The organism is Achromobacter sp. ACM01 (assembly GCF_014851745.1).
Taxonomy (GTDB): Bacteria; Pseudomonadota; Gammaproteobacteria; order Burkholderiales; family Burkholderiaceae_B; genus Achromobacter; species Achromobacter aegrifaciens.
On the sequence record NZ_JACVAF010000004.1, the window covers coordinates 398,210 to 499,140 of the forward strand.

General features: G+C 65.7%; 105 protein-coding genes and 1 pseudogene. 34 read left to right on the forward strand and 72 right to left on the reverse strand.

Annotation, left to right across the window (positions count from 1 at the left end):
- Positions 1-137 precede the first annotated feature (137 nt).
- From IB268_RS22260 to IB268_RS22280, 5 genes are all read left to right on the forward strand, one after another.
- On the forward strand, positions 138-1,337 hold the full coding sequence (locus IB268_RS22260) for a PLP-dependent aminotransferase family protein (protein ID WP_119451792.1): 1,200 nt from the start codon (positions 138-140) through the stop codon (positions 1,335-1,337).
- A 218-nt stretch (positions 1,338-1,555) separates the two neighbouring features.
- Positions 1,556-2,482, forward strand: coding sequence for a 4-hydroxybenzoate octaprenyltransferase (gene ubiA / locus IB268_RS22265; protein ID WP_054457303.1), 927 nt, complete (start codon positions 1,556-1,558; stop codon positions 2,480-2,482).
- 137 nt (positions 2,483-2,619) lie between these two features.
- Positions 2,620-3,024: a DUF1090 domain-containing protein gene (locus IB268_RS22270; protein WP_054457151.1), complete on the forward strand. Its 405-nt coding sequence runs from the start codon at positions 2,620-2,622 to the stop codon at positions 3,022-3,024.
- Positions 3,025-3,331: 307 nt separating this feature from the next.
- The gene (locus tag IB268_RS22275; protein WP_082401215.1) at positions 3,332-3,724 is read left to right on the forward strand and encodes a DUF4148 domain-containing protein; all 393 of its coding nucleotides are present in this window, start codon (positions 3,332-3,334) and stop codon (positions 3,722-3,724) included.
- Between the two features lie 202 nt (positions 3,725-3,926).
- Positions 3,927-5,051 carry a saccharopine dehydrogenase family protein gene (locus tag IB268_RS22280; RefSeq protein WP_192354814.1) on the forward strand — a complete coding sequence of 375 codons (1,125 nt, stop codon included), beginning with the start codon at positions 3,927-3,929 and terminating at the stop codon, positions 5,049-5,051.
- A gap of 46 nt (positions 5,052-5,097) precedes the next feature.
- Here the strand turns inward: IB268_RS22280 and glcC are convergent, their stop codons facing one another.
- On the reverse strand, positions 5,098-5,862 hold the full coding sequence (glcC, locus tag IB268_RS22285) for a transcriptional regulator GlcC (protein ID WP_013396917.1): 765 nt from the start codon (positions 5,860-5,862) through the stop codon (positions 5,098-5,100).
- A gap of 237 nt (positions 5,863-6,099) precedes the next feature.
- Between glcC and IB268_RS22290 the strand changes: the two genes are divergently transcribed.
- The 3 genes from IB268_RS22290 to IB268_RS22300 all read left to right on the forward strand — a co-directional run bounded on the left by IB268_RS22290 (position 6,100) and on the right by IB268_RS22300 (position 10,116).
- On the forward strand, positions 6,100-8,274 hold the full coding sequence (locus IB268_RS22290) for a malate synthase G (RefSeq protein WP_119449716.1): 2,175 nt from the start codon (positions 6,100-6,102) through the stop codon (positions 8,272-8,274).
- Between the two features lie 114 nt (positions 8,275-8,388).
- Positions 8,389-9,006, forward strand: a complete 618-nt coding sequence (locus tag IB268_RS22295) for a TetR/AcrR family transcriptional regulator (protein WP_175181581.1) — start codon at positions 8,389-8,391, stop codon at positions 9,004-9,006.
- A 249-nt stretch (positions 9,007-9,255) separates the two neighbouring features.
- Complete coding sequence (locus IB268_RS22300) at positions 9,256-10,116, forward strand: hypothetical protein (protein ID WP_054457305.1); 861 nt, start codon at positions 9,256-9,258, stop codon at positions 10,114-10,116.
- Positions 10,117-10,193: 77 nt separating this feature from the next.
- Here IB268_RS22300 and IB268_RS22305 read toward each other — a convergent pair whose 3' ends face one another.
- The 5 genes from IB268_RS22305 to IB268_RS22325 form a co-directional block, all read right to left on the reverse strand.
- Complete coding sequence (locus IB268_RS22305) at positions 10,194-10,790, reverse strand: TetR/AcrR family transcriptional regulator (RefSeq protein ID WP_054457159.1); 597 nt, start codon at positions 10,788-10,790, stop codon at positions 10,194-10,196.
- Between the two features lie 130 nt (positions 10,791-10,920).
- Positions 10,921-11,226, reverse strand: a complete 306-nt coding sequence (locus IB268_RS22310) for a DUF4148 domain-containing protein (protein ID WP_054457161.1) — start codon at positions 11,224-11,226, stop codon at positions 10,921-10,923.
- A gap of 84 nt (positions 11,227-11,310) precedes the next feature.
- Positions 11,311-11,616, reverse strand: a complete 306-nt coding sequence (locus IB268_RS22315) for a DUF4148 domain-containing protein (RefSeq protein ID WP_042795957.1) — start codon at positions 11,614-11,616, stop codon at positions 11,311-11,313.
- A 361-nt stretch (positions 11,617-11,977) separates the two neighbouring features.
- A complete protein-coding gene (gene ssb, locus IB268_RS22320) occupies positions 11,978-12,499 on the reverse strand; it encodes a single-stranded DNA-binding protein (RefSeq protein ID WP_119449719.1) in 522 nt (173 codons plus the stop codon).
- 281 nt (positions 12,500-12,780) lie between these two features.
- Positions 12,781-13,998 carry an MFS transporter gene (locus IB268_RS22325; RefSeq protein WP_054457175.1) on the reverse strand — a complete coding sequence of 406 codons (1,218 nt, stop codon included), beginning with the start codon at positions 13,996-13,998 and terminating at the stop codon, positions 12,781-12,783.
- A gap of 187 nt (positions 13,999-14,185) precedes the next feature.
- On the opposite strand from IB268_RS22325, the gene uvrA reads away from it, so the two are divergent.
- Both uvrA and IB268_RS22335 read left to right on the forward strand, forming a co-directional pair.
- Entirely contained in the window at positions 14,186-17,029 is a 2,844-nt protein-coding gene (uvrA, locus tag IB268_RS22330) for an excinuclease ABC subunit UvrA (RefSeq protein ID WP_370126359.1), read from the forward strand.
- A 45-nt stretch (positions 17,030-17,074) separates the two neighbouring features.
- The gene (locus IB268_RS22335) at positions 17,075-17,737 is read left to right on the forward strand and encodes a glutathione S-transferase family protein (RefSeq protein ID WP_054457179.1); all 663 of its coding nucleotides are present in this window, start codon (positions 17,075-17,077) and stop codon (positions 17,735-17,737) included.
- Positions 17,738-17,756: 19 nt separating this feature from the next.
- On the opposite strand, the gene IB268_RS22340 is transcribed toward IB268_RS22335, so the two are convergent.
- Entirely contained in the window at positions 17,757-18,659 is a 903-nt protein-coding gene (locus IB268_RS22340; protein WP_054457181.1) for a LysR family transcriptional regulator, read from the reverse strand.
- Positions 18,660-18,786: 127 nt separating this feature from the next.
- On the opposite strand from IB268_RS22340, the gene IB268_RS22345 reads away from it, so the two are divergent.
- Both IB268_RS22345 and IB268_RS22350 read left to right on the forward strand, forming a co-directional pair.
- A complete protein-coding gene (locus IB268_RS22345; protein WP_054457183.1) occupies positions 18,787-19,788 on the forward strand; it encodes a tripartite tricarboxylate transporter substrate binding protein in 1,002 nt (333 codons plus the stop codon).
- A gap of 23 nt (positions 19,789-19,811) precedes the next feature.
- The gene (locus tag IB268_RS22350; protein WP_054457184.1) at positions 19,812-21,005 is read left to right on the forward strand and encodes a M20 aminoacylase family protein; all 1,194 of its coding nucleotides are present in this window, start codon (positions 19,812-19,814) and stop codon (positions 21,003-21,005) included.
- 31 nt (positions 21,006-21,036) lie between these two features.
- Here IB268_RS22350 and IB268_RS22355 read toward each other — a convergent pair whose 3' ends face one another.
- From IB268_RS22355 to IB268_RS22365, 3 genes are read right to left on the reverse strand one after another with little or no spacing between them, the layout of a single operon-like run.
- The gene (locus IB268_RS22355; protein WP_175181583.1) at positions 21,037-22,164 is read right to left on the reverse strand and encodes a deoxyguanosinetriphosphate triphosphohydrolase; all 1,128 of its coding nucleotides are present in this window, start codon (positions 22,162-22,164) and stop codon (positions 21,037-21,039) included.
- Between the two features lie 23 nt (positions 22,165-22,187).
- Entirely contained in the window at positions 22,188-23,264 is a 1,077-nt protein-coding gene (aroB, locus tag IB268_RS22360) for a 3-dehydroquinate synthase (protein WP_125472556.1), read from the reverse strand.
- Positions 23,261-23,902 carry a shikimate kinase gene (locus IB268_RS22365; protein WP_054457189.1) on the reverse strand — a complete coding sequence of 214 codons (642 nt, stop codon included), beginning with the start codon at positions 23,900-23,902 and terminating at the stop codon, positions 23,261-23,263. Before IB268_RS22365 ends, aroB begins: the two co-directional genes overlap by 4 nt.
- Positions 23,903-24,016: 114 nt before the next feature.
- On the opposite strand from IB268_RS22365, the gene IB268_RS22370 reads away from it, so the two are divergent.
- On the forward strand, positions 24,017-26,464 hold the full coding sequence (locus IB268_RS22370; protein ID WP_054457191.1) for a penicillin-binding protein 1A: 2,448 nt from the start codon (positions 24,017-24,019) through the stop codon (positions 26,462-26,464).
- A gap of 60 nt (positions 26,465-26,524) precedes the next feature.
- Here the strand turns inward: IB268_RS22370 and cyaY are convergent, their stop codons facing one another.
- Entirely contained in the window at positions 26,525-26,854 is a 330-nt protein-coding gene (gene cyaY, locus IB268_RS22375; RefSeq protein ID WP_013396958.1) for an iron donor protein CyaY, read from the reverse strand.
- A 54-nt stretch (positions 26,855-26,908) separates the two neighbouring features.
- Between cyaY and IB268_RS22380 the strand changes: the two genes are divergently transcribed.
- Positions 26,909-27,070: a lipoprotein gene (locus IB268_RS22380; protein WP_225589042.1), complete on the forward strand. Its 162-nt coding sequence runs from the start codon at positions 26,909-26,911 to the stop codon at positions 27,068-27,070.
- Entirely contained in the window at positions 27,067-28,359 is a 1,293-nt protein-coding gene (gene lysA, locus IB268_RS22385; RefSeq protein ID WP_192354815.1) for a diaminopimelate decarboxylase, read from the forward strand. The genes IB268_RS22380 and lysA overlap by 4 nt, the downstream gene beginning before the upstream one ends.
- 60 nt (positions 28,360-28,419) lie before the next feature.
- On the opposite strand, the gene IB268_RS22390 is transcribed toward lysA, so the two are convergent.
- Genes IB268_RS22390 through tssJ form a run of 6 tightly spaced genes read right to left on the reverse strand, consistent with a single transcriptional unit; the run spans position 28,420 to position 37,366 of the window.
- Entirely contained in the window at positions 28,420-29,772 is a 1,353-nt protein-coding gene (locus IB268_RS22390; protein ID WP_192354816.1) for a hypothetical protein, read from the reverse strand.
- 19 nt (positions 29,773-29,791) lie between these two features.
- Positions 29,792-30,508, reverse strand: a complete 717-nt coding sequence (gene tagF / locus IB268_RS22395; protein WP_054457308.1) for a type VI secretion system-associated protein TagF — start codon at positions 30,506-30,508, stop codon at positions 29,792-29,794.
- A gap of 13 nt (positions 30,509-30,521) precedes the next feature.
- Positions 30,522-34,151: a type VI secretion system membrane subunit TssM gene (tssM, locus tag IB268_RS22400; RefSeq protein WP_054457198.1), complete on the reverse strand. Its 3,630-nt coding sequence runs from the start codon at positions 34,149-34,151 to the stop codon at positions 30,522-30,524.
- Complete coding sequence (locus IB268_RS22405; protein ID WP_054457200.1) at positions 34,148-35,425, reverse strand: DotU family type VI secretion system protein; 1,278 nt, start codon at positions 35,423-35,425, stop codon at positions 34,148-34,150. Before IB268_RS22405 ends, tssM begins: the two co-directional genes overlap by 4 nt.
- A gap of 27 nt (positions 35,426-35,452) precedes the next feature.
- A complete protein-coding gene (gene tssK / locus IB268_RS22410; protein WP_192354817.1) occupies positions 35,453-36,787 on the reverse strand; it encodes a type VI secretion system baseplate subunit TssK in 1,335 nt (444 codons plus the stop codon).
- Positions 36,788-36,805: 18 nt separating this feature from the next.
- Positions 36,806-37,366 (reverse strand): type VI secretion system lipoprotein TssJ, encoded by a 561-nt coding sequence (tssJ, locus tag IB268_RS22415; RefSeq protein ID WP_054457203.1) that lies wholly within the window; start codon positions 37,364-37,366, stop codon positions 36,806-36,808.
- Positions 37,367-37,484: 118 nt separating this feature from the next.
- Between tssJ and IB268_RS22420 the strand changes: the two genes are divergently transcribed.
- Positions 37,485-37,856 (forward strand): TssQ family T6SS-associated lipoprotein, encoded by a 372-nt coding sequence (locus IB268_RS22420; protein WP_054457206.1) that lies wholly within the window; start codon positions 37,485-37,487, stop codon positions 37,854-37,856.
- A 27-nt stretch (positions 37,857-37,883) separates the two neighbouring features.
- Positions 37,884-38,645: an FHA domain-containing protein gene (locus IB268_RS22425; protein WP_175160037.1), complete on the forward strand. Its 762-nt coding sequence runs from the start codon at positions 37,884-37,886 to the stop codon at positions 38,643-38,645.
- Between the two features lie 4 nt (positions 38,646-38,649).
- Here the strand turns inward: IB268_RS22425 and tssH are convergent, their stop codons facing one another.
- The 10 genes from tssH to tssA form a co-directional block, all read right to left on the reverse strand.
- Complete coding sequence (gene tssH / locus IB268_RS22430) at positions 38,650-41,259, reverse strand: type VI secretion system ATPase TssH (protein WP_192354836.1); 2,610 nt, start codon at positions 41,257-41,259, stop codon at positions 38,650-38,652.
- A gap of 14 nt (positions 41,260-41,273) precedes the next feature.
- The gene (tssG, locus tag IB268_RS22435) at positions 41,274-42,377 is read right to left on the reverse strand and encodes a type VI secretion system baseplate subunit TssG (protein ID WP_192354818.1); all 1,104 of its coding nucleotides are present in this window, start codon (positions 42,375-42,377) and stop codon (positions 41,274-41,276) included.
- 4 nt (positions 42,378-42,381) lie between these two features.
- Positions 42,382-42,921 carry a DUF3540 domain-containing protein gene (locus IB268_RS22440; protein WP_054457211.1) on the reverse strand — a complete coding sequence of 180 codons (540 nt, stop codon included), beginning with the start codon at positions 42,919-42,921 and terminating at the stop codon, positions 42,382-42,384.
- Positions 42,922-42,949: 28 nt separating this feature from the next.
- The gene (gene tssF, locus IB268_RS22445; protein ID WP_192354819.1) at positions 42,950-44,854 is read right to left on the reverse strand and encodes a type VI secretion system baseplate subunit TssF; all 1,905 of its coding nucleotides are present in this window, start codon (positions 44,852-44,854) and stop codon (positions 42,950-42,952) included.
- Positions 44,854-45,405 (reverse strand): type VI secretion system baseplate subunit TssE, encoded by a 552-nt coding sequence (tssE, locus tag IB268_RS22450; RefSeq protein WP_054457215.1) that lies wholly within the window; start codon positions 45,403-45,405, stop codon positions 44,854-44,856. The genes tssF and tssE overlap by 1 nt, the downstream gene beginning before the upstream one ends.
- Positions 45,405-46,220: a type VI secretion system accessory protein TagJ gene (locus tag IB268_RS22455; protein WP_119449737.1), complete on the reverse strand. Its 816-nt coding sequence runs from the start codon at positions 46,218-46,220 to the stop codon at positions 45,405-45,407. The genes tssE and IB268_RS22455 overlap by 1 nt, the downstream gene beginning before the upstream one ends.
- A 13-nt stretch (positions 46,221-46,233) precedes the next feature.
- A complete protein-coding gene (locus IB268_RS22460; RefSeq protein ID WP_088607795.1) occupies positions 46,234-46,701 on the reverse strand; it encodes a type VI secretion system tube protein Hcp in 468 nt (155 codons plus the stop codon).
- A gap of 71 nt (positions 46,702-46,772) precedes the next feature.
- Positions 46,773-48,275, reverse strand: coding sequence for a type VI secretion system contractile sheath large subunit (gene tssC / locus IB268_RS22465; RefSeq protein WP_059379448.1), 1,503 nt, complete (start codon positions 48,273-48,275; stop codon positions 46,773-46,775).
- 31 nt (positions 48,276-48,306) lie between these two features.
- Positions 48,307-48,858 (reverse strand): type VI secretion system contractile sheath small subunit, encoded by a 552-nt coding sequence (tssB, locus tag IB268_RS22470; RefSeq protein WP_054457219.1) that lies wholly within the window; start codon positions 48,856-48,858, stop codon positions 48,307-48,309.
- Between the two features lie 39 nt (positions 48,859-48,897).
- Positions 48,898-49,947 carry a type VI secretion system protein TssA gene (gene tssA, locus IB268_RS22475; RefSeq protein ID WP_054457220.1) on the reverse strand — a complete coding sequence of 350 codons (1,050 nt, stop codon included), beginning with the start codon at positions 49,945-49,947 and terminating at the stop codon, positions 48,898-48,900.
- Between the two features lie 527 nt (positions 49,948-50,474).
- Between tssA and IB268_RS22480 the strand changes: the two genes are divergently transcribed.
- Genes IB268_RS22480 through IB268_RS22500 form a run of 5 tightly spaced genes read left to right on the forward strand, consistent with a single transcriptional unit; the run spans position 50,475 to position 57,387 of the window.
- Entirely contained in the window at positions 50,475-52,862 is a 2,388-nt protein-coding gene (locus IB268_RS22480; RefSeq protein WP_054457222.1) for a type VI secretion system Vgr family protein, read from the forward strand.
- A gap of 7 nt (positions 52,863-52,869) precedes the next feature.
- Entirely contained in the window at positions 52,870-53,274 is a 405-nt protein-coding gene (locus IB268_RS22485) for a hypothetical protein (protein ID WP_175160050.1), read from the forward strand.
- A 2-nt stretch (positions 53,275-53,276) separates the two neighbouring features.
- A complete protein-coding gene (locus IB268_RS22490; RefSeq protein WP_192354820.1) occupies positions 53,277-55,904 on the forward strand; it encodes a DUF2169 domain-containing protein in 2,628 nt (875 codons plus the stop codon).
- On the forward strand, positions 55,901-56,959 hold the full coding sequence (locus IB268_RS22495; RefSeq protein WP_192354821.1) for a pentapeptide repeat-containing protein: 1,059 nt from the start codon (positions 55,901-55,903) through the stop codon (positions 56,957-56,959). Before IB268_RS22490 ends, IB268_RS22495 begins: the two co-directional genes overlap by 4 nt.
- Positions 56,960-57,003: 44 nt before the next feature.
- Positions 57,004-57,387, forward strand: a complete 384-nt coding sequence (locus IB268_RS22500) for a DUF4150 domain-containing protein (protein WP_054457232.1) — start codon at positions 57,004-57,006, stop codon at positions 57,385-57,387.
- A 15-nt stretch (positions 57,388-57,402) separates the two neighbouring features.
- Here the strand turns inward: IB268_RS22500 and ccsB are convergent, their stop codons facing one another.
- The 3 genes from ccsB to IB268_RS22515 all read right to left on the reverse strand — a co-directional run bounded on the left by ccsB (position 57,403) and on the right by IB268_RS22515 (position 61,677).
- A complete protein-coding gene (gene ccsB, locus IB268_RS22505) occupies positions 57,403-58,770 on the reverse strand; it encodes a c-type cytochrome biogenesis protein CcsB (RefSeq protein ID WP_054457234.1) in 1,368 nt (455 codons plus the stop codon).
- 8 nt (positions 58,771-58,778) lie between these two features.
- On the reverse strand, positions 58,779-60,857 hold the full coding sequence (locus IB268_RS22510) for a cytochrome c biogenesis protein ResB (protein ID WP_192354822.1): 2,079 nt from the start codon (positions 60,855-60,857) through the stop codon (positions 58,779-58,781).
- A 118-nt stretch (positions 60,858-60,975) separates the two neighbouring features.
- Entirely contained in the window at positions 60,976-61,677 is a 702-nt protein-coding gene (locus IB268_RS22515; RefSeq protein ID WP_042797483.1) for a c-type cytochrome, read from the reverse strand.
- On the opposite strand from IB268_RS22515, the gene IB268_RS31205 reads away from it, so the two are divergent.
- The 3 genes from IB268_RS31205 to hemB all read left to right on the forward strand — a co-directional run bounded on the left by IB268_RS31205 (position 61,676) and on the right by hemB (position 63,555).
- Complete coding sequence (locus tag IB268_RS31205; protein WP_255509206.1) at positions 61,676-61,804, forward strand: hypothetical protein; 129 nt, start codon at positions 61,676-61,678, stop codon at positions 61,802-61,804. The genes IB268_RS22515 and IB268_RS31205 overlap by 2 nt on opposite strands.
- Before the next feature lie 114 nt (positions 61,805-61,918).
- Entirely contained in the window at positions 61,919-62,542 is a 624-nt protein-coding gene (yihA, locus tag IB268_RS22520; RefSeq protein WP_042795930.1) for a ribosome biogenesis GTP-binding protein YihA/YsxC, read from the forward strand.
- Positions 62,539-63,555: a porphobilinogen synthase gene (gene hemB, locus IB268_RS22525; protein WP_192354823.1), complete on the forward strand. Its 1,017-nt coding sequence runs from the start codon at positions 62,539-62,541 to the stop codon at positions 63,553-63,555. The genes yihA and hemB overlap by 4 nt, the downstream gene beginning before the upstream one ends.
- A 58-nt stretch (positions 63,556-63,613) precedes the next feature.
- On the opposite strand, the gene IB268_RS22530 is transcribed toward hemB, so the two are convergent.
- From IB268_RS22530 to IB268_RS22560, 7 genes are all read right to left on the reverse strand, one after another.
- Positions 63,614-64,498, reverse strand: coding sequence for a DMT family transporter (locus tag IB268_RS22530; RefSeq protein ID WP_119449922.1), 885 nt, complete (start codon positions 64,496-64,498; stop codon positions 63,614-63,616).
- A 138-nt stretch (positions 64,499-64,636) separates the two neighbouring features.
- Positions 64,637-65,347 (reverse strand): ABC transporter ATP-binding protein, encoded by a 711-nt coding sequence (locus IB268_RS22535; protein ID WP_192354824.1) that lies wholly within the window; start codon positions 65,345-65,347, stop codon positions 64,637-64,639.
- Positions 65,348-65,383: 36 nt separating this feature from the next.
- Positions 65,384-67,156 carry an ATP-binding cassette domain-containing protein gene (locus tag IB268_RS22540; protein ID WP_119449742.1) on the reverse strand — a complete coding sequence of 591 codons (1,773 nt, stop codon included), beginning with the start codon at positions 67,154-67,156 and terminating at the stop codon, positions 65,384-65,386.
- The gene (locus tag IB268_RS22545) at positions 67,153-68,076 is read right to left on the reverse strand and encodes a branched-chain amino acid ABC transporter permease (protein ID WP_054457247.1); all 924 of its coding nucleotides are present in this window, start codon (positions 68,074-68,076) and stop codon (positions 67,153-67,155) included. Before IB268_RS22545 ends, IB268_RS22540 begins: the two co-directional genes overlap by 4 nt.
- A 32-nt stretch (positions 68,077-68,108) precedes the next feature.
- A complete protein-coding gene (locus tag IB268_RS22550; protein WP_192354825.1) occupies positions 68,109-69,296 on the reverse strand; it encodes an ABC transporter substrate-binding protein in 1,188 nt (395 codons plus the stop codon).
- Positions 69,297-69,372: 76 nt separating this feature from the next.
- Entirely contained in the window at positions 69,373-70,140 is a 768-nt protein-coding gene (locus tag IB268_RS22555; protein WP_192354826.1) for an SDR family NAD(P)-dependent oxidoreductase, read from the reverse strand.
- Positions 70,137-71,888, reverse strand: coding sequence for an FAD-dependent oxidoreductase (locus IB268_RS22560; RefSeq protein WP_192354827.1), 1,752 nt, complete (start codon positions 71,886-71,888; stop codon positions 70,137-70,139). The genes IB268_RS22555 and IB268_RS22560 overlap by 4 nt, the downstream gene beginning before the upstream one ends.
- A 153-nt stretch (positions 71,889-72,041) precedes the next feature.
- On the opposite strand from IB268_RS22560, the gene IB268_RS22565 reads away from it, so the two are divergent.
- A complete protein-coding gene (locus IB268_RS22565) occupies positions 72,042-72,890 on the forward strand; it encodes an IclR family transcriptional regulator (protein WP_082401217.1) in 849 nt (282 codons plus the stop codon).
- Positions 72,891-72,999: 109 nt separating this feature from the next.
- On the opposite strand, the gene dsbD is transcribed toward IB268_RS22565, so the two are convergent.
- Together dsbD and cutA are read right to left on the reverse strand one after the other, a co-directional pair.
- Positions 73,000-74,889, reverse strand: coding sequence for a protein-disulfide reductase DsbD (dsbD, locus tag IB268_RS22570; protein WP_192354828.1), 1,890 nt, complete (start codon positions 74,887-74,889; stop codon positions 73,000-73,002).
- Positions 74,889-75,236 (reverse strand): divalent-cation tolerance protein CutA, encoded by a 348-nt coding sequence (gene cutA / locus IB268_RS22575; RefSeq protein WP_054457254.1) that lies wholly within the window; start codon positions 75,234-75,236, stop codon positions 74,889-74,891. Before cutA ends, dsbD begins: the two co-directional genes overlap by 1 nt.
- Positions 75,237-75,358: 122 nt before the next feature.
- On the opposite strand from cutA, the gene IB268_RS22580 reads away from it, so the two are divergent.
- Positions 75,359-75,796, forward strand: coding sequence for an HIT family protein (locus tag IB268_RS22580; protein ID WP_054457256.1), 438 nt, complete (start codon positions 75,359-75,361; stop codon positions 75,794-75,796).
- A 73-nt stretch (positions 75,797-75,869) separates the two neighbouring features.
- On the opposite strand, the gene rplQ is transcribed toward IB268_RS22580, so the two are convergent.
- The 19 genes from rplQ to IB268_RS22675 all read right to left on the reverse strand — a co-directional run bounded on the left by rplQ (position 75,870) and on the right by IB268_RS22675 (position 86,016).
- Positions 75,870-76,262, reverse strand: a complete 393-nt coding sequence (gene rplQ / locus IB268_RS22585) for a 50S ribosomal protein L17 (RefSeq protein WP_006389635.1) — start codon at positions 76,260-76,262, stop codon at positions 75,870-75,872.
- Positions 76,263-76,446: 184 nt separating this feature from the next.
- Positions 76,447-77,433: a DNA-directed RNA polymerase subunit alpha gene (rpoA, locus tag IB268_RS22590; RefSeq protein WP_006216514.1), complete on the reverse strand. Its 987-nt coding sequence runs from the start codon at positions 77,431-77,433 to the stop codon at positions 76,447-76,449.
- Between the two features lie 215 nt (positions 77,434-77,648).
- On the reverse strand, positions 77,649-78,272 hold the full coding sequence (rpsD, locus tag IB268_RS22595) for a 30S ribosomal protein S4 (RefSeq protein ID WP_054457258.1): 624 nt from the start codon (positions 78,270-78,272) through the stop codon (positions 77,649-77,651).
- A gap of 11 nt (positions 78,273-78,283) precedes the next feature.
- A complete protein-coding gene (gene rpsK, locus IB268_RS22600; RefSeq protein ID WP_006216516.1) occupies positions 78,284-78,685 on the reverse strand; it encodes a 30S ribosomal protein S11 in 402 nt (133 codons plus the stop codon).
- 15 nt (positions 78,686-78,700) lie between these two features.
- The gene (gene rpsM / locus IB268_RS22605) at positions 78,701-79,066 is read right to left on the reverse strand and encodes a 30S ribosomal protein S13 (protein ID WP_008168996.1); all 366 of its coding nucleotides are present in this window, start codon (positions 79,064-79,066) and stop codon (positions 78,701-78,703) included.
- A 43-nt stretch (positions 79,067-79,109) separates the two neighbouring features.
- Positions 79,110-79,223, reverse strand: coding sequence for a 50S ribosomal protein L36 (gene rpmJ, locus IB268_RS22610; protein ID WP_003806928.1), 114 nt, complete (start codon positions 79,221-79,223; stop codon positions 79,110-79,112).
- Between the two features lie 34 nt (positions 79,224-79,257).
- The gene (gene infA / locus IB268_RS22615) at positions 79,258-79,476 is read right to left on the reverse strand and encodes a translation initiation factor IF-1 (RefSeq protein WP_003806927.1); all 219 of its coding nucleotides are present in this window, start codon (positions 79,474-79,476) and stop codon (positions 79,258-79,260) included.
- An 8-nt stretch (positions 79,477-79,484) separates the two neighbouring features.
- Positions 79,485-80,810: a preprotein translocase subunit SecY gene (gene secY / locus IB268_RS22620; RefSeq protein WP_013397001.1), complete on the reverse strand. Its 1,326-nt coding sequence runs from the start codon at positions 80,808-80,810 to the stop codon at positions 79,485-79,487.
- 14 nt (positions 80,811-80,824) lie between these two features.
- Positions 80,825-81,265, reverse strand: coding sequence for a 50S ribosomal protein L15 (gene rplO, locus IB268_RS22625; RefSeq protein ID WP_059379401.1), 441 nt, complete (start codon positions 81,263-81,265; stop codon positions 80,825-80,827).
- A gap of 9 nt (positions 81,266-81,274) precedes the next feature.
- On the reverse strand, positions 81,275-81,460 hold the full coding sequence (gene rpmD / locus IB268_RS22630; protein WP_006216520.1) for a 50S ribosomal protein L30: 186 nt from the start codon (positions 81,458-81,460) through the stop codon (positions 81,275-81,277).
- Positions 81,461-81,463: 3 nt separating this feature from the next.
- Complete coding sequence (gene rpsE / locus IB268_RS22635; protein WP_013397003.1) at positions 81,464-81,985, reverse strand: 30S ribosomal protein S5; 522 nt, start codon at positions 81,983-81,985, stop codon at positions 81,464-81,466.
- Between the two features lie 15 nt (positions 81,986-82,000).
- The gene (gene rplR, locus IB268_RS22640; RefSeq protein WP_054457260.1) at positions 82,001-82,366 is read right to left on the reverse strand and encodes a 50S ribosomal protein L18; all 366 of its coding nucleotides are present in this window, start codon (positions 82,364-82,366) and stop codon (positions 82,001-82,003) included.
- A gap of 21 nt (positions 82,367-82,387) precedes the next feature.
- Positions 82,388-82,921 (reverse strand): 50S ribosomal protein L6, encoded by a 534-nt coding sequence (rplF, locus tag IB268_RS22645; RefSeq protein ID WP_054457262.1) that lies wholly within the window; start codon positions 82,919-82,921, stop codon positions 82,388-82,390.
- 12 nt (positions 82,922-82,933) lie between these two features.
- A complete protein-coding gene (gene rpsH / locus IB268_RS22650) occupies positions 82,934-83,329 on the reverse strand; it encodes a 30S ribosomal protein S8 (RefSeq protein ID WP_006216525.1) in 396 nt (131 codons plus the stop codon).
- Positions 83,330-83,339: 10 nt separating this feature from the next.
- Positions 83,340-83,645, reverse strand: a complete 306-nt coding sequence (gene rpsN / locus IB268_RS22655; protein ID WP_006216527.1) for a 30S ribosomal protein S14 — start codon at positions 83,643-83,645, stop codon at positions 83,340-83,342.
- A 12-nt stretch (positions 83,646-83,657) separates the two neighbouring features.
- Complete coding sequence (gene rplE, locus IB268_RS22660) at positions 83,658-84,197, reverse strand: 50S ribosomal protein L5 (RefSeq protein WP_054457265.1); 540 nt, start codon at positions 84,195-84,197, stop codon at positions 83,658-83,660.
- 12 nt (positions 84,198-84,209) lie between these two features.
- On the reverse strand, positions 84,210-84,530 hold the full coding sequence (rplX, locus tag IB268_RS22665) for a 50S ribosomal protein L24 (protein WP_006389623.1): 321 nt from the start codon (positions 84,528-84,530) through the stop codon (positions 84,210-84,212).
- A gap of 11 nt (positions 84,531-84,541) precedes the next feature.
- Positions 84,542-84,910: a 50S ribosomal protein L14 gene (gene rplN, locus IB268_RS22670; protein WP_006216531.1), complete on the reverse strand. Its 369-nt coding sequence runs from the start codon at positions 84,908-84,910 to the stop codon at positions 84,542-84,544.
- A gap of 353 nt (positions 84,911-85,263) precedes the next feature.
- On the reverse strand, positions 85,264-86,016 hold the full coding sequence (locus IB268_RS22675; protein WP_125470774.1) for an aspartyl/asparaginyl beta-hydroxylase domain-containing protein: 753 nt from the start codon (positions 86,014-86,016) through the stop codon (positions 85,264-85,266).
- 192 nt (positions 86,017-86,208) lie between these two features.
- Between IB268_RS22675 and IB268_RS22680 the strand changes: the two genes are divergently transcribed.
- Positions 86,209-87,636: an NAD-dependent succinate-semialdehyde dehydrogenase gene (locus tag IB268_RS22680; RefSeq protein ID WP_054457266.1), complete on the forward strand. Its 1,428-nt coding sequence runs from the start codon at positions 86,209-86,211 to the stop codon at positions 87,634-87,636.
- A gap of 97 nt (positions 87,637-87,733) precedes the next feature.
- Here IB268_RS22680 and IB268_RS22685 read toward each other — a convergent pair whose 3' ends face one another.
- A complete protein-coding gene (locus tag IB268_RS22685; RefSeq protein WP_054457269.1) occupies positions 87,734-88,693 on the reverse strand; it encodes a helix-turn-helix domain-containing protein in 960 nt (319 codons plus the stop codon).
- A gap of 168 nt (positions 88,694-88,861) precedes the next feature.
- Here IB268_RS22685 and IB268_RS22690 point away from each other — a divergent pair, with 168 nt between their 5' ends.
- From IB268_RS22690 to IB268_RS22715, 6 genes are read left to right on the forward strand one after another with little or no spacing between them, the layout of a single operon-like run.
- Positions 88,862-89,758, forward strand: coding sequence for an alpha/beta fold hydrolase (locus tag IB268_RS22690; RefSeq protein WP_054457271.1), 897 nt, complete (start codon positions 88,862-88,864; stop codon positions 89,756-89,758).
- 12 nt (positions 89,759-89,770) lie between these two features.
- Entirely contained in the window at positions 89,771-90,943 is a 1,173-nt protein-coding gene (locus IB268_RS22695; RefSeq protein ID WP_013397011.1) for a substrate-binding domain-containing protein, read from the forward strand.
- Between the two features lie 15 nt (positions 90,944-90,958).
- Positions 90,959-91,729: an ABC transporter ATP-binding protein gene (locus IB268_RS22700; RefSeq protein WP_054457275.1), complete on the forward strand. Its 771-nt coding sequence runs from the start codon at positions 90,959-90,961 to the stop codon at positions 91,727-91,729.
- The gene (locus IB268_RS22705) at positions 91,726-92,475 is read left to right on the forward strand and encodes an ABC transporter ATP-binding protein (RefSeq protein ID WP_054457277.1); all 750 of its coding nucleotides are present in this window, start codon (positions 91,726-91,728) and stop codon (positions 92,473-92,475) included. The genes IB268_RS22700 and IB268_RS22705 overlap by 4 nt, the downstream gene beginning before the upstream one ends.
- Positions 92,472-93,482: a branched-chain amino acid ABC transporter permease gene (locus IB268_RS22710; protein ID WP_054457279.1), complete on the forward strand. Its 1,011-nt coding sequence runs from the start codon at positions 92,472-92,474 to the stop codon at positions 93,480-93,482. The genes IB268_RS22705 and IB268_RS22710 overlap by 4 nt, the downstream gene beginning before the upstream one ends.
- An 11-nt stretch (positions 93,483-93,493) precedes the next feature.
- Entirely contained in the window at positions 93,494-94,561 is a 1,068-nt protein-coding gene (locus tag IB268_RS22715; RefSeq protein WP_054457281.1) for a branched-chain amino acid ABC transporter permease, read from the forward strand.
- Between the two features lie 12 nt (positions 94,562-94,573).
- Here the strand turns inward: IB268_RS22715 and IB268_RS22720 are convergent, their stop codons facing one another.
- The 13 genes and pseudogenes from IB268_RS22720 to IB268_RS22780 all read right to left on the reverse strand — a co-directional run.
- A complete protein-coding gene (locus tag IB268_RS22720) occupies positions 94,574-95,089 on the reverse strand; it encodes a hypothetical protein (protein WP_119449750.1) in 516 nt (171 codons plus the stop codon).
- Between the two features lie 114 nt (positions 95,090-95,203).
- Positions 95,204-95,485, reverse strand: a complete 282-nt coding sequence (rpsQ, locus tag IB268_RS22725; protein WP_006216549.1) for a 30S ribosomal protein S17 — start codon at positions 95,483-95,485, stop codon at positions 95,204-95,206.
- A gap of 2 nt (positions 95,486-95,487) precedes the next feature.
- On the reverse strand, positions 95,488-95,679 hold the full coding sequence (rpmC, locus tag IB268_RS22730) for a 50S ribosomal protein L29 (RefSeq protein ID WP_003806912.1): 192 nt from the start codon (positions 95,677-95,679) through the stop codon (positions 95,488-95,490).
- A gap of 11 nt (positions 95,680-95,690) precedes the next feature.
- Complete coding sequence (gene rplP, locus IB268_RS22735) at positions 95,691-96,107, reverse strand: 50S ribosomal protein L16 (protein ID WP_006389610.1); 417 nt, start codon at positions 96,105-96,107, stop codon at positions 95,691-95,693.
- 2 nt (positions 96,108-96,109) lie between these two features.
- Positions 96,110-96,904 carry a 30S ribosomal protein S3 gene (gene rpsC, locus IB268_RS22740; RefSeq protein WP_042795906.1) on the reverse strand — a complete coding sequence of 265 codons (795 nt, stop codon included), beginning with the start codon at positions 96,902-96,904 and terminating at the stop codon, positions 96,110-96,112.
- 9 nt (positions 96,905-96,913) lie between these two features.
- Complete coding sequence (gene rplV, locus IB268_RS22745; RefSeq protein ID WP_043541551.1) at positions 96,914-97,243, reverse strand: 50S ribosomal protein L22; 330 nt, start codon at positions 97,241-97,243, stop codon at positions 96,914-96,916.
- Positions 97,244-97,246: 3 nt separating this feature from the next.
- Positions 97,247-97,522, reverse strand: coding sequence for a 30S ribosomal protein S19 (gene rpsS, locus IB268_RS22750; RefSeq protein WP_006216555.1), 276 nt, complete (start codon positions 97,520-97,522; stop codon positions 97,247-97,249).
- Positions 97,523-97,534: 12 nt separating this feature from the next.
- On the reverse strand, positions 97,535-98,362 hold the full coding sequence (rplB, locus tag IB268_RS22755; protein ID WP_054457285.1) for a 50S ribosomal protein L2: 828 nt from the start codon (positions 98,360-98,362) through the stop codon (positions 97,535-97,537).
- Complete coding sequence (rplW, locus tag IB268_RS22760) at positions 98,363-98,659, reverse strand: 50S ribosomal protein L23 (protein WP_006216557.1); 297 nt, start codon at positions 98,657-98,659, stop codon at positions 98,363-98,365.
- Complete coding sequence (gene rplD, locus IB268_RS22765; RefSeq protein WP_013397019.1) at positions 98,656-99,276, reverse strand: 50S ribosomal protein L4; 621 nt, start codon at positions 99,274-99,276, stop codon at positions 98,656-98,658. The genes rplW and rplD overlap by 4 nt, the downstream gene beginning before the upstream one ends.
- A 4-nt stretch (positions 99,277-99,280) precedes the next feature.
- Positions 99,281-99,970 carry a 50S ribosomal protein L3 gene (gene rplC, locus IB268_RS22770; RefSeq protein WP_008168945.1) on the reverse strand — a complete coding sequence of 230 codons (690 nt, stop codon included), beginning with the start codon at positions 99,968-99,970 and terminating at the stop codon, positions 99,281-99,283.
- Positions 99,971-100,417: 447 nt separating this feature from the next.
- Complete coding sequence (gene rpsJ, locus IB268_RS22775; protein WP_003806903.1) at positions 100,418-100,729, reverse strand: 30S ribosomal protein S10; 312 nt, start codon at positions 100,727-100,729, stop codon at positions 100,418-100,420.
- A 75-nt stretch (positions 100,730-100,804) separates the two neighbouring features.
- Positions 100,805-100,931: pseudogene (locus tag IB268_RS22780) on the reverse strand (elongation factor Tu); the annotation flags it as partial.

Below are 100,931 nucleotides of genomic sequence, written 5' to 3' on the forward strand. Positions count from 1 at the left end.
TAGGGCTTGGCGCCATTAAGGGGGCCGGGCCGCTGCCGTGTGGGACAATAGTTTTTTGCCGAATGTTTTTTCCGCCGGGCCACCCCAAGGGATCAACCGCCCGTATTTTCCTACCCTTCTTGATCAAGAAGCACTCCATGGACAAGCCTCTCGAACCTGCGTTTTCCTTTTCGGAACGCGCCCAGCAACTCACCAGCTCCGCCATCCGCGAAATCCTCAAGGTAACCGAGCGCCCCGAAGTCATCTCGTTCGCTGGCGGCCTGCCGGCGCCCGGCGGCTTCCCGGTAGAGGTAGTTCGCGCGGCATTCGACAAGGTACTGTCCACCAACGGTCGCGCCGCGCTGCAGTACGGCCCCACCGAAGGTTTTGCGCCGCTGCGCCAATGGGTTGCTGACGACCTGAACAAGGCCGGCGCCAGCGTTGCCGCCGACCAGATCCTGATCGTGTCGGGTTCGCAGCAAGCGCTGGACCTGCTGGGCAAGGTGCTGATCGACAAGGACAGCAAGGTGCTGGTCGAAGACCCCAGCTACCTGGGCGCGCTGCAATCGTTCAGCCTGTACCAGCCCAACTTCGTGCCGGTGCCCACCGACGAAGGCGGCCTGATCCCCGAAGCCATCACGCCTGAACTGGCCGAAGGCGCCCGCTTCCTGTACGCCCTGCCCAACTTCCAGAACCCCACCGGCCGCACGCTGAGCCTGGAACGCCGCATCGCGCTGGTCAAGCGCGCCGCGGAACTGAACCTGACCATCGTCGAGGACGATCCCTACGGCGAACTGCGCTACGCAGGCGAACCGCAGCCGGGCCTGATCGCGCTGGCCGCCGAGTACGGCGCCAACGTCGTGCGCCTGGGCACGTTCTCCAAGGTGCTGGCTCCCGGCCTGCGCCTGGGCTACATCGCTGCCGCGCGCCCGCTCATCAACAAGCTGGTGCAAGCCAAGCAGGCCACCGACCTGCACACGCCCACGCTGACGCAGATGGCCGTGTACGAGATCGTCAAGGAAGGCTTCCTGGAAGAGCACCTGCCCAACGTCCGCGAGATCTACCGCGCCCAGGGCAGCTGCATGCTGGATGCCATCAAGCAGGAATTCCCGGACACCGTCACCTGGACCAAGCCGGAAGGCGGCATGTTCATCTGGCTGACGTTGCCCGAGCACATCGACAGCACCAAGCTGCTGGAAAAGGCCATCGCGCAGAACGTGGCGTTCGTGCCCGGCGCGCCGTTCTATTGCGGCGCCGGCAAGACCAACACGCTGCGCCTGAGCTTTGCCACCGTGCCGGAAGACAAGATCCGCCGCGGCATCGCCATCCTCGGCAAGCTGCTAAAAGCCGAGGTGTAGTAGGTCCCCCCCCGAAGCGCCTGTGGCGCTTCCCCCCCAGGGGGGCGCCGCTACGGACCGGCGGAGCCCGGATCCGTGCGGCCCCGCTTTCGCCACGACAGTGACGATATGACGCGGGTGCCTCGAAGGGGGGGGTAGGACATGAACGGCGGCCGGGCGCGATGTCCGGCCGCCGTTGTTTTATGCTCTTGGTTTTCCCATTCCGTTTCGCCGTGACAGTGAGCGCCCCCCAACAATCTCCCGTCGACCTCAGCGACATCGTTTTCACCGACTGGGTCGAACGCTGGCTGCCCAAGTCCTGGCGGCCCTATGCCCGCCTGTGCCGCCTGGACCGCCCGATCGGCACCTGGCTGACCCTGCTGCCGGCCATTGCGGCGCTGATCCAGGCCGCGGGCGGCCTGCCGGACCTGCAGCGGCTGATCGTGTTTTCGCTGGGCGCCCTGCTGATGCGCGGCATCGGCTGCACCGTCAACGACATGTGCGACCGCAACTTCGACAAGCACGTCGAGCGCACGCGTTTCCGCCCTCTGACCAGCGGCCAGCTGACGATGAAGAACGCGGTCTGGTTCCTGCTCGGGCAATTGCTGGTCTGCGGGTCGCTGCTGTTCTTCCTGAACGAAATGAGCCGCTGGCTGGCCGTGGCAGTGCTGCCTTTCGTCTTCATCTACCCGCTGTGCAAGCGTGTCACCTACTGGCCGCAAGTGGTGCTGGGCATCTGCTTCAACTGGGGCATGCTGATGGCCTGGTCGGACACGCAGAACCACGTGCCGCTGGCCGCCATCGCCATGTGGGCGGGCGCCGTGCTGTGGCAGGTGGGCTACGACAGCATCTACGCCTACGTGGACGTGCGCGACGACCGCAGCCTGGGCCTGCATTCCACCGCCATGCGCTTTGGCGACCAGGGCAAGCTCTGGATCGGCGGCTTCTATCTGGCCACCATCGTGCTGTGGGCCTGGGGCGGCTACGCCATCGGCCTGTCGTGGGCCTATCAGGTCGGCATGGTGGCGGTGGCCGTGCACCTGGCGTGGCAGTTGAAGGTCTTCGACATCCAGCGCCCCGACCGCAACTTCATGCTGTTCCGCGCCAACCTCTGGCTGGGCGCGCTGCTGGTCGCCGCCGCACTGGCCGGCACGCTGATCCGCTGACGTCCTGCCGGCGCGGCAACGAACCCGGTCGATCGGCGGGGTCCGCGCCGCGCTGAGGCTGCGTTGATGCCGCGCATTGCGAGCATCGCGCGCAAGGCCCATGATGGAACCTCCGCAACGCATTACGGAGACCACGCATGCCCTCATTGCTCAAATCCCTGGCCTTGACGGCCGCCGCAGCCGCCGCCTTCGTGGCCATTCCGGCCCAGGCCGCCAGCGATTGCTCGGCCCAGCGCGGCTGCGCCGCCAAGTTCTGCGAAATCGAAAACGACATCGCCGCTGCCAAGGCGCAGAACAATACCCGCCGCGAAGCCGGCCTGCGCAAGGCCCTGGCCGAAGCCAAAGCGAATTGCACCGACAGCCGCCTGCAATCCCAGCGCGAAGCCGACGTGCGCGAGAAGCAGAACAAGGTCGCCGAGCGCGAAAGCGAGCTCAAGCAGGCCCGCGCCAAGGGCAAGCAGGACAAGATCGACAAAGCCCAGCGCAAACTGGACGAAGCCCAGGCGGAATACAACGCCGCGCTGGTCGAACTGAACCGCTGATTCCCTCCTCCTTGCCGGTCCCGGGCTTTTCCGGGGCTGCGCCCCCCACTCCCCCCGCCGCCAGACCTCCGCCCTACCGGGTGGACTACCTCCTATGGTGTCATCAAATGGAAATTCCACCACCCATGGTGCCATTTGGTGAAATGGAAACCTATTAGTCTTCTTTTTGGAAAGATGTTTTCAGAGAATCAGGGTTTATCCGGAGATGATTTGCGCCCAGAATGCATCTCATCGGGACACAGCAAGCGAACCCCAGGCAATCAGGCCAGCGGTTCGGCTCCCAAGCTCAAGACATTGGAGGTCTGCTATGAAAACCCTTGCTACCGCTTTGATGCTGTCCATGTCCGTTCTGGCTGCCGGCGCCCAAGCCGCCGAGGCTGATCAGGGCCCGACCCGCGCTCAGGTCCAAGCCGAACTGCAACAAGCCAAGGCCTCGGGCCAATACACCTTCGGCGAAGAAGGCTACCCCGCCGCCATCGCCCCGAAGTCGACCCTGACCTCGCAGCAAGTGCAAGCTGAACTGCAACAAGCCAAGAACGCCGGTGAAGTGACCTTCGGCAACCTGGACTACCCGCCCGTCGCCGCGGCTGAACAAGCCACCTCGCTGACCCGCGCCGAAGTCCGCACCGAACTGGCCCAGGCCAAGTCGGAAGGCCTGGTCACCTTCGGCAACCTGGACTACCCGCCCCTGGGCAGCTGATCCCCCCCTGGCCTCCCCGGCCAGGCAGCGCCCCAAAGCCCTCCGGCCCCAAACCGGAGGGCTTTGTTTTTGACGTTTCGATATTTAATTAAGTCGAATTGACGTTACCTATGGCCGATTCGACTATTTAGTCTCTACACATCGACAGCGACCGCGCATAGGATGAGCTCACCCTCTCCCCCATCCATGCAGGAGCCGCACCATGACCACCGCCTCTCCCCGGCCCGTCGTACTTCTGGGCGCCGGAAAAATCGGTTTCGCCATTGCCCTGATGCTGGAACGCAGCGGCGGCTATTCGGTACTGGTAGCCGACCAGGATCCCGAACGGCTGCGCATCGTGGCCGAACTGGGTTGTGAAACCCGTCAGATTTCCGGCGACGACTCCGTGGCGCAATGCATCGAGGGGCGTTACGCGGTCATCAACGCGCTGCCCTTTCACCGCGCCGCCGCGGTGGCCGGCCTGTGCGCCAAGGCGGGGGTGCACTACTTCGACCTGACCGAAGACGTGGCCAGCACGCACGCCATCCAGGCGCTGGCGGAAGACGCCCGCAGCGTGCTGATGCCGCAATGCGGCCTGGCCCCGGGTTTCATCGGCGTGGTCGGCAACGCGCTGGCGCGCCGCTTCGATACCCTGCTGGATCTGCGCATGCGCGTGGGCGCCCTGCCGCGCTATCCCTCCAACAGCCTGCGCTACAACCTGACCTGGAGCACCGAGGGACTGATCAACGAGTACTGCAATCCCTGCGAGGCCATCGTCGACGGCCAACTGACCAGCGTGCCCGCGCTGGAAGGCTACGAGACCTTCGCGCTGGACGGCGTGGAGTACGAAGCCTTCAACACGTCCGGCGGACTGGGCACCCTGCCCGCCACCTTGCGCGGTCGCGCCCGCAACGTGGACTACAAATCGGTGCGCTACCCGGGCCACTGCAGCATCATGAAATTGCTGCTCAACGACTTGCGCTTGCGGGACCGCCGCGACCTGCTCAAGGAAATTTTCGAAGCCGCCATTCCCACGACCGAACAGGACGTGATCGTGATCCAGGCTTCGGCATCGGGCCGCCGCCATGGCCGGCTGGAAGAGGAGTCCTATCCCATCCGCATCTTCGGCGCGGACGTCGACGGCCATCGCCTGAGCGCGATCCAGCTGTCCACCGCCGCCGGCATCTGCGCCGCGCTGGATCTGGTGGCGCAGGGCGCATTGCCGCAACGCGGGTTCGTCGGGCAGGAAGCCATCGATCTGGACGCGTTCATCAACAACCGCTTTGGCCGCGTGTACGCGGGCAAGCCACTGGCGCTGGTGGGCAGCGGCGCCATGGCCGACCGCTGAACCACGACGCGCCCTCATGCGTCCTGCCCCGCGAGAGCGCAGGACGCTAGCTCCAGCCTTCCAGCCGCAGCGTCGCGCGCACCAGGCGCTGCTCTTCCTGCTCGATATCGGCCAGGCTCTGGCGCACGCTGTCCACGTGGTCCGCGGCCGCCTTGCGCGCCTGCTCCGGCTGGCGCGCCGTCACCGCATTGAACAGGCGCGTGTGCTGCCGGTCGATCTGGCGTTTCTCAGGTTGGCGGTGGTAGAGGTTGTTGACGCAGGCGAAGACCGAGCCCAGCAGCAAGTCCGTCAGCGATTGCAGCGTGTGCACCAGCACCGGATTGTGCGAAGCCTCGCAGATGGCCAGGTGAAAGGCATGGTCCAGATGCGCGTGCGTCGCCGTGTCGGTGGCCGTGCCCTGCGCCGCCACCATTTCGTCATAACGGCGGCGGATCATGATGAAATCCGCCTCGGTGCCGCGTATGGCCGCCAGCCGGGCAGACTCGGCTTCCAGCAGCGAACGCACTTCCAGCAGGTCGTAGAGCGTGCGCGGCTGCGAATTGAACAGGTGCATCAGCGGACCGGCATCCACCTTGGATATGTGCGCCACATACGAACCCTTGCCTTGCGCGGTGTGGATGATCTCGCGCGCGCGCAAGAGCTTGAGCCCTTCGCGTAGGGCCGTGCGCGACACGCCCAGCTTCTCGGTCAGACGCCGTTCGGAAGGCAGCGCCTGGCCGGCCTTCAGCACGCCGTCCAGGATCAGGCGTTCGATCCGTTCGGCGACCTCGTCCGCCACCTGGCGAGGCTTTTCTTCAGTTTCCGCGTACATGCACTCTCCGCACCAGTGGTATGACCAAGCGCATCCCCGATCGGACCTCTTGCATCACACCCCCGTAAGTAGCTGATATAAAACCATAAAAATTACGGCTTTGCCCATACGGCAGTGCACAAACTGGTATGACCAGTGGGTTTTGATATGGACATTGCGGCAGGCGCGAACGATGATGTCGAGACCAGATACGCCCGGCGCGCGGCGTCGGCCAGTCCCTTACCGCTAGAGAACCGCATGACTCAACGCATCCAGCACCACGGCCTGCAAGTGGCGGCCAATCTCAATCAATTCATCGAACAGGAAGCCCTGCCCGGCACCGGCCTGGATGCCGAAGGCTTCTGGCAAGGCTTCGCGGCCCTGGTGGACGACCTGGCTCCGAAGAACCGCGCGTTGCTGGCCGAACGCGACCGCCTGCAGGCCGAGCTCGACGCATGGCACCGCGCCCACCCCGGCCCCATCGCCGATCCGGCCGCCTACCGCAAATTCCTGGAAGGCATCGGCTACCTGCTGCCGCAGCCGGCCAGTGTGCGCGCCACCACCGACAACGTCGACACCGAGATTTCGCAGCAGGCCGGCCCGCAGCTGGTCGTGCCCATGTCCAACTCGCGCTACGCGCTGAACGCCGCCAACGCGCGCTGGGGCAGCCTGTACGACGCGCTCTACGGCACCGACGCCATCCCCGCCACGCCCGGCGACACGGGCCGCGGCTACAACCCGGAACGCGGCGCCGCCGTCATCGCCCGCGCCCGCGCCTTCCTGGACACCGCCGCCCCGCTGGCCCAGGGCTCGCATGCCGACGCCCGCGGCTACACCGTGGAAAGCGGTCAACTGCGCGTGGCGCTGGCCAACGGCTCGACCGGCCTGAAGAATCCCGCGCAATTGGCCGGCTACCAGGGCGAGGCCTCCGCGCCTACGGCCATCCTGCTCAAGAACAACGGCCTGCACTTCGAAATCCAGATCGACCGCAGCCACAGCATCGGCGCCACCGACGCCGCAGGCGTCAAGGACGTGCTGGTGGAAGCCGCGCTCACCACCATCATGGACTGCGAGGATTCCGTCGCCGCCGTGGATGCCGAGGACAAGGTCCATATCTACCGCAACTGGCTCGGCCTGATGAAGGGCGACTTGACCGAAGAGGTCACCAAGGGCGGCAAGACCTTCACCCGCAAGCTCAACGCCGACCGCGACTACACGCGTCCCGACGGTTCGCCGCTGACCCTGCATGGCCGTTCGCTCATGTTCGTGCGCAACGTCGGCCACCTGATGACCAACCCGGCCATCCTGGACCGCGAGGGCCGCGAAATCCCCGAAGGCATCCTGGACGCCGTGGTCACCAGCCTGGCCGCGCTGCAGGACCGCAAGCACAAGCTGAATTCGCGCACCGGGTCCGTCTACATCGTGAAGCCGAAGATGCACGGCCCCGTCGAAGCCGCCTTCGCCAGCGAACTGTTCGACCGCGTCGAAGACCTGCTCAAGCTGCCGCGCAACACCCTGAAAATGGGCATCATGGACGAAGAGCGCCGCACCAGCATCAACCTCAAGGCGTGCATCGAGGCCGCCGCCGCGCGCGTGGCCTTCATCAACACCGGCTTCCTGGACCGCACCGGCGACGAAATGCACTCCAGCATGGAAGCCGGCCCGATGCTGCGCAAGGGCGACATGAAGTCCACCGCCTGGATCACCGCCTACGAGCGCAACAACGTGCTGGTCGGCCTGGATGCCGGCCTGCGCGGCCGCGCCCAGATCGGCAAGGGCATGTGGGCCATGCCGGACCTGATGGCCGCCATGCTGGAACAGAAGATCGCCCATCCCAAGGCCGGCGCCAACACCGCCTGGGTGCCTTCGCCCACCGCAGCCACGCTGCACGCGTTGCACTACCACCAGATCGACGTGCAGGCGGTGCAGCAGGAGCTGGAACGCACCAAGCTCGACAGCGTGCGCGATGACCTGCTGGGCGGCCTGCTGACGGTGCCGGTCGGCGATCCGTCCAAGTGGTCCGCGCAGGACATCCAGCAGGAGCTCGACAACAACGTGCAGGGCATCCTGGGCTACGTGGTGCGCTGGATCGACCAGGGCGTGGGCTGCTCCAAGGTGCCGGACATCCACAACGTCGGCCTGATGGAAGACCGCGCCACGCTGCGCATCTCCAGCCAGCACATCGCCAACTGGCTGCGCCACGGCGTGACCAACCGCGAGCAGGTCATGGAAACCTTCAAGCGCATGGCCAAGGTGGTCGACGGCCAAAACGCGGGCGATACGCTCTACCGCCCGATGGCCGGCAACTTCGACACCTCGCTGGCATTCAAGGCTGCCTGCGCGCTGGTGTTCGAAGGCCTGACCCAGCCCAACGGCTACACCGAGCCGCTGCTGCACAAGTACCGCCTGGAGTTCAAGGCCAACCAGGCCTGATCCCGGCGCGCTTTGCCGCGACAAGACCGGACAGCCTGGCTGTCCGGTTTTTTTCGGGGCGCGCCCCTGAAAAAAAGCGAGCCTAATTTCGCACGGTCGTGCTAAATTTGCCGCATGACTGCCAAAACCGAGAAAAGCGAGCTGACCTTCGCGGCCATTGTGGACGCGGCCCTGGACATGGCCGCGGCGCAAGGCATGGAGAGCCTGTCGCTCGGCCAGGTGGCCAAGCGCCTGGGCATCAGCAAGAGCGGCGTGTTCTCGCGCGTGGGCTCGCTGGAAGCCCTGCAGCAGGCGGTGCTGGACGAATACGACCGGCGCTTCCTTGAAGCCGTGTTCACCCCGGCCCTGGCCCATCCCCGCGGCCTGCCGCGGCTCAACGCCCTGGTCTCGCTCTGGATCGAGCGCGCCAGCAATGTCGAAACGCTGACGGGCTGCATCTACGTGGCCGGCGCCTTCGAATACGACGACGTGGAATCCCCGCTGCGCTCGGTGCTGGAGGGCAATCTACGGCGCTGGCGCAGCGCCATGCTGCGCACGGTCAACCAGGCGCTCGAAGCCGGCCACGTCAGGCCGGACACGGATCCCGAGCAGCTCGTATTCGAGGTCTACAGCTTGATGATCGGGCTGATGCACGATGCCCGCTTCCTGCGGGATCCCAAGGCTCCCCAGCGCGTGCGGGCGGCCTATGAACGATTGATTTCCACCTACCGCAGTTTCAAGTACCTCGAGTAGCCGTATTTCCAGCGCCGGCCCGTGCCGGCAATTCTTTACTTTAATTTCGCACGGTCGTGCGAAATTTTCCAGGAGCCTGACATGTGGATCGTTATCGCAGTGATCGCCGTTTCAGCCGGGGGCAGCGTCTGGCTGCAGTGGCGCGAGCTGCTCAAGCAGTTACCAGACCGCGCCGAGCATCTGGTACTTTTCTAGAAAGACATGGCCATCCCGTTCTATATTTCGAGTTCGCCTGTCCCGAACGTCGTCATGCCGCGCTCCAATCATCTACTGATCATCGATCCGCAGAATGACTTCTGCGACCTGCCCGAGTCGTACCTGCCCACGGATCCCGTGACGGGCGCCGCGCACGCGCCCGCCCTGCCTGTGGCCGGCGCCCACGCCGACATGCAGCGGCTCGCGCACTTCATCGACACGACCGCGCCCGCGCTTACCTCGATCACGGTGACGCTGGATTCGCACCACCGCCTGGACATCGCCCATCCGACCTTCTGGTCCACCGGCGACGGCCAGCCCGTGGCGCCGTACACGCAGATCACGGCGGCACAGCTGCGCGCGGGCGATTTCCGGCCGCGCCACGACGACGACCTGCCGCGTACCCTGTCGTACCTGGACGAACTCGAGGCGCGCGGCCGCTACACGCTGATGGTGTGGCCGCTGCATTGCGAAATCGGCACCTGGGGCCATAACGTGCATGCGGACGTGCGCGCGGCCTACAGCCGTTGGGAAGACGAGCGCCAGTTCATCGTGCGCAAGGTGCCCAAGGGCATGAACCCCTGGACCGAACACTACAGCGCGCTGATGGCCGAAGTCCCTGATGCCGACGATCCGCGCAGCCAGCTCAACCGCAGCCTGCTCGATTCGCTGGACCGCGCCGAACTCATCCTGATCGCCGGCCAGGCCGGCAGCCATTGCGTCAAGGCCACTGTCGAACACCTGGCCGAGCACCTGCCCGGCCGCGACCTGTCGCGCCTGGTGTTGCTGACGGACTGCATGAGCCCCGTCGCGGGCTTCGAAGACGCACAGGCGACCTTCCAGCAACGCATGCGCGACCTGGGTATCCAGGCGCGCACCAGCGTCGACATGGCGCGGGCGCTGCTCGCGGCCTGATCCCCCCGCGCAAAACACAACGGCCACCTGCTTGCGCATGGCGGCCGTGGTTGATGGGCTGCGTGGAGCGGGAACGCTCAGGCGGCGCCGCCGTGCTTGCCGTCGCACTCCACGTACAGCGCGCCGATGGCCTCGCACAATGCCGCGGGCTGTTGGAACAGGCGCGCCACCAATATGCAACCTTGCACCGTGGCGAACACCGCGCGGCCAGCCGCCTCCGGCGTGCCAGAGAACTTCATCGTGCCCTGCGCCGCGCCTTCGGCCAGCACGCGTGCCAACCAGGCTTCGTGCGCGCGGAAGAATCCTTGCAATGCGCCACGCACGCGTTCGGGCAGCGAATTGACCTCGGCCGCCAGCATGCCGGCCAGACAGAGCTCGCCCGACCCGCAGGCGCGCGATTCCATCATCGACAGATATTGGTCGAGCTGCGCTTGCGCCGGCAGCGACGTGTCGATCCCGCGCATCGCGGCCAGCGCGCGCGCGCTGTAGGCTTCGACCGCCTCGTAGAGCAAGTCGTCCTTGCCAGGAAAGTAATAGTGGATGCTGGACGTCTTTACGCCCACGTGCTCAGCCAGGTCGCGGTAGCTGAAGCCGTTGCATCCGCGCGTGCGGATCAGCTTCTCGGCGTGCGCCAGAAGCTGTTCGCGAGTGGTGTTGGAAGTAGGAGTGTCCATGGCTGAATATTACCTACTAATAGGTTGATTCGTCATCGGTTCCGGCAGCGTTGCCACTGCTCCAAAACCCTTGCGGACCCCGGCCGGGAATCATCCCGCCCCCCGGGATCCGCATGTACCGGCATGAAGCTCAGCCTTGCACGGGCGGGTAGTCCAGCTCACCGCTGTCGGTCAGGCCATGCGCGCGGGCGGCGGCCAATTCCTGCTGCACTTGCTTGCGGCTCTTGTCGCCGGCCGAGGCAAACATCGTGGCGGCGTAGCCTTCTTCGCCCGACACCAGCTCGCCATTGGCGCGCGCTTCGGCCAGTTCCTGCTGCACCTGGGCGCGGGTCACCGTGCTTTCGGTGTTCAGGGGAGGCGGATAGTCCAGTTCGCCGGCTTGGGCGGCGCCGATGAAGGAAGCGGACAGGATCAGGGCGGATACGAGGGTCTTCATGGTTGATCTCCAGTAAGGATCAGGTGCTGCATCAGGGTTTCGATGGAGCTATCTACTTATAGATAGATATCGAGGGAAAAAAACTCAGCCTTGCACGGGCGGGTAAGCCAGTTCGGCGCTATCGGTCAGGCCTTGGGCGCGGGCGGCAGCCAGTTCCTTCTGGACCTGGGCGCGGCTCTTGTCGCCAGAGGCGGCAAAGATCGTGGCGGCGTAGCCTTCTTCGCCAGACACCAGTTCGCCATTGGCGCGGGCCTGGGCCAGCTCTTGCTGCACTTGGGCGCGGGTCACCGTGCTTTCGGTGTTCAGGGCAGGCGGATAGTCCAGCTCGCCGGCTTGGGCGGCGCCAATGAAGGAAGCGGACAGGATCAGGGCAGATACGAGGGTCTTCATGGTTGATCTCCAGATAACGATTGCGTAGCGGTTCAAAAAAAAACTATCTACTTATAGGTAGACAAGAAGGGAAATAAAAAAGCGGTCCTACTGTATTTCTGGTTTCGACGTCGGCGGGTGTTTGGTTTGCTGCGTCGATGGATGAATCTTATCTACTACTAGGTAGATGGCGCAAGGGGGTTTTGTGAAACAAAATAATTCAAGCAACACCAGGACTTCACCTCACCTATACCGGAATGGCGCCCCATCCGCGAGTCGGCCTCTCGAACGCATCGGCCCACACTACCGCCAGGGGCAACAAAAAACCCGGTAAATCAGGAATTTACCGGGTTCTTGTTGAAGTCTGATGCCGGGCTGTGGCTTAGAACGGAATATCGTCGTCCATATCCGCCAGATTAGCGCCGCTGCTGGCCGGAGCCGCGGCGGGAGCCGGGCGCTGTTGCGGGGCCGGGCGTTGGGCCGGGGCGCGCTGCTGCTGCGGGCGCGAAGGCGCGTCGTCGTAGCCGCCACCGCCGCCGAAGCTTGCGCCACCGCCGCCGCCGTCTTCGCGGCCGCCCAGCATCTGCATCTGGTCGGCAACGATTTCGGTGCTGTAGCGGTCAGCGCCGGTGTCCTTGTCTTGCCACTTGCGCGTCTTCAGGCGGCCTTCGATGTAGACCGAGCGGCCCTTCTTCAGGTACTCGCCGGCGATTTCAGCCAGGCGGTTGTACATGACTACGCGGTGCCATTCCGTTTCTTCGCGGCGTTCGCCCGAAGCCTTGTCTTTCCAGGTGGAGGTGGTGGCAATGGACATATTGCAGATTGCCGCCCCTTCGGGGCTGTAGCGGACTTCCGGGTCGCGTCCCAGATTGCCCACGAGTATGACTTTGTTAACCGATGCCATGCCGTTGTCCCTCTGTTGTTGACAGCCTGCGTGTGCGTTGCCGCGGACGCGCCGGCAACAACACAAAAAGCGATGATGTTGAAGACCGGCTTCATGAAACACGCCGGTCACCGCAACGATGACCGGCGACGCCGGGTTGAACCCTGAGTGAAGCCCTGATTTGATGCGTATTATCGACGAAAAGCGCCCGCCGCGCCAAACCAGGATGTGACAAAGCCGTCCACCCCAGCCATGGAATTTTCGCGTCTGTTGGGCGCTTTTCGGGGTGGGATCCCGACTTTTCAGCCGGCCCGCGCCGATGCCTGGCGGTCCGGTTCGGGCAACGGCCGCAGGGCCCAGGTCACCGCCAGCCAGATCGCCGACAGGGCGGCGGCGGCGATGAAAACGGCGCTGGAACCGGAATGCGAGGCCAGCCAGCCGCCCAGCGCGCCACCCGCGAACAGGCCGGCGGCCTGGGCGGTGTTGTAGAAGCCCAGCGCCAGGCCCTTGTAGGCCTGCGGCGCGACCCGCGACACCAGCGACGGTTGCAGGGCTTCCAGCACATTGAAGGCCACGAAGAAGCCCGTCAGGGCGGCTGCCAGGGTGTAGAAACCATGGCTGGCCGCGGGCAGCAAGGCGCACACCAGCACCAGCCCGGCCACGGCGGCGCGCAGGGCGCCGCGATGGGCGCGGCGCTTTTCGGCGACGAACACCACCGGCACCATCAGCACGAAGGAAACCAGGATGACCGGCAGATAGACCTTCCAGAGCTCGCGCGCGTCCAGGCCGCCCACCTTCGCCAGCAGGGCGGGCACCACGACAAACAGCGCCACCTGGATCAGGTGCAGGACAAAAACGCCGAAATTCAGGCGCAGCAGGTCGCTGTGGGTCAGGACTTCGCGCGGCCGGGCGGCCTGCATGGTGCGGGCCTGGGTCAGCGGCACCACGGGCACCACCCAGCCGGCCACGGCCAGGCAGATCACGCCCAGACAGGCGATGGTCCAGAACAGGCCGGACAGGCCCCACCAGCCCACCAGCACGGGCGACAGGACCAGCGACACGGCGAAGGACAGGCCGATCGACCCGCCCACCATGGCCATGGCCCGGGTGCGGACCTCGTCGCGGGTGGAATCCGCCAGCCAGGCGGTGACGGCCGCGGAAATCGCCCCGGCGCCCTGGATGGCGCGGCCGATGGTGATCCAGTACACGTCGGACGCCTGTGCACAGACGATGCTGCCCGCCACGAACAGCAGCAGGCCGAACAGCACCACGGGACGCCGGCCCCAGCGGTCGGACGCCAGGCCGAAGGGAATCTGCATGAAGGCCTGGGTCAGGCCGTACATGCCCAGCGCCAAGCCGACGCGGGCCGGATCGTCCCCGCCCGGCATGCCGGCGGCGGCCACGGCGAAGACGGGCAGCAACAGGAACAGCCCCAGCATCCGCGCGGCGAACAGTCCGGCCAGCGCCACGCTGGCGCGGCGTTCGGACGGGGTCAATTTCAGTTTTTTATCTGCCTGCATGCGAAAAATTCAACGATGACTAGGACTCGCCCGCGCGCGTGGATGTCACACGCTCACGGTCTGATCTGGCGGTGCGGCGCCGCCCCCCGGGTCTATCCAGGCTGGAGTACTGCCCCGAACGCAGGGGGATTCGGCGCGCTATAGTACCAAGTTGGCCTTTGAAACCGCTTAAAAGAGCCCGATGGACGTGACAATACGCATTCGGGGTGCGCGCACCCACAATCTCAAGAACGTCTCGCTCGACCTGCCACGCCACAAGCTGGTGGTCGTCACCGGCTTGTCCGGCTCGGGCAAATCGTCGCTGGCCTTCGACACGCTGTACGCGGAAGGCCAACGCCGCTACGTGGAAAGCCTGTCCGCCTACGCCCGCCAGTTCCTGCAGCTGATGGACAAGCCGGACGTGGACCTGATCGAGGGCCTGTCCCCGGCCATCTCCATCGAACAGAAGGCCGCGGGCCACAACCCCCGCTCCACCGTCGGCACCATCACCGAGATCCACGACTACCTGCGCCTCCTGTACGCGCGGGTCGGTACGCCCTATTGCCCTGACCACGGCCTGCCATTACAGGCGCAAAGCGTCAGCCAGATGGTGGACGCGGTGCTGTCCTGGACGCCCGAAACCCGGCTGGCGGTACTGGCGCCCATAGCCCGCGGCAAGAAAGGCAGTTTCGAGGACGAATGCGCCAGCCTGCAGGCGCAGGGCTACGTGCGTCTGCGCGTGGACGGCCAGCTGACCGAAATCGACGGCATGGCGCCGCTGAAGAAGACCGAGAAGCACGACATCGACGTCGTCATCGACCGGCTGCGCATCAAGCCTGAAAGCAAGCAGCGCCTGGCGGAAAGCTTCGAGACCGCGCTGCAACTGGCCGAGGGCCGCGCCCTGGCGCTGGACATGGACAGCGGCCGCGAGCAGGTCTTCTCCAGCCGCTACGCCTGCCCGGTGTGCAGCCACAGCCTGCCCGAGCTGGAGCCGCGCCTGTTCAGCTTCAACAATCCCATGGGCGCCTGCCCCAGTTGCGATGGCATCGGCCAGGTCGGCTTCTTCGACCCCAAGCGCGTGGTCGCCTTCCCGGAGCTGAGCCTGGCGGCCGGCGCCATCCGCGGCTGGGACCGCCGCAACGCCTTCACGCATTCGCTCTTGACCAGCCTGGCGGCGCACTATGAATTCGACATCGAAGCGCCCTTCGAGGAACTGCCCGAGGCGTTGCGCGACAAGGTGCTGTACGGCTCCGGCGACGAAGAGATCTCGTTCCTCTACCTGAACGAAAAAGGCCGCAGCACGGTCAAGCGCCATACATTCGAAGGCGTGATCCCGAACCTGGAGCGCCGCTGGCGCGAAACCGATTCGGCCACCGTGCGCGAAGAGCTCGGCAAGTACCGCAACATCAAGACCTGCCCGGACTGCGGCGGCTCGCGCCTGCGGCCCGAGGCCCGCAACGTGCTGATCGGCCAGGATCCGCGCGGCGGCGAACGCCACGGTCAGGCCATCTACGAGGTCGAGGCCATGCCGCTGTCGACCTGCCTTACCTGGTTCCGCGACCTGAGCCTGACGGGCGCCAAGCAGGAGATCGCGCAACGCATCGTGCGCGAGATCGAGGCGCGCCTGAGCTTCCTGAACAACGTCGGCCTGAACTATCTGTCGCTGGACCGCAGCGCCGATACCATCTCGGGCGGCGAGGCGCAGCGCATCCGCCTGGCCAGCCAGATCGGATCGGGCCTGACCGGCGTGATGTACGTGCTGGACGAGCCCTCCATCGGCCTGCACCAGCGCGACAACGACCGCCTCATCGGCACCCTGCAGCACCTGCGCGACCTAGGCAATAGCGTCATCGTCGTGGAGCACGACGAAGACATGATCCGCATGGCCGACTGGGTCGTGGACATGGGACCGGGCGCGGGCGAGCACGGCGGCCAGGTGGTGGCGCAGGGCGACCCGGAAACCGTGCAGCGCGACCCCCAGTCGCTGACCGGCCAGTACCTGAGCGGCGCGCGCGCCATCGCCATCCCGAAGCGACGCCCCGTCAACGACGAACTGTCCTGGCTCACCCTGACGGGCGCCAGCGGCAACAACCTGAAGAACGTGGACCTGCGCATCCCCGCGGGCCGGCTGGTGTGCGTGACCGGCGTGTCCGGTTCGGGCAAGTCCACGCTGGTCAACGACACGCTGGCGGTCGCCGTGTCGCGCCAGCTGCATCATGCGCAGAGCGAACCCGCTCCTTACGTGTCGATGCAGGGGCTGGAGAACTTCGACAAGATCATCAGCGTGGACCAGAGCCCCATCGGCCGCACGCCGCGCAGCAACCCCGCGACCTACACGGGCCTGTTCACGCCCATCCGCGAACTCTTCGCGGGCGTGCCGGAAGCGCGCACCCGCGGCTACGACCCGGGGCGCTTCAGCTTCAACGTCAAGGGCGGGCGCTGCGAGGCCTGCCAGGGCGACGGCGTGGTCAAGGTCGAAATGCATTTCCTGCCCGACATGTACGTGCCTTGCGACGTCTGCCACGGCAAGCGCTACAACCGCGAAACGCTGGAAATCCGCTATCGCGGCCGCAACATCAGCGAAGTGCTGGACCTGACGGTCGAGCAGGCGCTGGAATACTTCGAGTCCGTGCCGGCCATCGCCCGCAAGCTGCACACGCTGATCGACGTGGGCCTGTCGTATATCCGGCTGGGCCAGAGCGCGACCACCCTGTCGGGCGGTGAAGCGCAGCGCGTGAAGCTGTCGCAGGAACTGTCGCGGCGCAGCACCGGCCGCACGCTCTACATCCTGGACGAGCCCACCACGGGCCTGCATTTCCGCGACATCGAGCTGCTGCTGCAGGTGCTGAACCAGCTGGTCGACAGCGGCAACACGGTGCTGATCATCGAACACAACCTGGACGTCATCAAGACCGCGGACTGGGTGGTCGACATGGGTCCCGAAGGCGGCGACGGCGGCGGGCGCGTGGTGGCGCAGGGCACGCCCGAAGACGTGGCCGGCACGTCCGCCAGCCACACCGGACAATACCTGGGCAAACTGCTGCGCCGCTGAACCGGCGCCTGAACCATCACATCAACGGCTAGGAAGGATCGCGGCATGTACACCTTGATCATCGGCAACAAGAACTACTCGTCCTGGTCCCTGCGGCCGTGGATCGCCTTGCGCGCCGCAGGCATACCCTTTACCGAGCAGAAGCTCGGCTTCTTCACCGAGGAATTCTCGCGCCGCGTGGGCGCGGTGTCGCCCGCGGGGCTGGTTCCGGTGCTGCTGGATGGCGAGTTCGCGATCTGGGACACGCTGGCGATCTGCGAGTACCTGGCCGAACGCCATCCCGAAGCCCGCCTGTGGCCCCAGGACGCGCGCGCCCGGGCCCGCGCGCGGTCGCTCACCGCGCAGATGCACAGCGGCTTTGGCGCGATGCGCCAGGCGCTGCCCATGAACGTCGAAGCGCACCTGCCCGGCATCGACTTTCCTGCGGCCGCGCAACAGGACATCGAGCGCCTGCAAGCGATCTGGCGCGACACGCGCGCGGCATTCGGCCAGGGCGGGCCGTTCCTGTTCGGCGAGTTCTCGATCGCCGACGCCTTCTTCGCGCCGGTGGTCTCGCGCTTCACGACCTATGGCATCGCGGCGTCCGGCCCGGTGCGCGACTACATGGACGCCGTGCTGGCGCTGCCCGCCATGCAGGAATGGACCCGCGACGCGCTCGCGGAAGCCACCTTCGTGCCCGAGGACGAGCCCTACCGCAAGCAGCGCTGAAGCACGTCAATCGGCGCGTTCAATCGCGCAGGCGCTGGGCCACGAATTCACGCACCAGCGCCATCGCCGGCGCCTCGGTGCGGCCCGTCAGCGTCACCATTGCAAACAGCGCGTGGCTGCGCAGCGGCGGGTCGGTAGGCAGTTCCGTCAGTTCGCCCGCGGCGATGCCGACCCGCGCCGCGCCCACGATGCCCAGGAATACCGCGTCCGACACGCGCACCGCTTCCAGCACGCTGCCGATTTCATCGCAGCGCAGGCGCATCGCGGTCTGCGGATCCGCCTCGACGCCGAAATGGTCGACCACGATGCGCACGGTATCCGCTGCAAGAAACGTGGACGCCAGCGGATAGGCCGCAACCTCCGCGAAGCGCGCCGGCCGCCCGGCCTGGGCCAGCGGATGGCCGCGGCGGCAGATGAATCCGGCGCGCATTTCCGAGATGGGTTCGATGCGCAGGTCGGCCGCCGGCACGATGCCGCGCGTATCGACCACCAGCGCGTCCAGGCGCCGCTGGCGCAACAGCGCCAGATGGGCCTCGGGCGAGCCGCGCATCACGTCCAGCCGCAACTGCGGATAGTGCTGCGCCACGTGCGCCAGCAGCGGCGTCATGAGCATGACGCCCGGCCCTGAACCCAATCCGATGCTGATGCTGCCCCGGTCGCCCTGGGTCAGCAGTTCCGCGCTGCGGCGCAGCTCGCCCGATTCGAACAGGATGCGCCGCGCGCGGCCGGCGACGGTCAGGCCCAGCGGGGTCAGCTCCGTGCGCTTGCCCATGCGGTCCAGCAGGCGCGCGCCCAGGTCTTCTTCCAGCAGGCGGATGCTGCGGCTGAGCGCCGACTGGGTCAGGTACAGGCGTTCGGCCGCACGGCTGAAGGAACCCGCCTCGGCCACGGCCAGCAGATGTTCGAGCTGCTTGAGATTCATGCCCGGGTCCCGATTAAGTATGAGTTTTTTTTCTAGCTTCCAGAATAACAATTCGTTAGACAACTAGCGAGGCCTGTCCCTAGCATGCGGATCACGACTAGATCATTCCAAGGGGAATTTCGTGAGCATGCTTTCCAATGGCCTGCGCCTGGCCGGCTGTGCGCTGGCGCTGGGCGCGGCGCTGCTGGCCCAGGGCGCCCGGGCCGCAGACTATCCCGACCGGCCCGTCATGATGATGGTGCCCTACCCGGCCGGCGGCGCGTCCGATTCCATCGCCCGCGTGGTGGCCCCGCCCGTCTCCAAGCAGCTGGGCCAGCCCGTGCTGGTGGAGAACCTGGGCGGCGTGAGCGGCGCGCTGGGCGCGCAGAAGGTGCTGGGCGCCAAGGCTGACGGCTATTACCTGTTCCAGGGCTCGCCCAACGAGCTGATCCTGTCCCCCATTGCCAATCCCGCGGTCAAGCTCAAGAGCGAGGATTTCCGCCTGGTGCAGATGATCGGCATGGCCCCATTGGTGATCGTGGCGCGCGCCGACCTGCCCGCCAACAATGCCGACGAGCTGGTCACGCTGGCCCGCTCGCGCTCGGCCACCCAGCCGCTGACGTTCGGCAGCGTGGGCGTGGGTTCGCTGTACCACGTGCTGGGCGAACACATGGCGCGCACCATCGGCGCCAACATGATGCATGTGCCCTACAAGGGCGGCGCGCCGTTGATGCAGGACATCGGCGGCGGCCAGGTGGACCTGGCCATCCTGCCGCTGTCGCAGCAGCAGGTGGCGCTGGCCGAGCAGGGCCGCATCAAGCTGCTGGCCAGCCTGGACCCACAGCGCAGCCAGTTGCCCGCGCTCAAGACCGTGCCGTCGGTCAACGAAGGCCAACTGCTCAAGGGCTTCAACTTCACCACCTGGACTGGCTACTTCGTCAAGCGCGACACGCCGCAAGACGTGGTGGCGCGCCTGAACGCAGCGCTCAACGCCGCCATGCAGGATGCGGCGGTGAAGGACAGCCTGGCGCACCAGAACATCGAAGTCTCCGCCCCCATGAGCGCGGAACAGGCCGACGCCATGTACCGCGCCGAGACCGAGCGCTTCCGCGAAATCTCCAGCCACGTGAAACTGGCAGGCAACCAGTGACCCGATTCCAGGACCTCTCCGACATGCATCCCATCCTGCAGGCGATGACCGCCCAGGCCGACGAATTCGTCTCGATCCGCCGCGACATCCACCGCCACCCCGAACTCGGCTTCCAGGAATTCCGCACCAGCGACCTGGTGGCGCAGTGCCTGACGCAATGGGGCTATGAAGTGGAACGCGGGCTGGGCGGCACCGGCGTGGTGGGGCAGTTGCGCCGCGGCAGCGGCGGCAAGCGCCTGGGCCTGCGCGCCGACATGGACGCCCTGCCCATCCAGGAAGCGACGGGCCTGGAACACGCCAGCTGCAACGAAGGCGTCATGCACGCCTGCGGCCACGACGGCCACACCGCCATGCTGCTGGCGGCCGCGCACCACCTGGCCAGGCATGGCGACTTCGACGGCACGCTCAACCTGATCTTCCAGCCCGCCGAGGAAGGCCTGGGCGGCGCCAAGCGCATGATGGAAGACGGACTGTTCAGCAAGTATCCCTGCGACGCCATCTTCGCCATGCACAACATGCCGGGCCATCCGCAAGGCCGCCTGCTGCTGCGCGACGGCGCCGCGATGGCTTCGTCCGACAACGTCACCATCGTGCTGGAAGGCGTGGGCGGGCACGGCGCGATGCCGCATTGCGCCGCCGATCCGGTGGTGGCTGGCGCGGCCATCGTGCTGGGCCTGCAAAGCATCGTCGCCCGCAATATCGATCCCCTGCACATGGCGGTGATCACGGTCGGCGCATTCAACGCAGGCAAAGCCAACAACGTCATCCCCCAGACCGCCACGCTGAAACTCAGCGTGCGCGCGCTGGACCGCGGCGTGCGCGACACGCTGCAAGCCCGCATCACGGAACTGGTCCACAGCCAGGCGGCCAGCTATCAGGTGCGCGCCACCATCGACTACGGCCGCGGTTATCCCGTGCTGGTCAACACCCGCGAAGAAACCGATTTCGCGCGCCAGGTGGCGGTGGAACTGGTAGGCGCCGACCAGGTGGAACTCCAGACCCGCGCGCTGACCGGCAGCGAGGACTTCGCCTTCATGCTGGAGGAAGTGCCAGGGTCCTACCTGCTGGTGGGCAATGGCGATGGCTCGGCGGAAGGCTTCAACAGCGGGCATGGGGCCTGCATGGTGCACAACCCGGGCTATGACTTCAACGACCACAGCCTGCCCGTGGGCGCGGCCTACTGGGTGCTGCTGACGCAGCGCTATCTGGCGGGCTGAGGCCGCGGCGCAAGCCTGAGGCCCGCGGGCCTCAGGCCATCTCGAACAGGCGCTTGTGCTCGCGGATGGCGTAGCGGTCCGTCATGCCCGCGATGTAGTCGGCGATGGCGCGGGCCTGCTCGTTGAAAGCCGGCCGGCGATAGTCGGGCGGCAACAGCCGCGGATCGTCCAGGAAAGCCGCGAACAGCTCGCGCACGATGCGCCGCGCCTTGGTCGTCATGCGCAACACGCGGTAGTGGCGGTACAGGTTGTCGAACAGGAATTTCTTCAGCGCGTCGGCCTCGCTCCGGATCTCGGGCGAAAAGGTCGCCAGCGGCGGCGCGCGGCGCACGTCGTCGGCAGTGGCGGGCGCGAACTCGCGGATGCGCGCCAACGAGGTCCGCGTCAGGTCGACGATCAGCGTATTGATCATGCGGCGTATGGTCTCGGCCACCGCGCGACGCGCAGCCAGCCCCGGATAGCTTTCCAGCACGTGGGCGTGGTGGCGCTCGAAGATCGACACTTCCTTCAGCTGTTCCAGCGTGATCAGGCCCGAGCGCAGACCGTCGTCGATGTCGTGGTTGTTGTAGGCGACCTCGTCCGCCAGGTTGGCCAACTGCGCCTCCAGCGAGGGTTGGGTGCGGTCGAGGAAGCGCTGGCCCACGTCGCCCAGCTGCCTCGCATGCGCGGCCGAACAATGCTTGAGGATGCCTTCGCGCGTTTCGAAGCACAGGTTCAGGCCGTTGAAGTCCGCGTAGCGTTCTTCCAGTTCGTCCACCACCCGCAGGCTTTGCAGATTGTGCTCGAAGCCGCCCGCCTCCGGCGCCAATTCGCGCATGCAGGCGTTGAGTTCATCCTGGCCCGCATGACCGAACGGCGTGTGGCCCAGGTCGTGCGCCAGCGAGATGGCTTCGGTCAGGTCTTCGGACAGGCCCAGGCTGCGCGCCAGCGTGCGCGCAATCTGGGCCACTTCCAGGCTGTGGGTCAGGCGGGTGCGGAACAGGTCGCCCTCGTGGTTCACGAAGACCTGGGTCTTGTACTCCAGGCGCCGGAAGGCGCTGGAATGGACGATGCGATCGCGGTCGCGCTGGAACTCCGTCCGGTTTTCCGGTGGCGGCTCGGCATAGGTCCGCCCGCGCGATTGAGACGGGTGGGATGCATAGGAAGCCAGTTCTTTCATCTGCAACACCGTCTCCATCACGGCTATTGGGTGGTGCGGGCCAGCACGGCGCGCACGGCGTCGTCGGGGGCCGCGCGCATCATGGCCTCGCCGATGCGGGTCATGAGCACGTAGCGGATCGAGCCGCCTTCGGTCTTCTTGTCGACCTGCATCAGGTCCAGCCAGCGGTCGGCGCCCAGGTCGGGGGCCACGACGGGACAGCCGATGGCGACCACCAGCGCGCGCACGCGCTCCACGTCGGCACGGTCAAAGCCGGCGACGTCGGCCGACAGCTCGGCAGCCTGCACCATGCCGCAACCGACGGCTTCGCCATGCAGCCAGGCGCCGTAGCCCAGGCCGGATTCGATGGCGTGGCCGAAGGTGTGGCCCAGGTTGAGGATGGCGCGCAGGCCCGACTCGCGCTCGTCCTTGCCCACCACTTGCGCCTTGAGTTCGCAGGAGCGGCGGATGGCGTAGGCGACCGCCTCGGGGTCCAGTTCGCGCAGCTTCTGCGCATTGTCCTCGCACCAGGACCAGAATTCCGGGTCCAGGATCAGGCCGTACTTGATCACTTCCGCCAGGCCCGCGGACACCTCGCGCGCCGGCAGCGTGTTCAGCACGTCGGTGTCTATTTCGACTGCGACCGGCTGGTAGAACGCGCCGATCATGTTCTTGCCCAGCGGATGGTTGACGGCGGTCTTGCCCCCCACCGACGAATCGACCTGCGACAGCAGCGTCGTGGGCACCTGCAGGAAGCGCACGCCGCGCATATAGACCGCGGCCGCGAAACCGGTCATGTCGCCGATGACGCCGCCGCCCAGCGCCACCAGCACGCAGCGGCGGTCCAGGCGGTTGCCCAGCAGCGCGTCGAAGATCAGGTTCAGCGACTGCCAGTCCTTATAGGCCTCGCCGTCGGGCAATTCGATGCGCAGCACCCGCTTGCCGGTCCGGGCCAGCGCGGCTTCGGCGCGCTCGCCGTACAGGGCGGCGACGGTCGGGTTGGTCACCACGGCGATCGCGGTGGCGTCGGCGGGGATGCACTGGTCCAGGGCGTCCAGGCGGCCGGGGCCGATGTGGATCGGGTAGGCTCCGCCCGGGGTGTCCACGTGTACTACGTTCATATGCGCTTCTCGAAGGCTTGCAGTTGCGGCAGCAGCGCCTTGACCAGGGTGTGTATGGGCATGGCGCCCGTCTCCACCACCAGGTCGGCTACTTCCTTATAGAGGGGTTCCCGCAGGGTCATGAGGTCGCGCAGCGTGCCGCGCGGGTCGGCCGTGGCCAACAGGGGACGGTTGCGGTCGCGGCAGGTGCGGCGGAACAGTTCGTCCACGCTGGCGCGCAGGTAGACCACGATGCCGCGCTCGCGCAGGCGCTGACGGTTTTCCGGCGCCAGGATCGCGCCGCCGCCGGTGGCAAGAATTATGTTGCGCCGTTGGGTACACTCTTCCAAGGCGGCAGATTCCCGGCGACGAAAACCGGCTTCGCCCTCGATTTCGAAGATTACCGGCACCCGCACGCCGCAACGCGCCTCGAGCTCATGATCCAAGTCCATAAACTCGCGCCCCAGGGCACGCGCCAGGCCACGCCCTATGGTGGTCTTGCCCGCGCCCATCATCCCGACCAGGAAAACCGGCAGGTCATGCGGCAGCGTGGCGGCCTTGCCTGTGCACTCGATCGCGCAAGGCTGGTTTTCGGGCGTCTCGCAGGAGGACGCCGGGTCCGGGTCAGCCTCCGGACATGAGTTAGCGGAAAAGTTCATGACGGCATTATCACATCAGCCGCCAGTTGCCCGCCTACCACACTGAACGATTTTGTTACAGAAACCGGTGCCCCGTGCCAAGACGGACCCGGAGATACCCGTAAAATCGCCGCGATGAGCAAGCCCCAGAATTCCTCCAAGAAAGACAAGCCCGCCAAGAGCGGTTCCCCGATACTGCGATTCTTCGTAAAAACCGGCATTTTCTTTGCCGGCCTGTTCCTGTGCGGCGTGCTGCTGGCTGGGATGGCGTTGGCGCTGGCCTGGCCCAACCTGCCCGACCTGAACGCCATGACGGACTACCGCCCCCGGGTGCCGCTGCGCGTCTTTACGGCGGACCGCGTCCTGATCGGCGAATTCGGCGAAGAGCGCCGCAACGTGCTGCGCTTCAACGAAATCCCGGACGTCATGAAGTCCGCGGTGCTGGCGGCCGAGGACGACCGCTTCTACCAGCACGGCGGGATCGACTGGATGGGCGTGGCGCGCGCCGGCCTGACCAACCTGGTCAGCATGTCGAAGTCGCAGGGCGCCAGCACCATCACGATGCAGGTGGCGCGCAACTTCTACCTGTCGTCGGAAAAGACCTATTCACGCAAGTTCTATGAACTGCTGCTGACCTTCAAGATCGAGTCGGAGCTCACCAAGGACCAGATCCTCGAGCTCTACATGAACCAGATCTACCTGGGCCACCGCGCCTATGGTTTCGCGGCCGCCTCGCGCACCTACTTCGGCAAGCCCCTGTCCGAAGTCACGCCTGCGGAAGCCGCCATGCTGGCCGGCATCCCCAAGGCGCCCTCGCGTTTCAACCCTATCGCCAACCGCCCGCGCGCCGAGCTGCGCCAGCGCTACGTGCTGGGCCGCATGCACTCGCTGGGCTACCTGACCGAACCGGAATACCAGCAGGCGCTGGCCCAGCCCATCGTCATGAAGTCCGCGGAAGGCACGCCGGCCGGCGGCTATTCCATCCATGGCGAGTACGTGGCGGAACTGGCACGCCAGCTGTTGTTCAACGTGTACCAGGACAACGTCTATTCGCGCGGCATCAATATCTACACCACCGTGCAGTCCAAGGACCAGGAAGCGGCCTACCGCGCCGTGCGCGAAGGCGTGCTGGAATACACGCGCCGCGCGCCCTACCCCGGCCCCGAGGAACAGCTCGACCTGCCGCCGGGCACCGAGAACAACCCGCAGGCACTGGACGAATTCCTGGACGGCGTGTTCGACAAGTTCAGCGACAGCGGTGACCTGCTGACGGCGCTGGTGCTGTCGGCCAGCCCCACCGAAGTGAAGCTGGCGCGCAGCTCGCGCGAGATCATCACCGTCACCGACAAGAAGGTGCTGGGCGTCGTGGCGCGCGCGCTGAACGACAAGGCCAAGCCCGAGCAGCGCATCAAGCGCGGCTCCGTGGTCTACATCCGCAAGTTCGGCGACAACTGGGAAATCATCAACCTGCCTTCGGTGCAGGCGGCCTTCGTGGCGCTGTCGCCGCAAGATGGCGCCATCCGCGCCATGGTCGGCGGCTTTGACTTCTACCGCGGCAACTTCAACCGGGTGACGCAAGCCTGGCGCCAGCCGGGTTCGAACATCAAGCCCTTCATCTACGCCGCTTCGCTGGAACGCGGCCTGACCCCGGGCACGCAGATCTCGGACCAGCCCTTCGAACTGACGGCCGCGCAGACCGGCTCCAAGGCCTGGAACCCGAAGAACTACGGCAATCAGTACGAACCCATGCTGACCCTGCGCCAGGGCCTGTACAAGTCCAAGAACATGGTGTCGATCCGTATCCTGCAGGCCATCGGCCCGCAGTACGCGCAGGACTACCTGACCCGCTTCGGCTTCGACAAGGCCCGCCAGCCCGCCGTGTTGCCGCTGGCGCTGGGCGCGGGCTCGGTCACGCCCTTGCAGCTGGCCGGCGCCTTCTCGGTGTTCGCCAATGGCGGCTACCGCGTCACGCCCTACCTGATCGACCGCGTCACCGACAGCAGCGGCAAGGTCATCATGCAGTCCAAGCCGGTCGTGGCCGGCGACGCCGCGGCCCGCGCCATCGATCCGCGCACGGCCTGGGTCATGGACGACATCCTGCGCGGCGTGGCCACCTACGGCACCGCAGCGCGCGCCCGCGTCCTGCTCAAGCGCAACGACATCGCAGGCAAGACCGGCACCACCAACGAATCGGTGGACGCCTGGTTCTCCGGCTACACCCCGTCGCTGGTCGCCACCGCGTGGCTGGGCTTTGACCAGCCCAAGTCCCTGGGTTCGCGCGAAACCGGCGGCGGCGTCGCCATGCCGATCTGGGTCGATTACATGCAGACGGTCCTCAAGGGCGTGCCCGAAGAGAAGCCGCGTCCCCGCCCCGATGGCCTGCTGGTCGAAAACGGCGAGTTCTACTTCTCCGAATTCCCGCCCGGACAAGCGGTGGCGCGCCTGGGCTTGCCCGAGGCCGACACGCTGGGTGAGTTCCTCAACGGCCTGAACGGCAGCACCAGCGAGGAAACCCGGATCAAGGTGGCGCCGGGCGTAGGCACGCAAGGCAACACGCCCTGGTCCCAGAAGATTCCGTTCTGACGCGCAAATGACAAGGCCGGCCCCATGGGGCCGGCCTTTTTTTCGCCTGAAGCTGACGTTTTACAGGCGTATCGTCACGGGTACGCCGGCTGCCGCGGAACAGATCTGCGACAGGGCATCCGGCAACTGCGGGCCGCCTCGGGTATCGTTCCAGTGCTGGCCATCGTAGCGGTAGTGAAAGCCGCCGCTGCGCGCCGCGACCCACAGCTCCTGCATGGCAGCCTGGCTGTTCACCACCACATGGGTGTTGTCCTCGAAAACCATCGTCAGCACATTGCCGCTGCGGCTGGTTTCGACGTCGACATCGAGCGAAGCCGCCCAGTCATCGGCCTGGCTTTCGATGCTGTTCAGCACCTGGTCGATCAACGCAAGAAATTCGGTTTCGGTCATAATCGAGCCTGCAAGATTTAGGAGTTCCCAGTGTTCCACTTGGCATTTCGCCGCATGGTCCTTCGCATTGTAGCCACGCTGCTGGCGACCGGCATGGTTGCCGCCTGCGGGTATAAGGGCCCCTTGTACATGCCGACGCCGGACGGCAAGCCGCCCTCGCGCACGCAGCCGCAGCCGCAACCGACGGCCATCCCGCCGGTGCAGTCCATTCCATGACACCCCGATTCCCCGCGCAGCCTGAACTGGCCGGTCATCCGTACTTCCAGTTCCGCAACAATGTCCTGTACGCCGAGGACGTGCCGCTGGATCACCTGGCCGAAAAGCTGGGCACGCCGCTGTACGTATACTCGCGCGCCGCGCTCAAGGCTGCCTGGGAATCCTACCGCAATGCCGTCGGCCAGCATCCGGTGCTGGTCTGCTACGGCATGAAGGCCAATTCCAACCTGGCCGTCCTGAAGGAATTCGCGCGCCTGGGCGCGGGCTTCGACATCGTTTCCGGCGGCGAGCTCAAGCGCGCCCTGGCGGCCGGTGCGGACCCGTCCAGGATCGTATTTTCCGGCGTGGGCAAGCAGGCCTGGGAAATGCGCGCCGCGCTGGCCGCCAAGGTCAAGTGCTTCAACGTCGAGTCCGAAGCCGAACTGCGCCGGCTGTCGGAAATCGCGCATGACATGGGTCTGCGCGCGCCCGTTTCGCTGCGGGTGAATCCGGACGTGGATGCGCAGACGCATCCATACATCTCCACCGGCCTGAAGGAAAACAAGTTCGGCATCGCCATCGAATCGGCGCTGGACGTCTACCGCCTGGCCCAGTCGCTGCCGGCCCTGGAAATCGTGGGCGTGGACTGCCACATCGGTTCGCAGCTCACCGACATCAGTCCCTATTTCGACGCGCTGGAAAAGCTGCTGGACCTGATCGAAAAGCTGGATCAGGCCGGCATCCGGATCGTCCATCTGGACCTGGGCGGCGGCCTGGGCATCCGCTATACGGATGAGATCCCGCCCTCGCCCCAGGCCTTGCTGGATCGTGTCTTCGAACGCCTGAACGCGCGCGGCTTCGGCCATCTGCACCTGGTGCTGGAGCCCGGCCGCTCGCTGGTGGGCAACGCCGGCGTGCTGCTCACGCGGGTCCAGTACCTGAAGCACTCGGAAGCGCGCAACTTCGCCATCGTCGACGCCGCCATGAACGACCTGCTGCGTCCCGCGCTATACGAAGCCTTCCACAGCGTGCGCCCCGTGCATCCGCGCGCGGGCGACGAAACCCTATACGACATCGTCGGCCCGGTCTGCGAAAGCGCCGACTGGCTGGCCCGGCAGCGCAAGCTTGCTCTCCAACAGGGCGACCTGCTGGCGGTGGAGTCCGCGGGCGCCTACAGCATGGCCATGGCCAGCAATTACAACGCCCGCCCCCGCGCGGCCGAAGCCATGGTCGACGGTGACAAGTACTACGTCGTGCGCCAGCGCGAAACGCTGGACGACCTGCTCAAGGGCGAATCCACGCTGCCCTGAGGGGCTGCCGCCATCCGCGGCGCGGACCGCGCGCCGCATAGGGGCGCGATGCCGCTCATTTCACTCGAACTCATGCGTAATGGAAGCCGGCCGGCCTGGCGCTACTGTCAGGGTCATGCGGTAATCGCCCGCTGATGCGTTGCGCACCGTCACCTGGTAACGGCCTGGCGGCAGGGACAGTTCGCGCAGCGGCGGGCTGACGCCGCGCGAGCGGCCATTGACCACCACCTCTCCCCATGGACGCACGGCCACGCGCACCGTGACAGGCGCCGCCTGAGGCGGCGGCGTCGCGGGCGCGGCGGGCTCTGACGCGGCGGGGGCTGCCGCGGCTTCAGGCTCAGGGGCGCTATCTGGCTTCGGGCTGGCGGACGGCATGGTGGAGCCAGTGGCTGCGGCCTGCGGCGGCGAGGCTGGTAGGGCCGCGGCGGGGGAGTCCGGCGAGGTCGGTGGAGTCGGCGCGGGCGCGGGTTGCGGCTGTGGTTCCGACGGCGGCAGGAGTTGCGGCGGCGGTTGGGACGGTGGCTCCGATTGCGGCTGGGGTTGCGGCTGAGCTTGAGGCGGCGCCACGCCAGCCAGCTCCACCGGCGGCTGTGCCGGCCGCAGCCATGCATATCCCCCCGCCGCAAGCAGCAAAAGGCCCGCCACGGCCAGCGGCAGCATGCGCCGCGCGCGCGCCGGGTGTTCCGGCCGCATCGCGGTCAGGCGAGCGGCGGCCGGCGGCGGATCGGCAAAGTCGCCGGCGGGCGTCTCCATCATCAAGGAAGGCGCGGTCATGTCCGGCTCCGGATCCTCCACAGGAGCGGCCACAGAAACCGCCGCAGGAGCCGGCACCGCCAGCGGGATCACGCCCATCGCCGCAGCAAGCGCCGCGGCTGTCCGCGGTCTCGCCTGCGCCTCCATCGCCAGGCCCTCGTCCACGGCGGCGCAGAAGGCCGCCCGATAGGCGCCCGGATGCCACTCATCCAGAGGCGGGCAATCGTCGCGTACACGGCGCGCCAGCGCGCCTGGAGGGGCCGCGCCCGTCGCCAGGAAGTACGCCAGCGCCGCCAGCCCGTACACGTCCGTCCAGGGGCCGCAAGAATGCCCCGGATCGTCCGTGTACTGTTCGAACGCGGCATAACCGGCATGTCGCGCTGCGTCTTCGTCATCGGGCGCCGCATCGAAAGGCGGCGCCAGGACGGCAAAACCCTGCCCGTCGCGGACCACGGCATCTGGGCAAATGCCGCCATGCGCCCGGCCGCCTTCGTGCATGGCGGCCAGGGACGCGGACAGGCCGGCGACCACTCGCAGGATCTCCTGTTCACGCTGCCGCCCGGGCGGCAGGCGCAGGATATCGTCCAGGCGCTCCACATCTGGCGCGGCCGGGAAGCCCCCCGCGCCCGGTCCAGGCGGCACAGCTGAAGTTCGTAGCATGCGCGGTCCTCCGGCAGATTCAGGGATGCCAGGTCGGCAGGGATGAGAACAGCCTGGCGAACAGCGTCGCGTTCAGCGCGCCGCCATGGATGTAGGTCTGCAAGGCCGCGCCGTCCGCCTGGTTGGTCCACCAATAACTGGTGTGGGAACTGGGGTTGAAGCAGAACGGCAGGTCGGGCCAGGCGCCCAGCGCGCGGCGCGCCAGCGGCGCGGAATCCTGCTCGCGGCCGGCGCTCAGGATGTCCATGATGTCGCTGCCGCCGCGCGGCGCGGCGGCGCCCGGCGCTGCGGCAGGCGTACGCACCTGCTGCAGGCTGCGGTCGAACTGCTCCGCCGGGCAGCCATGGCGCACCGCCGCCAGCATGCTGGCGCCGATCTGCCGGTAGTAGTCGCTGGCGCCATCCAGGATGCTGCTGTGGTACTGCGCGGGCGGTACGGCCATGACCACGCACAGCGGGTAGCCCCGGCCCACCCGGTCGCGGCTGGGCGTGATGCAGCCCAGCTGTGCGACACCCGCGCCGGGTCCTGCGGGAATCGCGAAATTCCAGATGGGCGCCGACGCGAAACCGCGCGCGGCATTGACGTCCGGCGCCTGCTTCAGCGCCGCCAGCCCGAACTGCAGCCAGCGGTCCCACCAGGTGATCAGCTCGCGCGGCAGGCGCCGGTGCACGAAGTCGCCCGCCGCCGGAATCTTGCCGTACCAGCCCACACGCCCACGCTCCACTGCTAGCTCCATGTCCATGTCCTGTTCACGACGCGCCCGGGCAGGCGAACGCCTGCATCTCGGCCAGATGGAAAGGGCTCTTGACGCTGCTGGCGGTGATCTCCAGCACCACCTTGCGCCCGCCCAGATCGAATGTGGCCAGCGTGACCTCCGGCGTGGCCCCCCGTCGCAGCTGGGCGCGGTCCAGCATGCGGTTCAGCGCCCAGGGGCCCGACGTGGTCATGCCAGCCGCGCCGACCTGCGGCGTGAGCTCGATGCGCACCTGGTTGCTGCCGCGCGGACCGGGCCACTGCACCGTGGTCGCCACCTGCGGACCATGCGCGTAGCGCACCGCCTGGCCATCCACGTCCATCACGAACTGGGTAATGCCCGCGTCCATTTCCACGGGCCTGATGGCCACCCGATACGAGGGCATGGGGTTGCCCGCCATGAAATACACGTCGCGGATCACGCCCGCGCGCTGGAACGCGTCCAGCGTGGTGGAGTTCTCCCCCGACTTGCCGTCGATGCCGGGCTTGAAGCGCCAGCGCTGTCCGGAAACGTCGATCTGGTTCGCCAGGTTCTTCTGGAAGAAGTCGTCCATCAGGCCATTGGGCCCGAACAGCCGCGCCATATCGTTGGGCGCCACGTCGCGCGCCGAACGGCTCGAAAACGGATAGCGTCCGGCCACGGACTGGCCGCAGAACATGCCGATGGTGGCGGACACGGTCTCGCCCATGCGCGCGCGGGCCACGTCGGACACCTCGCCGGACGCGTTCACCGACAGCGAGTTGAGCACGTCGCGCAGCGGCCCTGGCAAGCGGCCCGCCTCGGCCCTCAGCTTGGTCACGGAATCCGAGCTGGGTGCGGGGCTGCCGCTGCGCAAGGCCGCATCCGCCGCCGTCAGATAGGTATAGAGCTCGTTGATGAGGCCGGTGGTGGCTGCGATCGGCGAGGTGGCGCCGGCCGCCGCGCCCTCGCCTTCGGCCAGCCGACGGTACGGCTCGAAATGCTGGTCCACGATGCGCTCCAGCTTCTCGTCGGTGGCGTCGGCCCGCATGGCCGCGCCGGGCCCGGTTGGCCCGAACATCTGCTCCAGCGCCTCGCGCGTGCTGCTGACGCGGTCGCGCGCCTGGTCCACCAGCGAGCGGTCATCCTTGCCGGTATCGCGCAGCAAGGAGGTCTCGCGCGCAACGCCGCGCACCAGCTGCACCAGCGGAGACTCCGGCGCGGACAAGGTGCGCGCCATCTGGATGTTCTGCAGCAGCGACTTGCTGGGCGCCAGCTGCATATCGTTCAGATAGCCGTCCCACTGCGCCACGTAGTCGTTCATGTACAAGCGCTTGATGTCGACCACCAGCTGGCGTTGCGCCGTCTGGTCCAGCTGGCTGCGCAACGGGATGTTCAGGATCCACGCATCATCCGAACGCAGCACCTCGGCCACGCCGGTCACGCGCTTGTTGAACACGTCCCAATAGCCGCGATAGCTGTAGAGCGCGGGAATGCCCTGGCTCAACGGCTTGCCGCTCTTGCGCACGAAGACGGCGCTGGCCTGCGCGCCGCCCAGCGTCACCACCGTGATCTCGGGCGCCGCGTCGGCGTTGGCCAGGGTGCGGCGCAGCCGGCTGTAGGCGCGTTGCGCCAGCGTGTAGCGCGCCAGCTTCTCGCGCGCCTGGGCCACCAGCGCGTCGTCCTTGGGAAACGGCGACGCCAGCACGTGGCTCTGCGTCAGGTTGCGCAGGTGCAGCGACAGCTGCTCATACTGGCGCCGCGTGTAGCCTTCAGGCAGGGTGGCCTGCATGTCCGAGAGCAGCCACGCATGCATGAACTCCGCGTCGTAGCGTTCGGCCTCGTACAGCATCAGATAGGCCCGCAGCGCCTCGTAGGAATACTCCAGGTCGCTGGCCGAGGCGTCGCGCAGGGCGGTCTCGACGCGCCGCGCCACCTGCGGCAGCAGCACCTGGTCCAACGTGTTGCCGTACACGCCCTGCGCCGCCGCCCGCAGCTTCTGGCCCTGGTAGAGGCCATAGCGATAGCTCAGGGGCGGATTGTCGATCTCGAAGCCCTCGTGCTGGGGCAGGTACCAGAGGCTGTCCAGGAACGGCATCAGCCCCAGCAGGTCGCCAGTGCGCGTGATCTTGATGTCGCGGCTCAGCTTCTCCACCGCCGGCACCCGCCGCGCCACCTCTTCCACGTAATCGGCGTTGTTGCGATAGCTCATCGTCCAACCCGCGACCAAGGCCAGGAAGGCCGCTGTCACCAGGCCGTACCCCGCCCAGTGCAACTGCCGATAGCGGCGTTCCCAACGCAGGTTGCGGCTGGCCAGGCCGGCCTCGCGGAAGATGACGTCCTGCAGCAGGTTCTTCAGGAAGTAGCTGCGTCCTTCCGCCTCGCCCGGCACGCTGGCCGCGGGCGCGGCGCCGCCGTCGATGCGCAGGTAGCGCTTCAGATGGCCGGTCACCTGGTCGAAGGTCTCTCCGCCCTGCGTGCCGCTGGTGAAGTAGACGCCTCGCGGAATGACCCGCGCCTCGAACTTCGAAGTCGCGAACACATCGCTCAGGAAATGGCCCAGGATGGCCTGCAGGCCCGCGAACTGCTGCGGCAACATGTAGGCAAGCGCGCGCCGCGCAGGATCGCTCTCGGCCGCCACCACTTCAGGCAAGGCGTCATCCAACCGCCGCTGCAACAGCGCATACTCTTCGTGAAAGGCTTCATACAGGTCGAAACCCGGCTCCTGCGCGCGCGCATACGGCAAGGTAAAGCCCCAGATCTGCGCCAGCTCCTCTCGGGTAAAGGAAGCGAAGTACTCTTCGAAACCGGACAGCAGATCCGTCTTGGTCACCAGTACATACACCGGGAATGCGATGCCCAGCTGCTCGCGCAATTCCTGCAGGCGGCGTCGCAGCACTGCCGCATGCTGCGCCCGTTCCGCATCCGACGCCGACAGCAGGTCTTCGACGCTGACAGTGAGCATGGCGCCGTTGATGGGCTGGCGGCCGCGGTACTTGGACAGCAGGCCGAGAAAGCCGCGCCACTCTTCTTCGTCGCCGGTCGGATCGCTTTCGTGCGTGGTGTAGCGCCCCGCCGTGTCCAGCAACACGGCATCGTCAGTGAACCACCAGTCGCAATTGCGCGTGCCGCCCACGCCGCGCAAGGCCACCTTGCCGTAGCGTTCGGCCAGAGGAAAGTTCAAGCCTGAATTCACCAGCGCGGTGGTCTTGCCCGCGCCCGGCGCGCCGATGATCACGTACCAGGGCAGCTGATACAGGTACTGCTTGGAGAACCGGTCCAGCGCGCCGCGCCTGCCGCGGCTCTCGAAGCGGGTCTTGCGCAGCAGTTCCACGGCCTCGTGAAAGCGCGCCTCCAGCTGGCGTATCTCGTCGTTGCCGGCGGCTTCCTCCAGCGGCTTTTCCGCCTTGGGCCGGGGCCGTCGCAACTGGCTCAGCAGTTGCGCGTTCAAGCGCCCTTCGCGCCATTTGCGCCACAACAGCCGCAGCAGCCAGATCGCGAACATCGCCACGATGACGGCGATGCGCACCGTTTCGCTTTCCAGCGGGCGCACCGTGCCGATGGCGATGAGCGGCCCCGCGATCCAGATCAGCACCGCCAGGGCCACCAGCCCCAGGAAGTTCCACACGCGGCGGCTGAAGAACCATCCGAACAGCCTGTAGATCATTCCTGTCCTCCCTGCTCGTGCGCCACCGGCGGCACCAGCACCGTGATCTCCACCCGCCGGTTCAGCGCGCGGCCCGCGGCCGTGTCATTGGGCGCCACCGGATCAGCGTCGCCGCGCCCTTCCGCGCGCACGCGGGCCGTCTGGCCCAGGCGTTGCTCCAGCATGTCCTTGACCGCATCCGCGCGCGCCTGCGACAAATGCCAGTTGGACGGAAAGCGTGCGCTGCGCATCGGCGTGTTGTCGGAGTAGCCGCGCACCAGGATGCTGCCCTGCGTCTCGCGCAAGGCATCGGCCACGCGCGACAGCACCGGCAGGTACTGGTCGCGCACGGAACTGGCGCCAGATTCGAATACGCCGTCGCCCCGCAGCACCACCACGCTGCGGTCCACCTCATCGCGCACGGTGACCAACTGGTCGCGGATCTCGGGCGCCAGGAACACCGCCAGCCGCGGCGCGGGCGCGGGCCGCTTCACGGCGGTCGGGGCGATCTGCACCGTGGGCGGACGCAGCTTGGCGATGGACGCGAACACGCCGTCGGACTCGCTGCCCAGACGCCAGCCCAGGCCCCAGTACAGGGCCAGCGCCAGGACGGCTGCCAACGCGCCGAACACCCACAGCGGCACGGGCAGGCGGCGCAATGGCGTCTGCGCCGGCTCGTCGCGCCAATGCGGAGACAGCGCCAGCGGATAATCGCCGCGCGCGCCGCGCAGGATGCGCAAGAGGCGCTGGCGCAGCGTTTCCAGCTGCGAGCGGCCGTTGTCGATCACGCGGTAGCGCCCTTCGAAGCCCAGCAGCAGGCAGTAATACAGCAACTCCAGCAGATCCAGGTGCTGCCCGGGGTTCTGCGACAGCTTGGCCAGCAGTTGGAAGAACTTTTCTCCGCCCCAGGTCTCGTTGTGGAACGTGACCAGCAGGCTGTGCGCGGACCACACGCCGCCCCCGCCCCATGGCGTGAGCGCCGCGGCCTCGTCCAGCGCCGTGCACAGGCAGTAGCGCGCGCCCAGTATGGTTTCGTTGGGGATGCCCGCCTGCTGCGCGCGCAGCTCGAACTGCCGCACTTCGTCCAGCAGGTGCTCGCGCAGCATCGCAGGCGAGGGATGCGTCGCCGTGGCGCGGATCTGCGGGATCAGGTCCAGCAGCGGGTTGGCCGCCGCCACCAGCGGATTGGCGCCGCTGATGACGTAATCGTGGGGACGCAGCCTGCCCGCCGTATTGGCAGCGCCTTCGCCGATGCCGCCCGGAGGGCCGGCCAGCGTGTGATCCGAAGCATGCATAGTTGTCTCCGCCTGGTTTGGCCGCGCTCAGTCGCGCAGCGCCCAGAACTCCATCGTCAGCCCGGGAAAATCGCCCGCCAGATGCAACGCCAGCGCGCCGGTGCGCTCCAGCTGCTTCCAGAATTCGCCGCTCTTATCCAGTTCGAAATAGACATGTCCGGCGCTGTACGGAATCTGTCGCGGCGCCACGGGCAGCGCGCGCACGGCGACGCCCGGCAATTGCAGGTGCACCAGGTCACGGATGCGTTCCACCGGACCGATCTTGACCTGCGCCGGAAAGCGCGCCCGCACGGTCTCCACGCCCAGGTCCGCATGCACCGCCAGCACGAAGCCGGCCGACTGCAACAGTTCCGCGTCCTGGATCTGCGCCACGCGCACGCCCTGGCCGCGGTCCTGCAGCGGTATCTGCAAGGCGCGCTGTTCCAGTACGGCCGACAGGGAGCGGCGCAGCTCGTTCATCAAAGGCGTGAAGCTGCCCTGCAGATCATCGTGCACGTAGTCCGGCAGCACACCGGGCCGGCGCGTGGCGGACGTGAAGGTGGCCAGGTCGCAGGCCAGCATCAGCCAGTCGTGGAACAGGCGTTCGGGATGCTGCGCCGGAAGCTGCCGCGCATGCCAGATCGAACCTATATAGCGGTTGACGGTTTCCAGCAGCATGAAGTCCGACACCTCGGAAACGCCGCCGCGGCCGGGCTGCGACAGGCGCGAGGCCAGCGCCTCGCTGCGCGCGTCGAGCAGCCCCTGCAGTTCATCGACGAAGCCCCGCAGAACCGGATGCTCGCCCGCCGCCAGCCACGGCGCCACATAGCCTTCGTCCAGCACCACCCGGTTGTCTGAACGCCGCTCCAGCACGCGCGCCACGCCCAGGCCCAGCCAGTCGTCGGTGAGTTCGTCTTCCAGCATCAACCGCAGCCGCAAGCGTCCGAGCTGCATCAGGACGGGTTCCAGCGCCACGGAGCCGCTGTCTTCCACTTCGGCCTCGTGCACCAGATAGCGCGCCAGCGTGTCTTCCTCGCCTTCGTAGATGACGTCGCTGGCGCCGGCGCGCACGCGCGGCAGGGCCAGTACGATGCGCGCGCCGCGCGTCTGCGCCGGTACTTCGAACGCCGCGGGCGCCGCGTCCGGATGCGAGAAATCGAAAGGCGTGCCGTCGGGCATGACGCCTTGCGCCCGGGTCAGCGCCACCTTGCCGATCGCCAGCGCGTCGCGGTCCAGCGACAGCAGGCCAAAGCCCCAGAAGCATCCCTGGAGCGTGGCTGCGCGCTGCTGCGCGGTATGCAGCATATGGCGTTCAAACTGCTGGAAATGCTGCGGCCGCAGGAACATGCCCTCCGACCAGATCACTTTGTCTCTACTCACCATGTGCGGTTCTCTTCGCTTCTAAAAGGGCCACCACGAACGGCTGCGATCCACTTCTTCCAGCCCGTCGCGCTTGACCGCGACCTTCACCGTCTCCTCGTTCGGCGAAAACTGCCAGACCTTGTAGATGTTGGTGTTCTGCGCCTCGGGCAACGACACCAGCAGCCGCCACTTGCTTTGCTCCAGTTCGCGATAGGCCGCCACCACGCCCACCACGCGCGCCTCGGCGTTGCCTGGGTACTGCACCACCTTGGTTTCACCCGGTTTCAGGATGACCTGGTCGACATTGAGCAGCTCCGCGCCCAGCGCCGCATGCGCATCGCCCTGCAAGGTGAAGAAGTCGCGCGATTCGAAGATGCTGGCCGATTTCAGTTCATAGATCGTCACCTGCACCGGCGAGGGCCTGCCGCTGGCGTTCTGGTTCACTTTCGGATCCGCGCGCAGTTCGATCGCGTACGGCACGGGCACTCGCTTGGCCGTCGACGAGCATGCCGCGAGCATCGCCGCCGTCAACGCAGCCGCGAGAATCGCCGCGGTGCGCCGCCGTCCCGTCGGAATCACTCGTAGGCATGGACCGTTCATAAGACCTCGGAAATAAAAGTACACACGTCTGTTACGCCGCGACGCATACCTTGCACGGCGGGCCGCTATCATCGGCGGAATGACCAGGCCTACACACTCCGAACGACACGCCCGCGCCATGAAACAGTCCGCACGCATTTGCTTGATATCCACGCTCGCGCTGCTTGCAGCCTGTGCTTCCACCCCATCGCCGCAAGCCGTGGAAGCGCTGCAGCAGGTGCGCGACGAATATGCCGCCAGCCGCTTCGGAGCCGTCGTGCGCACGGTGGCGACTTCCGACGCGCTTGCCACCGCGCCCACGCCCATGCGGGTCGAAGCGCTCAAGCTGCAGGCCTTCAGCTACTGCGTGACCAACTATCGCCAACTGTGCGAGGACAGCTTCGCGCGCATCCTGCAGCTGCAGCCCTCGTTCCAGCTCGCGCCGAATGAGGCCGGACACCCCCAGTGGGGACCGGCATTCCAGGCGGCGCAAGCGTCCCAGATCCGTTAACGCGCCGACGGCGCCCAGGAGACAGGCGTGAAACTCACCGTGTTCCAGCGTGCCGGCGATCCGGCCTTCGAACCCATCCACGCCGTGTTCACGGCGCCCGGCGGCACGGTAGGCCGCAGTCTCGACAACCAATTGGCCCTGCCCGATCCGACGCGCGGCATCTGCCGCGTGCAGGCGGCGATCCGCGTCAACGACGATGACGCCGGCTTTCTGCTCAACCTGAGCGACATGAGCACCGTCAGCGTCAATGGCCAGGCGCTCGCGCGCGACCAGGAAGTGCCGCTGCATCCAGGCGACGAGCTGCAGATCGGCGACTACCGGCTGCGCGCCGCAGCGGCCGCGCCGGAGGCTCCGGCGGCCAGCGCGGCCGCCGTGGTCGACGACGACATCTTCAGCGACCTGATCGGCCCCGGCACCCTGCCCGTGGGCAGCGCGCCGGACGTCTCCACACACCCCTTCGATCTGGACTCCGCGCAGGCGCGCAACCCGGAAGATCCCCTGCGCCACCTGCCGCCCGGCGACGGCGCGGTGTCGCGCCCGCCCACCGATCCCCTGGCGCTGTTCGATGCGCCGGGTGACGACACACCCAGCATCTTCTCGGACGGCACCCCGTCCGCCCTGCCCGCGCACGACGCATTGGCCGAGCACCGGGCCCATCCCGTCGACGACGCGCTGGGCCGCCCGCGCGACGCGGCAGACGGCCGCAGCGCGTCCGATCATCTGCGCGAGATCGGCGGCTACCTGCGGCCCGCGCCCGTCAAGCCAGAACCCGGCGACAAGAACCGCTGAGGCCTCAGGCGTAGTCATAGCGGAACTCCCCGTCGGCGACCGACAGGCTTACTTTGCTCAGCCTGCGGTCCTGCATGGAAGCGCCCAGCAGCTCCCGGCTGATCCGGGGCAGCACGGTGTTGGTCAGGACGGCATCCACCATGCGCGCCCCCGACTCCACCTCCGCGCAGCGCGCCACCACCAGCGCAGTGGCCTCGGGCGTCACCTCCAGCACGATGCCGTGCTGCTCGAGCAGGCGGCGGCCCACGCGCTCGAACTGCAGGTCCACGATGCGCGCCAGCATGGCGTCCGGCAGCGGCAGGTAGGGCACCGCCACCAGCCGCCCCAACAGCGCGGCTGGAAAGGCTTGCAGCAGCGGTTCGCGCAATGCCGCGGCCAACGCGGCGGCGTCGGGCAGCAGCTCGGGATCGCGGCATAGCGCCGCGATCCGTTCCGCGCCCACGTTGGAGGTCAGGATGATCACCGCATTGCGGAAATCGATATAGCGCCCCTCGCCGTCCTCCATCCAACCTTTGTCAAAGACCTGGAAGAAGATCTCGTGCACATCGGCATGCGCCTTCTCCACCTCGTCCAGCAACACCACGCTGTAGGGCCGCCGGCGCACGGCCTCGGTCAGCACGCCGCCCTCGCCATACCCCACATACCCCGGCGGCGCACCCTTGAGCGTGGACACCGTGTGCGACTCCTGGAACTCGCTCATGTTGATGGTGATCAGGTTCTGCTCGCCGCCGTAAAGCGCCTCGGCCAGCGCCAGCGCGGTCTCCGTCTTGCCGACGCCGCTGGGGCCGCAGAGCAGGAACACGCCTACCGGCTTGTCCGGGTCGGTCAGGCCGGCCCGCGAAGTCTGGACGCGGCGCGCCACCGCTTCCAGGGCATCTCGCTGGCCGATCACACGCGCCGAAAGCGTGTCCGCCAGGTCCAGCACCGCGCGCGCCTCGTCCCGCAGCATGCGGCCCACGGGAATGCCGGTCCAGTCGGCCACCACTGCGGCCACGGCGGCGGCATCGACCGCGCAATGCACCATCGCGGATTCATCCTGACTGGCCGCCAGCGCTATGCGCGCCTGCGCCAGTGCGCGGCGCTGGTCTTCCTGCGCATCGGAGGAGGCGAGCTCCAGCGTCTGGCGCAAATTCAGCACCTCTCCGGCCAGCGCGCGTTCCGACTCCCAGCGCTCCGCCAGCGCCTGCTCCTCTTTCGCGGCGACGGCCTGCTCGGCCGCCAGGCGTCCGACCCGCTGCGCATCGCCCTCGCCCAGACGCAGCTCGCGTTCGGCGATGCGTTGAGCCAGCTCCAGCGCCTGTACCCGCCTGCGCGCATCCTCCAGGCTGGGCGGCGCCGCATGCTGGCTGACGGCGACGCGCGCGCAGGCCGTGTCCAGCAACGCAACGGCCTTGTCGGGCAGCTGGCGCGCCGGAATGTAACGGTGCGACAGCGTCACCGCCGCTTCGATCGCCTCGTCCAGCAGCAGCACGCCATGATGCGCCTGCAGCGTTTCAGCCAGTCCGCGCAACATGCCGAATGCGCGCGCCTCGTCGGGCTCGTGCACCTGTATGACCTGAAAGCGGCGGCTCAATGCGGGGTCTTTCTCGATGTACTTCTTGTATTCCGACCAGGTGGTGGCGCCGATGGTGCGCAGCTCGCCGCGCGCCAGCGCCGGCTTCAACAGATTGGCCGCGTCTCCGGTCCCTGCCGCGCCGCCCGCGCCCACCAGCGAGTGGATCTCGTCGATGAACAACACCACCGGCTTCTCGCTGGCCTGCACCTCATCGATGACACCGCGCAGCCGCTGCTCGAATTCGCCCTTCACGCCCGCGCCCGCCTGCAGCAGGCCAATATCCAGCAGGTACAGCGCCACATCGCGCAGCTGCGGCGGCACCTCGCCTGCGGCCAGGCGCAGCGCCAGCCCTTCCACCACGGCCGTCTTGCCGACGCCGGCCTCGCCGGCCAGCAGCGGATTGTTCTGCCTCCTCCGCATCAGCACGTCGATGAGCTGGCGGATTTCCTCATCGCGTCCCGAAACCGGATCGATCTCGCCCGCGCGCGCGCGCGCCGTCAGGTCGACGGCGAACCGTGCCAGCGCGGAGCCGCCCGCGTCCGGCGCCCCGGCGGCGGCAACGGGCGCAGTCTCGGCCGCGTCTTCCGGCGAGCCCTGCACAATCTCCTGCAGCTGTTCCAACAGCGTGTCCGGCGCGATGCGCGAGAACTGGGCCGACATGCCCAGCAGCACGTGACGCAGCGCATAGGTCCGCGCCAGTCCCGCCAGCAGATGGCCGCTGCGGATGCGCGCCGCGCCATAGCGCAGCGAGCCCAGCACCCAGGCCCTTTCGACCGCATGGTCGATGTGTTCGGACAGGTCGGAGACCGAGCCCGCGCCGGACGGCAGGCGGTCCAGCTCCGCCGTCAGGTCGGCCTGCAAGGCGGCCAGGTCCAGCTCGAAGCGACGCGCGATGCGATGCAGGTCGCTGTCTTGCGCGTGCAGGATCTGATGCACCCAATGCACCAGCTCCACATAGGGGTTGCCGCGCAGCTTGCAGAACGCGGTGGCGCCCTCCAGCGTCTGGTAGAGCAGTGGATTGAGCTTGCCGAAGAGGTCGATGCGGCCGATATCGGACATGGCAGGGTGGCGCGTCACGCGCGCGTCGTGGTTGAGGTTGAGGCCGGCGCACGGCCACGTGGCGGCCTGGCGCCGCGGCTTTCGTAGTCCAGCAGAAGATCGCCCGCCTCGCCTTGCTCGGGCCGGCGCTTGCCCAGCCATGAGGACAGGCCCAGCGGACGCGCGGCGCCCAGGTTCACGCCACGCGCGTCCTCCGCGCGCAGCACCGGTCTCAGGTCCCAGGCCAGCTCCATGCCGATGTAATGCCTGACCCAATGCGTCAGCTGGCGGGCGCGTATGCCTCCCGGCAGAAAGCTCTGGTAGTCCTCCAGCGCCAGCGGGCCGATCTCGATGCGGAATTTGTGCTGGGCATCGCGCACCGCCACGCCCAGCACCGTGTCGCGCCCCAGCCCCGCAAAGCCGCCCAGGCCCAGCCGCTGGGCTGGTTCCATGCGGATCCATTGCGGCACGAACTCGCGGATGCGCACGGGCAGGCCGAAGAACGATTGCAAGATGTGCTTGAGCCCTTCCGGGTTGCGGGTCTGTCGCGTCAGATGGCCCGCCATGTGGTACTTGGCGTGGTCCAGCACCGCGTCGCGGCGGCGCATCGACGGCTCGCCCATATGCAGCAGGCTGGCTACGTAGCGAGTGAAGCGCTCATCCTTGCGGTCCAGGCTGACCGTGCTCTGCGCGTCCGCCCAGGCGCGGTAGAACAGCAGGATGAGCCGGTGATGGAACACGTCGGCAAATGCGGACAGCGTGCGGTCCCCGTGATGCGCCAGACGCTCGCGGGCATGCTCCGTCAGGTGCAGGGGCAAGGGTCCATTGGGGCCGAACAGGCCGAAGCTGTAAATCGACAGTTCCGCGGGCCGCCCGCCCGTGGCGGCGCGCGCGGCGGCCACGGTGGACGGCGCGAACGCCATCGACGGCTCCTGCCGCAGCCGCACGGGTTCGTGGCGCGCGACCGTGTCGCGTCCCAAGGGCTTGCGCGCGCCCGATAGCGCATCGATCCAGCGCAAGGCATGGAACAGGTCATGGGCGTACGGTTCGCGTTCGACCGCGCGCCACCATTGCGCCAGCGCGTCATCAGGCGCGGCGGACGGATGGACGGGATCGGCAACAGGCTGGGCGATATCCACCGTCCTACCCCATGTGTATCTGCTTGGCGTCCACCTTCACCAGGTCGCCGCCCGTCACCACCGTGTAGGCCGCGTGCAGCCGCGCGCTCTGCTCGGCCTGGAAATCGATGGCGCCGGCGCGCACCTGGTCCATCTCGCTGACGCTGCGCTGCGACAGCCGCGCCATCAGCGTCATGCGGTCCATCACCGCCTCGTAGCTGCGGCCCACCAGACGGACTTCGCCCACCGTGGCATGCAGCTGCCTGGCCACCATGCGGATGCTGCCCGAGCGCAGCAGCAATTCGCCCTCCGCCTGCAGCGTGGTGCGTGCGGGATCGGCCTGCACGGTGACGGCGATCAGGTAGATGCGGGCGGGGTCCGGCCCGCTGATCAGCACTTCGTCGCCCGGCTGCGGCTCCAGCAGGCAGCTGGCGGCGCGCTGCACGGTCCAGACGCGGCCATCGCAGGCCACGGCATAGCTGCCGTCGTCTTCGCGGCGCAGCAGCTCGCCCAGCAGATGGACGGGGTCGTAAGCCATGCGGTTCAGATGTGCGGCGGACTTCATCACGCGCTCCTTTTAATGTGCACAGCCCCTAGACCACGGGCCGGCGTCCCATGCGGGGCTTGTAGCGGGCGACCTCGCCGCGCTGCAGGGTCGAGAGGACCAGCTCCGACATCAGGTTGATCGATACGTGGCGGGCGAAGAACTGCTCCAGCACGGCGCCAAACAGATAAGGGCTGATGCCCGAAAACGCGGTCTCGTCCACCTGCAGCGCGATGCGCACGCCGCGCCCGTGGACGATGGGGCCGGGCACGGGCAGACGGTGATGCACAGGCGTGGCGCTGACGTGCCGCAGGCCCGCGATGTGCCGGCGCACGCCCGGTTCGGCCAGGTTGCCGTACACGTGCAGCATTTCGCGCAAGGTCTGCGCGCCCTGCTCGGCGTCCAGGTCGGTCAGGCTGAGGTAGTTCAGGCCCAGGTGGCTGATCAGGTGCCAGGTGGCCGCGTTCTCGGCCAGCGCCGCGCGGGGCCGCGTGGGTCCGTGCAGCACCTTGACCGCGCGCACCGGCGCCGACACACGCAAGGTCATGTCGGTATCGCCGCCCAGCGGCAACAGCAGCGCCAGATCGCGGTTCGTGCACAGGGTTTCCAGGGTCAGGTGGCGCAGGTCGCCCGAGAACGGCGCCTCGCGCCGGTCCACCAGCGACAGGAACACTTCGCTGCCGATGTAGCCGCTACGGGTGCCGTTGCGTTGCGCGCTATCGGACACCAGCCGCGGCTCGCGGCGCATGGAAAAGTACGCGCCGTGCTCTTCGGGATCGCTGCCCAGCGAACCGTAGAACGGCCGGAATTCCTGCTCCTGCCGCTGCGCGGCGGCATGGCCCGCGACGCGCGTCACCCCGTAGACCTCGTAGTCCAGCGGGCGGCTGCGGTCGATGACGACGTGGTACTCGGAAGTCCTGGGCGTAACCGCCACGCGGTCCGCCCGCTTGGCGAACAGGTTGATCACCGGCACGCAATGCAGCGCCAGGTTGGCGGCCGATATCGCGCCTTCCAGCTCCGGCGCCGCCATCGAGAACAGCAGAGTCAGATCGAATGCGCGGGTTTCGCGCTGCGCGCCGTGGGGCATCGCGGGCGTGCGCAGCCCCCGCTTCAATCCGTTGATGCTGAAGAACAGATAGCGCTGCGCGAATGCGAAATACTCTTGCAGAAGGCGATAGCCCTGGAACACGCGGGCGTCGCCCGGCAGCAACGCCTGTTCGTCGGCAAAACCTTCGTGGCGTACCGCGTCCGGCGGCAGTCTGTTGATCCATGCCACCGGTCTCGCGGTGTCATGGCCCAGCACCGCCACGGTATGCCCCATCACGACTTCAAGCAAACGCTGCATTTGCAGGTCCTGGCCGTTCAGGTGGAACACCAGCTGATCGAGATCCAGGTCCTCCAGACGCTGCCCGCCGCAAACCTCTATCCGGATGCGCAGCGCGCTCAGCACGCGAGCGGCGCGCCCGGCCAGGCCCAGCCGCGCCAGCGGCAGATCCTGCGGCGCGGCGGTGAATTCCGCCTGCGTGACCTGCAAGGGCCACAGGCGCAGGGCGTGGCCGGTGGTGAAGTCGCAAGGCGTCTGCTCGCCGCGCGCCACGCGGCCGCGCAGCAGCGTGCCGCGCGGCAATTCAAAGCCGCCCGCCAAGGTGCCTTCGTTCATGCTGGGCGCGAACTGCACGATGGCCATCGCCGGCGTGGGCGCCAGGTAGTTGGGATAGACCACCTCCAGCAGCCGCTGCGAGAAGCGCGGAAACTCGGCATCCATCTTCATATGGATGCGGGCGGTCAGAAAGCTGAAGCCCTCCAGCAGACGCTCGACGTAAGGATCGGCGACCTCCGTGGCATTCATGCCCAGCCGCGCCGCCACCTTGGGATGGGCCTGCGCAAACTCCGCGCCCAGCTCCCGCAGATAGACCAGTTCCCGGTTGTAGTAATCCAGCAGGCGATCGTCCATCAGGCACCGCCCAGATCGCGCAGATCCATGTGGCCGCTTTCCAGGTCGATGTCCGTGCGGAACAGGAACTCGAGCGGCTGCGGCACGCACCACAGCATGCCGCGTATCTCCAGGCTCAGCACATTGTGGTGTTCCAGCGTGCCGGCATCGGACACGCAGCGCACTTCCACCGACGAGTCCAGGATGCGCGGCTCGAACGCGGAGATCGCTGCGCGGATCGACTCTTCGACGTCGATCCAGTCGATCTCCGACATGCGCTTTCCCGCCATGGCGCGCACGCCGAAGTTCAGCGCCGAGGCCGCTACCGGCCGGTGCGCCGACAGGTCCTGGGACGCCTGCAGGTTGACGGTATTGAGCAGCCAGCGCAGGTCCCGCAGCACCGCCGCGCGCAGCGCCTCATGCGTCAACATGGCGTTTTCGCGCGGTTCTTCGCGCTTGGCGGGCTCGTTGTCCATCAGGCGATCCAGCAGCGACGGCTGCAACCGGTCGCGCGCCGCGCGCTGGCCGCGCGACAACGGCTCCCAATCGCGCGGACGATCGGCGTGGCCCATCACGCCAGCTCCAGGCTGCGTACCTCGAGCAGCGCGACTTCCGCGGCATCCGTCAGCCACATCTTCTGCCCCACGCCTGCGTAGGTATCGCCATGCAAGGCGCGCCAATCGGTCGTCCTGCCCAGCTTGGCCGAGTCGGACAGTTCGACCATGCGCGCGCCGGGCGCTGCCGGATAGCGCGCCGGCACCAGGCCCTGCCGCACCCGGCCGTCTTCCAGTTCGATCTCGGCCTGCGCCCAGACCAGGTCGCACAGGCCTTCCGGCGCAAGCAGACGCACGCGCTTGAGCCCGGCGAAGGGCAGCCACACGTAGCGCCCGCCCGCCAGGAACTCGAACACCGGACCAAGGCGGCTGTCGCCATCGCAGATCCATTGGAACGGCTGCGCCGTCTCTTGCGCCGCCAGTTCCAACAGGCCGGCACGCGCGCTCGCATCCTCGAAAGCCTTGCCGCGCAGCTCGGCCGCCTGGCCTGGCGCAGTGCCGTCCAGACGCAGCGCCGATATCATGGCCCGCAACCAATCAGCGGGCTCGTCCAGCAGCGCGGGTTCGCCTTGCCCGGCAAGCACGGCCTCGCGCTCGCGTTCCGCCGCGATGGCGCTGGCGTAAAGCACCTGCGTCGGCCGCGCCTGCGCGTTCAGATGGCCGCAGACGTTGAGCTGCTCGGCCGCGCGCGCCCAATCCCCCTGCACCGCCAGCAGCTGGAACAGCTGGGCGCGCAGGTCCGCGTCGGCGGGCTGCCGGCGCACCTGCGCCTGCAGCTCGTCCAATTGGCCAGCCAGGCTGAGCGCGCCGAAGGGAACCGCAGCGATGGACATGGGTGTCTCCGCCCTAGCCCACTTCCTTGTTCTGCTTGATGTCCCAAGCCACCAGGCTTTCCGCGCCCTTGCCGCCCTTGTCGGTCTGCTCCCAGTACTGCTGCTTGACCTTGGCCGCCTGGAACGCGAAGTTCACCACCACGCCTTCGGCACTGCGGTCCCCGGATATCTGCACCGACGACACCAGCACGTCCTCCAGCGTGATCTTGGAGTACTCGATCTGCTCGCCGCCCGCCTTGCACATGGACAGCTCGATCTTGCTGAGGTGCTTGCCGCTGGCGCAGTGCTTCATCACGGCTGGCGCGGCCTTGTCGATGCGTGCCACTACGTGCAGATCGTTGAAGCTGGCCTTGCCCGCGCCCAGGCCGCCGCCGCTGGCCAGGTTGCCTGGCTGGGTTGCGCCCCATGAAAAGGACACGATATCGGTCCAGTCCTTGTGGTTGGCGTCCTTGGATTCACCGTTGGCGCCATCGATCTTCATGAACATATCCACTGCCACATCTGTCTCCTGGAGTTATGGGGCACGGTTGCGCCCCGACTTGTCAGCGCCACTCAGCCTTCGTTCTGTTTGAGCGAAGGCAGCTTGGAAACCAGCCGCAGCGACACCGTCAGCCCTTCCAGCTGATAGTGCGGCCGCAGGAAAAACTTGGCGGAGTAATAGCCCGGGTTGTCCTCGATCTCCTGCACCTGCACCTCGGCCGCGGCCAGGGGCTTGCGCGCCTTGGTTTCCTGCGAGGAGTTCACCGGATCGCCATCGACGTAATTCATGATCCAGTCGTTCAGCCAGCGCTCCATGTCGTCGCGTTCGCGGAACGAGCCGATCTTGTCGCGCACGATGCACTTCAGGTAATGCGCGAAGCGGCAGCATGCGAAGAGATACGGCAGGCGCGCGGCCAGCTTGGCATTGGCCGAGGCGTCGGCCTCGTAGTAGTCGTGCGGCTTTTGCAGCGACTGCGCGCCGATGAAGGCGGCGAAGTCGGAGTTCTTCCGATGCACCAGCGGCATGAAGCCGTTCTTGGCCAGTTCGGCCTCCCGCCTGTCGCTGATGGCGATCTCGGTCGGGCACTTCAGATCCACGCCGCCGTCATCGGTGGGAAAGCTGTGGCACGGCAGGTTCTCCACCGCGCCGCCGGACTCCACGCCGCGGATGGACGTGCACCAGCCGTACAGCTTGAACGAGCGGTTCACGTTGGCCGCCATGGCATAGGCGGAATTGGTCCAGGTGTAGCGGTCGTGGTTCGCGCCGTCTGTGTCTTCCTCGAAGTCGAATTCGTCGACGGGATTGGTGCGCGCGCCGTAGGGCAGCCGCGCCAGGAAGCGCGGCATCGCCAGCCCGATGTAGCGCGAGTCCTCGGATTCGCGCAGGCTGCGCCATGCGGCGTATTCCGTGTTGGTGAAGATCTTGGTCAGGTCACGCGGGTTGGCCAGTTCCTGCCACGAATCCATCTGCATCACGTTGGGCGAAGCCCCCGCAATGAAGGGGCAGTGCGCGGCGGATGAGATCTTGGCGATCTCACCCAGCAGTTCCACGTCGGGCGGACTGTGGTCAAAGTAGTAGTCGCCGACCAGGCAGCCGATGGGCTCCCCGCCGAACTGGCCGTACTCTTCCTCGTACACGCGCTTGAAGATCGGGCTCTGGTCCCAGCCCACGCCCTTGTGCCGCTTGAGCGTGCGGCCCAGTTCCGACTTGGACAGGCACATCACGCGGATCTTCAGAAGTTCGTCGGTCTCGGTGTTGGTGACCAGGTAATGCAGGCCGCGCCACGCGCCCTCCAGCTGCTGGAAGTCGGGGTGATGCATCACGCGGTTGATCTGCTCCGACATCTTGCGGTCGATCTCGGCGATGATGGCCTGGATGGTGCGGTAGGCGTCCGACGACAGGCCTACGCCGCTGTTCTCAAGCGCCTGATGCGCCAGCGTGCGAACGGCGTGTTCCACCGCCTCCTGCGCCTGCTCGGTCTTGGGCTTGAATTCCTTCTTCAGCAGGGCGGAAAGATCGTCCGCCTGCAGGGTCTCGACAGCACGCGCGTCGGCGCGTTTGGCCACTGCGGTCATGGCATTCTCCGAAAAGCGATTCAAGCGGAAATCAGGCGGCCGGGTCCGGCGCGGGGGCATCGGATGCGCGCGGCTCCTCTTGCGGCTTCGGCGCGGCCGCCAGCGCGTTCATCAGCGCTGGATTCTTGAGCACGCTGCCGATCAGTTCCTCGGCGCCGGTCTTGCCGTCCATGTAGGTCAACAGGTTCGCCAGCTGGGTGCGCGCGCTCAGCAATTCGTTCAGCGCGCCAACCTTGCGAGCGACGGTGGCCGGCGAAAAATCGTCGATGCTCTCGAATGTGACGTCCACATTCAGGTTGCCTTCGCCCGTCAGCGTGTTGGGCACCTGGAACGCCACGCGCGGCTGGATGGACCGCATGCGTTCATCGAAGTTGTCGATGTCGATGTCGAGGAACTTGCGCTCGCCCACTTCCGGCTGCGGCGTTTCGGACTTGCCGGCCAGGTCCGCCAGCACGCCCATCACGAACGGCAACTGGATCTTGCGTTCAGCGCCGTAGATCTCCACGTCGTATTCGATCTGCACCCGCGGCGCGCGGTTTCTTGCAATGAACTTCTGGCCGCTTCCCTTCAGGCTGGTCGCCATGATGTCGTCTCCTCTTGTTGGTGCGGCGGCTGGCCCGCCTTACGGTTCCTGCCGGTTCGCCTCGGACCGCGGCAGCCATGCCTCGAACTGCTCCAGCCCCTGGGGCGCCAGATTCCTGATGATGTCGTGAAAACTCATTGGGATGAGCTGCTGCGCCCTGCGGATGAGGTAAGGCGCGGGATGGCCGGGCTCGTTGGCCTCGAAGTACGCACAGACCTTGGACAGCATCGCCACGGCCTCGTCGCGCGACTGGATCGTCGCGTCCTGCCAGCGTGCGGCGTGATCCGCCGCGCTCGCGACCGGCTGCGTGGCTGGCGCCTCTGCCGCGGTCCGCGCCTCGTCGGTCGGCGCCGCGGTCGGCCTCGCGGATTGCGGATCGCGCGCCGCGTCCAGCACCAGGTCCAGCGTGCGCAGGATGGCCGCATAGTCGGGCGCCCACGCGGCGCCCAATTTGTCCGTCACGAGTTTCTGAATGCGCCGCAACGCATCGGCGGCTGAGGCCAGCGCCTGCACGTCGGCATCGCCTTGCGTCCATGCCTGGCGCAAGCGCTCGACCAGGCGCGGGCGCCCGCCTGGATAGCCGTCCGCATCCTGGCGGCTGCCGTCCAGCAGCGCTTCGGTATCGCGCACGGTGAGTTGTCCATGCACGCCGCTGATCAGGCTGGCCGAACGCAGGCTGCGCGCACAGCCCTGCATGTCGCCAAAGGCCGCCAATGCGTTCATGCGCGGCATGGGATCGTCTTCCCCCACGCTGTCCAGGCGTGGATGCACCGGCTCCCAATAGCGTTCCAGGGTATCGACGGCCAGCGCCAGGCCATCGCCATAGCCGGGCAGGCCGCGGATTTCGGTCCAGGCGGAGGTCAACAGGCCAATGATGCGCAGGTCGCGGGTGCGTTCCAGCAGCGCGCGCGCCAGGCGTTCGACTTCGCGCCAGTCAGGTGGCTGCGCGGCAATGATGGTCGACCCGAACTGCTGTTCGTCGCGCCCCGCCGCGGCTTGCTGCAGTTGCAGGAAGTCGGCGTCGTATTCGAGGTCTTCCCCGCAGGGCAGACGTGAATCGAGTGTATTGAGGATGTCGGCGAATTCCATAGTCATCAGTTAAATGCCTGCTGGGATGCTGCCTGGATACAACCACTACGCTCCGCGCTGCTTCACGGAAGGGTGAATTCTAGGCATCTCTTTCCGCATGCAACGGCAACCTAACAACTACAGATTTTTCTTACAGATAACTAACACCCGAGTAAACAATTGAACACTTGTCTCCCTGCTGCATTGATTTTTGGACACAGACCTTACGGAATCGGGCGCATCACGGAAGGACTGTTACCGAAGCGTAAAAAACACAAAAGCATGTGAGAGCGCTTCTCCGGCGCTTTCGCCCCTGCCTACAATCGGCGCTCACGCTGGCGGTAAGACCGGCGCGCATCAGATCCAGAGACAGATTTCCCCGGCGCAGACCCGTTCGTGACGAGTCCCTGCCCGCCTATGCAAGCGGCCCCATCGCGTGGCCGGACATCCCATTGCAGTCATCGTGACGCGCCTGGCGCGCGGTCGCGAAGAAATCGAAAGCAGCACACGCAGCAACAGGCGAAGCATTCTCATAAGGAGACGGTGAGATGGACCGCAACGTGCCCAGCGAACGTGTCGTCAAGGCGCATACGCCCCTGCCGCCGGAGCAACTGAAGTTCCGCGCCATGCATGGCGCCGAGAGCCTTTCGCAGCTGTACGAACTGGAGGTCGAGCTGGTCTCGGAATCCTATTCGCTGGATATGAAGTCGCTGCTGGGAAAGCCGCTGACGCTGGAGATCGAAACCGGGTCCGCCGCACCGCGCTATCTCAGCGGGCACATCACGCGTTGCGCGCTGGTGGGCCGCGAGAACAACACCTCGCGCTACACCATCTACCGCGCCACGGTGCGGCCGTGGCTCTGGTACCTGACCCAGACCTCGGACAACAAGATATTCCAGAACAAGAGCGTGCCCGACGTCATCCGGGAAGTGCTGAAGGACTACGACTATCCCATCGAGTTCAAGCTGGTGGACAGCTACCGCAATTGGGAATACTGCGTCCAGTACCAGGAAACCGACTACGCCTTCATCAGCCGCCTTATGGAGCACGAGGGCATCTACTTCTGGTTCAAGCACGACAAGGGCAAGCACACCCTGGTCCTCACCGACGACATCACGCAGCACGAGCCCGTCTCGGGCTACGAGCAGATTCCCTATTACGGGCCGGACCGCATCACCATCCCGCGCGAAGACCACGTCTACAAATGGGAAGTGGCCGAACAGATCACGCCCGGCGCCTTTGCCACCACGGACTACCATCCGCTCACGCCCGCCGCCAGCCTGGAAGCGCGCCGCAACAACCCCGGCGCGCACGACCATGGCGACCTGGAGATGTACGAATGGCAAGGGGGCTACACCAATCCTGACGACGCGGAGCACTACACCCGCGTGCGGCTCGAAGACCTGCAATGCAGAAAGGAGCAAAGCGCCGGCGGCTCCAACGCCCGCGGGCTGGCCACGGGCCATCTCTTCACGCTGCGCAATCATCCGCGCCAGGCCGAGAACCGCGAGTACCTCGTCGTCAGCACCTACTACCGGATCCGTGAAACAGGCTATGCCAGCGGCCAGCCCGATCCCGGCGACTTCGACCTGGAGTTCGTCGTGCTGCCGTCCAGCACACAATTCCGCGCGCCGCGCGTGACGCCCGTTCCGCGCACCCATGGCCCGCAGACCGCCACGGTAGTGGGCAAGGAAGGAGAGGAAATCTGGACGGACAAGATGGGCCGCATCAAGGTGCAGTTCCATTGGGACCGCTATGGCAAGAAGGACGAGAACAGCTCGTGCTGGGTGCGCGTGTCCAGCCCTTGGGCCGGCGGCGGCTTTGGCGGCATCCAGCTGCCGCGCGTACGCGATGAAGTGATCGTCGACTTCATCGGCGGCCAGCCCGACCGCCCCATCGTGATTGGCCGCGTCTTCAACGCCAACAACCTGCCGCCCTGGGACCTGCCGGACAACGCCACGCAAAGCGGCTTCCTGAGCCGCTCCAAGAGCGGCACGCCCGCGACGGCGAACGCGCTCATGTTCGAGGACAAGAGCGGCAGCGAACGCATCTGGCTGCATGCGGAACGCGAACTCTGCACCGAGGTGGAAGCCAACGAATTCCATTCGACCGACGAGAACCGCAGCACCACCATCGGCGACAACGACACCACCAGGATCGGCGGCAACCGCGACATCAAGGTCACCGGCACCGACAAGCTGCATGTCGACAAGACGCGCGACGTGTTCGTGAAGGGGCACGAGGAATACACCGTCAAGGCATCGCGCACGGTCAACGTGAAAGACGGCCTGATGGACGAGAAGTTCGACAACGGCCTGAAGACGACGGTCGCAGCCAAGGGCGAGGAACGCGAGATCACGGGTCTCTTCAAGGAAACCTTGAAGAACGGCGAGCAGGTCTACGTGAACGAAGGCGACTCGCTGCATCACGTCAAGACCGGCATGCTCACCGAGAAGGCCAAGGGCAAGGTCGAAGTGCTTTCCACCGACGCGAACATGGACGTCAAGGCCAAGACCGCGATGCACGTGGAGTCCGAAACGTCCACCATGGATCTCAAGGCCAAGGGCAAGATAGACATGGAGTCGACGGGATCCACCGTATTGGTCAAGGCCGACGGCAACATCACGCTGAAAACCCCTGCCGATGTCGTGATGGACGCTGCCAACGTCAAGGATCTTTCCAAGGAAAGCTGGCTTCAGGCCACGCCATTTTCCATCGGCCTGGCAGTGGCCAAGGCGGAATTCGGCATGCATCGCCTGGCGCTGTTCCGCACCACGGTCATGCTGAACCTCTCGTTCACCAACTACGCCATGGTCAGCAGCATCGGACAGATGGTCTCGTACCGCACCACCGGCGCCAGCTACCAGTTCGACGCGGTCACTGCGGAAAAGGTGGGCCTGGGCGCGTCGATGGTCGGTCTCTGGAGCATCATCTAAGGCCGCCATGTCCGACTTCATCGATGCATGGCCCAGCTGGGCCAAGTGGGTATGGCTGGGCCTGTTGCTGTCCCTGGCGCAGGCGGCGTACATGTTGTGGCGCGAGCGCCAGCGTCGCGCGGCGGGACGCAAGGAAGTGCAGCGGCAGGACGGTTTGCGCGTCAGCGGACTGCCCGGCACCGCGCGGGTGACGGCGGCACGCGACACGCGCCGCCGGATCGGCGATACCTTGTACTTCGTCATCGAGCTGGACCTGGACGTGGCCGCCACCAGCGCCACGCCCGCGCTGTCGCGCACGCTCAGCGTGCCCCTGTCGCCCTTGCACCTGGCCGATTTCGGCGTCGGCAAGACCATACAGGTGCGCGTCGATCCCGCGACCCGGGAGGTCGTCGTGGACCAGGCCACCGGATAGCCATGAAGACCATCAAGCCGTTCCGCCTGGGCCTGCTTACCCGCCCCTACCGCTGGCAACGCCGCGACGTGCTGGGCGTGGCGGTGTTCGCGCTGGTCGATATCGCGCACGCGCCCACGCTGCTCATGGACCAGGAACTTTGGAAGCTGGCAGGCGCCGAAGCTGGCGGCCTGCTGGACCTGGCCACGCCCAAGCTGTGTCCGGAAGTGCTGGTCGCCGGCCACGCCTATCCGCATGATCCCAAGAGTCCCGGCGCCTGCGCCGTGCGCCTGAAGGTGGGCGCGATCGACAAATCATTGCTGGTCTTCGGCGACCGCTACTGGCTCGATGGCAAGGCCACCGCCCCCCAGCCCTTCGAGCGCATGCGTCTGGACTGGAGCCGCGCCTACGGCGGCCCCGGCTGCGCAGAAAACCCGCAGGGCATAGGCGCGCAGGAAGAGGACGTCAACGGCGTGCGCGTGCGCCGGCTGCCCAACATCGAACACCCGCAGGAACGCGTCGCATCGCCCTCCCAGCGCGTCGCGCCCGCCGGTTTCACCGCCATGCCCATGGACTGGCCGCAGCGGGCCGCACTGCTGGGCCGCCAGTATGGCCAGCAGTGGCTGGAACATGACTTCCCGGGCTTCGCGTCCGACATGGACTGGCGCTTCTTCAATGCCGCCCCGCCCGACCAATGGGGGCCCGCCAATTCGGCGCTTGCCGGCGGCGCCGACTATGAACTGTGGAACATGCACCCTGAACGCGAGGTGCTGCGCGGCCGCCTGCCCGACTGGCGCGCCCGCTGTTTCTTCAGCCGCCAGGCCGATGGCAGCGCGCTCGAGGAAGTCGCGTTGCGCCTGACCACGGCCTGGTTCTTCCCCGACCGCACGCAGCTGGCGCTGATCTGGCATGGCGCGCTGCCGGTACGCGAAGACGATGCGGCAGATATCCTGCACATCATGCCCGCGCTGGAACACGCCGGCCAGGAGCGCGACGTGGCGCATTACCAGACTGTGGTGGGACAGCGCCTCGATACCGAGCTCGGCGCGGTCCATGCCCTGCTGGATGCCCAGCTCGTGCCGGAAGACATCTGCGGCGAGCTGCCGCAGGCGGCCATGGAAGCCACGGCCCAGCGGCCGTCGAACCGCAACCTGCATGCCGGCGCCGCACGGCGGCATGCCCGCGAGCGCGAATCGCTGCTCGCCCAGGGCCTGGATCCCGATCTGTACATGGTTCCCCTGCAGCCGCCGCCAAAGGCGCCTAACCTGGCCGATCTGCCGCAGACCATCCTGCGCATGCAGCGGGAGCTGGAAGAGGCCAAACGCCTGTCGGGCGGTCCCGGCGCGCGCGCGCTGGCCGATCCCAACCTGCCCTCCATGGCCGCAGTCTCCGGGGTAGACATGGACGCACTGCGCAAGCTGGAGGATGACGGCAAGCTTCCCGCCGGCTTCGACCCACGCAAGGTGAAGCGGCACATCGCCGACTTCGATGCCAACCCGCACACGCAGGCCGAGCGCGGCGCGCCGGATGCACCAGGCGTGCCGCCCCCGCTCAGCCAGACCCTGGGTCCGCAGGTGCATCAGGCCTATCAGCAATCGGCGCATCAGTTCGCGCCGCCCCCGCCCATGCCGCCGTTGCGCGCACGGCGCACGCGTTCGAAGCTGGAAGCGCGTCTGAAAGGCAATCGCGATTGCCGCGACATGAACCTGACTGGCGCGGACCTGAGCGGCATGGATCTTTCCGGCGTCGACTTCCAGCGCGCCATCCTGGCCGGCGCCAATCTCGCCGACGCGCGGCTGGACGGCTGCAACCTCACCGACGCGGTGCTGGCAGGCGCCGACCTGGCGCGCACCAGTATGCGCGGCGCCGATATGTCGCGCGCGAACCTGGGCCGCACGCAGTGCGTGCAGACGGACTTCACCGAAAGCCGCATCAAGGAAACCATCTGGGACCATGCCAACTGCGAAGATTGCAGCTTTGCCGGCAGCGTCTGGTTGCTGGGACGCCTGCATCAGGCGCGCTTGCGCGGCTGCGACCTGAGCGGCGCGTCTTTCGAGCAATGGGCCGCGATGATGGCCGCCTTCGAGGATTGCCGCTTTCACCAAGCGCGCTTGAATCAATGCGTGTTCATGCAGGGCACGATGGCGAACGCCGACTTCTCCGGCGCGGACTTGCTGCGCGTCAGCTTCATGGACGTGGAGTTCTCGGGCCGCCATAGCATGGAGAACGCCACGCTCGATGGCTGCGCCTACGCGGGACGCGTAGCGCTTGCCGGCGCCTGCCTGCGCGGCATGCGGCTCAAGGTGGGCAGCATGCGTGGCGCGATGCTCGATCGCGCCGACTTGCGTGGCGCGCAAGTCGCCGCCAGTGACTTTTCGAACTGCAGCCTGCGGGAAGCAGACCTCAGCGGCATGGCCGCCCCCGACACCCACTTCGTGCGCGCCGACTTCACCGGCGCGCGCCTGCGCAACGCCAACCTGATCAACAGCCTGCTCGGCAAGGCCATCCTGCTGCGCGCCGACCTGACCGGCGCCAACCTCTTTCGCGCGGATGTCGCGCAGGCGCAGATGGACGGCAGCACCGGGCTGGACGACGCCCATACCCAAGGCGCCAAGCTCTGGCCGGCCCGGCAGCCGGAGAACGCCGCATGAACCTGGATCAGTTGCTGGACCAGGTGCGCCACGGCGAGCCGATAGCGCACCGCAGCCTGGCGGGCCGGGACCTGCGCGGCCTGGACCTGGCGGGCGCGTTCTTCGACCAGGTGGATTTGAGCGGCGCCAGGATGAGCGGTTGCCAGTTGCAGGACAGCCAATTCCTCAACTGCGTGCTGACTGGCGTGGTCGCCGCGGACGCCAATCTGGATATGGCCCGGCTGTTCCGTTGTCAGGCCCGCGGGGCGGTGCTGGACCGCAGCCACGCCCATGGCGTCAGCTTCACCGAATGCGATCTGGGTCAGGCCAGCCTGGAAGGGGCCGAGCTGAAGGAAGCGGCGTTCAACTCCACCTCGCTCGAAGGCGCCTCCTTGCGATCCGCCCGCGTGGAACGCTCGGTGTTCTCGCGCGGCGTGCTGACGCGCGCCGACCTGTCGCAGGCCCGGATGAGCTACACCCTGTTCCACCAGCTGGACCTGCGCAGCATCGTGCTGGCGGGCGCCGGCGCGGAAAGCACCATGTTCATCGAATGCGATCTGACGGCGCAGGACTTCTCCTCGCAAGCCTACCCGCTCTGCCATTTCACCGACAGCCAGCTGGACGGCGCGGACTTCCGCAATGCCGACCTGCGTCAGGCCGGCTTCAAGGGCGCGTCGCTGCGCGGCGCGCGCTTCGCTGGCGCGTCGGCCCCGCAGTGCTTGTTCCCTCAGGCCGACCTGAGCGGCGCCGACCTGCAGGGCGGCCGTTTCGACGGCGCCATCTGGGCCGAGGCGACGCTGGACGGCGCCTCCTTGCGCGGCGCCAGCCTGTCGCTGTGCATCTTCCAGCGCGCGCGTTGCGCCGACACCGATTTCCGCGGCGCCAACCTGACCGACGCCGACTTCTCGCTGGCCGACCTGGGCGGGGCCGACCTGCGCGACGCCACCTTCCTGCGCACGCGCATGCATCGCGCGTTGACCCAGGGCACGCGTTGGACGCAACGCCGCGGCATCATCGAAAACGACGCGCCCCTGCTTGAAGCCGAACTCTGGTCGGCCGGACGCGCCTCCCTTTGACCCCACGCGGCATCGCCGCCCCCTCGCCGCCTAAGGAGATCAACATGCTCGCAGTCTGCCAATTGCCCAGCCTGGCCGTGGGCGTTCCCGACGTCTGCAAGACCCCGGTGCCGCCGGTGCCGCACATCGACACGGCGACCTCGTCCATGGGTATCCCCGTGGTCTGGAATGTATGGCTGATGGCAGCGCCGGTGCACAACATGGCGACGGTGATACCGGTCACGCTGGGCGATACCGCCGGCGTGGGCGGCGGCCTGATCTCGCAGACCTTCATGGGCCAGTCGCGCTACATGACGGGCGCGTTCACCATGCTGGTGCGCGGCGCGCCCATCGTCCGCATGACGAGCCTGACCCTGCAGAACACCATCAATGCGCCTGGCGTCAAGGTGTACTCGCCCCAGCCGGTGATGGTTGTGCTGACGGCCTGAACAGGCCGTCAGCGCCTACAGTTCGCCGTAGGAGTGCAGGCCCGACAGGAACATGTTCACGCCCAGGAAGGCGAAGCCGGTGATCAGCAGGCCCATCAGCGCCCAGTAGGCCGCCATGGTCCCGCGCAGGCCCTTGATCAGGCGCATGTGCAGCCAGGCCGCGTAGTTGAGCCAGACGATCAGCGCCCAGGTTTCCTTGGGGTCCCATTGCCAATACGCGCCCCAGGCGTCGGCCGCCCACAGCGCGCCCAGGATGGTGGCGACGGTGAAGAACGCGAAGCCGATCGCGATGGCGCGATACATGATGTCGTCCAGCACTTCCAGCGAGGGCAGCGCCGCGGCGATGCGGCGGCGTCCCAGCAGGATGGCGCCCACGATCACCGCGCCCACGCCGAAGTACAGCATCCAGGTGGCCGACAGGCCATCGGTACGGAACACCATGGGCTCGGCGCACAGCAGCACGCCCAGCACGAACAGCGGCGCCAGCTTAGCCCAGGACGTGGTCTGGCCATGTTGTTTCACCAGGTAGGCAAAGCCCACCATGGCGGCCAGCGAGAAGGTGCCGTAGCCAATGAAATTGGCCGGAACGTGCAGCTTCATCCACCAGCTCTTGAGCGCCGGCACCAGCGGCTGGATCTGCCCGGCGTCGCGCGTGAAGGAGTACCACAGCAGGAACACCACGGCCGACGTCACCACCAGCATCACGAAGCCGCCCAGCGCGCGCGTGGCGTACTTGCGTTCGTAGTAGAGGTAGAACAGCGCCGTGATCAGCGCAAACAGCACGAACACTTCATACAGGTTGCTGACCGGGATGTGGCCCAGGTCCGGGCCCATCAAGTGCCCTTCGCGCCAGCGCACCAGTAGGCCCGTGACGCCGGCGAACACCGCGCCCCAGCTCAGCGCCGTGCCCAGCCAGGCGGCGGTAGGGCTGAAGAAGCCGATCCAGTAGCAGACCATGGCCAGCGCGAACAGCGCGCACATCCACAGGATGGCCGACTGCGACGAGAACAGGTACTTCAGGAAGAACACCTGCTCGGCCCGGGCCAGGTCGTTGCCGTACAGCATCAGCGCCAACCCCGCCGCAATGGCACAGGCGACCATCAGGTGGCGCAGCGGGCGCCACAGCCAGCCCATCCAGGCCAGCACCGGGACGGTGCCGCACAGGATGATCTTCTCGTAATAGTCCATCGCGTTGCTGTAGCGGGTCAGCGCGAATCCCGCACCCACCGCCAGCAACAGGAAGAAGACGACGTCGGTCCAATCGGGCCTGCCGCGCTGCGCGCGGCCGTCGCCGGTTTCGGACAGGGCGTCCTGCCAAAGTTGATCAGGCGAGGCAGCCAACGTTTGCGCCGGCGCGGGATGCGTAGTGGTCGTAGTGGACATAGGAAACCTTAAGACCTCTTCTGGCGCAGCAGCGCCTGCTTGAAGCGTTCAAACTCCTGGTTGAAGTCGAGTGTACGCTTCTGGGACGTCATGGCCGCCAGGACGCTGCTGCCGCCGCCTTGCGGCTTGATCCAGATCCAGATGCGGCGGTCTCGAATATAGAACATCGAGAACACGCCCAGGACCAGCAGCAGGCTGCCCAGGTAGACGGTGTTCTTGCCGGGCGTGCGGCTGACCTGGAACACGCTGGCCTGCACGTGCTTGAAGTCCGCGAGCGACAGGAACACTGGCGCCGGATAGACGGTCAGGTCCGACAGCGCGGCCACGGACAGGCGCGACCAGACAGCGGCGCGTTCGGCCTCCGGGCCTTCGGTGGCCACGGGGGGCAGGCCGGCGCGCTCGCGTTCGATGGCGCGCAACTCGTTCATGCTGGCGCCGATCAGGCGGATCACCACGTCGGCTGCCCGTTCCAGGTCCTGCGGCGGCGTGTTGGCCTGCAGGAACGCCGCCACGGCTTGCAAGCCGCCGGAGGCGAAGGTTTCCAGGGCGCGCTCGGCGGCCGTCTGCAGGGGCTGGCGATCCGTCCCCACCGGGCTGTTGCGTTCCGCGAAGCGGCGCGCGGCCTCCTGGCGCGCTGCGGGGTCGGCCAGAGTCGCGCGCAGGCGCATGAATTCGGCGATCGAGCTGTCGTCGTCCGCCGGAATGCGCAGGTAGCGGAACGGCTCGGAGGCGTTGTTGCGCACCCCGGCCAGGAACACGGCGGCGCCGTCCAGCTCGACGGGCAGCATGTAATTCTGGAATTCGTGGGCCTGGCCCGCATCGTCGATCAGCTTGTATTCGACGCTGGGACCGACGTTGCGCAGGTTTTCGTTCTTTTTGCCTGCGGCGCTGCCGGACACCGACGCGACATGGTCGGCAAAGCTCTGGTTGCCGCCCTTGGGCACGCCGCCGGTCAGATCCTCGACGTTGATGGGCCGCAGTGCCGTGATCTCGATCCCCATGCTGCGCGCGCCGCGGGCAGTGTGAGCGGTTACTTCGCTGGTCTTGCCCACCGTACCGTCAACCGCGAAGGTAGCGGCGTCAGATCCTACTAGCGGATAGCCTTTCAGCGTCACCGCGCTGCCGCCGTCGTCGAAGCTGGATTGGTAGACCGTCATGCCCTTGAAGCGCAGCGGCTCATTGACCTCGATGGTGGAATCGAAACTCTTGCCGGTGTCCGGGTCGGTGACCTCGACCTCGCTGGCGAAGCGGCTGGGCATGCCGGTGGAGTAATAGTCGACCACGAACTTCTTGAGCTTCAGCGTGAAGGGCATGGGCTGCACCAGGGCGCCGTCGCCCACCATCACGACCGCCGTACTGGCCTGGCCGCCCTCGGGCACCAGGACGCTGGCGCGGAAACTTGGGTTGTCGACCGACAAGCGGCCGCTTTCCGGCACTTCCGAGATCAGCATGTTTTCGACGATGGGTTTCTTACCACCGAACATGACCTGCAGGCGCACCGGCAACTCGCTGTCCAGCAGGCCGCCGATGCAGATGATGACCATGGCGGCGTGGGCGAACACGTAGCCCAGGCGGTTGGCGCTGCCCTTCTTGGCCGCCAGCAGCACGCCATCCGCATCCTGGCGTTCGCGCACCGCATAACCCAGCCGGCCCAACAGGGATTTGAGGCCCGCAGCCGTCTGCGGCACGTCGGTAGGCTCTTCGGTTTCCACCCGATGCGGGAAGGCGCGCAAGCTGCTGGCGCGCACATGTTCGCGGAACGAGCGCGCATCGCGCAGCATCTTGGGCGCGTTGCGGATCAGGCAGACCGAGGTCGACACGACCAGGAACCCCATGATCAGCAGGAACCACCAGCTGTTGTAGACGTGCCAGATGGAGAACTTGTCGAACACTTCGAACCAGAACGGCCCGAACTGATCGATGTAGTTGTTGGACGAGCGGTTCTGCTGCAGGACGGTCCCGACCAGGCTCGCCACGCAGATGAACATCAGCAGGCTGACGGCGAAACGCATCGAACCCAGCAATTCGAAGAAATCGCCGGGCAGGCTGCGCAGGGAAGGACGGGAGTGTGTACGGGTCGAATTCATGAAAAAAGGGGGGCCGCGCTATCGGCTACCCCCCTCATAGACAGCGCGCGGCGGAAGCAGGTTCCGCTGCGCTGAGTTTGCAGAACGCGGACCAGCCGCGCGCGTGGCGGGCTGGCGCCTACCGCAGACCGGCGGCGTAGTCCGACACGGCCTTGATGTCGGCGTCCGACATGCGGTCCGCGATGGCGAACATGACGTCGTTCTTGCGGTCGCCGCTGCGGAACAGCTTCAGCTGCTCTTCAATGTACATGGGGAACTGGCCCGACAGCCGGGGGTACTGGCTGGGAATGCCCGCGCCATTGGCAGAATGGCACGAGGCGCAAGCCGGAACCTTGCGATCCGGCAAACCGCCGCGCCAGATCTTTTGACCCAGATCAACCAGCTTCTCCTGGCCGGCCGTGGCGGGCTCCTTGAGCGGCTGCTGCGCCAGGTACAGCGCGATGTTCTGCATGTCGGCGGGCGTCAGGTTCTGCGCCATGGCCGTCATCGGGGTGGGATTGCCGCCCGCGCCATTGCGCACCGGCAGCTTGGCGCCGGGCTTGACCTGGAAGTCGGCCAATTGCTTGGCCAGGTACTCGTGGGACTGCGCGGCCAGGTTGGGGTTCACCGGGATGGTGCTATTGCCCGCCGCGCCATGACAGGACGCACAGGCGATGATGCCCCTGGCCGCATCACCCTGGTCAAACAGCTGTCCGCCCTTGGCGGCATCTGGTTTTACCGGGCCCGCGGCGCCTTCGGCGGCGAAACTCGTAGTAGATAAGGCGGAGGCGCCGAGCAACAGCCCGCTCGCAACCAACATCCGGGACAGCACACGCTTCATGAAGACCTCGACGATCGCATCGATCAAGGCGCAAAAAGGCGCCCACGCCTGCCCGCACACCCTGGAATACCGTATCGAACCTGTTTTGCCTTCCTGCCTGCGATGTTGCTGCGAACTTGCCGGATAAAGCGTTCAGCAAGCGAAACAGTAAGCAAAAAAGACGGCTCCGCGCACGGGGACCACTGTTGCAAACGCCGGATTATACAATAGGGCTCGAAACCAACCGTATCCAAAGCCACCCGTGTCCCTCCTACATCGCGCCTCTTTCCTCACGTCCGCGGCTCGCCTCGACCAGTTGCCGGCCGCCGGCGCTCCCGAGGTCTGCTTTGTCGGCCGCTCCAACGCCGGCAAATCCACGGCCATCAACGTGCTGTGCAACCAGCGCCGCCTTGCCTTCTCCAGCAAGACGCCGGGCCGCACGCGCCTGATCAATATGTTCAGCCTGCCCGACCCGCTGGATCCGGAAGGCCACATCGGCTATCTCGTCGACCTGCCCGGCTACGGCTACGCCTCCGTGGCCCGCGACGAAAAAGAAAAATGGGCCGACATCCTGGGCGGCTATCTGCGCGACCGCGAATCGCTGGCCGGCATCGTGCTGCTCATTGACATCCGCCGCGGCGTCACCGAACTGGACCGCCGCCTCGCCAACTTCATCGCCCCCACCGGCCGCCCGGTGCTGGCGCTGCTGACCAAGGCCGACAAGCTGCCCTACGGCCAGCGCGTGCGCACCGTGTTCTCCGTGCGCAAGGACCTGGCCGATATCGGCGCCCTGCACACCATCCCCTTCTCGGCGCCTGAACGCATCGGCCTGGAAGAGGCCGGCGCGCACATAGAAAACTGGATTTCACCCAAGGTCGTACCATGAACCCGCAGATCATCTCCCCTGAATTCCCGGTATCCCGCCCGCGCCGCCTGCGCCGCGACGACTTCACCCGCCGCCTGGTGCGCGAAAACGCCCTGACGGTCAACGATCTGATCTATCCCGTGTTCGTGGCCGAAGGCACTGGCCTGCAGCAAGCCGTGCCGTCGCTGCCGGGCGTGGTCCGCTATTCGCTGGACACGCTGCTGCCGGTGGCCCGCGAATGCGTGGACCTCGGCATTCCCGTGCTGGCGCTGTTCCCCGCCATCGACCCCTCGCTCAAGACGCCCGACGGCATCGAAGCCACCAACCCCAATAGCCTGATCCCGCGCGTGGTGCGTGAACTGAAGAAACACGTCCCCGAACTCGGCATTCTGTGCGACGTGGCGCTGGACCCCTACACCAGCCACGGCCAGGACGGCGTCATCGACGAGAACGGCTACGTCATCAACGAAGCCACCGTCGAAATCCTGGTCAAGCAGGCGCTCACGCAAGCCGAGGCCGGCGTCGACATGGTCGCGCCCAGCGACATGATGGACGGCCGCATCGGCGCCGTGCGCCGCGCGCTGGAAGCCAACGGCCACATCCACACGCAGATCATGGCCTACTCCGCCAAGTACGCCAGCGCCTTCTACGGCCCGTTCCGCGACGCCGTGGGCTCGGCCACCAACCTGGGCAAGTCCAACAAGATGGCTTACCAGATGGATCCGGGCAACCTCGACGAAGCCCTGCGCGAAGTCGCCGCCGACCTGCAGGAAGGCGCCGACATGGTCATGGTCAAGCCCGGCATGCCCTACCTGGACGTGCTGCGCCGGGTCAAGGACACGTTCCGCGTGCCCACCTTCGCCTACCAGGTCAGCGGCGAGTACGCCATGATCAAGGCCGCCGCCGCCAACGGCTGGCTGGACCACGACAAGGTCATGATGGAAGCGCTCCTGGCGTTCAAGCGCGCCGGCGCCGACGGCATCCTGACGTACTTCGCGATCGAAGCCGCGAAGCTGCTGAAGAGCCAGCGTTAAGCGCTATGCGGTATCGCGGGCCAGGCCAACATGGGCCGCCCGCGACGCCTGCCGCAAATCAAGTCTTGGCGGCCGCATTGCGGCCCGCTGCCGGCGCCCCGCGCCGCAATCCCAGCCAGGTTCCCGCCAGCACGCAGGCCAGTCCCGCGACGTGCGTGGGCGTGACGTGCTCGTCCAGGAACAGGGCCGCGAACAGCAGGCCGAAGATCGGCAGCCAGTTCACGAACAAGGCTGCCCGGCTGATGCCCAGCCGCGCGATGCCGGCATTCCAGACGATGTTGCTGACGCCCGAGGCGATCACCGCGGAAAACAGCAGCACCAGCCACGGCCACCACGTCATCTGCCAGGTATCGCCCTGGTAGGACGCGGGCGTCAGCGCCGCGTGCACCACCAGCATCAGGCCGCCGGCCAGGTACATGTACCAGAGCATGCCCAGCGGATCCATGCTGCGCGACATGCGCTGGATCACCAGCCCGCCGCAGACGAACACCAGCACCGCCACGAACACGATCGCATCGCCCCAACCCGTCAGGCCGATCCGCGCGCCGCTGCCGACCACCACCATGCCCACGCCCAGGAGACCCAGCAAGGCGCCGGAAATGCGCACCAGCGTCAGTTTCTCGCGATAGAAGATGGCCGCCAGCAACGCCGACAGCAAGGGGCTGGTCGCCATGATGAGCGTGCCGTTCGCGGCTGACGACACCCGCAGGCCTGTCACCAGTGCAATCTGGTGCGCGTACACGACCAGGAAGCCCGCCAGCGCAACCCAGCCCAGCTCCGCGCGCCCGAGCCGGGGGATGCGGCCGCGGCGGGCCTTGATGATGAGGGTGACTGTGATGAACGCAATGACGATGCGCACGGCCGCCAGGGCCTGCACATCCATGTGCAGCGTCAGGTACTTGACCGAGACGATGTTCAGGCCCCATGTGGCCATGACGAACATCAATTGAAGATAGATAAGACCTGTGCGGTCCTGGCTTGCATCAACTGTCGGGGACGTCACGGGCGCCGGCCTGGAAGGGGAATGGGACGCGCCGCCCACGCGGCGCCGCGGACATGGTATCGCGCCTGGGGCCTGGACTCAATGCGCGCCGAGGTATGCGGCCCGCACGTTGGGATCGCACAGCAGTTCCGCGCCCGAGCCGCTCAGGGTGATGCGGCCGGTCTCCAGCACATAGGCCCGGTCCGCCACGCCCAACGCCTGGTTGGCCATCTGCTCCACCAGCACGATGGTCAGCCCGTCGTCGCGCAGCTTGCAGATCGCCGCGAAGATGTCCTGCACGATCAAAGGCGCCAGCCCCAGCGAGGGTTCGTCCAGGCACAGCAGGCGCGGTTCGCTCATCAGCGCGCGCGCCATCGCCAGCATCTGCTGCTCGCCGCCCGACAAGGTGCCGGCCAGCTGCTCGCGCCGTTCGCGCAGCCGCGGGAACAGCCGGTAGCCGCGCTCCACGCCTTCGGCCACTGCCGCGGGATCCCTGCGCCGGATGTAGGCGCCCAGCACCAGGTTGTCGTAGACGGTCTGGTCCGCGAACACGCCGCGCCCTTCCGGCGACAGCGCCAGGCCCAGGCCCACGCGCTGATGCGCCGCCACCTGCGTGATATCGCGCCCGTCGAAGGTCACGCGTCCGCCCTGCAAGGGCTCCAGGCCCGCCACGCCCTTCAAGAGCGTGCTCTTGCCCGCGCCGTTGGCGCCGATGATGGTCACGATCTCGCCCGCGCGGATCTCCAGCGACACATCGCGCACCGCCTGGATCGCGCCATACGAAATCTGCACGGATTCTAGTTTCAGCATCGTCTTACGGCCTGTTCCTACGCCTATGGCCTGGCCTCAGGCCATGCCGGTTCCCAGATACGCCTCGATCACGCGCTTGTCCGCCTGCACCTGGGCGGGCTTGCCCTCGGCGATCTTGATGCCGTAGTCCAGCACGATCACGTGATCGGAAATCGCCATCACCAGATCCATATGGTGCTCGACCATCAACAGCGTGATGCCGCAGGACTCGCCGATGCGCACCAGCAGCTCGCCCAGTTCCGCGGTCTCCTGCGGGTTCAACCCGGCCGCCGGCTCGTCCAGCAGCAGCAAGGTCGGTTCGGTGGCCAATGCGCGCGCCAGTTCCACCCTGCGCTGCAGGCCATACGGCAGGCTGCCCGCCGGCGTATCGGCCAGATGCTCCAGGCCCACCATGCGCACCAGGCGATAGGCGTGCTCGCGCGCGCGGCGCTCCTCGGCCCGCGCACGCGGCAGTCCCAGCAGCGAAGCCCAGAAGCCGTTCTTCATGCGGCTGTGGCGGCCCAGCAATACGTTATCCAGCACCGACAGCTCGCCGAACAGGCGCAGGTTCTGGAAGCTGCGGCCGATGCCCAGCTTGCAGATCACATGCGGCCGCTCGCCCGCGATATCCGTGCCCTGGAAGCGGACCACGCCCGCATCCGGCAGCACCACGCCGCTGAGCATGTTGATGAGGGTGCTTTTGCCCGCGCCGTTCGGTCCGATCAGCGCATGCACGTGGCCGCGCCGCAGGCAGAAGGAAATGTCCTGCGCCGGCTTCACGCCGCCATAGGCCTTGGAGAGGCTCTCGACCACCAGCAGCAGGTCTTCTTGCGCCCCAACGGCCTGCTTGGCCGCGGGCGGGGCCGCCGCCTCGCCCGCGCCTTGCGGCCGCGCATCCGCGACCCGCCGCTCGCGGCGCGAGAACAGTCCCATCACGCCGCCTGGCATGAAGTACAGCGCGAACAGCAGCAATGCGCCGTAGAAGAAATGCTGCACCGAGGGCCAGCGCGCCAGCATCGCGTCGATGATGGTCAGCGCAATCGCGCCCACGGCCGGCCCCGCCTTCGAGCCTGCACCGCCGAACAGCACCAGCAGCAGGATGAAGATCGACAGGTTGAAGCCGATGAAGTCCGAGTTGATGTACTGGTTCTGCTGCGCCACCAGCGCGCCCGCAATGCCGCAGGTCACGGCCGCCACCACGAAGGCGATGACCTTGGCGCGATACACGCGCACCCCGACGGAAGACGAGGCGATCTCGTCGGCCTGCACCGACAGCAGCGCGCGCCCGAAGCGCCCGTCCAGCACGTTGCGCAGCAGGAGCTGCGTCGCCACGCACAGCACCAGCGCGAACCACACCCACTGCTGGTTGGTGAACGGGTTGCCGCCCCAGGTCAGCGGCATGATGCCGAACAGGCCCGAAGGGCCGCCAAACACGTCCACCCATTCGGTGACGATCTTCTCCATGACGATGCCGAAGGCCAGCGTCACCATGGCCAGGTAAGGCCCTTTCACGCGCAGCGACGGCAGGGCGATCAGCACGCCGAACACGCCGGCCACCACGGGCGCCGCGGCCAGGGCCAGCCATGGATCGACTTGCCAGCGCGAGGTCAGCAACGCCGCCGTGTAGGCGCCGGCTGCAAAGAGGCCCGCCTGCCCCAGCGACTTCTGTCCCGCATACCCCACCAGCACGTTCACGCCCGCCGCGCACAAGTAGTACACGCAAGCCATGAACACGATGCGCAGGTAGTAATCGTTGTCCACCAGGGCGGCGAACAAGGCTAGCGCCGCCGCGAGCGCCACGGTTATCAAGGTCTGGCCGTGCCGCTTCATACCTTCTCCGCCAGACGTTTGCCGAACAGGCCGGTGGGCTTGACCGCCAGCACCAGGATCACCAATCCGAAGATCGCCACTTCACGCCATTGCGACTGCCAGAGGTTCACGTAGGACTCCAGCAGCCCCAGCACAAAGCCGCCCAGCACGCAGCCGCGCGGATTCGACAGGCCGCCTATCATCGCGCCGGAAAAGCCCTTCAGGCCGATGGCCAGGCCCATGAATATCGAAGCCGACGTGATCGGCGCGACCAGAAAGCCCGCCAGCCCGGCCAACGCCGAACTGGCGAAGAAGGCGCCGGTCATCACCGCGTTCACATTGATGCCCATCAGGTTGGCGACCGCGGGATTGGCGGCCACGGCCCGCATCGCCTTGCCCAGCACCGTGCGGTTCATGATGCGGTCGAACAGCACCATCACCACCACCGCCACGGCGAGCAACAGCAGTTCCTGGCTGCGCACGCCCGCGCCGAACACGCGGATCACGTCGTCGCCGAAGGGCGCCGGCACCGTGACGGGCGCCGGTCCCCAGACCGCGAACGCGGCGCTCTGCAGCAGGATGCCAAAGCCGAGCGTGCTCATGACCCACGCCATGCCCGGGCGCGAAGCGAACGGCCGCACGCCGAACACGTATAGCAGCACGCCCAGCATGCCCATCACCAGCACCGCCGCAAGCCCCGCCAGCAGATACTCCCAACCGCTCAATTCCAGCCCTGTGAAGGCCGCGGTGGTGACCGGCTTGCCGGCAAACAGGAACAAGGCGCCTACCCCGATGAACGCGCCCACGGACACGAATTCCCCGTGCCCGAAGTTGAGCGTGCGCGTGGTCGTGAACGTGATGCTGAAGCCCAGCGCCACCAGCGCATAAGCGCCCCCCACTGCTAGCCCGCTGACGAGCGCCTGCAACAATGTCGCCAACATGATGGCCCCTTATGCCTGTCGCTGTCCTGCTGCTACTTGGCGACGGCGACGGTCACGTCGTCGGCGTAAGGCACCAGCTTGCCGTCCTGCCAGTGCGCCCACTTGTAATCGCTTACCAGCAGCGCATCGTGCACCGTGGCCGAGAATGGCTTGATGTAGGTCTTCATCGCGCCTTCGTAGGTGCCATCCAGGTTCTCCAGCGCCAGGCGCACCTTGTCGCCATCGGTGGAGTTCGCCTGCTTGATCGCCATGCCCAGCAGGTTCATGCCGTCATAGGCATGCGCCAGGAAGCCGAACGCGGTGGGCGAGGTCATCTTGGCCGACACGCGGTCATACAGCTTCTGCTGCGCGGCCGTGCGGTTGTCGGTGATGGTGCGCAGGAAGAAGGGCTTCTCCGACAGCGTCTTGCCCGCCGTATCGTAGAAGGCGATATTGTCCGCCGCCCACGAGGTCAGCGTCAGCGGGAACCAGTTGATCTTCTCCATGCTGCGGAACACGTGCGCGATCGGCGTGCTCTGCGCCCAGATCACCACCGTATCCACGCCCGCCGCCTTCAGCTTGTTCAGCTGCGACGTCATATCGGTATCGGCCACACCGAACTTCTCGACCGCCACGGCCTTGACGCCTTGCGCCGCGCCGACTTCCTCCAGGTCCTTGAGCGCGCTCTGGCCGTAGCCGGTGGTCTCGATCATGAAGCCTACGTTCTTGACCTTGGGATTCTTCTTCAGGTAGCCGATCACGCCGTCCACCTGTTCGCGGTCCACCATGCCGACGCGGAACATGTAGTTGTCCGCGCCCGCGCGCATGGGCTTGGTGATGTCGGTGCCGGAACCGATGGCGCCCATGACGGGGATCTTCTTCTGGTTCGGGATGTGCTTCCAGGCCAGTGCGTTGCCGGAATTGGTGGGACCAACGATGGCCACGACCTTCTCGTTATCGATCAGGTCCGCCATGTTCTGGATGGACTTCGGCGGCTGCGACAGGTCATCGCGCACCACCAGCACCAGCTTGCGGCCGAGCAGGCCGCCATTGGCATTGATGTCGTCAATGGCCGTGCGCAAACCCAGCACCGCGGCCTGCCCGCTTTGCGCGGACGGCGAAGCCGACAGGTCGCCGTTAAAGCCGATCTTGATGTCCTGGGCGTAGGCCTGCGCGCCCACCGCCAGCGCGCACAAGACGGCCGCCTTGGACAAGGTGGAAAAAATCCCCGTTGCTTTCATCGTTGTCTCCTGTGTTTTTCAGATGTGCTGCACGTCGATGATTCTTTTTTCTGCCTCTCGCCCGTGGAGCCTGGCGCTATACCGCGAGATAGCCGCCGTCCACCGGCAGGGACACGCCTGTCACGTACTGCGCCATCGGCGAAGCCAGGAACACGGCGGGTCCCACCAGGTCTTCGGGCTGTCCCACCCGTCCCAGCGGAATGCGCTGCATGAAGTTCGCCAGCCGGGCGGGATCGTCCCGCGTGTACTGCGTCATCGGCGTTTCGATGACGCCCGGCGCAATGGCGTTGACCCGTATGCCGTCGGGCGCGAGGTCGCGCGCCATGGCCTGCGTCATCATCTTCACGCCGCCCTTGGACGGCGAATAGCCCAGGGTGGCGCCTACCCCGGCGAACGACGCGATGGAGCCGACGTTGATGATGACGCCACGCGTGGCGCGCAACGCCCCCAGGAAGGCGTGGATCATGTTGAAGCTGCCGTTCAGGTTCACGTCCAGCACGCGACGCCAGTTCTCGGCGGCGCGCGGGCTGTCTATGCCTTCGCGGATCAGGATGCCGGCGTTGTTGACCAGCACGTCAATCGGCCCCACTTCCAATTGCACCTGCGCCGCGACCGCCGCGCATGCCTCGGAGTCCGTCACGTCGAGCGCGTGGCTCCAGGCCTCGCCGCCGGTGGCGATGATGGCCCCTGCCGTCTGCGCGGCGTTGTCGGCCTGCACGTCGGTCGCCACCACGCGCGCGCCCGCGGCCGCCAGGCCCAGCGCCAATGCCCGTCCGTTACCCTGCCCCGCCCCCGTCACCAGGACCAGCTTGCCCTGCAGCAGTCCCGCCGGCGCGGCACTCATGCGGCCGCCTGCGCGGAAGCGTCCGCCGCCTGCACGCGCGCTGCGGCCTTGCCGGCGGCGGCAATGCTCTGACCCGCGATATAGCCGAAGGTCAGCGCCGGACCCAAGGTGATGCCCGCGCCCGGATAGTTGCCGCCCATGATGCTGCAGGCGTCGTTGCCCACGGCGTACAGGCCGGGTATGACCGCCCCCAGTTCGTTCAGTGCGCGGCCCTGGCCATCGACCTTCAGGCCGGCGAAAGTGCCGATGTCGCCGATCATGACCTTGATCGCGTAGTACGGCCCTTTCACGATGGGCGCCACGCAGGGATTCGGGCCATGCAGCGCATCGCCCTGATAGCGGTTGTAGGCCTTGCTGCCCTTGCCGAATTGCGGATCGCGGCCCAGCGCCGCCTCCCGGTTGTATGCTTCGACCGTCTGACGCAGGCTGCCGGCATCGATGCCGGTCTTCTGCGCCAGTTCCGCCACCGACGCGCCGCGAGTCAGATAGCCCGTGTCCAGATAGCGCTTGATGGGCAGTGGGAACGGCGCCACGCTGCCCAGACCATACTTGCGCAGGGTCTTGTGGTCGCAGATCAGCCAGGCGCAGGTCTCGCCCTGCCCCTCGCATGCGCGCACCATCTCCTGCACGAAGTCGTGGTACGAACTGCCTTCGTTGGTGAAGCGACGGCCATTGCGCGTGACGGCGATGACGCCCGGCTTGGCGCGGTCGATGAAGTGCGGCATGTAGCCCGGGCTGCCGTCCTTGCGCGTCACCACGGACACCGGCACCCAAGCCGCGGCATTGGGCAAGGCGGTGTTGACCTGCCCGCCCGCGCTCTCGGCCAGGCGCAGCCCGTCGCCGCTATTGCCCGTGGGCGACGGCGAGTAGTGTTCCGTGCCGTTGGGTGCGTGTGCATACAGCTGCTTGCGGCGTTCGATGTCGTACGGAAAGCCGCCGGAAGCCAGCACCACGGCGCGCGCGGCGCGCACGCGCACGGCCGCGCCATCGCGCTGCACGACCGCGCCGCGCACGGCGCCGTCTTCGATGATGAGGGACTTGGCCGGCGCGTTCAGCCACAGGGGCACGCCCAGCTTGAACGCGGAGGCCGCCAGCCGGCCCGCCAGCGCATTGCCGTTGGTCAGCGTCATGCCGCGGCCATGCCTGGCCACGTCCAGGAAATGCCGGGTCAGGCGCTTGGCCACGTACCAGGCCGAGGCCAGCGAGCGCGTGACCCGCATGAAGTGCACGATCTCCTTGCCCGAGCCCAGCATCATGCCGAACACAGTCAGCTCGGGCAGCGCGGGCGCCAGGTCCCTGACGTGGGCGCCGAGCTTGCGGCCGTCGTAGGGCCGCGCCACCATCGAGCGTCCGCCCTGCTTTCCGCCGGGCGCTTCCGCGTGATAGTCGGGGAACACCAGCGGCATGTCGAACTGCACTTCGGTGCTCGACGTGAAGAAGTCCACCGCGCGCGGCCCCTGCTCCAGAAAGGCATCCACACGTTCAACGTTGTAGCTGTCGCCGGCTTCGTGGCGCAGATAGGCGCGGCCTTCGTCCGGCGTTTCATGGATGCCCTGCACCTTGGCCAGCGAGGTGCCCGGTATCCACAGCCAGCCGCCGGAACGCGCGGTGGAGCCGCCGAAGCGCGGCTCTTTTTCAACGATAAGGACCTTCAGGCCTGACGTTGCCGCGGTGATTGCGGCAGCCATGCCCGACGCGCCCGACCCGACCACCAACACGTCGCAGTCGTATTGACGAGAATCTTCCACGTTGTCTCCATACCCTTGGGGCGGCTTGCTCCCGATCGCAAAACCGGGGCAGCCTTCTTATTCTTTCGACTGTAGAGAACGCATTTGATAATGTCAATATGGTTCACGATTAGCGAAAGTACTAACATAGGCAATCTCATTCGATAAAAGAAAATGGCCACCAGACCCAGCTCCGGCAAGCGCAATGCCGATCACGCTCCTGCCTCGCCGCCGCGCAGGCGCGGCATCCAGTCCATCGAAGTCGGCGGCAAGATTCTGCTGGCGCTGCTGGAACACTCGTCTTCGTTGCCGCTGGGCGCGCTGGCCAAGGCCGCCGGCATGTCGGGCGCCAATGCCCACGCCTATCTCGTCAGTTACGGCAATCTGGGCCTGGTCAGGCAAGACCCGAACACCGGCGAATACGAGTTGGGGCCGCTCGCGCTGCAGCTGGGGCTGGCGGCGCTGCACCGGCTCGATCCCATCAAGATCGCCATCCCCATGACGCGCGAGTTCGCCGAAAGAACCGGACAGACCATCGCCATCGCGGTGCTGGGCAACCTGGGGCCAGTTATCGTTCACCTGCACGAATCCAACTACCCCATCCACGTCAACATGCGCACCGGCACGGTCATGTCGCTGACCAACACGGCGACGGGCAAGGTGTTCGCGGCGCTGCTGCCGCCCAAAAAAATAGAAAGCCTGTTGCATGAAGACCATCTGCGCCTGGGCGCCGTGCCTTCTTTGGGCAAGACAGAAAAGTTCGAACGGACCCTGCGCGAAGTCCGCCAGCGCGGCGTCGCGCGCGCCATGGGCGACCCCATCCCCGGCATCAACGGCCTGAGCGCCCCCGTGTTCGACTCCAACGGCAACGTGGTGCTGGTGATCACAGCCATCGGCGCAGCCGGCGTGTTCGACGTGCGCTGGACCAGTCCGTTGATCGATGACATCAAGCGCTGCGCCGACGCCATCTCGGCTGAACTGGGCTGGCAGAACCACGACGTGCGCGCGACGCGCCAGGGCTAGCGTCCGCAGAACAGAAAGGCCACGCGGCAAAAAAAAGGCCGCTGCACGGTCGGTTCCATGCAGCGGCCTTTTGTATGGCGGATCACGCTTGCGGCAAAGCCGCGCGCGTTCAGCGCAGCAGGACCTTGTCCAGCGATTCAGTAAAGCGCTTGGCGTCCTGGAAGCCCACCACGCGCGCCTCGGGCAGCTCCTTGCCACCCGGTTCGAAGAACATGATGCCCGGCGGGCCGAAAAGGCGGAAGCGCTTGAGCAACGCGCGGTCATCGGCGTTGTTCGCGGTCACGTCGGCCTGCACCAGCAGCATGCCCGACATGCGCTGCGCAACGCCCGGATCGGTAAAGGTGAAGCGCTCCATCTCGCGGCACGACACGCACCAATCGGCGTAGAAATCCAGCATCACCGGCTGACGGCTTTGCACCAGCAAGGCGTCCAGTTCCGCGTTGTTGCGCACGCGGGTGAAGTGCACCTCACCGCTGCTGGCCGCCGCGCCCACGGGCGCATCGCCGCGCGCCGCCAGGTGCGACAACGGCTGCAGCACGTCGCGTCCGCCACTGGCTGCGCCGATCAGCCAGGCCGCGGCCGCCAGCGCCAGCAACAGGCCCACACCCTTGCCGAACATGCGCGCAGCGCCCGCGCCATCGGGCAAGGCATCGAACGCCCGCAGCATCACGGCGGCAACCACGGCCAGGAAAGCCCAGCCCGTCATCTGCACCCAGGTCGGCACTACCGGGATCAGCATCCACCAGGCGGTCGCCAGCAAGAGCATGCCGAACAAGCGCTTCACGCCGTCCATCCAGGGACCGGCCTTGGGCAGCAAGGCGCCCGAGGACGCCCCCACGATCAAGAGCGGCACGCCCATGCCCCAGGCCATCGCGAAGAGCGCCGATCCGCCCAGCACCACGTCCCCGGTCTGCGAGATATACAACAGCGCGCCCGCCAACGGCGCGGCCACGCAGGGGCCGACGATCAGCGCCGACAAGGCGCCCATCACCAAGGCGCCGGTGTAGCGCCCGCCCGGAATGCGCGCCGAGCGCTGCGACAGCCAGCCCTGGATGCCGGCAGGCATCTGGAACGTGAAGGCATCGAACATGGCCAGCGCCAACACGGCCAGCAGGATGGCGAACAGGGTCAGGATCCAAGGCGTCTGCAGCCAGGCGGCGAGTCCGGCCCCGCTCAATCCGGCCGCCACGCCCAGCGCGGTGTAGACAACGGACATGCCCAGCACATAGGTCGCGGCCAGGGCCAGGCCGCGGCCGCGCGACGGCTTGGCCTGCGCGGCCCCACCGAGCACGATGGAGGACAGGATGGGAATCATGGGCAACACGCAGGGCGTGAATGCCAGCAACAGGCCCAGCACCAGGAACACGCCGGCGGTCTTTACCCAGCCCAGGCCGCCCAGGGCGTCGGCCAGGCCGGTGTCGCCCGCGTTGACCAGCGCGCCGAGCCCGCTGGATGCGCCAGACGCGGCGGCCGGGATTCCTCCCGGTCCAGCCAGTGCATAGCCACCTGCCACCGGCGTGAGTTTCACGCTGCTGTCCATGGGCGGGTAGCACAGCCCCGCATCGGCGCAGCCTTGCGCGGTCAGGGTCAGGGTGAAGGGCTGTCCGCCCGCAGCCACCGGCACGCGGATCACCACGTCCTGGTGGAAGACCTCCATGTCCTTCTCGAAGGTCGGGTCGTACTTGACCTCGCCCTTGGGATAGACGGCTTCGCCCAGCTTGGCGGCGCCGATGGGACTGATGGTGATGCCGAAGCGCTCGCGGTACATGTAGTAGCCCGGCGCGACGCGGTAGCGCAGTTCCAGCGTTTCAGGCGCCACCATCTCGGCGCTGAACACGAAGGCCTTCTCGGGCTCCAGGAACTCGGCCTCGGCGCGCGCGGCAGCCTGCCAGCCCAGCAACAGCAGCATCATGGCCAACAAGGCCAGCCACTGCCTGAAGAAGGCGCGCGGCGCGCGGGACTCGCGCCGGAGCGCGCCGATACCGACTAGTTGCAACATCAGTCTCTCTTGTTCTGCGTGACGGCCGTCTGTTCACGCACCCAATCCAGATAGGGCGCCGCGCCGCCAATGACAGGCAGCACGATGATCTCGGGCACATCGTAGGGATGCATCTGCGCCAGGGCCTGCACTACGGCCTGGTGGCGCGCGTATGTGGTCTTGATGTGGATGGGGATTTCTTCCGCCCCTTCGACCTCTCCTTTCCACATGTAGATGGACAGGCCCGGGGCGCCAAGGTTCACGCAGGCGGCCAATCCGTCTTCGACCAGGACATGCGCAATCCGCTTGGCCAGCAGCAGGTCGGGCGCATTGCTGATGACCAGCACAACGTCGTCATCTCGCAACATGGAGGCTCCTCGGGATACCCGTATGGGACGTAACTCGGGGTATTTTATCGGTATTGCGGCCATCGTCCGGATCCGCCGGGCCTGAACGCGCCGCCATGCCACCCGCACCCACCGAGGCACGCATGTCCGATAACTGCCTGTTCTGCCGCATCGCCCGTCACGAAATCCCCGCGCACGTGGTCCACGAGGATGAACGCCTGCTGGCCTTTCTCGATATCCACCCGGTGCGCCCCGGGCATGTGCTCATCATCCCCAAGCAGCACTATCCCTATTACGAGGATATGCCGGCCGACCTGGCAGGCAGCATCCTCAACTTGGGCCAGAAGCTCGGACGCCACATGAAGCGCCTGTATGACGTGGAACGCGTGGGCTTCGCCTTCACCGGCATCCACGTGGCGCATGCGCACGCCCACGTCATCCCCATGCATCACCCGCAGGACGTCACGTCCACCCAATACATCGAGCAGCAGGACCTGACCTTCAAGATGCCGCCGCAGCCCGCAACCGAGGCGCTGGCCGCAACGGCGGCGCAACTGCGCAGCGAGCTGCACGCCTCGTAGCGCGCGGCGGCCGCACAAAAAAAACAAGGGCGGGTCCGAAGACCCGCCCTTGTCGCTTATCGAGCTACCGAAATTATTCGGCGCTGTCCTCAGCGGCTTCATCGACTTCCGGACGGTCAACCAGTTCCATGAAAGCCATGGGAGCGTTGTCGCCTTGACGGAAGCCCATCTTCAGCACGCGGGTGTAGCCGCCGTTACGGGCCGCGTAGCGCGGGCCGATTTCGGCGAACAGCTTCACCACCGCATCGCGATCGCGCAGACGGGCAAAAGCCAGACGCTTGTTCGCGAGCGTGGGCTCCTTGCCCAGCGTGATCAGGGGTTCGATGACGCGGCGCAATTCTTTCGCCTTCGGCAGCGTGGTCTTGATGGCTTCGTGGGTGATCAACGAAACGGCCATGTTGCGGAACATGGCAAGACGGTGACTGCTGGTGCGGTTGAGCTTACGCAAGCCATTACCGTGACGCATGATAAGTTTCCTTTGAATCTAAAGATGGCGTCAGCCATCGGGTTGCCGGCTCTTCTATCAACCTGCAATCAGGCCGCGGTCCGGTAGAAAACGGTGCATTTTACGACGGTTTCGCAAACTGGCCGGCGCGAGGCCGGCTGCCTGCGGGAACCGCCCCTTTCCAGAGGCGGCACCCTTTCAAGACTTAGGGACGCTCCAGGCCCAGGGGGGGCCAGTTTTCGAGCTTCATGCCCAGCGTCAGGCCGCGTGCGGCCAGGACTTCCTTGATCTCGTTGAGCGACTTGCGACCCAGGTTCGGGGTCTTGAGCAGCTCGTTTTCGGTACGCTGGATCAGGTCGCCGATGTAGTAGATGTTTTCGGCCTTCAGGCAGTTGGCCGAACGCACGGTCAGTTCCAGGTCGTCGACCGGGCGCAGCAGCACCGGATCGATCTGCGGCGTGCCGCGGACCGGGGCTTCGTACGAATCGCCAGCGCCTTCCAGGGCGGCGAAGACCGAGATCTGGTCCATCAGGATGCGAGCCGACTGGCGCACCGCTTCCTCGGGCGAGATAACGCCGTTGGTTTCGATGTCCAGGACCAGCTTGTCCAGGTCGGTACGCTGTTCCACACGGGCGCTTTCAACCGCGTAGCTCACGCGGCGGACCGGACTGAACGAAGCGTCCAGAACGATGCGGCCGATGGTGTGGGTGCGGTCTTCCGACAGCGCGCGCACGTTGCCCGGCACGTAGCCGCGGCCCTTTTCAACCTTGATCTGCATTTCCAGCTTGCCTGCATCCGTCAGGTTGCAGATGGCATGGCCGGGGTTGATGATCTCGACGTCGTGCGGCAGCTCGATGTCGCTGGCCAGCACGGTGCCCGCGCCGGTCTTGCGCAGAACCAGGGTCACTTCGTCGCGATTGTGCAGCTTGAAGACCACGCCCTTCAGGTTCAGCAGGATGTCGACGACATCTTCGCGAACGCCCGGGATGGTCGAGTATTCGTGCACCACGCCCGTCATCTGGACTTCGGTGGGCGCGTAGCCGGTCATCGAAGACAGCAGGATGCGGCGCAGGGCGTTGCCCAGCGTGTGACCGTAGCCACGCTCGAACGGCTCCATCACGATCTTGGCATGGTGCGTGCCGACCGGTTCGACTTCAATGGAGCGCGGCTTCAGGAAACCTTGAGTGGACATTTACTGTGTTCCTTTTCAATACCCTCGGCTCGTTACACCGATAAGGCTGATGGACAGGGTGAAACTTGAAATGCGGACGGCGCGAAAAACACCGGCCAATACTTACCGCAAAGCCCGCTCCGCCTGAAGGCGGAAAGCGGGCTGCTGCGGGACGTGCAAACGGGTCGCGAGACCAGCTCGCCGGCGCATTGCGAAGGTAGCGCCGGCAGGCCTGATTAACGCGAGTACAGTTCGACGACCATCGATTCGTTGATGTCGCGAGCGACGTCAGCGCGATCGGGGGCCGACTTGAACGTACCGGTCAACTTGGTCGTATCGACTTCCACCCACTGGGGGATGCCGATGCTGGTGGCCAGGTCGAGCGATTCCTTGATGCGGCCTTGCTTCTTGGCCTTTTCGCGGACCGACACGACGTCGCCAGCCTTGACCAGCATCGAAGCGATGTCAGCCGTGTGGCCGTTCAGTTCGATGGCGCGGTGGCTCACCAGCTGGCGAGCTTCGGCGCGGGTCGAGCCGAAGCCCATGCGGTAGACGACGTTGTCCAAGCGCGATTCCAGCAGCTGGATCAGCGTTTCGCCGGTGTTGCCACGGCGACGCTCGGCTTCAGCGAAGTACTTGCGGAATTGCTTTTCCAGCACGCCGTACATGCGCTTGAGCTTTTGCTTTTCGCGCAGCTGCAGACCGTAGTCGGAAGTGCGGGCACCCGAAGTGCGGCCGTGTTGGCCAGGCTTGGAATCCAGCTTGCACTTGGAATCCAGCGAGCGGCGGGCGCTCTTCAGGAACAGATCAGTACCCTCGCGACGCGAGAGCTTGCATTTGGGTCCAGTATAACGAGCCATGTGGATTCCCTTTAGATACGACGACGCTTCGGCGGACGGCAGCCGTTGTGCGGAACGGGCGTGATGTCGGCGATGGACGAAATCTTGATGCCCAGCGCGTTCAGAGCGCGGACCGACGATTCGCGGCCAGGGCCGGGGCCCTTGATGCGCACTTCCAGCGTCTTGATGCCGTACTCCAGCGCAACGCGGCCAGCCGTTTCAGCAGCGACCTGCGCGGCGAACGGGGTCGACTTGCGCGAACCCTTGAAGCCAGCACCGCCCGACGTGGCCCACGACAGCGCGTTGCCCTGACGATCGGTGATGGTGATGATGGTGTTGTTGAACGACGCGTGAACGTGCGCGATGCCGTCCGAGACGTTCTTCTTGACCTTTTTGCGCACGCGCGAAGCGCCGCTGGTGGAAGCTTTCGCCATAATCCAGTTCCTCGATTATTTCTTCAGGGACGCAGCAGCACGACGCGGGCCCTTACGGGTGCGGGCGTTGGTGCGAGTGCGCTGGCCGCGCACGGGCAAACCGCGCTTGTGACGCATGCCGCGGTAGGTTCCCAGGTCGATCAAACGCTTGATCGAGAGCTGTACTTCACGACGCAGGTCGCCTTCAACCGTGAACAAACCAACATGTTCGCGGACGCGTTCCAATTCAGCGTCGCTCAGATCCTTGACCTTTTTGTCAAAGGGTACGTTTGCCGCTTCGCAAATCTTGCGAGCGCGCGTACGACCGATGCCAAAAATGGCGGTCAGGCCGATCTCGGCGTGCTGTTGCGGCGGAATGTTAATGCCAGCAATACGGGCCATGACTGTTCCTTGAATAAATCCGTTGCGTAGTCGCTAACCCGAGTTAGCCTTGACGCTGCTTGTGACGCGGGTCGGTGCAGATAACGCGCACCACGCCGTGACGTTTGATAACTTTGCAGTTGCGGCAGATCCGCTTAACCGATGCCATTACTTTCATGGTTGACTCCTAATTTTCCGTAATCCGGTTCCGCTCATTTGGAGCGGAAAACTATCCTGGCTCGCGTCAGGTCATAGGGCGTGAGCTCCACTGTGACCTTGTCACCCGGCAGGATCCGGATGTAATGCATACGCATCTTGCCGGAAATATGGCCCAACACCACGTGGCCGTTTTCGAGCTTGACGCGAAATGTCGCGTTCGGGAGGTTCTCAAGAACCTCACCTTGCATCTGAATGACGTCGTCCTTGGACATTCTTTTGCTTACCGCATCGGCAAACCCGCGCCCTTGAAGTTAGCCTTCTTGAGCAACGAGTCGTACTGGTGAGACATCATGTAGGCCTGAACCTGCGCCATGAAATCCATCGTCACCACCACAATAATCAACAGGGACGTACCACCGAAGTAGAAAGGAACGTTCCAGCGCATCACCAAGAATTCCGGCAACAGGCACACCAACGTGATGTAGATGGCACCTGCGAGCGTCAGACGCATCAGGATCTTGTCGATGTAGCGCGCTGTTTGTTCGCCCGGACGGATGCCCGGAACAAACGCACCACTCTTCTTCAGGTTGTCCGCCGTTTCGCGGCTGTTGAACACCAGAGCCGTGTAGAAAAAGCAGAAGAAAATAATCGCGACCGAGTACAGCGTGATGTAGAGCGGTTGACGAGGCGACAGGGCCGCAGCCAGGTCGCTAAGCCAGCGCATGTTCTCACTGCTGGAGAACCAGCTCGTGATCGTGGCCGGGAACAGAATGATCGACGATGCGAAGATCGGCGGAATCACCCCTGCCATGTTCAGCTTCAGCGGCAAATGCGAGCTTTGACCACCGTAGACCTTGTTGCCGACCTGACGCTTGGCGTAGTTCACCGTGATCTTGCGCTGTCCGCGTTCCACGAACACCACAAAAGCGGTAACCAGCACCACCAGAGCCACGATGAACAGTGCCGAAAGCACGGACATCGAGTTGGTGCGGACCAGGTCCAACAGTGCAGCCAGCGCCGCGGGCAGACCCGCAACGATACCTGCGAAGATCAGGATGGAAATCCCGTTGCCCAGACCACGTTCCGTGATTTGCTCACCCAGCCACATGACGAACATGGTGCCGGTGACCAAGGTCACGACGGTCGTAAAGCGGAACAGCATGCCCGGATCGATCACCAGTCCCTGCTGGGACTCCAACGCTACCGAAATGCCCACAGCCTGCACCAGCGCCAGCACGACCGTGCCGTAGCGGGTGTATTGGGTGATCTTCCGACGGCCGGCTTCGCCCTCTTTCTTGAGCGATTCCAGCGACGGCACCACCACAGACATAAGCTGCATGATGATGGATGCCGAAATGTACGGCATGATCCCCAGGGCAAAAATCGAGAAGCGCGAGAGCGCCCCGCCCGAGAACATGTTGAACAGGCCCAGGATCCCGCCCTGGTTCTGACGGAACAAGTCCGCCAGCGCATCCGGGTTGATGCCCGGCACGGGGATGTGTGTACCCAAACGGTAAACCACCAGGGCGAGCACCAGGAACACGAGGCGGCGCTTCAGATCGCCGTACCGTGCTCCGGTTTTGCCCAATGCCTGCGCGTTAGCCACTCGTCACCTCGTGATCAAGCAAGCGAGCCGCCCGCGGCTTCGATGGCGGCGCGAGCGCCGGCCGTCGCGGTAATGCCCTTGAGCACGACCTTGCGCGAGAGTTCACCCGACTTGATGACCTTGGCGAAACGAACCGCCTGGCCAATCACGCCAGCGGCCTTCAGCACTTGCACGTCGACTTCGTCGATGGGCAGGGCTTGCAGGTCCGACAGACGGACTTCGGCGTACAGGTGCTGACCGAGCGGGGTGAAACCACGCTTGGGCAGGCGACGCTGCAGCGGCATTTGACCGCCTTCGAAGCCAACCTTATGGAAACCGCCCGAACGCGACTTCTGACCCTTGTGACCACGGCCGGCGGTCTTACCCAGACCTGAACCGATGCCACGGCCGACGCGGCGCTTGGCGTGCTTGCTGCCCTCAGCGGGCTTCAGCGAATTAAGTTGCATATCCGACATGGTGATTCCTTAGGCTTCCGAGACGGAAACGAGATAATCCACCTTACGGATCATCCCACGCACCTCGGGCGTATCGACCAGCACGCGGCTGCTGTTGATACGGCCCAAGCCCAAACCGCGAACCGTGTCACGGTGCGATTGCTTGGTACCGATCACCGAGCGCACGAGGGTCACTTTGATCTGCTTCTGAGCCATGATTTACCCCAGGATTTCTTCGACCGACTTGCCGCGCTTGGCAGCAACATCAGCCGGGGTCATGGAGGCGCGCAGGCCGTTCAACGTGGCGCGAACCATGTTGTAGGGGTTGCTCGAGCCCAGGCTCTTGGCAACCACGTTACGCACACCCATCACATCAAAAATAGCGCGCATCGGGCCGCCGGCGATAACGCCGGTACCTTCAGCAGCGGGCGAGATCAGCACGGTAGCGGCGCCATGCTTGCCAACCACGGTGTGGTGCAGCGTGCCGTTCTTCAGAGCGACCTTGAACATGCCGCGACGGGCCTGTTCCATAGCCTTCTGAACGGACACCGGCACTTCACGCGCCTTGCCCTTACCCATGCCGATGCGGCCATCGCCATCGCCAACCACGGTCAGCGCGGCAAAGCTCATGGTGCGACCACCCTTGACCACTTTGCTCACGCGGTTGACCGCGATCATCTTTTCGCGGAGGCCGTCATCGTTCTCTTTTTCCGCGGCGTTCTTGCCTTGTACTTTAGCCATTTGACAGATCCTCGCTTAGAACTTCAGGCCGGCTTCACGCGCGGCATCGGCCAGCGCTTTCACGCGGCCATGGTAACGAAAGCCCGAGCGATCGAAAGCGACCAGTTCAATACCGGCAGCCTTGGCCTTTTCGGCCACGCGCTTGCCGACCAGCGACGCAGCGGCTTTGTTGCCGCCCTGACCGGACTGGCCGGACAGTTGCGCGCGCACTTCGGCTTCGACCGTCGAGGCGCTGACCAAAACGCGATCGCCTTCCGGCGAAATGATGTTGGCGTAGATGTGCTGGTTCGAGCGGAAAATCGAGAGGCGATGAACGCGCAGCTCGTTGATCTTCCGGCGGGTCGGAACCGCACGACGCAAACGGGAAACTTTTTTGTCCATGATTCGTCCTTGCGTGCGCCGTTATTTCTTCTTGGTTTCTTTGATGACGACGCGTTCGTCCGAGTAACGCACGCCCTTGCCCTTGTAGGGTTCGGGTTCGCGGTACGCGCGGATTTCAGCGGCCATCTGACCGACGACTTGCTTGTTGGCGCCCTTGATGACGATTTCCGTCTGGGTCGGGCACTCGGCCTTGATGCCGGCCGGCAACTGGTGCAAAACGTCGTGCGAGAAACCGAGCTGCAGCTTAACGGCGTCGCCTTGGATCGATGCGCGGTAACCCACGCCGACCAGGGTCAGCTTGCGCTCGAAGCCCTTGCTCACGCCCGTGACCATGTTGGCCACCAGAGCGCGCACGGTACCCGACATGGCGTTGGCGTGACGGCTGTCGTTGGCGGCGGCAAACGTGAGCTTGCCGTTGTCCAACGCAATCGTGACGTCGCCGGTCAGGGCTTGGGTCAGGGAGCCCAGCGGGCCCTTGACGGTGATCTGATCCTGCTGGATGTTGGCTTCAACACCCTTGGGCAGTTCGACCGGATACTTAGCGATACGTGACATTCGAATTTCTCCTTAGGCCACGTAGCACAGCACTTCGCCGCCGACGCCGTTGGCGCGAGCCTTACGGTCGGTCATGACGCCGCGCGAGGTCGAAACGATAGCCACGCCCAGGCCGTTCATGACCTGAGGAATGCTGGTACGGCCCTTGTAGATACGCAGACCGGGGCGCGAAACGCGTTCGATGCGCTCGATGACCGGACGGCCAGCGTAGTACTTCAGGGTGATCTCGAGCTCAGGCTTGGCCTGGGTGCCCTTGATTTCAAAGCTGTCGATGTAGCCTTCGTCCTTCAGCACAGCGGCAATGGCCGCCTTCAGCTTCGAGGAGGGCATGCTCACCGTAACTTTGTCCACTTGCTGCGCATTGCGAATGCGGGTCAGCATATCGGCGATGGGATCGCTCATGCTCATATTGTTTCTCCTACCAGCTGGCCTTGGTGATGCCGGGGATTTCACCCTTCATCGCCATTTCACGCAGTTTGTGGCGCGTCAGGCCGAACTTGCGGAACACGCCGCGCGGACGACCGGTGACCACGCAACGGTTACGTTGACGCGTCGGGTTGGCATTGCGCGGCAGCTGTTGCAGCTTGAGCCGAGCTTGGTAACGTTCTTCGTCGGTCTTCGACTGGTCGTCGATGATCGCCTTCAACTCAGCGCGCTTGGCGGCGAACTTGTCAGCCAGCTTGGCGCGCTTGATGTCGCGATTGATGAGGGAAAGTTTAGCCACGTCATCAGCCCCTTAGTTACGGAACGGGAAGCTGAAGGCCGTCAACAGCGCCTTGGCTTCTTCGTCGGTCTTCGCGGTGGTGGTGATGCTGATGTTCAGCCCACGCAGCGCGTCGATCTTGTCGTACTCGATTTCGGGGAAAATGATCTGCTCTTTCACCCCGATGTTGTAGTTGCCACGGCCGTCGAACGCACGACCCGAGATGCCGCGGAAGTCGCGCACGCGAGGCAGCGCAACCGCCACCAGGCGATCCAGGAATTCGTACATGCGTTGACCGCGCAGCGTGACCATGCAACCGATCGGGTAGTTTTCGCGGATCTTGAACCCGGCGATAGCCTTCTTGGTCTTCGTCACGACGGGCTTCTGGCCGGCGATCTTGGTCAGGTCGCCAACAGCGTGCTCGATGACTTTCTTGTCCGACACCGCTTCCGACACACCCATGTTCAGGGTGATCTTGGTGATGCGCGGCACTTCCATCGTGCTCTTGTAGCCAAACTTGGCTTGCAGGTCGGCAGCGACCTTGCTCTTGTAGAGATCTTGCAAACGAGACATGTCTATCGCCCCTTACGCCTTGGCGCCGACAACGGCACCATTGGAACGGAACACGCGAACCTTGCGGCCTTCGACTTCTTGCACGCCGACGCGATCGCCACGGCCGGTGGCCGGGTTGAACAGCGCGACGTTCGAGATGTGAATCGGCATGGTCTTTTCGACAATCCCGCCCGGGTTGTTAGCCATCGGGTTGGCTTTCACGTGCTTCTTGACGACGTTGACGCCTTCGACCAGAACGTGGTCGGCATCGACGCGCGCCAGCACGGTACCGCGACGCTTCTTGTCGCGGCCGGTCAGGACGATGACTTCGTCGCCTTTACGAATGTTGTTCATCGTAGGGCTCCTTACAGCACTTCCGGGGCCAACGACACGATCTTCATGAACTTCTCGGTACGCAGTTCACGCGTAACGGGTCCGAAGATGCGGGTGCCGATGGGCTCCAGCTTGGCGTTGAGCAACACGGCGGCATTGCCACCGAAACGAATCAGCGAACCGTCTTTACGGCGCACGCCCTTGGCGGTACGAACCACCACGGCATTGTAAATTTCGCCTTTCTTGACGCGTCCGCGCGGAGCCGCATCTTTGACGCTCACCTTGATGATGTCGCCGATACCGGCATAACGGCGCTTGGAGCCACCGAGCACCTTAATGCACATGACATGACGCGCACCAGTGTTATCGGCCACATCCAGCGTGGTCTGCATTTGGATCATGATTTTTCCTGTTCCAACTTAACTGGAAATACGGTTTTCCCAACAAGGGAACACTGCAATTCCTGCCAGTTTTGGTCCCGTCAGGTCTGCCGCCCTGCTTTTGTGTTGGCATGTCTGGAGCTTTCGCCCTACTCACGCAACTGGTTGGCAACGCAACGACCCTGGGTTGAAATCCTGCGGGTATTCCCCCAACACGTCGGGCTAACCTGCATAGGCGCGGGCCAACTCGATCGACAATCTGGGAAAGCTGATAATTCTAACGTGGTTAATTTTTGAGCGCAAGCACTTTGTGTGGATAACCCACAAAAGCCACGCTTTCCCCTTGACCGGGGTGAACCGAGGCTATCCGCCCCCTATTTCTGGCGGTAGTAGCCCTTCTCCCAGGCATCGTGGTTGGCCTTGCCGCGACGGATTTCGTCCGTGAAGGGGGCAGCCATGAGCACCAGGCGGTTGAGCCATTTTACCGGAGCGCGGCAGGGACGCTCGAAGTCCACGAAGAGCACGGCGCGCAGTCCGGCGGTGTCGTTATGGACCTGGTGCGGGTACAGGTCATCGAACACCACCGCCTGCCCTTCGCGCCAACTGTAACGCTCGCCCCCGACCTCGATCCAGCATTGCTCGGCCGGTTCCGGTACCACCAGTCCCAGGTGCAGGCGCAGGACGCCGTTGTACGGGCCCGTGTGCAGCGGGATGCGCTTGCCGGCCTCCAGGATGGAGAAGAACGCCGTGCGGATGCCCGGAATTCCCTGCAGCGCCCGGGCGGTCGCCGGACAGCGCGCCAGATTGCGCTCGGAGCGCAGGCCGTAGCCCATGAAGACGAAAGTCTTCCATTGGTCGTCCGAGGTGATCTGGCCCACGTCCGGAGAGATTTCATGGAAGGCGGGCAGGTGCTGGCGTTCGGAGAGCAGGCCGGCCAACTCGGCGCGGATGGCGGGCGCCTGGGCCTCGAGCGCGGCGACCCAGGGAAACTGGCCATTGTCGAAAATGGGACGGTCGCCGACCAGCGAGGCCTGGGCGATCCGGTTGCGCAACCAGTCTATGAAACGGAAAAAGGTGCGCGAGTAGAAACTGGGCTTGCTGGGCGGACGCGCATCGAGGGGTTGCACAATAGGTAGCCGGATAGACAGCCAAAGATGCACCATTTTGTCCATGCCGGCGCGGGCACGCAAGACTTGCGCCAGCAGATTGGCTCCAAGGCGCCGCCGGGCATTGGCCCTCCCCGCCGCGGACAAGCTGGTTTAGACTGGCGTGGGCGACAGTGATCGCTATCCACTCCTATTTCGCAAGGGAAGACAGGCATGTATGAACAGTTGGCGCTGTATATCGACGGCGAATTCGTCGCCGGAGAGGGCAGGCGCACCCAGGACGTCATCAACCCGGCCACGCTGGAAGTTCTCGGCCAGCTGCCCCACGCCACCGAAGCGGATCTGGATCGCGCGCTAGCCGCCGCCCAGCGCGCGTTCGAGTCGTGGAAGAAATCCTCTCCCATGGACCGCTCGGCCATCCTGCGCAAGGTTGCGACGCTGTCGCGCGAACGCGCCCAGGAAATCGGCCGCAACATGACGCTGGACCAGGGCAAGCCGCTGGCCGAAGCCGTGGGCGAAGTCACCTCCTGCGCCGAACACGCCGACTGGCACGCCGAGGAATGCCGCCGCATCTACGGCCGCGTTGTCCCGCCGCGCAATCCTGACGTGCGCCAGATCGTGGTGCGCGAACCCATCGGCGTCTGCGCCGCGTTCACGCCCTGGAACTTCCCGTACAACCAGGCCATCCGCAAGATCGCCGCCGCCATCGGCGCCGGCTGCACGGTAGTGCTGAAGGGTCCCGAGGACTCGCCCAGCGCCGTCATGGCCATTGCGCGCATGTTCCACGACGCCGGCCTGCCCAAGGGCTGCCTGAACATCGTCTGGGGCGAACCCGCCAAGATCTCCGACTACCTGATCCGCTCGCCCATCGTGCGCAAGGTGTCGTTCACCGGCTCCGTGCCGGTGGGCAAGCAGCTGGCCGCGCTGGCCGGCGCCCACATGAAGCGCGTCACCATGGAACTGGGCGGCCACTCGCCCGTGCTGGTGTTCGACGACGCCGACATCGACCGCGCCGCCACCATGCTGGCCAAGTTCAAGGTCCGCAACGCCGGCCAGGTGTGCGTGTCGCCGACCCGCTTCTATGTCCAGAACGGCGCCTACGAGCAGTTCCTCGCGCGCTTCTCCGAAGTGCTGAAGAACATCAAGGTCGGCGACGGCCTGGAAGCCGGCACCGACATGGGCCCGCTGGCGCACGAGCGCCGCGTCCCCGCCATGAGCGCCTTCATCGACGACGCCAAGAAGCACGGCGGCAAGGTGGTGGTCGGCGGCGGCCCGCTGGACCGCAAGGGCTTCTTCTTCGCCCCCACGGTCGTGACCGAAGTGCCCGACAACTCCATGCTGATGACCGAGGAGCCCTTCGGCCCGGTCGCGCCGGTGGTCCGTTTCACGGATACCGATGAAGTGCTGCGCCGCGCGAACAGCCTGCCCTTCGGCCTGTCGTCCTACGTGTTCACGAACTCGCTGCAGACGGCCACCAAGGTCTCCAACGGCCTTGAAGCCGGCATGGTCAACATCAACCACTTCGGCAGCGCCCTGGCCGAGACGCCCTTCGGCGGCATCAAGGACAGCGGCATCGGCAGCGAAGGCGGTCTGGAAACGTTCGACGGCTACCTGGTCACGAAGTTCATCACGCACATCTGACCTGGCAGTGACAACAAAGCCCCGCAGGATTTCTGCGGGGCTTTTTTTTGCCTCATGCCTGGAGAACCGGGCCGGGATGTCCGCGGCAGAAGGCCGCTCAGGAACTTGCCCGCAAATCGCGCGGCGTCATGCCAAAGCGGCGCTTGAACAGTCGGCTGAAATGCGAGGGATGCGAGAAGCCCACTTGATAGGCCAGTTCGGCAATGCTGCGGTGGCTGTGCTGCGGACTCAACAAAAGCTCGCGGCACTTGTCGAGCCGCTGGTCGAAGATGAAGGATTCCACCGACAGGCCGCCCGCGCGCAGGATGCGATGCAGATAGGCCACCGACAAGCCGCAGCCCTGAGCCACCTGCTGCGGCGACAACGCGGGATCCGCCAGATGCTGGCGGATGTAGGCCAGCACGCGCTGCCGATGCGCCAGCGTGACGCTGCTGTCCGACTCCGATGCATGCCCCTGCCCTGATTGCACCAGAAACAGCACGATCAGGTCGATCAGGCGCTCGCCCAGTTCCGCCGCCTCGACATCCGACCAGCCGTCCACGCCTTTGAACAAGTGGTCCATGTAGCTGGCCAGCAAAGCGCCGCGCGGCGAACCGTCGTCGACGCGCAGCTTGTAGAAGGCGCCGACGCGGGAATCGCGCTGCAATAGCGCGCTGCGCGGAAAAGACACGCTCAGGCTGCGGTACCCCGCAGCGCCCTGTGCCGTGGCCTGGTAGGGCAGGCTCTGGTTCATCAGATAGACGCAGCCGGGTTCGACCTGGAACTCCCGCCCCTGCTGCTGCACAACCAGAGGTCCCGCCAGCGGCAGGCCGAAGGTATAGAACTCCTGATCCAGGCGCGACACGTTGCCGGCGGTGCGCTCCAGCTTCTGTCCCTGGTAATGGAGGTCGTTGAACTGCAGGCTGCCCCGCCGCGCGTAGCGCACATGTCCGGCGAAATTGTCGGGCCGGCCGCCATGCACCTCGAAGGGACCGAACGCGTGCGACAACGCCGCGCGCCATTCGTCGCGCCGGTCAGCGCCAGCGCTGGCCGAAATGGCGAATTCCGTATCGGACATGGTTCGGTCTCCTTGGACGCCTGCGCCGCGGCCGGGCGCTCGTGATCCTGCGTCTACATATTCTTGACTCACCCTGCTGCGGGGTGTCCGGCGCCTTGAAGGCGCGCTTGGCGCAAGTCTATATTCAGCCCGATAAGCACACAACCTGGACAACCCGGGAGGAGACTCATGGCACCAGCGCCCGCACCAGCCGGCCGCCACGCGCCGGCTTCGCGCTATCTGCGCTGCGCAGGCCGCGAGCTGCATTACACCGAATGGGGCGCCGCGGACGCGCCCCCCGTCATCATGTGGCATGGCCTGGCCCGCACTGGCCGCGACTTCGACGACCTGGCGCAGGCGCTGGCGGACGACTACCGCATCATCTGCCCGGACGCGATCGGCCGCGGCCTGTCGCAATGGAGCCCCGACCCGGTCGCCGAGTACCAGCTCGACTTCTATGCAACGCTGGCCCGCGCCCTTGCGGACGGGCTGTCGCTGGATCGCGTGCGCTGGGTGGGGACGTCCATGGGTGGCGCCACCGGCATGCACGCTGCCGCCACGACCCTGCGCGACCGGATCTCGCACCTGGTCGTCAATGACATCGGGCCCGAACTGCCGCAGGCCGCCATCGACCGCATCGTGGCCTATGTCGGCGCGCCGCCGGCCTTCGATACGGTCACCGAACTCGAAGCCTGGCTGCGCGTCGCCTATAAGCCCTACGGCTGGCAGAGCGACGAGCAATGGCGCCGTATGGCAGAAACATCCGTGCGCCGGCTGCCGGACGGCCGGATCACCCTGCACTACGATCCGGCCATCGTCGGCCAGTTCAGCAACCACCCGCGGGACTACGACCGCTGGAATGGTTACGACTCGCTGCGCATGCCGCTGCTGTTGCTGCGCGGCGCCGATTCGGACCTGCTGCTGCCCGAAGTCGCCGACGCCATGACCCGCCGCGGGCCGCGCGCGCAGCGCATCGACTTCCCCGATTGCGGCCACGCCCCTGCTCTCAATGTCGCTGCGCAGATCGACGCCATCCGCCAGTTCCTTGCCACGCCGGACCACACGGCGGCTGACCGCCCCCAATAACAGGAGATACCCATGAAACGCGTCCTGCTCGCCGCGCTCGCCGGCCTCTGCATGAATTCCGCCATCGCGGCGAAAGACTTCGTCGTGGCCCACGTCTACGACAAGACCGGCCCCCTGGAGGCCTACGCCAAGCAAACCCAGAACGGCCTGATGCTGGGGCTGGAGTATGCGACGCAGGGCACCATGACGGTCGCCGGGCGCAAGATCCGCGTCATCGAAAAGGACAACCAGGGCAAGCCCGACGTGGCGCGCGCGCAGTTGGCCTCGGCCTATGCGGACGACAACGCCGACATCGCCGTCGGCCCCACCTCTTCCGGCGTCGCGCTGGCCATGCTGCCCATCGCCGAGGAGTACGAAAAGATCCTGCTGGTCGAACCCGCGGTGGCGGATTCGATCACGGGCGACAAGTGGAACAAGTACATCTTCCGCACCGGCCGCAACTCGTCGCAGGACGCCATCGCCAACGCGGTTGCCTTCGACCAGGCCGGCACCTCGATTGCCATGCTGGCGCAGGACTATGCCTTCGGCCGCGACGGCGTGAAGGCGTTCAAGGGCGCCTTGAAGAACGCCAAAATCGTGCACGAGGAATACCTGCCCGCCAACGCCACCGACTTCACCGCCGGTGCGCAGCGCCTGTTCGATGCGTTGAAGGACAAGCCGGGTCGCAAGATCATCTTCATCCTGTGGGCGGGCGCGGGCAACCCGTTCAAGATCGCCGACCTGGACCCCAAGCGCTTCGGCATCGAGATCGCCACGGGCGGCAACACGCTGGCCGCGATGACGCCGCTGAAGTCGCTGGCGGGCATGGAAGGCGCCACCTACTACTACTACGGCATCCCCAAGAATCCGATCAACGACTGGCTGGTGGCGGAACACCAGAAGCGCTACGGCCAGCCGCCGGACTTCTTCACCGCAGGCGGCATGGCCTCGGGCATCGCGATCGCCACCGCGCTGGCCAAGACCAAGGGCGACTCCGATACCGACACGCTGATCAAGGCCATGGAAGGCATGAGCTTCGACACGCCCAAGGGCAAGATGACCTTCCGTCCCGAAGACCACCAGGCCATGCAATCCATGTACCACTTCCGCATCAAGAACGATCCGTCGGTGCCGTGGGCGGTGCAGGACCTGGTCAAGGAAATCACGCCGGACCAGATGTCGGTGCCGATCCAGAACAAACGCTGAGCGCGTAGCCCATCCATGCTGGAAACCCAATCGCTCACGATCCGTTTCGGCGGACACGTGGCGGTCAATGAAGTCAGCTGCAGCTTTGCGCCTGGCACCCTGACCGCCATAGTCGGCCCAAACGGCGCGGGCAAGACCACCTACTTCAATCTTATTTCCGGGCAGCTGCGCGCCAGCGCCGGGACGGTGCGCCTGAACGGGCGCGACCTGACCCCGCTGGCCGCCCCCGCCCGCATGCATGCGGGACTGGGGCGTGCCTTTCAGCTGACCCAGCTGTTCCCGCGCCTGAGCGTGCATGAGAACGTGCGCCTGGCCCTGCAATCGCGCCAGCAAGGCATGAGCTGGCGCCAGATCCGGTTCTGGCGCACCTGGAGCGACGACCGGGGCCTGATCGAACGCGCCGACGCGCTGCTGGAACGCACCCGCCTGTCCGCGCGCCGTGACCAGCCTGCCGCCGACTTGCCGCACGGCGACCAGCGCAAGCTGGAGATCGCCATGCTGATCGCGCTGGAGCCGCAGGTTTTCATGTTCGACGAACCGACGGCAGGCATGAGCGTGGACGACGTGCCCGTCGTGCTGGACCTGATCCGCGAACTCAAGAACGATCCGACGAAAACGATTCTGCTCGTGGAGCACAAGATGGACGTGGTGCGCGAACTGGCGGACCGCATCGTGGTGCTGCACAACGGCCAGCTGATGGCCGACGGCGACCCGGCGGCGGTGATCGCCTCGCCCATCGTGCAGCAGGCCTATCTGGGCGTGAGCCCGGCGGAGAAGGCGGCATGACGCAGGCGTTGCTGGAATTGAAGAACGTGCACACGCACATCGGCGCGTACCACATCCTGCACGGCGTGGACCTGACGGTCGCGCCGGCGGCCGTGACCATGCTGCTGGGCCGCAACGGCGCCGGCAAGACCACCACGCTGCGCACCATCATGGGATTGTGGCGCGCATCGCAAGGCCAGGTGAGCTTTGACGGCACGCCCGTCGGCGGCCCGGGCACGCGCACCTCGCCGCCCGACATGGCACGCATGGGCATGGCTTACGTGCCCGAAAGCATGGGCATCTTCGCCGACCTGTCCGTGAAGGAGAACATCCTGCTCGCGGCGCGCCAAGCCAGGAACGCCAGCCAGCTGGATACGGCGCGGCTGGAATGGATTTTCGGGTTCTTTCCGGCATTGAAGAAGTTCTGGCTACATCCCGCCGGCAAGCTGTCGGGCGGTCAAAAGCAGATGCTGGCCGTGGCGCGCGCCATCATCGAGCCGCGCCGGCTGCTGCTGGTGGATGAGCCCAGCAAAGGCCTGGCGCCCGCCATCATCCAGAACATGATCGACGCCTTCATTGAACTGAAGCAGGCGTCCACCACCATCCTGCTGGTCGAGCAGAACTTCAACTTCGCGCGCCTGGTCGGCGACCACGTCGCCGTGATGGACAACGGCCGCGTCGTCCATGCAGGCGGCATGGCCGAACTGGCCGCGGACGATGAACTACAGACGCGCCTCTTGGGCCTGTCGCTGGGAAGCCATCAATGAGCACGCTCGAACTCGATACCCCGCTGCCGCGCGTGCGCGCGGACCTGCGCCCCGTGCTGCTGGTGGTCGCGCTGGCCGCACTTGCCCTGCCCCTGGTGGGTTCCTTCTCCACCTGGGTCACCCTGACCCTGGCGGGGCTGGCCATGGGCATGATCATCTTCATCGTGGCCTCGGGCATGACGCTGGTCTTCGGCCTGATGGACGTGTTGAACTTCGGCCACGGCCTGTTCATCGCAATCGGCGCGTACATGGCCGCAACCGTGCTGGGCTCCATGGCCGACTGGACCCAGTCGGGCAGCTTGTGGATCAACCTGGGCGCGGTGCTGCCCGCCATGATCGTCGGCATGCTGGTCGCGGGCGCAGTGGGCCTGGCGTTCGAACGCGTCATCGTGCGGCCTGTCTACGGCCAGCATCTGAAGCAGATCCTCATCACCATGGGCGGCATGATCATCGGCGAGGAGATCATCAAGATGCTGTGGGGTCCGCAGACGATTTCCCTGCCGCTGCCCGAGGCGCTGCGCGGCGCATTCCTGCTGGGCGATGCCGCCATCGAGAAGTTCCGCATTGTCGCCCTGCTGACGGGCCTGCTGGTGCTGGCCGGCATGCTGTGGCTGCTCAACCGAACCAAGCTGGGCCTTCTGATCCGCGCTGGCGTCGAGGACCGCGAGATGGTGGAAAGCCTGGGCTACCGCATCCGTCATCTGTTCGTCGGCGTGTTCGTGGCCGGCTCGATGCTGGCGGGACTGGGCGGCGTGCTATGGGGCATGTACCAGCAATCGGTCGTGCCGCAGCTGGGCGCGCAGGTCAACGTGCTGATCTTCATCGTCATCATGATCGGCGGCCTGGGCTCCACTGTGGGCTGCCTGATCGGCGCGCTGCTGGTGGGGCTGATGGCCAACTACACCGGCTTCCTGCTGCCCAAGGCCGCCCTGTTCTCGAACATCGCGCTGATGGTCGCCATCTTGCTGTGGCGTCCCCAAGGCGTGTACCCGGTCACGAATCGCTAGGAACCGCCGACATGTCCGTACGCCTGCTTTCCGGCGATCCTCCGCGCAGCACGCTGCTGGCCCTGGCGCTTATCGCCATCGTGGCCCTGCTTGCCGCCGCACCCTTCCTCTTTCCCGGTCCCAAGTCGCTGGCGGTGGCCGCGAAGATCCTGGTGTTCGTGATCCTGGTCGCGAGCTATGACTTGCTGCTGGGCTACACCGGCATCGTCAGCTTTGCGCACACCATGTTCTTCGGCATCGGCGCGTATGGCGTGGCGATCGCCAGCATCCGCATGGAACCGGGCTGGACCGCGGTGTTCGCAGGCCTGGGCGGCGGCCTGGTGGTATCGCTTGCGTTCGCCTTGCTGATCGGCCTGGCCAGCCTGCGCGTGCGCGCGATCTTCTACGCCATGATCACCCTGGCCGTCGCTGCGGCGTTCCAGACGCTGGTGTCGCAATTGTCCGATCTGACGGGTGGCGAGGATGGGCTGAACTTCAAGGTGCCGCAGATGCTGCGGCCGGCCTTCCGGCCTTTCTCGGAGCAGATCTTCGGCGTGACGGTGGACGGCCGCGTCATCACCTACTACCTGATCGCAGCGGTCTGCGTGGTGCTGTTCCTGCTGTTGCTGCGCATCGTGAATTCGCCCTTCGGCCGGGTGTTGCAAGCCATACGCGAGAACCCGTTCCGCGCCGAAGCCATCGGCTACCGCACGGTGCTTTACCGCAGCCTGTCCAATCTGCTGGCGGCCGCCTTCGCCACGCTTGCGGGCGCCATGTACGCGCTCTGGCTGCGCTACAACGGCCCGGATACCTCGCTGTCGTTCGAGATCATGCTCAACATTCTGCTGATGCTGGTGATCGGCGGGATGGGCACCATGTACGGCGCCGTGGTGGGCGCAAGCCTGTTCGTGTTCGCGCAGAGCTATCTGCAAGATGGGCTCCACGTGATCCACGACGCGGTGTCGGGCGTGGCGCCGTTGGCGCTGCTGTTCGAGCCAGACCGGTGGCTGTTGTGGCTGGGAATCCTGTTCGTGGTGTCGGTCTATTACTTCCCGACGGGAATCGCGGGGCGGTTGCGGGAACTGGCGCGGCGCCCTTGACGGGGCCGGCCCTCAGCGGCCACGCTGCCCCAACGCATCGGCCTCGCGCCGCAATCCGTCGACGCGCCGCTGCATGTCATCCAGGCTGCGGCGCGTGTCCTGGGCGCCGCGGTCCAGCTGCGAACCGGACGGGGTCGGCGTCAGAGCCGGCATGGTCATGTCGCCGCCCGGCTTCAATGGAATCATCGTCGGTGGATGCGATCCGGCCGCAGGCTTCTCGCTGAAGAGCTTCTCCAGCATCCGCATCTGTTCCCTGCGTTCCCCGATGGCCCGATCCTGGTCCATCAAGGCCTGCTCATTCGAGTCTTCAGTGCCGAAGATCGCCGCGTGATCGCGCGACAGGCCGTCCATGCGTACCCTGGCGTCGGGACCGGCGTCGAGCAAGGCGCGGCCCTGGGCTGCAGGATCCTGCGCCGGCGATGGCTGCTGTCCCGACGGCGCGGCAGTCTGAGCGGCGGCCGGCAGCGCCGCCATCCATGCGCAAGCCATCAACAAGCCAAACCGCGCCGCATTCATGAAACCGCGCATGATGTCCTGATTCCTTAGTTCGAAGCAAAAGGTCCGGGCGAAAAAAAACGGCAAGGGTTTGATCCCTTGCCGTCTTATATCAGAACGGCGCGCCGTTCCGATGTACTGCTTTACTTAGATGATACGTGCGGCTTCAACCAGACGCACCACGCGCCACGACTTCGAGCGCGAGATGGGACGGCCTTCAGCGATTTCAACCGTATCGCCTTCGTTGTACTGGTTCGATTCATCGTGCGCCTTGTACTTCGCGGAACGCATGATGATCTTGCCGAAGATGGGGTGCTTGACGCGGCGCTCAACGAGCACGACGACAGTCTTGTCCATCTTGTTGCTGACGACCTTGCCAACCAGCGTGCGCTGGCGCTTGGCCACTTGGGTGTTTTGAGTTTCGCTCATCTTTATTTCCCTGCCTTCTCGGTCAGCAAGGTACGAACGCGCGCGATGTCGCGACGCACGTTGCGCAGCTGGCTGGTGTTGGCCAGTTGCTGCGTGGCCTTCTGCATGCGCAGACCGAATTGTGCCTTCAGCAGGCTTTCGAGCTCTTTGCCGAGCTCGGCGGCATCTTTCGAACGGAGTTCGCTAGCTTTCATGTTAGTACTCCTTAAGCACCGATATGACGCGCGACGAACGTGGTCGAAATCGGCAGCTTGGCAGCGGCCAGGCGGAAAGCTTCACGCGCGAGCTCTTCGCTAACCCCTTCCATTTCGTAGAGCACCTTGCCGGGCTGAATTTCAGCAACCCAGTACTCCGGGTTGCCCTTACCGTTACCCATACGGACTTCGGCAGGCTTCTGCGAGATGGGCTTATCCGGGAAAATGCGAATCCAGATACGGCCGCCACGCTTGATGTGACGATTGATGGCACGACGAGCAGCTTCGATCTGGCGAGCGGTCAGACGGCCACGGCCGGTGGCCTTCAGACCGAATTCGCCGAACGACACGTGGGTACCACGGGTCGCCAGACCGGTGTTGCGGCCCTTCTGCTCTTTGCGATACTTTCTGCGAGAGGGTTGCAGCATGGTTATTCTCCTTCAGGCGCCGGAGCAGCGTCCGCCTTGCGGGGACCACCACGACCACGACCACCCGGACGACCGGTGCGAGCACCGTCCGGACGATCACCACGCGGAGCGCGGCGCGGACGACGTTCTTCTTCGCGCGGGGCAGCGGTTTCCGGCGGCAATTCGCCGTTGGCCAGCATGTCGCCCTTGTAGACCCAGACCTTGATGCCGATCACGCCATAGGTCGTGTGGGCTTCGGAGGTGCCGTAGTCGATGTTGGCCTTCAGGGTGTGCAGCGGCACACGGCCTTCGCGATACCACTCGGTGCGAGCAATTTCGATACCGTTCAGACGGCCCGAGCTCATGATCTTGATGCCTTGGGCACCCAGACGCATGGCGTTCTGCATCGCGCGCTTCATCGCGCGACGGAACATGATGCGCTTCTCGAGCTGTTGCGAGATCGAGTCGGCGATCAGTTGAGCATCGGTTTCCGGCTTGCGGATTTCTTCGATGTTGACGTGCACAGGCACGCCCATCAGACGCTGCAGATCAGCCTTCAGGCTTTCGATGTCTTCGCCACGCTTGCCGATCACCACGCCCGGACGAGCCGAGTAGACGGTGATGCGGGCATTCTTGGCGGGACGCTCGATGATCACGCGACCGACGGAGGCGCTCTTGAGCTTCTTCTTCAGGTACTCGCGAACGCGAATGTCTTCGGCCAGCATCGAGCCGAAGGCCTTGTCGTCGGCGAACCAACGCGAGGACCAATTACGGGTGACCGCGAGACGGAACCCAGTGGGGTGAATTTTCTGACCCATCGTGACTCCTTAAGCTCCGACCTTGACCGTGATGTGGCAGGTCTGCTTCTCGATACGGTTGCCGCGGCCCTTGGCGCGAGCGGAGAAGCGCTTCATCGACTGAGCCTTGTCCACGAAGATCGTGGTGACTTTCAGTTCGTCGATGTCGGCGCCGTCATTGTGCTCGGCGTTGGCGATGGCGGATTCGACAGCCTTCTTCAGGATGGCGGCCGCCTTCTTCGGCGAGAAGGTGAGGATGTTCAGCGCTTGCGAGACGGACTTGCCGCGGATCAGGTCCGCAACCAGTCGGGTCTTTTGAGCGGAGATGTGAACCCCACGGATAATGGCAGTAGTTTCCATCGCTTACCTCTTCGCCTTCTTGTCCGCGGCGTGACCCTTGAACGTACGGGTCAGCGCGAACTCGCCCAGCTTGTGACCGACCATGTTCTCGTTGATGTAAACGGGAACGTGCTGCTTGCCGTTGTGCACAGCGATCGTCAGACCGATGAACTCGGGCAGGATCGTGGAGCGACGCGACCAGGTCTTGATCGGCTTCTTGTCTTTGCCCGCGACGGCCGTGTCCACCTTTTTGATCAGGTGAGCATCGACAAACGGGCCTTTCTTGATCGAACGTGACATAGTGTTCGCCTCTTACTTGCGCTTGCGCCGTTGGACGATCATATTGTTCGTCCGCTTGTTGCGACGGGTCTTGTAACCCTTCGCCGGAGTGCCCCACGGGCTGACCGGTTCGCGTGCTTCGCCGGTACGGCCTTCGCCGCCACCGTGCGGGTGATCCACCGGGTTCATGGCAACGCCACGAACCGTCGGGCGGACACCGCGCCAACGCATTGCACCGGCCTTGCCGATTTGGCGCAGGCTGTGTTCTTCGTTACCGACTTCACCGATGGTGGCGCGGCATTCGATGTGCACACGGCGGACTTCACCCGAGCGCAGACGCACTTGAGCGTAGATGCCTTCGCGAGCCAGCAGGACGGCGGAAGCGCCGGCCGAACGGACCATCTGGGCACCCTTGCCAGGCAGCATTTCGACGCAGTGAATCGTCGTACCCACCGGGATGTTGCGGATCGGCAGCGTGTTGCCAGCGCGGATCGGGGCTTCGACGCCCGACAGCAGCGTGGCGCCAACTTCCAGACCGCGCGGAGCGATGATGTAGCGACGTTCGCCGTCGGCGTAGCACAGCAGAGCGATGTGCGCCGTACGGTTGGGGTCATATTCCAGACGCTCGACCTTTGCCGGGATGCCATCCTTGTCGCGACGGAAGTCGACGACGCGGTAGTGCTGCTTGTGGCCACCGCCACGATGACGGATCGTGATGTGACCGTTGTTGTTACGGCCAGAACCACGGGTCTTCTTTTCCAGCAGCGGCGCGTAGGGCTCACCCTTGTGCAGGTTCGGGCTGACAACCTTCACCATGCCACGGCGGCCAGCCGAAGTCGGCTTAACTTTTACGAGGGCCATTTACTTCACCTCCGCAAAGTCGATTTCCTGGCCGTCCTTGAGCGACACGTAAGCCTTGCGCTCATTGCGACGACGGCCAACGAATCGGCCAAAGCGCTTGACTTTGCCCTTACGGTTGAGGACCTGCACGGACTCGACCTGCACCTTGAAGAGCAGTTCGACGGCAGCCTTGATTTCCGGCTTGGTAGCGTCAGCCACGACACGGAAAGCGACTTGCTGATTCTTCTCGGCAACGAAGGTGGCCTTTTCGGTCACGATCGGGGCCAGAATGACTTGCATCAAGCGTTCAGCGTTCATCCCAGCATCTCCTCGAGTTGAGCGATGGCCGGCTTGGTGATCAGCACTTTCTTGTAGTGGACCAGCGACAACGGATCGGCATAACGGGGCTCGACAACAGCAACGTGCGGCAGGTTGCGGGTGGCGAGGTAAACATTTTCATCAACGCTGTCGGTGATGATCAGGACCGAGTCCAGGCCCAGGCTCTTCAGCTTGGCAGCTGCGTCCTTGGTCTTGGGCGATGCCAGATCAAACGATTCGACGACGGCGATGCGGTCTTCGCGAGCGAGCTGCGACAGGATCGAACGGATCCCGGCGCGGTACATCTTCTTGTTGACCTTCTGGCTGAAGTTTTCTTCGGGCGAGTTCGGGAAAATCCGACCACCGCCACGCCACAGCGGCGAGGAAGTCATACCGGCGCGAGCGCGGCCGGTACCCTTCTGGCGCCAGGGCTTCTTGGTCGAGTGCTTGACTTCAGTGCGATCCTTCTGAGCGCGGTTACCCGAACGGGCGTTGGCTTGGAAAGCCACCACGATCTGATGAATCAGCGCTTCGTTGAAGTCACGGCCGAAGATGGTGTCCGGTGCGCTGAACGTAGCAGCGGCCTGACCTTGGTCGTTCAGGAGCTTGAGATCCATTTACTTACGCTCCCTTCTTGGCCGGGGCCTTGATGGCCGGGCGCACGACGATGTCGGCGCCAGCGTGGCCGGGGACAGCGCCCTTGACCAGCAGCAGGCCGCGCTCAACGTCAACGCGAACGACGTCGAGGTTTTGAACGGTGCGGGTGACATCACCCAGGTGACCGGCCATGCGCTTACCCGGGAAAATACGGCCCGGATCTTGAGCTTGACCAATCGAGCCCGGGACGCGGTGCGAACGGGAGTTACCGTGCGACGCGCGCTGCGAACCGAAGTTGTGACGCTTGATGGTACCGGCGAAGCCTTTACCAATGGTGGTGCCCGTGACGTCGACCTGTTGGCCGGCTTCGAACACCGATTCCACGGCGATCACGGAACCGGCCGCAAATTCAGCGGCGCGAGCGGGATCAAGGCGGAATTCTTTGAGGATGCTACCGGCTTCAGCGCCGGCTTTGGCGTAGTGGCCCGTTTGCGGCTGAGCCACACGCGAGGCACGACGAGTGCCATAAGCCACTTGGATCGCGGCGTAGCCGTCGGTTTCCAGCGACTTAACTTGGGTCACGCGGTTGTTCGACACGTCCAGCACGGTCACCGGGATGGATTCACCTTCCTCGGTAAAAATGCGGGTCATGCCGACCTTGCGACCCACCAGCCCCAGCCGGTGAGCGGCGGGCGTGGGTGTCGAATTCGACATCGTTTTCTCCATTCCCGACTGCGATTGGTCGGGGCTAATCAGGCAAAAGGTAACGGCCTTTGCCCTACGACTATGTTCAACCTGGTACGAATTCCGGCGGGGGCCGCCTTTCTTTTTCCCATAGTTGCTCTTGCCACAAAATGGCAAGCTTCGCATATTAGCACGTTTTTTCCAGTGGACACAAGCACTTAGCGCGCTTCGGCGCCACTGCAAAGGGCAAATTCACCACAGCCAGCATAAGCAGACCGCCTTGGCGGCGTTGGCTGGGGCTGAATCCGGTAGTGAGCGCCTGCTAACAAAATCCGGAAGGAAACGTTTGGACGCCCTGCCCGCCCGGAACCGGGCGTCGTGCTCAGCGGTTCCAAAACAAAATGGCCGCACTCCCGAGGGATGCGGCCATTTTTATTTCGTGCCTGCCGGCGAAGGTAGCAGGCCCGAAGCGCTTTATTACTGCAGCGCGATTTCGACGTCGACGCCGGCCGGCAGGTCCAGACGCATCAGAGCGTCAACGGTCTTGTCGGTGGGATCAACGATGTCCATCAGGCGCTGGTGCGTACGGATTTCGAACTGGTCGCGCGACGTCTTGTTGACGTGCGGCGAGCGCAGGACGTCGTAGCGACGGATACGCGTGGGCAGCGGCACCGGACCGCGGACAACTGCGCCGGTACGCTTGGCGGTATCGACGATTTCAGCGGCCGATTGATCGATCAGCTTGTAATCGAAGGCTTTCAAGCGGATACGGATCTTTTGGTTTTTCATGGCGTTTCCTAAAGAACGAGAGGCGAAGGCGACGAGGCCGCCCTCGCTGGTTGTGTGCTGCTTAAGTGATCCGAATTACTTCAGGATCTTGGCGACGACGCCGGCGCCGACGGTACGACCGCCTTCACGGATGGCGAAACGCAGGCCTTCTTCCATGGCGATGGGGGCCAGCAGCTTGACCGTCATGGCCACGTTGTCGCCC

Bases quoted from the DNA above. Each gene is read 5' to 3' on its own strand.
- IB268_RS22310 (WP_054457161.1), bottom strand. From the start codon at position 11,226: ATGAAGACCCTCGTATCCGCCCTGATCCTGTCCGCTTCCTTCATCGGC.
- IB268_RS22535 (WP_192354824.1), bottom strand. From the start codon at position 65,347: ATGCTGAAACTAGAATCCGTGCAGATTTCGTATGGCGCGATCCAGGCG.
- tssJ (WP_054457203.1), bottom strand. From the start codon at position 37,366: ATGAACGGTCCATGCCTACGAGTGATTCCGACGGGACGGCGGCGCACC.
- IB268_RS22490 (WP_192354820.1), top strand. From the start codon at position 53,277: ATGAAGACCATCAAGCCGTTCCGCCTGGGCCTGCTTACCCGCCCCTAC.
- rpsM (WP_008168996.1), bottom strand. From the start codon at position 79,066: ATGGCCCGTATTGCTGGCATTAACATTCCGCCGCAACAGCACGCCGAG.
- IB268_RS22510 (WP_192354822.1), bottom strand. From the start codon at position 60,857: ATGAATTCGACCCGTACACACTCCCGTCCTTCCCTGCGCAGCCTGCCC.
- tssH (WP_192354836.1), bottom strand. From the start codon at position 41,259: ATGTCCGATATCGGCCGCATCGACCTCTTCGGCAAGCTCAATCCACTG.
- rpmC (WP_003806912.1), bottom strand. From the start codon at position 95,679: ATGAAAGCTAGCGAACTCCGTTCGAAAGATGCCGCCGAGCTCGGCAAA.
- IB268_RS22495 (WP_192354821.1), top strand. From the start codon at position 55,901: ATGAACCTGGATCAGTTGCTGGACCAGGTGCGCCACGGCGAGCCGATA.
- rplE (WP_054457265.1), bottom strand. From the start codon at position 84,197: ATGTCTCGTTTGCAAGATCTCTACAAGAGCAAGGTCGCTGCCGACCTG.
- IB268_RS22720 (WP_119449750.1), bottom strand. From the start codon at position 95,089: ATGCGCGGTTTCATGAATGCGGCGCGGTTTGGCTTGTTGATGGCTTGC.
- rplC (WP_008168945.1), bottom strand. From the start codon at position 99,970: ATGTCGAATTCGACACCCACGCCCGCCGCTCACCGGCTGGGGCTGGTG.
- cutA (WP_054457254.1), bottom strand. From the start codon at position 75,236: ATGTTGCGAGATGACGACGTTGTGCTGGTCATCAGCAATGCGCCCGAC.
- IB268_RS22555 (WP_192354826.1), bottom strand. From the start codon at position 70,140: ATGAGTGCCGCGCCGGCGGGACTGCTGCAGGGCAAGCTGGTCCTGGTG.
- rplN (WP_006216531.1), bottom strand. From the start codon at position 84,910: ATGATCCAAATGCAGACCACGCTGGATGTGGCCGATAACACTGGTGCG.
- rplO (WP_059379401.1), bottom strand. From the start codon at position 81,265: ATGTCGGATATGCAACTTAATTCGCTGAAGCCCGCTGAGGGCAGCAAG.
- IB268_RS22455 (WP_119449737.1), bottom strand. From the start codon at position 46,220: ATGTCCATCGCTGCGGTTCCCTTCGGCGCGCTCAGCCTGGCTGGCCAA.
- hemB (WP_192354823.1), top strand. From the start codon at position 62,539: ATGAACCCGCAGATCATCTCCCCTGAATTCCCGGTATCCCGCCCGCGC.
- IB268_RS22280 (WP_192354814.1), top strand. From the start codon at position 3,927: ATGACCACCGCCTCTCCCCGGCCCGTCGTACTTCTGGGCGCCGGAAAA.
- rplW (WP_006216557.1), bottom strand. From the start codon at position 98,659: ATGAACGCTGAACGCTTGATGCAAGTCATTCTGGCCCCGATCGTGACC.
- rplQ (WP_006389635.1), bottom strand. From the start codon at position 76,262: ATGCGTCACGGTAATGGCTTGCGTAAGCTCAACCGCACCAGCAGTCAC.
- IB268_RS22500 (WP_054457232.1), top strand. From the start codon at position 57,004: ATGCTCGCAGTCTGCCAATTGCCCAGCCTGGCCGTGGGCGTTCCCGAC.
- IB268_RS22485 (WP_175160050.1), top strand. From the start codon at position 52,870: ATGTCCGACTTCATCGATGCATGGCCCAGCTGGGCCAAGTGGGTATGG.
- IB268_RS22405 (WP_054457200.1), bottom strand. From the start codon at position 35,425: ATGCATGCTTCGGATCACACGCTGGCCGGCCCTCCGGGCGGCATCGGC.
- tssE (WP_054457215.1), bottom strand. From the start codon at position 45,405: ATGGGCCACGCCGATCGTCCGCGCGATTGGGAGCCGTTGTCGCGCGGC.
- IB268_RS22545 (WP_054457247.1), bottom strand. From the start codon at position 68,076: ATGTTGGCGACATTGTTGCAGGCGCTCGTCAGCGGGCTAGCAGTGGGG.
- tssB (WP_054457219.1), bottom strand. From the start codon at position 48,858: ATGGCGACCAGCCTGAAGGGAAGCGGCCAGAAGTTCATTGCAAGAAAC.
- IB268_RS22540 (WP_119449742.1), bottom strand. From the start codon at position 67,156: ATGAAGCGGCACGGCCAGACCTTGATAACCGTGGCGCTCGCGGCGGCG.
- rplX (WP_006389623.1), bottom strand. From the start codon at position 84,530: ATGAACAACATTCGTAAAGGCGACGAAGTCATCGTCCTGACCGGCCGC.
- IB268_RS22705 (WP_054457277.1), top strand. From the start codon at position 91,726: ATGACGCAGGCGTTGCTGGAATTGAAGAACGTGCACACGCACATCGGC.
- IB268_RS22420 (WP_054457206.1), top strand. From the start codon at position 37,485: ATGAAACAGTCCGCACGCATTTGCTTGATATCCACGCTCGCGCTGCTT.
- IB268_RS22260 (WP_119451792.1), top strand. From the start codon at position 138: ATGGACAAGCCTCTCGAACCTGCGTTTTCCTTTTCGGAACGCGCCCAG.
- rpsD (WP_054457258.1), bottom strand. From the start codon at position 78,272: ATGGCTCGTTATACTGGACCCAAATGCAAGCTCTCGCGTCGCGAGGGT.
- rpsH (WP_006216525.1), bottom strand. From the start codon at position 83,329: ATGAGCATGAGCGATCCCATCGCCGATATGCTGACCCGCATTCGCAAT.
- rpsS (WP_006216555.1), bottom strand. From the start codon at position 97,522: ATGTCACGTTCGATCAAGAAAGGCCCGTTTGTCGATGCTCACCTGATC.
- IB268_RS22270 (WP_054457151.1), top strand. From the start codon at position 2,620: ATGCCCTCATTGCTCAAATCCCTGGCCTTGACGGCCGCCGCAGCCGCC.
- IB268_RS22460 (WP_088607795.1), bottom strand. From the start codon at position 46,701: ATGAAGATCGATGGCGCCAACGGTGAATCCAAGGACGCCAACCACAAG.
- IB268_RS22315 (WP_042795957.1), bottom strand. From the start codon at position 11,616: ATGAAGACCCTCGTATCTGCCCTGATCCTGTCCGCTTCCTTCATTGGC.
- IB268_RS31205 (WP_255509206.1), top strand. From the start codon at position 61,676: ATGAAGACCTCGACGATCGCATCGATCAAGGCGCAAAAAGGCGCCCAC.
- rplB (WP_054457285.1), bottom strand. From the start codon at position 98,362: ATGGCCCTCGTAAAAGTTAAGCCGACTTCGGCTGGCCGCCGTGGCATG.
- IB268_RS22335 (WP_054457179.1), top strand. From the start codon at position 17,075: ATGTACACCTTGATCATCGGCAACAAGAACTACTCGTCCTGGTCCCTG.
- glcC (WP_013396917.1), bottom strand. From the start codon at position 5,862: ATGTACGCGGAAACTGAAGAAAAGCCTCGCCAGGTGGCGGACGAGGTC.
- ccsB (WP_054457234.1), bottom strand. From the start codon at position 58,770: ATGTCCACTACGACCACTACGCATCCCGCGCCGGCGCAAACGTTGGCT.
- IB268_RS22300 (WP_054457305.1), top strand. From the start codon at position 9,256: ATGCCGCGCTCCAATCATCTACTGATCATCGATCCGCAGAATGACTTC.
- IB268_RS22340 (WP_054457181.1), bottom strand. From the start codon at position 18,659: ATGAATCTCAAGCAGCTCGAACATCTGCTGGCCGTGGCCGAGGCGGGT.
- IB268_RS22565 (WP_082401217.1), top strand. From the start codon at position 72,042: ATGGCCACCAGACCCAGCTCCGGCAAGCGCAATGCCGATCACGCTCCT.
- cyaY (WP_013396958.1), bottom strand. From the start codon at position 26,854: ATGACCGAAACCGAATTTCTTGCGTTGATCGACCAGGTGCTGAACAGC.
- IB268_RS22515 (WP_042797483.1), bottom strand. From the start codon at position 61,677: ATGAAGCGTGTGCTGTCCCGGATGTTGGTTGCGAGCGGGCTGTTGCTC.
- tssA (WP_054457220.1), bottom strand. From the start codon at position 49,947: ATGGAATTCGCCGACATCCTCAATACACTCGATTCACGTCTGCCCTGC.
- IB268_RS22580 (WP_054457256.1), top strand. From the start codon at position 75,359: ATGTCCGATAACTGCCTGTTCTGCCGCATCGCCCGTCACGAAATCCCC.
- ssb (WP_119449719.1), bottom strand. From the start codon at position 12,499: ATGGCATCGGTTAACAAAGTCATACTCGTGGGCAATCTGGGACGCGAC.
- IB268_RS22365 (WP_054457189.1), bottom strand. From the start codon at position 23,902: ATGAACTTTTCCGCTAACTCATGTCCGGAGGCTGACCCGGACCCGGCG.
- IB268_RS22530 (WP_119449922.1), bottom strand. From the start codon at position 64,498: ATGTTCGTCATGGCCACATGGGGCCTGAACATCGTCTCGGTCAAGTAC.
- IB268_RS22480 (WP_054457222.1), top strand. From the start codon at position 50,475: ATGGACCGCAACGTGCCCAGCGAACGTGTCGTCAAGGCGCATACGCCC.
- IB268_RS22390 (WP_192354816.1), bottom strand. From the start codon at position 29,772: ATGCTACGAACTTCAGCTGTGCCGCCTGGACCGGGCGCGGGGGGCTTC.
- IB268_RS22350 (WP_054457184.1), top strand. From the start codon at position 19,812: ATGCATCCCATCCTGCAGGCGATGACCGCCCAGGCCGACGAATTCGTC.
- rplF (WP_054457262.1), bottom strand. From the start codon at position 82,921: ATGTCACGTATCGCTAAGTATCCGGTCGAACTGCCCAAGGGTGTTGAA.
- tssF (WP_192354819.1), bottom strand. From the start codon at position 44,854: ATGGACGATCGCCTGCTGGATTACTACAACCGGGAACTGGTCTATCTG.
- IB268_RS22290 (WP_119449716.1), top strand. From the start codon at position 6,100: ATGACTCAACGCATCCAGCACCACGGCCTGCAAGTGGCGGCCAATCTC.
- IB268_RS22715 (WP_054457281.1), top strand. From the start codon at position 93,494: ATGTCCGTACGCCTGCTTTCCGGCGATCCTCCGCGCAGCACGCTGCTG.
- rpoA (WP_006216514.1), bottom strand. From the start codon at position 77,433: ATGTCCACTCAAGGTTTCCTGAAGCCGCGCTCCATTGAAGTCGAACCG.
- tssC (WP_059379448.1), bottom strand. From the start codon at position 48,275: ATGACCGCAGTGGCCAAACGCGCCGACGCGCGTGCTGTCGAGACCCTG.
- IB268_RS22380 (WP_225589042.1), top strand. From the start codon at position 26,909: ATGGTCCTTCGCATTGTAGCCACGCTGCTGGCGACCGGCATGGTTGCC.
- IB268_RS22550 (WP_192354825.1), bottom strand. From the start codon at position 69,296: ATGAAAGCAACGGGGATTTTTTCCACCTTGTCCAAGGCGGCCGTCTTG.
- rpmD (WP_006216520.1), bottom strand. From the start codon at position 81,460: ATGGCTCAGAAGCAGATCAAAGTGACCCTCGTGCGCTCGGTGATCGGT.
- rpsJ (WP_003806903.1), bottom strand. From the start codon at position 100,729: ATGAAAAACCAAAAGATCCGTATCCGCTTGAAAGCCTTCGATTACAAG.
- IB268_RS22440 (WP_054457211.1), bottom strand. From the start codon at position 42,921: ATGAAGTCCGCCGCACATCTGAACCGCATGGCTTACGACCCCGTCCAT.
- tssK (WP_192354817.1), bottom strand. From the start codon at position 36,787: ATGGTGAGTAGAGACAAAGTGATCTGGTCGGAGGGCATGTTCCTGCGG.
- IB268_RS22680 (WP_054457266.1), top strand. From the start codon at position 86,209: ATGTATGAACAGTTGGCGCTGTATATCGACGGCGAATTCGTCGCCGGA.
- IB268_RS22355 (WP_175181583.1), bottom strand. From the start codon at position 22,164: ATGAAAGAACTGGCTTCCTATGCATCCCACCCGTCTCAATCGCGCGGG.
- aroB (WP_125472556.1), bottom strand. From the start codon at position 23,264: ATGAACGTAGTACACGTGGACACCCCGGGCGGAGCCTACCCGATCCAC.
- rpmJ (WP_003806928.1), bottom strand. From the start codon at position 79,223: ATGAAAGTAATGGCATCGGTTAAGCGGATCTGCCGCAACTGCAAAGTT.
- IB268_RS22345 (WP_054457183.1), top strand. From the start codon at position 18,787: ATGCTTTCCAATGGCCTGCGCCTGGCCGGCTGTGCGCTGGCGCTGGGC.
- dsbD (WP_192354828.1), bottom strand. From the start codon at position 74,889: ATGTTGCAACTAGTCGGTATCGGCGCGCTCCGGCGCGAGTCCCGCGCG.
- IB268_RS22370 (WP_054457191.1), top strand. From the start codon at position 24,017: ATGAGCAAGCCCCAGAATTCCTCCAAGAAAGACAAGCCCGCCAAGAGC.
- rpsQ (WP_006216549.1), bottom strand. From the start codon at position 95,485: ATGAGCGAAACTCAAAACACCCAAGTGGCCAAGCGCCAGCGCACGCTG.
- IB268_RS22685 (WP_054457269.1), bottom strand. From the start codon at position 88,693: ATGTCCGATACGGAATTCGCCATTTCGGCCAGCGCTGGCGCTGACCGG.
- IB268_RS22700 (WP_054457275.1), top strand. From the start codon at position 90,959: ATGCTGGAAACCCAATCGCTCACGATCCGTTTCGGCGGACACGTGGCG.
- rplP (WP_006389610.1), bottom strand. From the start codon at position 96,107: ATGCTGCAACCCTCTCGCAGAAAGTATCGCAAAGAGCAGAAGGGCCGC.
- IB268_RS22695 (WP_013397011.1), top strand. From the start codon at position 89,771: ATGAAACGCGTCCTGCTCGCCGCGCTCGCCGGCCTCTGCATGAATTCC.
- lysA (WP_192354815.1), top strand. From the start codon at position 27,067: ATGACACCCCGATTCCCCGCGCAGCCTGAACTGGCCGGTCATCCGTAC.
- rplD (WP_013397019.1), bottom strand. From the start codon at position 99,276: ATGGATCTCAAGCTCCTGAACGACCAAGGTCAGGCCGCTGCTACGTTC.
- rpsK (WP_006216516.1), bottom strand. From the start codon at position 78,685: ATGGCGAAAGCTTCCACCAGCGGCGCTTCGCGCGTGCGCAAAAAGGTC.
- IB268_RS22710 (WP_054457279.1), top strand. From the start codon at position 92,472: ATGAGCACGCTCGAACTCGATACCCCGCTGCCGCGCGTGCGCGCGGAC.
- rpsC (WP_042795906.1), bottom strand. From the start codon at position 96,904: ATGGGTCAGAAAATTCACCCCACTGGGTTCCGTCTCGCGGTCACCCGT.
- tagF (WP_054457308.1), bottom strand. From the start codon at position 30,508: ATGGAGCTAGCAGTGGAGCGTGGGCGTGTGGGCTGGTACGGCAAGATT.
- infA (WP_003806927.1), bottom strand. From the start codon at position 79,476: ATGTCCAAGGACGACGTCATTCAGATGCAAGGTGAGGTTCTTGAGAAC.
- rplR (WP_054457260.1), bottom strand. From the start codon at position 82,366: ATGGACAAAAAAGTTTCCCGTTTGCGTCGTGCGGTTCCGACCCGCCGG.
- rplV (WP_043541551.1), bottom strand. From the start codon at position 97,243: ATGGAAACTACTGCCATTATCCGTGGGGTTCACATCTCCGCTCAAAAG.
- IB268_RS22690 (WP_054457271.1), top strand. From the start codon at position 88,862: ATGGCACCAGCGCCCGCACCAGCCGGCCGCCACGCGCCGGCTTCGCGC.
- tssM (WP_054457198.1), bottom strand. From the start codon at position 34,151: ATGATCTACAGGCTGTTCGGATGGTTCTTCAGCCGCCGCGTGTGGAAC.
- IB268_RS22305 (WP_054457159.1), bottom strand. From the start codon at position 10,790: ATGGACACTCCTACTTCCAACACCACTCGCGAACAGCTTCTGGCGCAC.
- IB268_RS22295 (WP_175181581.1), top strand. From the start codon at position 8,389: ATGACTGCCAAAACCGAGAAAAGCGAGCTGACCTTCGCGGCCATTGTG.
- IB268_RS22325 (WP_054457175.1), bottom strand. From the start codon at position 13,998: ATGCAGGCAGATAAAAAACTGAAATTGACCCCGTCCGAACGCCGCGCC.
- IB268_RS22275 (WP_082401215.1), top strand. From the start codon at position 3,332: ATGAAAACCCTTGCTACCGCTTTGATGCTGTCCATGTCCGTTCTGGCT.
- rpsE (WP_013397003.1), bottom strand. From the start codon at position 81,985: ATGGCTAAAGTACAAGGCAAGAACGCCGCGGAAAAAGAGAACGATGAC.